The following is a 92,475-nucleotide window of genomic DNA, read 5'->3' on the forward strand; positions in this document are numbered from 1 at the left end:
GCGCTCGGTGCGGGCATCGGCAAGGCCGCCGACGCGATCGGATTGGCGCCGGCCGCGACGTTGCGCAGACCCGCCCGAACCATGGCCTGGGCGAGCACGGTCGCGGTGGTGGTTCCGTCACCGGCGACGTCATTGGTCTTGGTGGCGACCGACTTCACCAGCTGCGCACCGAGGTTCTCGAACGGATCCTCGAGGTCGATGTCGCGGGCGATGGTGACGCCGTCGTTGGTGACGTTGGGGCCACCGAAGGACTTGGCGAGGACGACGTGGCGGCCACGCGGGCCCAGGGTCACCTTGACGGTGTCGGCGAGCTGGTTGATGCCGCGCTCGAGCGCGCGCCGCGCGTTCTCGTCGAATTCAATCTGTTTGGGCATGAGTCACTTTCGTGAAATGAAGAAACGAATGTAGGGGCCGAACACACCCGCCCCGGCGCCCGTGAAACGGGCCGCCGGGGCGGGTGGGACTCGCGATGTTCTCGCGGGTCTTACTTGCCGATGACAGCCAGCACGTCACGTGCCGACAGGATCAGGTACTCCTCGCCGGCGTACTTGATCTCGGTGCCCCCGTACTTGCTGTAGATGACGGTGTCACCTTCCTTGACGTCGACGGGGACGCGGTTGCCCTGCTCGGTCACCCGACCCTCGCCGACCGCGATGACGGTGCCTTCCTGCGGCTTCTCCTTGGCGGTGTCCGGAATGACCAGACCCGACGCGGTGGTCGTCTCGGCCTCTACGGCCTGCACCAGGATCTTGTCCTCAAGCGGCTTGATGTTCACGCTCGCCACGATGTGAGTCCTCAACTTTCGTACTGAGAAAGAATCTGCACGTTCATGGCCCTGGAAAAACCTCGTCGTCGCGGGTGCCGAGGCTTGTTCAGTGCCACCTAGCACTCTATACATGCGAGTGCCAGCACTCAAGGGCGACGGCTGCAAATCAAGTGTTCGCCGGCAGCGGAATCGCTCGAGCGGATCGGCGCGTCCGCCAGGACACACCCAGCGCTCCCACCAATCCGATCACCGACAGGGCGCTGACCAACCAGATCGCCGTCGTCATCCCGCCGGGCAGACCGCCCGACCCGGCCGGTTGCTCCGATGCCGTGAGGATCGCAGTGACCACGGCGAGCATCACCGCCCCACCGACCTGAACGCTCGTGTTGACCAGCCCGGACGCGAGGCCCTGCTCGTCGTCGGCCACCCCGGCCGTGCCCTGCGCGTTGACCGACGGAAACGTCAACGCGAACCCGATTCCCAGCAGGACGATGGTGGGCAAGAGGAACTCGGCAAAGCCCATGCCCGGTTCCGTCCGCGCGAACCAGAGGTAGCCGCCGAGGAAGGCCGCGAATCCGCCGATCATGAGCACCGGCGTCGGAACTCGGTCGAGTACGCGATCCATCTTGACGGCACTGGCGGCCACGATGAGACCCGCGGGCAGGAAACCCAGGGCCATCATGAGCGGCGACCAGCCGAGCGTGTCCTGCAGGTAGAGGGTCACCACGAACTGGAATGCGACATACCCGCCGAACATGAGCGCCCCCGACAGATTCGCGTGGACGAGGGTCACCGAACGCAGGATGCCCAGTCGCAGCAGCGGATGCCGATGCCGACGCTCGATGACGACGAAGGCGACCGACGACGCTGCGGCCGCACCGAACACCGCAAGGGTTGCCGGCGCCGCCCAGCCCACCTCGGGCGCGCGCACCACCCCGAGCACCAGCAACAACAAGGCCGCGGTGCTCGTCGTTGCGCCGGCGACGTCGAAATGTGCCCAGTCGACCGGCCTGCGTCGGACGGCCGGGATCACCCGCAGTCCCGCGAAGAGCAGCAGCAATGCCACCGGCCCGGGGAACAACAGGGTTGCGCGCCAGGACAACTCGGTGAGCAGGCCACCGAACACGAGGCCGAGAGAGAAGCCGCTGGCGCCGCAGACGGTGTAGATGGACAGTGCGCGGTTGCGCGCAGGCCCCTCGGCGAACGTGGTCGTGATGATCGACAGACCGGCCGGAACCGTGAAAGCCGCCGCGATGCCCTTGACGAAGCGCAACCCGATGACGAGCGCGTTGACGTCGACGACGGCACTCACCACCGACGCGACGCCGAACACCGCGAGCGCGGTGAGGAACACACGACGGCGGCCGAAGAGGTCGCTGGCCCGGCCGCCGAGCAGCAGAAGGCCCCCATATCCGAGCACGTACGCACTGACGATCCACTGCAGTTCCGATTGCGCCATACCCAGATCCGCACCGATGGACGGCAAGGCCACTCCGACCATGGAGATGTCGAGTCCGTCGAGGAACAGTGCTCCGGCCAGGACGACCAGGAGTAGCCACGTTCGTCCCGACCATCCGGAGCCGCTGGTGATGTGTGTGGGGGCGTCATCCCCCGCCTTCGGCAGTCGCTGCCGATCGCTGATGACCACTTCGGTTGTTGTGTGTGCCATGCAGGAAACTATATGCACATGCATTAGATGCTTCTACATTAATTGCGCTCACATTTATTGCGGTTGCATTTACCGTCCGACGGCGCTAGCATGCGGCCATGAGCAAGGACGCTGCCACGCACGACGATCTCGCGGCGGCGTGGCATGACCTCTCCGTGAGCTACCACCGCGTGCTGTGCGCCCTCGATCGAGAGCTTCAGGCGGGGCACGGATTGACTTCGAGCGAATTCGAAGTCCTCGAACTACTCTGGGCCGCAAGCGATCACAAGCGGCGGATGAGCGACCTCGCCGACAACGTCCACCTCAGCCAGAGCGCACTGTCGCGTGTGGTGGCCCGCTTGGAGAAGGACGGATTGGTGGAGCGCAGCATGTGCGCCAACGATCGTCGATCCGTCTTCGCCGAACTGACCGCCGAAGGCGAAACACGCTACTGCGCAGCGCGTCCCACCCAGCGAGCGATCCTCGCCGACCTGTCCGGCGGATGTCCTCAGATGATCCGGGCCGCGGCGTCAGGCCGGTCAGCCACCAACGGGTAGCCGCCGGTCCAGTTCGATCAGACGCTGGCTGTCTTCGTAGAAATCACGCTGCTCGACGATCTTGCCCCAGCGTGCCCGCGCCCACAGTACGGAACGGTTGGTGTAGATCTGCTCGCCGTCGAGGACCGCCGCGTCGTCGAATCTGATGGCGATGGTCATCGACCACGGCGCACCGCCGACGACGATGGAGCAGATGTCTCCGGCGAGGCCGGCGTCCACGAAGTCGAGCAAGAATCCCTCGATGGCAGCCCTGCCCTCGTAACGGCCGCGCCAGCGGTGGTCGCCCTCATGGAAGTAGAGCACCGCATCCTCGTGGTACCCAGCCGCCAGCGGACCTATGTCACCTCGTGCGAGACAGGCCACTCCGTGTCGGAGTTTGCGCGCCAACGCCCACAGCAGCAGCCTGCGAGCTGACATGGCGACTGCCAATCCGATGACGATTCCGACGATCAGCGCAATCCACATGATTGCCACCTCCGGGTGGTTTACCTGGTCACTTACCTAGAATGATCGTTCTAGCGAGGCCGCGTGTCAACCCCGAAGCGGCGCGCGCACGGAGATCAGAGCTGACTGAGCTGAACCGACAATCCCGGGTCGGTGGCGACGGTGAGTGGCGACGGTTGTGCGCCACCGGCGATGACATGGGCGCCGAGCGTCGCGATCATGACGCCGTTGTCGGTGCACAGGCGCGGCTTCGGCACCCTCAGCGTGATGCCGGCCGCGGTGCAGCGCTCCTGCGCGAGCGAGCGGATGCGCGAGTTGGCCGTGGCGCCGCCGCCGAGGACCAGTGTCTCGACGCCGAGATCGGTGCACGCACGAATCGCCTTCATGGTGAGCACGTCGGCCACGGCCTCCTGGAACGATGCGGCGATGTCGGCGACCGGACGCGCAACCCCGTCGCGATCGCATTTCTCGACGTACCGGGCGACCGCGGTCTTGAGCCCGCTGAACGAGAAGTCGTACCGCGCGTCGCGAGGGCCGGTCATGCCGCGGGGAAAGTCGATCGCACGTGGATCACCCTCGCGCGCAGCGAGATCGAGCGCCGGGCCGCCCGGGAAACCGAGGCCGACCAGGCGGGCGACCTTGTCGAATGCCTCCCCCGCCGCGTCGTCGACCGTTGTACCGAGTTCGACGATCGGCTTGCCGAGATCGGTGACGTGAAGCAGGTGGGTATGTCCGCCGGAGACCAGCAGCGCAACGCATTCGGGCATCGGCCCGTGCTCGAGGGTGTCCACCGCGACGTGACCCCCGAGGTGATTCATCGCGTAGAGCGGCACATCCCATGCCAGTGCATACGCCTTGGCTGCGGCCACTCCCACGAGCAGCGCACCCGCCAGCCCCGGGCCGATCGTCACCGCGATCGCATCCGGGCGGTCGATACCTGCTGCCTCCCTTGCCCGTTGCATCGTCGGCACGATCGCTTCGAGGTGCGCCCGCGACGCGATCTCCGGGACCACACCACCGAACCGCGCGTGCTCGTCGACGCTGGAGGCCACTTCGTCGGCGAGTAGCGTGGCGTGGCCGGGCGCTTCACCGTCGGCCGGGGTCCACCGCACGATCCCGACACCCGTTTCGTCGCAGGAACTCTCGACGCCCATCACGATCAGTCCGCGGTCGATCAGTCCGCGGTCGATCAGTTCACGGTCGGCGCTCATGCGGGTCCCTCCTCCGGATCGAGCGGCCGGCCGGATACCGGCGGACGAATCATCGTGTACGCGTCCGCTCCGGACGGCTGATAGTAGTTGCGGCGGATACCCGACGTGGCGAAGCCGTGGCGCGAGTACATCGTGATGGCGACGTCGTTGTCGGTCCGCACCTCGAGGTACACCGGCGCGTCGCAGGCGTCGGCGACCACCAGCATCGCCTGCAGCAATGCCCGGCCCAACCCGGTCCCGCGTCGTTCCGGTGCCACGGCGATCGTGTGGATCTCGCACTCGTACTCGCCGGGCCCGCCGAGGGTGGAAATCCCCGCGTACCCGACGACCTCCCCGCCGACCTCCTCGCGCGCGGCGAAGTAGGTGTTGTACGGCGCATTCAGCTCGGCTCGGAATGCCGTTGCCGGCCAGGGTGAGTCCTCGGCGAACATCTGCTTCTCCAGCGCCGCGCAGCGCGGAATGTCGGCATAGGTGAGTCCGTCGATGATCGCTTCCGGGGCGGTCATGAACCGACCTTGTTCGCCTGGGACACCTTGCGTTCCACGGCGTCCGGGCGACGCAGGTAGAGCGGCACCAGCGGCTCCGGCGGTGTGGACGACCAGATGGCGTCGGCCGCGGTCTGCACCAGCCCGGCCACCGACGGCACCCGCACCGAACCCACAGGCAACCCGATCAGTTCGGCGTGGGCGGGCGAGCCGAATGCCACGTCGACGTCGATCCCGTCGAGAGCCTCGAGGACCGCGGACGGTGCCATCACCTCCGGACCCTGCACCCGAAGGCCGTCGAGGTAGCGCGCCCAATACAGTTCGCGGCGTCGGGCGTCGGTCACCACGACCACCGACGACTGATGCGGATCACGTTGTACTGCAACGGCATCCATTGAGCACACACCGTACGCGGGAATGCCGAGCGCGTCGGCGAAGGCCGACCCGGTGGCCATGCCCACGCGCAGTCCGGTGAACGGTCCCGGCCCGCAGCCGACGACGACCGCACCGATCTGGTCTCGGGTGACCCCCGACTCGTCAAGTGAGTCCGACATCAAGGTCGTCAGCAGTTCGGCATGTCTCCGATGGTCGGCGACGGCATGCTCGGCCAGCACGTCGACCGTGCCGCCGGGTCGCAGAACCGCCACTCCGGTGACCACCGAGTCGGTCGCCGTGTCGATGGCGAGCACGGTGGTTCCAGCAAGACCATCGGCCTCCCTGTGGTCACTCACTGGTCACCCACTCCCATTTCACTTGCCGCACATCGGTGTCCGGGTCTCGCCGCAGCCGCACCAACAGGTGGTGATCGGCGAGCCGCTCCGCGACGCCCTCACCCCATTCGACCACCACCACGGTGTCCTCGAGATCGGTATCGAGGTCGAGGGCATCGAGTTCGTCGAGTCCACCGAGTCGATAGGCGTCGACGTGCACCATGCCCGGCCGGCCGGAATCCCCGGGCCGATGCTCGCGGGCGATGATGAACGTCGGCGAACTGACCCGGCCGACCACGCCCAACCCGGCACCGATTCCCCGTGCGAGCGCGGTCTTCCCGGCACCGAGCGGCCCGTCGAGGATCACCAGATCACCTGCGCGCAATTCTGCGGCGATCTCGCTGCCGAAGGCCTCGGTGTCGGTCACGGTCGGCAGTGCGCGTGCACCGCTGGACCGGCGGTCGGGACTTGTACTGTCGGGACTCGTACTGCCGGGGGTCATACGCGAATTCGCTTCCACCACTTCGATCGCGGCGCCGGCAGGGCCACCCGTGCACGATCGACGAGATCGACGACGGCGTCGGTGACCAGACGCGGCTGCTCCATCTGCACCATGTGCCCGGCGCCCTTGACCACCACGAGGCGCGAGTCCAATCCGAACTCCGAGTACATGCGGACCGAATTCTCCAGCGGCGTCAGCCGATCCCGGTCTCCGCAGACCACCGTCGTCGGCACCTGCGCGATGACCGGAAGGGCGGTTGTCTCGTCGTGCGTCTCGAGCGCGTTCAAGAAGTTGACGATGGTGTCGATCGGCGTGTTCTGGATCATCTTCTCCACCGCCCGACCAGCCTTGGGGCTGAAGAAGGTTGGCCCGAAACTCGCGGCCACCAACACCGGCTCCAACGCTGCTCGGGTCACTCCTCGCCCGGCCTGTACGAGACGCGGCGCGCGACGCACCGACAGCCGGAACGCGTCGACGATCGGGTTGCCCAATCCCTCACCGAGGCCGGCCTCGGTGACACCACGCGACGCGGTCGCGACCAGGCCCACTCCGGCCACCGGTCCGTCGTGGGTGAACAGATGCGAATGCCTGCGCGCAAGTCCCATCAGAGACATGCCACCCATCGAATGTCCGACCAGCACAACATGTCCCACCGGTGCGGTGGCACGGATGACCGCTGCCACATCGTCGCCGAGTTGGGCGATGGTGCAGGTGTCGTCGGGTGCCGGGTCGCTCTTGCCGTGGCCGCGGTGATCGAAGAAGACCAGGCGGTAGTCCCGATCGGCCCATTCTTCGGCGAGCTGCAGACGCTGAAAATGCCACGATGCCATCCGCAGACTGAATCCATGGACAAAGATCACGGTCAACTCGGGAGTCGCACCATCGGCCACCCCACCGAGATCGACAGTGCGAACAGCGAGTTCGAGACCATCGTCGGTCTCCACCGTGCTCGCCGCGTCGGCGTAGATAGTGGTGAAATCGACGTCGGCGTACGGATCCACCTTGCCGGCCACGCGTTTACGGGCGAGGTTACGGGCTGCACCCGCCGCGGCGACGCCACCGAGGCCGGCCACCCCGGCGACACCTGCCAGCCAACCGATCCGCTGCGAATTGTCCACTGTCACTGCCCCACCTGTTCCGCCTGTTTCGGGCCGCCCACGTACACCCGGTTCACGCGGTTACCGATGCGGGACACGATTTCGTAGTCGATGGTCCCGATGGCATCGGCCCACTCCCTGGCTGTGGGACCGCCACCGGCACCGGTCCCGAACAACTCGGCGCGGTCACCCTCGGCGACGCCGCCACCGTCGGGTCCGAGGTCGATGACGAACTGGTCCATGCACACCCGACCGACGCCGGCGAAGTCGCGCTCCCCGATCCGCACCCGCAGTTTTCCGGACAAGAGCCGCGGCACGCCGTCGGCGTATCCGACGGGCACCACCGCAACCACGGTGTCGCGCGGCGCAATCCATGTATGGCTGTACGAGACCCCTTGCCCCGCAGCAACGTTCTTGACCAGCGCGATCTCCGCCGACACGGTCATCGCCGGGATGAGACCGAACTCGCCACGCTCGGGCACCGGCGTTCGGCCGTACAGAGCGATACCGGGCCGCACCAGGTCGCGCGCGAGGTCCGGACGTGTCAGCGCCGCAGGTGAATTCGCGATATGGACAACTTCGGGACCTGCTCCGAGCCGGCGCAGATCGGCCACCGCGGCATCGAGACGCGAGGCTTGCTCCGAGTTGAGCGGGTGATCGGGCTCATCGCCGCGCACGAGATGACACATCGCGGCTCGCAGTGCGACCGCACCTTCGGCGTCGGCCTTCGCCAGGGCGACGGCGAAGTCGTCCCACTCGTCGGAAGCGACGCCGCTGCGGTTGAGTCCGGTGTCGACCTTGGCCGTGACGGTCGCCGCCCGCCCCGACTCTCGTGCCGCGGCAATCACCGCGTCGAGCTGGCGCCGTGACGACAGCGCGATGTCGATCCCCGCGTCGATCGCGCCGGCAAAATCGGCACCCGGCGTGTGGAGCCACGAGGTGATGTGGGCGTCGATCCCGGCAGCGCGCAGCGCGAGTGCCTCGTCGATATGGGCGACGCCGAGCTCGGCCGCGCCCGCCGCCAGAGCTGCCCGTGCGACCGGGACCGCACCGTGGCCGTACGCGTCGGCCTTCACCACCGCCAATACGTCGGTGCCAGACGTCTCGCGCAGGACAGTGACGTTGTGAGCGATCGCGTCGAGGTCGACGGTCGCAGCCAGGGCAGATGAAGTCATCGCCGACCATTGTCCCAGATGTCGGCGAGTGCTTTTCCAACATACCCCTCCCGCGGGCTGAGGGCCCTTCGAGACAGGGAGCGGATGGTGCCCTTCGAGACTCAGGGAGCGGTGGAGGTACCCAGCAACTCCCGGATCGCCGGTCGTACCGCGGCGAGCAGGTTCGACGCCCCGATCGGCGCTCCTCGGCTTGCCAGCTGTGCGGCGCGGGCATGCACGCGGGCCGCGCACGCTCCGGCCAGCTGCGGATCGAGACCTGCAGCCAGCAACGCACCGGCGATCCCGGACAACACGTCGCCCGCGCCCGCAGTCGCTGCCCACGAAGCGCCGGCGTCGTTGCCGGCCACGCCGCCATCCCGGTCGGCGACCAGCGTGATCCGACCCTTCAGCAGCACCGTGACACCCCAGCGTCGAGCGAGATCGGTGACTGCGGCGAGCCGATCCGAGCCCACTTCCGAACCCGCGAGCCGTGCGAACTCACCCGCATGCGGGGTCAGCAGCGTAGGCGCTTCGCGTCCCTCGACCAGTTCCGGATGCCCGGCGACCAGCGTCAACCCGTCCGCGTCGACAAGCACCGGCAAATTGGTGGCCAACACCTCACGCAACACCTCGAGCGCAGCATCATCGGTACCCCCGCCGGGCCCGATCACCCATGCCTGGACACGTCCGGCGTCGGCGATTTCCGGCGCCGCGACGACCTCCGGGAAATGCGACACCACCTCCGCGTGCGCCGACCCGACATACCGGGTCATGCCCGACGTCGCGGTCACCGCGGCGCCGCTGCAGAGGATCGCCGCGCCAGGATAGCGGTGCGAACCGGCGATGATCCCGACCACGCCTTGGGTGTATTTGTCGTCGGCCGGCCCGGGAACCGGCCACGCAGAACCGACCTCGTCATCCGACAACGACCACAGGCCGGCCCCATCGCCGGCACCTGCGGCGACGCCGATGTCGATGACCTCGACCCGCCCGCACTGCGTCGCCGCCAACAGATGCGCGTTCCGTACAACGCCGAACGTCACGGTGATGTCCGCACGCACGGCGGGGTCGTGCACCTCGCCGGTGTCGGCGTCGACGCCCGACGGCAGGTCGACGGCCACCGTCGTTGCCTGCGAACCAACCGCCGCAAACGCTTCAACGGCGTTGGCACGCAACGGCCCTCGACCACCGATGCCGACGACGCCGTCGATCACCACATCGAGGTCGCGCGACAACGCGTCGACCACCCGCCCGCCGGCCCGCCGGAACGCTGCAAGCCCACCGGCATGGGCCTTGTCGGGCGCGAGAAGCACTGCCGTGCAAGCCACTCCACGCCGCGCCAAGAACGATCCCGCATACAGCGCGTCGCCACCGTTGTCGCCGGCACCGACAACGATGCCGATGCGCCGGCCATAAGAGCCGCCCGTCCGGTCGAGTTCGCCCGCCACCACATGCGCGACACCCGCCGACGCACGGCGCATCAATGTGCCACTGGTCAGCAGGTTCCCGGTGGCCCGCTCGGCCGCCCGGATCTGGTCCGCGGTCAGGTATCGCGTCGACATCGCAAACCCTTGGGCCGCAATCTATTCGACGGTGACCGACTTGGCCAGGTTGCGCGGCTTGTCGACGTCGTAGCCGCGGGCCTGGGCGACGCTGGCCGCGAACACCTGCAACGGCACCGTGGTCACCAGCGGCTGCAGCAGGGTGGGCACCTTGGGGATCGGGATGAAGTCGTCGGCGACGGCCCGCGCGGCAGCGTCGTCGGGTTCGGCGATGACGATGGTTCGCGCGCCGCGGGCCTGGATCTCCCGGATGTTGCTGACCATCTTGGAGTGCAGCACGGCACGACCATCCGCCGACGGCATCACCGTGATGACGGGCAACTCGTCCTCGATGAGGGCGATCGGACCGTGCTTGAGCTCACCGGCGGCAAAGCCCTCGGCGTGCATGTACGCGAGTTCCTTGAGCTTCAGTGCGCCCTCGAGCGCCACAGGGTAGCCGACGTGGCGACCGATGAACAGCACCGTGTTGTGGTGAGCCAACGATCGGGCCAGGTCACGGACCGGTTCCATCGTCTTGAGCACTTCGGCCACCGCGTCGGTCATCGCCTCCATCGCGGCGAATTCGCGGGCCACCTCGTCGGCGTACTTGGTGCCGCGGGCCTGCGCCAGCGCCAGACCGACCAGATAGGCGGCCGCGATCTGCGCGAGGAAGCACTTGGTGGAGGCCACACCGATCTCCGGTCCGGCGTGGGTGTAGAGCACCGCGTCGGATTCGCGGGGGATCTGCGCACCGTTGGTGTTGCAGATGGCCAGCACGCGCGCCTTCTGATCCTTGGCGTGGCGTACCGCTTCGAGCGTGTCGGCCGTCTCCCCGGACTGCGAGATCGCGACGACCAGCGTCGAGCGGTCGAGCACCGGGTCGCGGTAGCGGAACTCGCTGGCCAGCTCAACCTCGACGGGGAGTCGGGTCCAGTGCTCGATCGCATATTTGGCGAGCATTCCGGCGTGATAGGCGGTGCCGCAGGCGACGACGAACACCTTGTCGACGTCGCGCAGGTCCTGATCGGTGAGGCGCTGCTCGTCGAGCACGATTCGACCGCCCTCGAGGTGCCCGAGCAGGGTGTCGGCGATCGCGCGCGGCTGCTCGGCGATCTCCTTGAGCATGAAGAAGTCGTAACCGCTCTTCTCCGCGGCAGCGAGATCCCAATCGATGTGGAACGGCTTGCCGACGCGCGGGTTGCCGTCGAAGTCGGTGATCTCGTAGGTGTCTTCGGTGATGACCACCACCTCGTCCTGCCCCAGCTCGACCGCATCGCGGGTGTGCTCGATGAACGCGGTCACATCCGAACCCACGAACATCTCGCCATCACCGACGCCGACGACGAGCGGCGTCGACCGGCGGGCCGCGACGATGGTATCCGGGTGATCGGAATGGGTGAAGACCAGCGTGAATGCGCCTTCCAACCGGCGCAGCGCGGCATAGGCGCTGCCGACGAAGTCACCGGCGGCGGCACCGGTCGCGTACTCGCGTTCGATGAGGTGCACCGCGGTCTCGGTGTCGGTGTCCGAGGTGAACTCGATCCCGGTTTCCTCGAGTTCGGCACGCAACACCGCGTAGTTCTCGATGATCCCGTTGTGGACCACGGCGATCTTGCCGTCGCTGCTCGCATGGGGATGGGCGTTGCGGTCGGTGGGCTTGCCATGCGTCGCCCACCGCGTGTGCCCCATCCCGGTGCTTCCGGTCAGCGACTCGCGTCCCACGGTCGCGATCTGCTTGTCGAGGTTCTCCAGCCGGCCGGCCCGCTTCTGGATCGCCGTATGGCCCTGACCATCGAGGATGGCCACTCCGGCCGAGTCGTAGCCCCGGTATTCCATTCGCCGCAGCGCTTCGACGACGATGTCCAGGGCGTCGCGCTGCCCCACGTATCCGACGATTCCACACATAGGTAGTCAGGGTACCTGTGCGGCGGGTGGATCAGGCCGACCGAGCGGGCCCTTCGGGGCGTGCGAGAGCGGCCGCGGCGACACGTGCGAGCGGATGACGCTTGCGCGGCTTTGCCCCGAGCAGCCTCGACACCTTGTCCAAGGGCTCGGGCGGGGGGTCGGCGAGGTCGACGACCACCGATTTCCCCAGCGCCGCGTCGGGATCGACAAACGCCTTGTACTCAGGGTCGTCGGTGAGGGTGTGCAGGAAGAATCCGGTGCACAGTGCACGTACAAACTGGTGGGTCTTCGGGTCGGCGCCGTGGCCGCCGATCAGCGATTTCAGCGTCCGTCGCTCGAGAAGACCGCGCGCGGTGGCGCCGGGCAGCGTGCGCAACACCACATCGGCAGAGGTGTCGTCCTCACCACTGGCCTGCCCGTAGACCTCGGCGAGCGGCAGCGCGTTGACGCCTACCGTGTCGATCTCACCGGAACCGGCGACGATCACACCTGGCGCGGTGACCAAACGTGCGGCGGGGACGAGTTCCCCGGTCGTCGGGGCCGGAAACAGTGCCGCGACACCCCGGACGGGTGGTGGCGCCTGACCGAGGAGCTGCTGGTCGGACGCTGCGATGACGGCGGCCGACGCTCCGAAACCGTGCCCGGCGAGGCCGATGCGTGCCGGATCGACGGTCACCTTGCCGAGGCCGAGCGGCACGTTCGACACGATCGCGAGCGTCGAACGCAGATCGGCCGCGAGACCCACGTCGGAGGCGAGGAGACCACCTTGGCCTTCTGGGACGGCGACCACGATCCCCCACGACGCGAGATGGTGTATCAGATCGCGGTAGCGGGCCGAACCGGCCAGCCAGCCGTGCCCGAAGGCGATCGCGGGCAGCCGACGGCCCTCGTCAGGTGTGAACACGTGGCCCGCCACCCCGACGATTCCGAGGTCACCGCGGAGCACACGATGCGGGCCCCGCCGCGACAGGCGCGACATCAATTGCGCGGGCGACTGCGATGGCTTGCGCTTCTTGCCTGGCACAGCAGACAGCCTATGTGGTCATGCGTCGCCAGGTGGCAGATGGGGACTCGAGTCGGCGACATCGGCGGGCAGCATGATCCCGGGAAGGGCGTCCGCGGCGTCGGCCTGCTCCTCGAGTCCGGCGCGGACAGCCTGTGCCCCCACGTCGGAACTGCGCTGCGCCGCATACTCCTTCGCGAGATCCTGCTGCGCGAGCGAGAAGGTTCGCGACGCGGCGGCGACCTCGGCGGTCGCGGCTCGCGCAACCTGCTCGATCTGGTCGGAAAGATTCACTGATCACCCGCCAGCGCCAGGTCGCCGTCTGAGGCGGTCGCGTCGGGCTGAGCTTGCCGGCTGGTCGACGACGTGGTTGCAGCACCACCCAACCGCAGTGGCACGTCGGCGGGCGTGTGCCGCCCACCCGGGCCGGGTTCGCCATCGACGATCACTCGCTCGGCCGCGCCTTCGATTCCTGCGCTGGGTGGGTCTTCTCGCACCGGGACGTCGCGCTGAGAGATCTCCACGCTCGGCAACGTCTGGTCCTCGACATGGGTGATGTCGCTGCGGGTCCGCACCACGTCGGGTCGGCCACCGGCGGGTTCGGGGTAGGACTCGTCGTCGAGGCCGGCGGTCGCCTTGTTGAGAAGTTCGAGAATCTGCACCACTCCGCGAGACGCCGCGTCGGCCGCCGTGGTGAACAGCTGGAATCGGGATGCGATGTCGGCGACGACGAGATCCAGCGGTACCCGACCGGTCAGGACCGCGCCCGGCAGGTCGGCGACCGGGCATCCGGCGATGGTCGGCTCGGCGACACGCGCGATGGTGAGGAGAAAGGTCCGAAGCAGACGGTCGATCCCCGCTGCTGCCGCCGAGGTCGCGTCGCTGAGGGTGCGTAACACGTGGAGGTCGGACTCTGCCCGACGCTGATGGTTGATCACGGCGACGATCGCATCGTTCGCGGTGGAGCCGTGCCATCCGCGATCGAGCCGAATCTGCTGTTCGGGAAGGCGATGCAGGTGCTCGGACACCGCGCGGTGAGCAGCCAGCAGTCTGCGGCTGTCCGCCGACAACGCCGCGATGTCGAATCGGTCGGCGGTGGCCAGACGTGCATGGATGTCGGCATCCGACGGCACCGACACACCCAACGTGCGGCCGATGGCCGCGAACTCGAGCAGCTGGTGCACGCCGGCTCGCGCGTCGGCGCGCAACGCCGCGAGCGAATCACGAGACTCCCTCACGGCTGTCCACCGGTAGGGATCATGGCCGCTGCGGCCGCATCACCGGCGACCAGCTTCGAGGTGCCGGCGGTGAGCGCGTCCGCCAGTTCCGCAGCGGCTTGCGACTGTCGGCCCAACCGATCGGAGACGGCGGCGCTCATCGCTGCATAGCGGGCCGCGAGGGTTCTCATCAGCTCGGCGTCTGGGTGCGGTGTGGTGTCGGCGCGTCGCGCGTCGTCGATCTGGTCACCGTGTTCGCGCGCCCAGGTGCCGAACTCGTGCGCGGCGAGATCCTGCGAGACCGCACCGACCACCAGCGACGTGCGCCGATAGAACGCCGCCACGTCGGACACCTCGTCGGAGTCGACTTTCACACGGTTCATTGATCGGTCCCCTTCCACACGCATCCAAAGACTTGGACGCAGACGCCCCGATTGTGGTTCCGGTCACGGGCATTCTCTCCCGGATTTGGGTTTTCCGACAAGCCGCAGGACACCCGGACCTTTCCTTCCTCCTGTGATCGCGGCCACAGTCGTGGCATGAGCACACACTTCGGACTCTGGTACGACTTCCGCAATCCGGCCGGCGACACCAACGGCACCCCACCGAGAAGCTTCTCCACCCTGTATCGAGAGGCGCTCGACCAGATGGTGTGGGCCGAATCGCTGGGAATCGATTCGGTGTGGCTGACCGAGCACCACTTCATGGCCGACGGCTACACGCCCTCGCCGTTCGTCATCGCCGGGGCGATCGGCGAGCGCACCAGCCGACTGCGGATCGGCACCAATCTGATCGTGTCGCCCCTGCACAACCCGATCCGGTTGGCCGAGGACGCCGCCACGCTGTCGCTACTGACCGGCGGACGGTTCGACCTCGGCGTCGGGCAGGGCTATTGGGAGCCGGAGTTCGCCGCCTTCGGTCGCAGCCTGCGCAATCGACCGAGCCTCCTCGAAGAGGGCGTCGGCATCATCCGGAACTGCTGGTCGGGATCGGATGAGCCGTTTGCGGGCCGCCGCCTGAGCAAACCTGCTCTGCCGGTGACGCCGACGCCGGAATCCGTCCCGGCGCTGCTGGTGGGTGCGATGGCCGATCCCGCCATCGAGCGCGCGGCACGCATCGGCGACGGGTTCCTGAGCACCCAGAACGCACACCACGCGTCGTATCTCGCGGCGGTCGACAAGCTCGGCAAGCCTCGTTCCGAGGCCCGGATCTACGCGGGCCAGTGGGCGATCATCGCCGACGATCCGGAGCGGGAGTGGGCCCGCATCGGCAAGCATGCGCTCTACCAGATCAACCAATACATCGAGATGGGTGCGTTCAGTCCCATCCCCCAGTTCACCGATCCCGCACAACTCGTCGAGGCCGGGTCGTACACGTTGTGGGATGCCGACACCGCGGTCTCCGAGATCAGCGAATTGCTGCGTGCCACACCGGAGATCGTCGACGTCCATTTCTGGGCGCAGTTGCCCGGTGAGTCGGTGGAATCCGGTAGTGCGCGCGTCGAACTCCTTGCCACCGAGGTCATCCCACGCGTTCGCGCCCGGCTCGCCGATCCCGAGCCGGCCGAGGTGCTCGCATGACCGACGCCGCGCCACTGGTGATCACCGACTTTCTCTTTCGGGCGCGAGAGATGTTCGGCGACAAGCTCATCATCGACCACGTCGACGGTGTCGAGACGATGCGCTACGACTACCGCACCTACTCCGACCGGGTTCTGCGGTTGGCCGCCGCCCTCGTCGCACGTGGTGTCCGCCCGGGCGACCGGGTGGGCACCCTGGCCTGGAATCACCACCGGCACTTGGAGCTCTACCTCGCGATCCCGCTCGCCGGCGCGGTCCTCCACACGATCAACATCCGCCTCGAGGCCGACGAGATCGCCTACATCGTCGACCACGCCGACGACACGCTCGTCTTTGCCGATCCTTCGCTGGAGCACCTGCTGTCGGAGGCGCGACGGCGCCGTCCGGACATGCCCGTGGTCTCCCTTGATGACGGCGAGTACGAGGACCTGATCGCCACGAACCCACCTCTGACGCAGCCGGTTCCCCGCCGCGACGACGACCTGGCCGCGCTCTGCTACACCTCCGGCACCACCGGATCGCCGAAAGGCGTTGGATATCGCCACAAATCGTTGTACCTCCACACCTTTGCCGCTTGTCTGGCCGACGGTCACGCGATCAGCGAGCGTGATCGCGTGCTGCTCGTGGTGCCGATGTTCCACGCCAACGCCTGGGGAGTTCCGTTCGCGGCGTTGATGTCCGGCGCCGATCAGGTTCTGCCGGGTCCGCATCCCGCTCCCGCCGACATCGCTGCCATCATCGAAAGACACCAGGTCACCTACACCGGCATGGTGCCGACCGTCGCGGTCGACCTCGTCGCCCATGCCATTCGTGAGCACATCGACCTCACCTCACTGCGAGCACTCGTACTCGGCGGCTCGACACCGAGCACCGGGCTGATCCGCGACATCGAGGAACGACTGGGCGTGCCGGCCTTCCAGGGCTGGGGAATGACGGAGATCTCCCCGATGGCCACCTACTCTCGACCGCCCGCCTCGGTCGCCGACGACGACTCCGCGGCGCGCGCCGACTACATCCGTAAACAGGGGCGCCTACTGCCCGGACTGCGGTGGCGCCTGCTCGCCGACGACGGGTCCGACGCCCCGCACGACGGCGTCAGCCGTGGCGAGGTCCTCATCCGCGGGCCCTGGGTCGCCACCGAGTACTTCGGCGACCCGCACCCGGATCGCTTCGTCGACGGCTGGTTGCGGACGGGCGACATCGGCACCATCGACTCCCGCGGCTACCTCGAGATCGTCGACCGGGCGAAGGACCTGATCAAGAGCGGCGGTGAGTGGATCAGCTCGGTCGCATTGGAGGAACAGTTGCTCGCCCATCCGGCGGTCGCCGAGGCCGCCGTGGTGGCGATGACGCATCCTCGCTGGCAGGAGCGGCCCGTCGCCTTCGTCGTCGGCGCCGGGGACGCCCCATCCGACATCGAGGCTCTGTACGCCGACCTTCGCGAACGGCTGCCCCGGTGGTGGATTCCCGACCACATCGTCGTCGTCGACGCATTGCCCCGCACGAGCGTCGGGAAACTCGACAAGCGCACCCTCCGTGAGCGGGTGTCGGCCGACCCACCTTTGTGGGAACCCACAAACGGCGCAGCGGAGCCGGTACCGGTGGCGGCCGCCGATTCCTAACGTGTCAGGTATCACATCGAGAACGGAAGGGATCGGGCATGAAGTTCAGCGTGTTCTACGTGCTCGAGACCCCCGACCGCGATTTCCGCCGGGCCTACGACGAGATGCTTGCGCAGGTCGAGATCGCGGAGGAACTGGGCTTTCACGAGGTGTGGCTCGCCGAACACCATGGCAGCGACTACGGGTCCATGCCGTCGCCGCAGATCGCCGCCGCAGCCATCGCCGAGCGCACCGAACGCATGCGCATCGGCATCGCGGTCAGCAACCTGACCTTCAACTGGCCGGTGCGCATCGCCGAGGACTACGCGATGGTCGACGTGCTCTCGGGCGGCCGCCTCGACCTCGGAGTCGGACGCGGCTATCAGCCACACGAGTTCCGGGCCATGGGCGCGCAGGATCGTCGCGACGTCAGCCGGGAGGTGTTCGCCGAGGCGCTGCAGATCATCAGCGGCCTGTGGACCAAACCGGTCGGGGAACCGTACACGTTCATCGGCAAGCACTTTCAGATCGTCGAGGCCGACTGCCGCCCCGGCGTCCTCCAGCGTCCTGCACCTCCCATCTACATCGCGTCGATCTCGCCGGAGACCTTCGATCTGCTCGCCGACGACGGACACGACCTCCTCGTCACCCCCACCCTGATGACGCTGCCCGAACTCAACGGCTTTGTGGTTCGCACCAAACGCGCCCTGCTCGACCACGGATGTGAACCCACCGCCATCGACTTCCCGATGAACTGGCAGATCCACCTGGCACGCGACGAGCAGACCGCCGTCGAACGTGCTCGCGAGCCGTTGCGCTGGTATTTCGACACCGTCATGTCGGCGATCCCCCAGGGCTCCGACGCCGTCGGCTACGAGCGGTACGCCGAACTCGCCGCCAGCGCCGGCGAGGGAGCGATGAGTCTCGACGGCCTCCGCGAGGGCGGCGTCTGCTACCTCGGTGACCCGGCCGGACTCGTTCGCGAGATCGAGATCCTGCGTGAAGAGACCGGACTCGATCACCTGATCTGCTGGATGAAGTTCGGCGGCATGGCCCACGAGCACGTCGTCGAGTCGATGGAACTCCTCGCCGAACACGTCATGCCCGTCTTCGCCGACGCACCCGCGCTCCTGCCCCGAAGCCTGCGGGACCATACCCCTAAATCGCACGGCAACAGTATCTTTGACGATCTGTCCACCGCCGAACTGCTCGACCTCGAATCCCATCAAGAAGGAGAACACCATGAGCTATCTCGCCGTTGAGAACGACCGCCGCATCTATTTCGAACACCACACCGGCACTGGCCGCGCAGTGGTCCTGTTGCACGGCTGGGGCGCCAACACCCGATGCTGGGACACCGTCGCGCCGGCACTGCGCGCCGCCGGCCACGAGGTCGTGCTCATCGATCTGCGGGCATGCGGTAAGTCCGACAAGGACTTCGACGACGTCTCGATCGACAGCGACGCCGCCGACGTGGTTGCCGTGGTCGACCACCTGTCGCTTCAAGCGCCGGTGATCAACGGATGGTCGTTCGGAGGTGCCGTGGCGACTGCTGCCGTCGCGAAACTCGGCGACCGCGCAGGTGGACTCGTCCTCACCGGCCGCGTCGCCGCGCTACACCGCGACCGACGACTGGCCGCACGGCGGCACCGTCGACGACGTCGAGCAGGTCCTCGCCAGTGCTGCTGCCAATCGGGCCGACACCTTCCGCGGTGTGGCACAGGCCGTGTTCTCCGAACCACCGAGTGACGATGTCCTGAACTGGATCTGGGGCATGTTCATGGAGATGGGACCCCTCGGCGACAACTCCCTGCGCGACCTCGCGCGCATCGACCTCCGCAAGGAGCTCGCCGCGATCACCGCCCCCATCCTGTCGCTGCACGGCACCGACGACGCCTTTGTCCCGTACTCCGGCGCGCAGGCCGCCGTCGAGTTGGCCGTGAACGCACGGCTCGTCACCTTTGAGGGCTGCGGACATGCGCCGTTCCTGCAGGACCGCGACCGCTATCTCACCGAGCTGCAGGAGTTCCTGAAAGCATGAGCACGCAACCGGCAAACACCCGGCCCCTGGTCTGGATCGTCACCGGCGGGTCCCGCGGAATCGGCCGCGCGGTGGTGGAACGGGTGACCGCACAGGGTGATCACGTCATCTCGCTCGCGAGAGGGGTGGCCACCTCGCCCTTCACCCATCCGCAGCGGGTGATGGAGATCAAGACCGACGTCACCGACTCCGACTCGGTCGGGCGCGCGATGAAAACCGTTGCCGAGGAATACGGTTCCGCGCACGCGCTGATCAATGTCGCCGGCGTCCACCGCGGCGGCCGGATCGACGACCTCACCCGCGAGTCTTGGGATCTGGTGCTGGCCACCAATCTCACCGGCGCTTTCGAGATGTCCCGAGCGGCCGTCCCGCTTCTCGAATCCGGTTCCGCCATCGTCAATGTCGGTGCAGTCGTGGGCCTGCGCGGCTTCCCCGGCGACGTGGCCTACGGATCCGCGAAGGCCGGATTGTCCGGCATGACGCAGGTTCTCGCCGCGGAACTGGCCCCGCGCAACATCCGGGTCAATCTCGTCGTGCCGGGTTTTGTGGATACCGACATGACGTCGGGTCTGTCCGAACGGGCACGCGCCCGCATCGTGTCGTCCATCCCGGCCGGCCGAACCGGAAAACCCGAGGAGATCGCGCAGGTCATCGTCGATGTCGCAGGTGCCACCTACATGTACGGCGCCACCGTGCCGGTCGACGGCGGTCTGCTGAACTCCTTCAGCGGTGGTGCGCGCTGAGGCTTGTTGTGGCAACCCACAACAGCTCCCAACTCGGCCGGTGACGCAGACCACACTTTTCCATAGCGTCTGTACTGCAAACGAATTCAGCACTCGCTGACACCACAGAAGGAGTAACCGGTGGCACCCAGTACCGCGAACGTCAGTCTCGAGCAGCAGAACAAGGAGCTCGTCGCCGATTTCATGGAGGTGTTCTCGACAGGCGATGTGGAGGGAATTCTCTCCTACCTGTCCCCCACCGCGACCTGGTGGGTGGGCGGCACCATCGACGGGATCTCCGGCACCAAGGACAAGCAGGCGTTCGGCGAGATGCTGTCGAGCTTGTCCACCGCCACCACCACCGGTGCCATCCGGCTCACCCCGTTGGCGTTCACCGCCGAAGGCGAGCGCGTCGCGGTCGAGACCGAGTCGTATTCGGAGATGACCAACGGTCGCGTCTACAACAACCTCTACCACTTCGTCTTCGTGGTACGCGACGGCAAGATCGATACGGTCAAGGAGTTCCTCGACACCGAGCACACCCGCGCCGTCTTCCTCGCACCCTGACCACAACTCCCCCAATCACATTCACCTCTCAACCCTCAAAGGAGCCCCACATGGACGTCGGCATTCTTCTGGTCTTCCAGAACTATAACGAGAACATCAGCGACGAAGAGGTCTTCCGCCACGACCTCGAACTCGGCGTGCTCGCCGAGAAGGTCGGATTCGATTCGGTCTGATCGGCCGAGCACCACTTCGACGACTACTCGATGTGCCCCGACAACTTCGCGATCCTGTCGTATCTCGCCGGCCGCACCTCACGGGTGAAGCTGGGCCTCGGCGCGGTCATCCTGCCGTGGAACGATCCGCTGCGGGTGGTCGAGAAGGCCGTCATGCTCGACCAGATGTCGGGTGGCCGTGTGCTTCTCGGCATGGGCCGCGGACTGGCCAAGATGGAGTACGAGACCTTCGGCATCCCCATGGAGGACGCACGCTCGCGCTTCAACGAGGGCGCCGACGTCGTGATGCGCGGCATCCGCACCGGTCTCGTCTCCAGTGAGGGACCGAACTTCCCGCAGGTCGAGGTCGAGGTCCGCCCGCGTCCCAACCCGACGACCAGTTGGGACGGAAGGCTTTTCGCCGCCGCCATGTCGCCGGATTCGGTGCCGATCGTGGCCGACATGGGCGTGCAGATGATGACCTTCATGCAGTTCCCGTTCGAGAAGCATGCCGAGCAGATCAACGGCTGGAAGCAACTGTTCCGCGATGCCCAGGGCACCGAACCCGGCCCGCCGGTCATCCAGGACTTCGTGATCTGCCACGAGGACGAGGAAGAAGCCCGACGCCTCGCCTACGAGCACATCAACCGGTACTTCCTGTCGGTGATCAAGCACTACGACTTCGCCGGCAAGCACTGGCGCGAGACACCGGGCTACGAGACCTATCAGGCAGGCGCCGACATGATCCGTGAGGCGGGCATGGAAGTTGCGGCCGACGCGTATGTGGAGGCCAACGTCTACGGCACGCCCGAGCAGATCGTCGAGAAGTACGCCCACCGGCACGAGTTGATCGGCGACTTCCTGGCCAACGCGGCGTTCTCCTTCGGCGGACTCCCACTCGCCGAGGCCGAGAAGAGCCTGAAGTTGTTCGGCGAGAAGGTCGTTCCCGAAGTGCACAAAGATGACCGCCAAAACACCGGTCGGCGTGTAACGCCCGACCGCCCACCAGGCAACCGTGGCGCCGGTGCCGCCCATCCGCGCCGGCGCCACGGCCCCCCAACCCACAGATCTTCCAGGAGTTCACAGTGAGCGATCCAATCGCCGATGGCGTCGTACTCGAGTTCCGTGAGGTGATGTCGCGGGTCTGCACCCCCGTCGCCGTCGTCACCGCATTCGACGGCGAACGACCGCACGGCACCACGGTGAGTGCGTTCACCTCACTGTCGATGACTCCGCCGATGGTGCTCGTATCCCTGGACCGCGGCTCCGATCTGCTCGCAATCATCCGCGAGACAGGCACGTTCGGCGTCAATGTCCTGGCCCACCAGCAGGCCGACGTCGCACTGCAGTTCGCCCGCAAGGGCGCCGACAAGTTCGACGGCGTCGACTGGACCGCAGACGCGGGCCTACCGCGGCTCACCGGGTCGTCGGGCTGGCTCGCCTGCACATCCGAATCCCTGGTCGATGGTGGCGATCACGTCATCGCCCTCGGCAATGTCGTCGCCACCGGGCACACGTCCGCCGACCCGCTGACCTATCACGCGCGGATCTTCGGTACACATCGCGCGCTGGAGATCGCGTCATGACCGCCGCCATCGGGCCCGCCGAGGCCGTGTCGCACGCCGTCGCAGCCATCGCCGCGGGTGGTCTCGCCGTCGTCATCGACGACGCCGACCGCGAGAACGAGGGCGACCTGATCGGTGCGGCGTCGTTGGTCACCGACGAGGCGATGGCGTTCATGGTGCGTCACACCACCGGGATCATCTGCGCACCCATGACCGACGAACGAGCGCGTGCACTCGACCTGCCGCAGATGGTCACCCACAACACCGACGCGCACGGCACCGCATTCACCATCACCGTCGACCACGTCGACACCGGTACCGGAGTGTCGGCGGCCGATCGGGCGGCCACCGTGCGTGCGCTCGCCGACCCCACCACCCGCCCGGCCGACCTGCGGCGCCCCGGTCACGTCTTCCCGCTCCGTGCTCGCGAGGGCGGCGTCCTCACCCGCGCCGGCCACACCGAGGCGGCCGTCGACCTGGTCACGATGGCCGGTGTCGGAGACGTCGGCGTGATCGGTGAGATCGTCGCCGACGACGGCACCATGCGGTGCGGCGACGACCTGCTCGCCTTCGCCGCGGCGCACGACCTCCCGGTCCTGCGGATCGCCGACCTGGTCCATCACCGCAGTACATCGACATCGCTGGTGCATCAGGTCGCCTCGGCCACCATGCCGACGGTATTCGGCGACTTCCGGGCCGTCGCCTACCGCAGCGAACTCGACGGCACCGAGCACCTCGCGTTGGTGATGGGCGACCTCGCCGCAGCCAGCCACACCGACCGCGGAACCCTGGTGCGGGTCCACAGCGAATGCCTCACCGGTGACATCCTCGGATCCCTGCGCTGCGACTGCGGGTCACAGCTCGAGCAGGCCCTCGCCGCGATCGCCGAAGAAGGCTGCGGCGCGGTGGTCTACCTGCGCGGACACGAGGGTCGCGGGATCGGGCTCGCACACAAGATCCGTGCCTACGCGCTGCAGGAGCAGGGGCTCGACACCGTCGACGCCAACACCGCGCTGGGCCTGCCGGTGGACTCCCGCAGCTACGGCGTCGGGGCCGCCATTCTCGCCGATCTCGGAGCCCGTCGATTGCGTCTGATCACCAACAACCCCGCGAAGTACGGCGGGCTCGACGGTTTCGACCTCGAGATCGTGGGACGCGTCGGGCTACCCACCGTCACGACACCGCACAACGTGCGCTACCTGCGGACCAAACAGGAACGCATGGGGCACGTACTCGAGGCGCAGGCCGTCACCGGTGCCTGAAAACCGCTGCTAGTGTGATCAGCAGCACACCGTTTCACGTTCGAGGTGAGGATGACCGTCTCCGCTGATCCCCCGTCGACCCTGGTCAGCCGGGAGCGCGAGGTCATCGCGGCGTTCGCCCAGGTCACCACCGAGGCGATCACCGACGCGAAACTCGAGGACCTGCTGACCCTGGTGGGCCGACGGCTGTGCGCCCTGCTCGGGGTGACGCGGTGCTCGGTCTACCTGCGCCACGGCAACGGTCGGTATCGCGGCGCCGCCGGCTATTGCCAGGAGGCCGGTGACATCACCCAGGCGGTCAAACGCCAGGAATCCGGGTTCGACGGCGACCGCTTCAGCCAGGAGGTCATCACCACCCGCCAGCCGGTGGTGATCCGCGACGCCCTCAACGATCCGCGGCCCCATCACCGGACCATGGCGCACTGGGATGTCCGCGCCATGCTCGGTGTTCCGCTCGTGTTCGACGACGAGGTCATCGGCGTGATCTTCGTCGACAGCCGCGGCCGCGATCACGAGTTCACCGCAGACGACATCGAGCTCGCGACGTTGTTCGCGCGACTGTCGGCGCTGTTCATCAGCCAGGCCATGCTCAACACCCGGCTTCGGCGCCAGGCTGCCGAGATCGCCCGCAACAACTCGACTCTCGCCTATCTCGCCGACGTCCACAAACGGCTGACCAACGCGGTCCTCGAGGGCGCCAACATCGGGCGCGTCGTCGGCCTGCTCAGCGAACTGTCGGCAAAACCCGTGGTGCTCTACAACAACGACTTCGACGTACTCGCCTGGGCGGCACCGGAAGCGCTGAGAATGGATGCGCCACCGATCATCAGCGCCAAGGTCCGCAACACCGCGTCGGTACGGGCGACGCTCGCCGAGCTGAGTGTGAACACCCCGTCGGCCGTGGTCCCCGCCCAGCTCGCCGTGGGTTTGGGTCGTCGGCATCTCATGTGCCGCATGGTCATCGAGGGCAAACCGAGTGGCTTCCTCGGGATCGTCGAGGTCGGTCGCAGCCTGGAATCGATCGACGCCAACATCGCCGAACGCGGCGCGACCGTGCTCGCGCTGCAGATGCTCTCCGAACGCCGGCAGATCGAGACCGAGGGTCAGGCCCGCGACGACTACCTCTCCGACCTCCTGCGCAGCGGCCGAGACAAGGAACATCTGGTTCGACGCGGTCCGCAGTTCGGCATCGACCTCACCAATCCGCATGTGCTGGTGCGCTTCACGGTCGACGACGCGCAGGGTCAGATGTCGGCGTCGGCGATTCAGTCGCTGGTCACCCGCACCTTCTCGGCGGTGATGTCGATCCCCGCGCCACCCGCAGTGCGGCTGCCGGGCGCGGTGATCGTGATGGTGCGCCTCTCCCACGACAATCCCGACGTGGACGCGATCCGCACCGACGTTTCGACGATCGCCGATCGTCTCGCCGGCCAATTGTCGCTCGGCACAACCGTCATCTCCGGTGTCTGCCGGGTGCCCACCGACTTCCCCCACGCCCATCGCGAACTGCGCGACATCGGTTCCATCGCACGCTCATTCGACTGGGGCACCCGCGTGGTCAGCCTCGACGACCTGGGACTCTTCCGCGTCGTCGTCAGCAGTGGACACGTCAAGGAAGCGCTGCACTTCGCGCACTCCTACGTCGCGGCCGTGCGCGATCATGACGACGGCACCCTGCTGGCGACGTGGCGCGCGTTTGTCGCAGCCGACGGCAAGGTGCAGGCCACTGCCCAGGCATTGGACGTGCACGAGAACACGATTCGCTATCGGCTCGGCCGGATCCGAGAGATCTGTCGACAGGATCCGACCAGTCTCGACAGCCTGTTGTCGGCGAAGATGGCCTTTCAGGTGCTCGAACTTTCGGGTGAGTGACGTCGGTTCGGTTTGTAGTTCTCCACAACGCCACCTCAACTCGACGGTTCCACTCAATGGCGTGCGCTCATAGCGTGGAGACATGCCCACGACCCCCACCAGCGAAGCGATCGCCGGCGTCGATCTCGCCGCGCTGAGCGACTGGATGGAGCGTGAGGGCTTACCGGACGGCGCGATCACTGATCCGGCCCCCATCGGCGGGGGCACGCAGAACATCATGGTCCGGTTCTCCCGCGGTGACACCGAGTTCGTGTTGCGGCGCGGCCCGCTGCATCTGAGGCCCGGGTCGAACTCGGCCATTTCTCGCGAGATGCGCCTGTTGGCCGCCCTGGCCGACACCGCGGTGCCGCACGCTCGATTCATCGCCGGCAGCACCGACGAGGAGATCCTCGGCGCGGTGTTCTATCTGATGGAGCCGGTGGACGGGTTCAACGCGGCGACGCACCTGCCGGCCGCGTATGCCGCGGCACCCGCGGGGCGTCGCGTGATGGGCTTCGCGCTCGTCGATGCCCTCGCCGCACTCGCCGCCGTCGACCACACTGATGTCGGCCTTGACGATTTCGGCCGGCCGGACGGCTTCCTCGAGCGCCAGGTCCCGCGCTGGCTCGGCGAATTCGACCGCTATGCAGACACTCCCGGGTACCCAGGACCGGAGTTCGGCGACGTCGGGAAGCTGGCGTCGTGGCTCGACGACAACCGGCCCGGTGCCAGCCGGCCCGGAATCCTGCACGGCGACTACCACATCGCCAACGTCATGTACGCGATGGAACGCCCCGAGGTGGCCGCGATCGTCGACTGGGAGATGGCCACCATCGGCGATCCGTTGCTCGATGTCGGCATGCTGTCGGCGATCTGGCCGGAGTACGACGGCGAGTCCGATCTCTACGAGAGCGCCCTCGGCGCCACCGGCGACCTGCCCAGCCGAGCCTCGATGCTCGAGCGGTATGCCGCGCAGTCCGACCGCGACCTCAGCGCGATCGACTGGTACACCGTCCTGGCGTGCTTCAAGATCGGCATCATCCTCGAGGGCACCTACGCCCGATCGTGTGCCGGTGCAGCCGGTCGTGACGTCGGAGAACGGCTGCGCCGCTACGCCAATGGACTCTTCGACCGAGCACACCGCATCGTCGGCTGATCCATCGAACCCAACCCGTCCCCCCAACCTCTTTCTCACTGAACGGAGCACACCAGAATGGCCTGGGACTTTTCCACCGAACCCGAATTTCAGAAGAAGCTCGACTGGATGCGGGATTTCGTCCGCGCCGAGATCTTCCCACTCGAGGTCCTCGATCTCGACTGGCCGACGCTGCTGCGCGCCATTGCCCCACTGCAGGAGGAGGTGCGCGCACAAGAACTCTGGGCGGCCCACCTCGACCCCGAGCTCGGCGGCCAGGGCTATGGACAGGTGAAGCTGGGTCTCATGCAGGAGATCCTGGGTGCGAGTCCGTACGGTCCGCTCGTATTCGGCTGTCAGGCACCTGATTCCGGCAACGCCGAGATCCTGGCCGCGGTGGGCACCGACGAGCAGCGTCGCCGCTGGCTCGACCCGCTACTGGCCGGCGAGATGTACTCGGCCTTCGCCCTGACCGAGCCGGGCAACGCGGGCGCCGATCCCACCAATCTCACCACCACCGCCACCTGGGACGGTGAGCAGTGGACGCTCAACGGCCACAAGTGGTTCATCAGCAACGCCAGCACCGCCGACTTCATGATCGTGGTGGCGGTGACCGATCCGGACGCCGACCGGCACCGCCGCGCATCGCAGTTCATCATCCCGATCGACGCGACGGGCCTCGAGGTGGTCCGCGACATCGGTTCGATCGAGAATCCGCGTCCCCGCGACAACACGTACGGCTCCCACTGTGAGGTGCGCCTGCGCGACGTGAAGGTCGGGCAGGAAGCGATGCTCGGTGGCCGCGGTGAGGGCTTCGTGGTGGCGCAGATCCGGTTGGGGCCGGGCCGGATTCACCACTGCATGCGCTGGATCGGCCAAGCCTGCCGTGCCTTCGACATGATGTGCGAGCGCGCAACCTACCGATCGGCGCATGGCTCGGTGCTCGCCGACAAGCAGACGGTCCGCAACTGGATCGCTGATTCGGCCGCCGAGATTCAGGCCCTGCGCCTGATGACCCTGCACGCCGCGTGGCGCATCGACGAAGAGGGTACGTCCAACGCACGCAAGGACATCGCCCTCATCAAGTTCTTCGGCGCCCGCATCCTGCACGACGTCATCGATCGCGCGGTCCAGGTCCACGGTTCCCTCGGCTACAGCGCCGACCTGCCATTGGAGTTCATGTATCGGGCCGCTCGCGCCGCACGTCTCTACGACGGACCCGACGAGGTGCATCGTGACAGCGTGGCACGCCAGTACTTGAAGGCGTATTCCCCTCCCCCACAGCAGGTTCCGTCCGAACACGTCCCGACCCGACGCGCTGCCGCCATCGAGCGCTTTGCCGACCTGCTCGCCGAACAACCCTGATCGTCCACCACCCATAGTCAACGAAAGGTATCGAGAACACATGTCTCTCAACGGAAAGATCGCCATCGTCACCGGAGCCCATCAGGGCATCGGACAGGCCACCGCCATCCGCCTCGCCGCCGACGGCGCGCACGTCGCCGCCGCCGACCTGCAGGACTGCGAGGTCACCCTCAAGGAGATCGCCGAGGCCGGGGGTTCCGCCGAGGCGATCCGACTGGACGTCCGGGTCGCCGACGACTGGGCGTCGTCGGTGGCCGACATCATCGACCGGCACGGTCGGGTCGATTGCCTGGCCAATGTCGCGGGCGTGGTCAACATGATCAGCGAGGACTCGGTGGTCGGGCTCACCGAGGAGGCCTGGGACAACGTCGTCGGCACCGACCTCAAGGGCGTGTGGCTCGGTATGCGCGCGGTGATCCCGAACATGATCGAGGGCGGCGGTGGTCGCATCGTGAACATCTCGTCGATGGCCGCGCTGCGCGGATTACCCAATCTCGCTTCGTATTCCGCCGCCAAGGGCGGCGTCATCGGCCTCACCAAGCAGGCCGCCTACGAGTACGGTCCGCACAACGTGCTCATCAACGCGATCGCCCCCGGCACCATCGACACCCCCATCCTCGCCGACATCACCGAGGAGATGCGCCAGGCAAATGCCAACGCGCACATCGTCCGTCGGCTCGGCCGGCCGTCGGAGATCGCGTCGATGGTCGCCTACCTGATGCGCGAGGGCGATTTCCTCACCGGCGAGATCTACCCCGTCGACGGCGGCTGGGCGGCCAAGGGCAACTTCTGATCTCAGCGATTGCTGGGTTATCCCATACCGCTGCCTGAGGTGCGACGAGCAACAAACAACCGCTGCCTGAGGTGCGACGAGCAACAAACAACCGCTGCCTGAGGTGCAAGGAGCGCTAGCGACGAGCCTCGAAGGCCTGGTGAGACAACGATGTCCGCTCACCAGGCCTTCGACGCTCCTCGACTTCGAGACGCTCCCTGCTCGTACCTCGCATGGGGCTCCTCAGCCCGGCGGCTGCGCTCGTCGCACCTCAGGCAGCGGAAGAGAGTCGCGGAACGCACGACCAGCGAGACTGCGGCTTCAGCCGATCTCGATACCGTGCGCGCGCACGGCATCGAGCAATGCGGTCGGCCGCTGCGCCGGCGAGACGTCGTGCACGAGCGCGAACGCGCAACCGAGTTCGACGGAACCACCGTCGGCGACGTCGCTGTCGCCGACCATCAGGGCGTGTTTCGGTTCGACGCCGATAGCGTCGAGTGCCGCTTCGAAAATTGCCGAATCCGGTTTGATCGCACCGACTTCGTAGGACAGCGCGTACGTGCTGACGAGTTCGAACACTCCGTATTTGCGTAGCACCCGGCGCAGATCGAAAGCGATGTTGCTGACGACGCCCACCGGGATTCCGGCGGCGGACAACCCCTGCAGGACGGCGACCGTGTCGTCGAACGGCACCCACGAGTCGGGATCGAGGACCCGCTCGTACAGCGACACCGCGTGCTCGGGAACGGTGAGACCCGACTGTCCGAGCATCGCCAGATAGGCGCGGCGATGCTGTGCGGGATCGAGATCCCGGTTTTCCCAGGCGATTCGGTCGTCACCGGTGATGGTGTCGGGAACGCCGACCGGCTGCGTCATCTTCCGGATCAGTTCGGCCTGGGTGTCGACGTGCAGCGGGTCGCCGTGCTCGTCGTGCAGCCCGTCGAACCAGTCGTCGCGGGCCTCGAACCGGAACAGGGTGCCGGAGAAGTCGAACAGGACCGCCTGGGGAGCGCTCATCCGCCTGCGGTCTCCACGACGTCGGCGATCCGACGCGCAACCGAGTGCGCGGCGTCGGCGCTGGCCGCCTCGACCATCACCCGCACGAGTTGTTCGGTGCCCGACGGACGGAGCAGAACCCGTCCGGTGTCGCCGAGTTCCACCTCGGCGGCCACGACTGCCTGCTTCACCGATTGCGACTGCGCCACAGCGTGTTTGTCGCCAACTCGGACGTTGATGAGCTCCTGCGGGAGCACCGTGACGATACTCGCGAGATCGGCGAGACGCTTACCGGTGACGGCGATGCGTTCGGCAAGTAGCAAGCCGGTCAGGATGCCGTCGCCGGTGGTGCCGAACTCCGGGATCACGATGTGCCCCGACTGCTCACCGCCGAGGGAGTAGCCGCCGCGACGAAGTTCCTCGAGCACGTAGCGGTCGCCGACCGCCGTGGTCCGCAACTCGATCCCGGACTCGCGCATCGCGATGTGCAGACCGAGGTTGCTCATCACGGTGGCGACGAGAACGTTGTCGCGCAATTGGTTTCGCTCGCGCAGCGCGGTCGCGAGGATCGCCATGATGACGTCGCCGTCGACGAGTGCGCCGGTGGAGTCCACGGCGAGGCAGCGGTCGGCGTCACCGTCGTGGGCCAGGCCGAGGTCGGCGCCGTGTTCGAGCACAGCGGCCTGCAGCTTGTCCATGTGGGTGGAGCCGCAGTCCTCGTTGATGTTGATGCCGTCGGGTTCGGCGTGGATCGCGATGACGGTGGCGCCGGCGGCCTCGTAGATCTGCGGTCCCAGCGTCGATGCGGCGCCGTGCGCACAGTCGACCACGAGGGTCAGCCCGTCGAGCGGCTGCTTGATCGCGGCCGCGAGGTGACGGCCGTAGCGTTCACCGGCATCCGGCGCGTCGACGATCCGACCGACCGCGGCTCCGATGGGCCGGATGAACTCGTCGGCCATGGCGGCCTCGATCCGGTCCTCGACCGCGTCGTCGAGCTTGTGTCCGCCGCCGGAGAAGAACTTGATCCCGTTGTCGGGCATCGGGTTGTGCGAGGCGGAGATCATCACGCCGAAGTCGGCGCGGTAGTCCGCGGTCAGGAAGGCCACCGCAGGCGTGGGTACAACACCCACGCGGATGGCGTCGACGCCGGTCGCGGCGAGGCCGGCGCACACCGCCGCCTCGAGCATCTCGCCGGATGCGCGCGGGTCGCGGCCCACCACTGCCCGGGGGCGGGTGGTGGGTGCTTGCGAGTCTTCCTCGAAAACGACCGCGGCGGCCGAGGCCAGGCGCAACGCGAGCTCGGGTGTGAGCTCCGCGTTGGCCAGGCCCCGGACGCCGTCGGTTCCGAAAAGGCGTGCCAAGATCAGCGCTTGGAGTACTGCGACGCCTTGCGGGCCTTCTTCAGGCCGTACTTCTTGCGCTCCACCGCACGCGGGTCGCGAGTGAGGAAGCCGGCCTTCTTCAGTGCCGGGCGATCCTCCGGGGTGACCTCGATGAGGGCACGTGCGATCGCGAGCCGCAGCGCGCCGGCCTGGCCCGAGGGGCCGCCGCCGACGAGCTTGGCGTAGATGTCGAAGGACTCGGTGCGCTCGACGGTGACCAGCGGAGCCTTGATCAGCTGCTGGTGAACCTTGTTGGGGAAGTACTGCTCGAGCGAACGTCCACCGTTGAGGCTGAACTGACCGGTGCCGGGCATGAGGCGCACACGGACGACGGCCTCCTTGCGGCGGCCGACGGTCTGGATCGGGCGGTCGATGACGACCGGTCCGCGATCGGCCACAACCTCGGCGGCCGGGGCGGCGGTGTCGTAGTCGTCGGAAGCGGCTTCCACAGCCTCGACGCTCTCCACGGCCTGCTCGACGGCGGTCTCGGCGGCAGCGGTGTTGTCACCGGCTTCGGCCTGGGCCTCGGCAGCATTCTCCACGGCGGCCTCCACGGCCTCGTCGCTGATGTTCTCGTTGGTCACTGGGCCACCTGCTTGATCTCGAAGGGGACGGGGCGCTGGGCCGCGTGGGGATGGTTCGGGCCGGCGTACACCTTCAGCTTGGAAGCGATGGCACGACCGAGCTTGTTCGAGGGCAGCATGCCCTTGATGGCCTTCTCGACGACCCGCTCGGGGTGCGACTCGAGGAGCTCGGCGGTGGTGCGGGACTTGAGCCCACCGGGATGCCCGGAGTGCGTGTAGTTCAGCTTGCGCTCGGCCTTGTTGCTGGTCAGCACAACCTTCTCGGCGTTGATGATGACGACGAAGTCGCCGCCGTCGATGTGCGGCGCGTAGGTCGGCTTGTGCTTGCCGCGGAGCAGGTTCGCGCTCTGCACGGCGAGGCGGCCGAGCACCACGTCGGTGGCGTCGATGACATGCCACGCGTGCGTGATGTCACCGGCCTTCGGGGTGTAGGTGGGCACAGTTGTCCTCAACTCTTGTTGTCGTTTGCTACTGGTCGGGCGCATCGGCGGCAGGGATTCCGGCGACCAGCGGGGACCCGGAGCTACTTTTACCTGCGCACACAAGGCGAACAGGTGCCACGCACCAGCGATCCAGAGTACGGGAACGCCAGGTCCGGGGTCAAAACGCGGCCACCCCCACGCTGATCGAGCCGACTCCGAGCCCGGTCCCGCTGATCGAGCCGACACCGAGCCCGGTCACGCTGATCGAGCCGACACCGAGCCCGGTCACGCTGATCGAGCCGACTCCGAGCCCCTGGGCGAGGCGTCGTGTCGAGATCACTGTGGATAACTCACACCCCGAACTCCGCCGAACAATTCTTGTCGTACCCCCATGCGATAGTGAACACATGTTCGAACCGGGGCGGGACACCAGCGAGGCCACCCTGGCCGACGCGGGTGAAACCGACCTGGCCACAGCAGCTTCGGCGTTCACCCGGATCGAGTTCGAGGTGATGGCCCGCAAAATCCTGGCCGCCTACCACCTGGGCCGCAAAGTGTTCGACCGCGTGCAGGCCGCCGATTCGGACCGGTATCGCAAACGCATGCCCGACAAAGCCGCCCTGCGCGAAGTCTCCCTGCATTTCGCCGTCCCCCCGGCGACGGCCGGCCGGTGGATGACCCTCGGCGCTTTGCTGCAAGACCTCCCGCAAGTACGGGCAGCGTTCCTCGCCGGGGATCTGTCCGAATCACGGGCATCGCTGGTCGCGCACGCGGTGTGCGGCGTGGATGCTGAGCAACGGGCGGCTGCTGAGGAGGCCGCCCTGATCCTGGCGGCCGATGCGTCGACGAATGCGGTGCTCTCGGACAAGTTGGATGAACTGGTGATCGCGCTGGACCCCTTGGCGGCGGCCGAGGTGCGGGAAGAGTTCGCCGAACGCTACCAAGACGTCCGCTTCTCCAAAGCCCCGTACGGGCAGGTCGCCATCTCAGCCACCCTCGGACTCGGCGACGCCCGCTACCTGCAATCCCGGATCACCGGACTGATCAACCACTACCTCTGCGCCGACGACCCGCGCCTGCCCGGTCAACAACGTGCCGATGCGCTGGTGGCCATCACCCGCGGCCGTACCGAGTTGGAGTGCCAATGCGGGTCAGACACCTGCGGTGCGCGCGCGAACCAGAAGCCTCACCCCGAACCCGAACCCGCCGACGACGTCACCGACATCGATATTGATGCTGACGTCGCTGCAAAGCCGGACGCTGCGCCCGCGAAACCCTCCACAGCGCTGGTACCGACCAAAGCTGCCGTCGTCGTTGTGACCGATGCGCCCACCCTGGCCGGTCTGACCGGGGAGATGGTGCCCTTCGTCCCCGGCTACGGCGTCATCGACCCAGCCCACGCCCGCGCACTCGCCACCGACGCCACCTGGACCGGCATGTACCGCGAAGCCCAACGGTTCATGCATCGCACCGATCCCACCGACCCCGACCCGCACGGGCGCATCACGATGCTGCGCGCCGGACGACCCCGCAAGGCCGGGCGTATCCACGTGCCCGCCCACCTCGACAGCAGCAGCGACAGTTCCGGCGCGATCCGTGTGTTGTCTCGCCCGCCGAACCCGAAGCCGATCGACCCCACCGGACACGGTGGGCTACCTGTACCCCCGGTCGGGGCGTTGGACTACGAACCAACAGACGCGCAGCGGCGCGCCATCGCGCTGACTGATCACCACTGCCGCGGACCCTACTGCGGCCGACCCGTGGCCGAATGCCAACTCGACCACGTACGGCCCTACAACCACGCCGACCCGATGGCCGGCGGCTGGACGATCACCGACGACCTCATCCCACTCTGCATCCCCTGCCACCAGTTCAAACACCTCGACATCTGGATACCCACGTTGGCCGAAGGACGCGCAGTCATCTGGCGACACGCCACCACCGGCAAAACCATCATCACCTGGCCGTAGGCTCTCGTGGTCGCCAATGCTGTTGGGTTGCTTGCCCTTCGAGGCCCTCGGCCAGCGCCTCGGGCACCCTTCGAGACGCTCGCATGCTCGCTCCTCAGGGCGGCGCCTCAGGGAGCGGAATGGCTCGACGCCACTAGCAGCAAGTCGGGGCGGCTGACGGATCTGTCGTCCGAACAGTTGTATCGGCCGCATCGCGCTGCGTCCCGGTCAACGGATTCCTAGACTTCGCGCATGTCGACAACCTGGCGATGGTTGGTCCCCTTCGTTTTGGCGACGCTGGTGTTCAGCGCGTGCTCGTCGATCGATGGCGAGAGCTCGCCCGAGTCGGGCGACGTGGTGGCGCCGGCCGCGGTACCGACAGTCGTCGTGGTCGATGCGTCGGAGTCGATGCTGATAGAGGACGCGCCAGGTCCGCGGTGGACCGCCGCACGCGCGGCGGTCAAGGCTCTCGTCGGTTCGCTGCCGCCGGGGACCGAGGCGGGCGTCGTCGTGTTCGGCTCGCAGCAGTCGGCGAAGACGACCACGCAAGCTCAGGGCTGCCGGGACGTGCGGGTCGTGGTCCCGATGGGCAAGGTCGAACCGTCGTCGGTCGACGCCGCCCTGGGCGCACTCACCCCGCAGGGCTTCACGCCAATCGGCGATGCCCTCACCGAGGCGGCGAAGTTGCTGCCCGACACCGCATCGTCAATGGTCCTGGTGTCCGACGGCGAGTCCAACTGTCAGCCCGATCCGTGCGCGACCGCCCAAGCCATTCGCACGCAACATCCGAACGTCACGATCAGCGCCGTCGGATTCAAGACCGACGCACCGTCGCTGCAGTGTGTGGCCCAACAGGGCGGCGGAGTATTCCTGACCGCCGACAACGCCGCACAAATGACTGCGCGTCTGGCAGCCGCGCAGAACGCGCAGGCCGCACGGTCGAGGTTGTCGCCCAACGGCCAGGGACAGGCCACGATCGGCGACTCAATCGACACCGTCGCCGGCAAGGTGCCGGGCTTCCCGCGCACCGGCACCCGAGACGGCGACCGCACGATCATCGTGTGGGAGAACTGCACCTACGTGTTCGACGCGAGTGGGACGCTGGTCGAGATCGCGCCCGGGAATCCGCCTGGCGCGTCGGGCGTCACGATCGACGGTGTGACAGCCGGCAGCGCGGGGTCGCGGGCGGTCGAGCTGTACGGGCAACCTCGCTCCGACAGCGACCACACGGCAGTCTTTGTCGCAGACGAGGCGGCCGGAACCGCTTACCAGATCGGCTATTCCGGGGCCGACGCGATCGCGGACGGTACCGTCCGGTCGGTGGTGCTGTGCCACTGCCTGCCGAGCAAGGCGCCGGCGACTCCTCCCGTGCTGGGCCGGGCGAACTACGAGCAGTACGCGGTTGGCTTCGGCACAGAGAGACCGAACGGCATCTCGTTCGCATCGACCGCGTCGAGCACCATCAGCGACATCGTGTGGGAGTCGTGGGGCGGGCCGGAAGCGATCGGCGTAGGGAGCAGTCAACAGAACGGGCCGGACGAGCCGAAGACTCCGGATTGGTTGCTCGCCACGGATCTCGGCTGGTGCAACGACGTCTGGACATACCGCTCGGTGCGCCGCGCGTCGTCACGCGCGGGACTGGCCACCTCGGACTTCGTGGTGGACATCTGCCAAGGGAGCCGCGCTGAGCCGACGAACGATTCGGTGACACTGAGCCCCACCAGCCTGCTGACCTTCGGCGGTGCAGGCGGGGTGTACATCGGCGATCCGTCGTCGAAGATTCCGAACACCTACGTCAGCAAGACGGTGGTCACTCAGGGCCTCTACCCACCCGGAACCCAACTGTTCTTCTTCCGCCCGCAGAACTCCAATCAGTACAGCGCTCAGGTCAGGGCTGACCCCGATGGCACGATCGCAGCCTTCGACTGGTTCGCCACCGACAAGGGCGTGCAACTCGGTTCGTCACGCGCAGACGTCAGACAGGCGTACGCCGGCTACCCCAGGGGCACCTGCCGTACGTCGTCGGTCGACGGGACCGCAGATTTCTTCCTCGAGCCCAGCACGGGACGCTACGTTGCTGCGGTTTTTGACACCGACGGCCGCGTGACGTCCCTCAGGGCGCGGACTGGGTTCACCGACGGACAGCACTGCCCGTTCGAGTGATGCGTTCTTCTCACCGCGGCGCGATCACCGCGGTCCGCACCGCTTGCTCGCATTCGGTGTCGACGGGTTCGGCCGCGTTACCCGGCTGACAGCCGATGGACACCTGCAGCCCGTCGTCGACGATGACATACCAACGGATCGCGCTTCCCGACGCGGGCTCCTCGCGGTAGCTGATGACGTCGCGTCCGGCGAATCGCGTCGACGGGGAGAACTCGGTGACCACGTCGTCGCCGCGCTGCCGCATCCGGTTGCCCAGGCTGGTCGCCACCGAGGACAGCGTCGAATCGCTCCGTACGCGCGTCTGGATGAGGAGGATCCGCCGCCCGTCCTCGGCCGACACGAACAAGGTCCGCGACGTGGACGGGTCGGCGCGTGTGCCGCTCGGGGTGGGTTGCGCGGTCTGCCGCCAACCTCCGGGCACCGTCAGGGTGGTGCGCCCAACGACCACCGACCCTGGTTCCACCTCCCGCGTCTGCTCGCGGTGCGACGCCATACCCACCGCCACCACACCTGCCGCGGCGAGCACTGCAACCACCGCAGCCGCCACGAGGATCGCCGTGCGAGGACGGGTCGATCGTGCCGGAACCGCGAGCGCCGGCTCGGCCGCATCGGAGTGCGGACGAGCGGCCCCTCCCGTCCGTGCGCCGTAGCGCAGCACCAGGCGAGGCTCGGCCGGTACGACCCGCCCCGCAACGGCATGCGCGGTGACGACTTCGACCGCGGCATCCACATCGGCCGGGTCGGCACCATCGACGAACACGGCCTCGACCGCGTCGTCGATGATCGACATCACGCCGGCCTGCCCATCGGCAGGGTCGAGCACCGCACTGCGCTCAACCATCCACCCGGAACTTGCGCGGCGCAGGATCGCCACATCCCAGCCCGGCTTCGGCGGCCGGACCGGGTCGACAATCGGGTGCGGCACGTGCGTGGTCTCGACCACCGCGCACCTGCGGACGGCTGGGTCGCAGTGACTTCGCGCGATCAGAATCGCTCGCGGCACGAGAGATACGACACGGCCATAGGCACCGACCTCCGACAGCACCGACGCCCGGCGCGGACCCCACGTACTCGGATGCCCGACGATCAGGGGCGCAGCCGAGTCCACTCCGCCGATCGCAGGTCCGAGTTGGTGAAACACCATCCGCCATGCCTGACGGACGGGCATGGTTCCGGAAGCCGTACGCACGGTGGGTGAGTCGACCGCATCGAGGATCTGACCGACGTCGGCAAGCACCGCACCCGGTGTCCTCGACGAGGTGACCCGACCGTAGCCGAGGTCGATCACGACGGACGGATCGGCAACCCTCTTCCCGGGTATCGCCTGCGTCATCACGTGACTCATTCGACCGGCGCCGTATACGCGATCTGGATCATCTCCTGTGGCCGGCTGCGCGAAATGAGTTCGCCGCGGCCAGGAATGAGGTTCTGCATCCGGGCCCGGCCGATGATGTACCCCTCGTCCCGGTCCCCGCTCATCAACAGCACATCGGACGACAGATCCTTGAGCCGCGCGATCAGCGGGTCGAACAGAGCCCGCCCCGCTCCACCGGACCGTCGGGCGAGCACGATATGCAGGCCGATGTCGCGGGCATGCGCAGCGAGGTCGACGAGGGCCAGCATCGGGTTGCCCGACGCAGTGGCGACCATGTCGTAGTCGTCGATGACGACGTACACGTCCGGGCCCTCGTACCAATTACGCTCGCGCAGTTGCTGGACCGTCAGATCCTCCGGCGGCAGCCGCTCGGACAGATAGCCGGCCAATTGCTGCATCATCACTGCCGCCCGCTCGGCCGAACTCGCGTAGCCGGCCAGATGATCACCGTCGATGACGCCGAGCATGGTGCGTCGATAGTCGACGAACACGATCCGCGCCTGGTCGGGTGTCGCACCCGCGACGAGACCCGTCACGATGGTTCGCAGGAGATTCGTCTTGCCGTGTTCGACGTCGGCGAACGCCATGAAATGCGGCTGGGTTCCGAAATCCAACACCACCGGGGCGAGCTCGAGCTCCCCCACACCGATGGCAACCTGGTTGGGACGCAGCGTGATTCCCGCGGACTCGACCGCAGCAACCACCACCTCGGCGCCGATCTCGGTACCGAGTTTGCGGACCGGCATCGCCGCGCGTGCCGGATAGGCCGCACACAGTTTCTCCACGGCCTGGGCCACCCCGGCGGGCAAGGACTCGGCCGTCGAGACACCGTCGAGCCGCGGCAGGGCCATCAGCATGTGCAACTCTTGCGCGGTGAGCCCGCGCCCTGGCCGGTTCTGTGGCACCAATTGCGCAGCCCGACGGCCCATTTCGGAGTCCATCGGATCACCGAGACGCAACTCGAGTCGGCTGCCGATGAGATCACGCATCGCCGGACGCACCTCGGCCCATCGCGACGCGGACACGATGATGTGCACGCCGTAGGACAGACCCTGGGCGACGATCACGTTGATCTGGTCTTCGAGGGACTCGAATTCGTTGCGCAGCACCCCGATTCCGTCGAAGACGAGGAAGACGTCACCAAATCGGTCCTCGGCGAGCGGATCGGCCGGATCGAGGAGCCCGGTCGCGAACCACTCGGCGCGCCGAGTGCGATAGTCGCGCATCGACTCGATTCCCAACCGCGCGAACAGAAGCTCACGAGCCCGGACGATCGCAGCCACCTCGGCGACCGTGCGTCGTACCGCATCCATGTCGCCGCGCGTAGCCACGGAGCCGACGTGCGGCAGTCCCGCGATACCGGCGAGACTGCCACCACCGAAGTCCAAGCAGTAGAACTGAACCTGCTCCGGCGTATGCGACGCCGCCGCCGACATGATGAGCGCGCGCAGCGTTGTCGATTTGCCCGACTGTGGCCCACCGACGACCGCGACGTTTCCGGCGGCGCCGGACACATCGATGACGTACTGGTCGCGTCGTTGTTCGTAAGGCCGGTCGACGATGCCGACCGGCAGCGCCAGATTCCCCACCGCCGCAGGCCGAGTCCAATCGCGCGGACCGAGGAGTTGGTCGATGGTCGGCGATTCGTCGAGCGGAGGCAGCCACACCTCATGTGCGGGCGGCCCGCTGCCCGCCATCCGGCCTACCAGGGTCTCCAGCAGACTCGGTACCGCCACCGCAGACAACCCAGCGGGCGGCTCTTCGTCGAGAAGACTTGCCGCGCGATCGAGCAGCGACTCGGTCGGTGACATGCGGCCCGCTCCCGGCGGTGACATATCGTCGCAGGGCACGGGCAGTGCCGTGAACACCTTGAGGTGACCCTGCGGCACGGAAGACGCCGGGGCCGGTTCGGAGGCGGCATCCGCCGAGACGGGCGGATGATACGGGCCGGACACGTAGGAGGTGTTGAATCGCAACGGCTCCGACGAATCGCACTTGAGGTACGCCGAACCCGGCACGCTCGGCAGGTGGTAGGCGTCGGGTACTCCCAACACCGTGCGGGACTCGTTGGCGGAGAAGGTCTTCAACCCGATGCGGTAAGACAGATGCGAATCGAGGCCGCGCAGCTTGCCCTCTTCGAGTCGTTGTGACGCCAGCAGCAGGTGGATGTGCAACGACCGTCCCAACCGGCCGATGGCGACGAACAGCTCGGCGAAATCCGGCTTCTGCGAGAGGAGTTCAGAGAATTCGTCGACAACGATGAACAGCGCGGGCAGCGGCTTCAGCCGCACACCCGACGCGCGGGCGCGCTCGTAGTCGGTGACATTGGCGAAGTTGCCTGCCGCGCGCAGGATCTCCTGGCGGCGGTTCATTTCGCCCGAGAGAGCATCCTTCATCCGGTCCACCATCGAGAGTTCCTGCTCGAGGTTGGTGATGATCGCTGCCACGTGCGGTGCGGACTCGAGCCCGAGGAAGGTTGCGCCGCCCTTGAAGTCGACGAGTACCAGGTTGAGTTCGGATGGCGAATGGGTGGCCAGCATCGCCAGCACCAGGGTGCGCAGAAACTCCGACTTACCCGAACCGGTTGCGCCGATACACAATCCGTGCGGCCCCATGCCGCCGTGTGCGCTCTCCTTGATGTCGAGTTCCACCGTCGTCCCGGCCGGCGTATAGCCGATGGGTACGCGCAGACGCTCGCGACCAGATCGTCCCCGCCAGCCGATGTTCGGGTCGAATCGCGATGCATCGGAAATCCCCAGCAGCGCTGGGAGACCCGGGTCGGTCGAGGTTACCTCCGACTCGAGATTGGCCATCGTGGCGGCGGTCGCCAAGCGGTACCGCGCGAGCCGACGCGCGATGGCTTCGGCCTCCTCGCCGCTCATCGAGTCCATGTCGGCGAACTCCTCGACGCCGAATGCACTCCGTGCGGCGACGCGACCGTCACGAGCGACCAGTTGCAAGCCCCGTCGCGCGGCCAGACCGTCGTCAGGGGCGGTGAGGTCGATGACGGTGACGCCCTCCGTCCCGGCGTCGTTGATCAGCCGCTCGTCGCCGGTCACATAGCCGTCGTCGATGATCACCACCAGGTGCGCCCGCCCGGCCGACGGGGGCGCCGACCGGCTGAACCTGCCGCGCTCGAGCAGGTCGGCCGCCAACGCGTTCTCCAGGTCGACCAACGACGGATAGACCATCCGCGCCGCTCCGACACCATCGCGCAGGGTCGGATGTGCAACGTGCGGTAGCCATTTCGCCCAGTCCCACACCTCCCCCGCCGGATCGCCGGTCACGATGCCCACTCGCAGGTGATCCGGGCCGTGGAAGACGCACAGTTCGAGGAGCATCGCGCGGACCAGGGTTCGTGTCTCCTGTCGCGCTCCTTCGATGTTCACCGCGGGAAAGCCCCGCAGCGAGATGGCCGTGGGTAGCCGATGCACCACCGAGTGCGTGCGAACGAAACGGCGGAGCGCGACCATCGAGACCGGCTCGATGTCCTCGAGAGGACCGGTCTCGGGTGCCATCAGCCGCGTCGCGAGCCGCTGCGACCCCACGCCGACCCGGGCGTGCACGAAGTCGGCGTCGTTGGGCCGGCGCTCCCACATTCGTCGGGTCCCGACCACACTCGGCAGTACCGTCGGGTCGGGGTGACTCCAACTGAGTGCTGCGCGCTGCTTGTCGACCGTCTCGAGCACCTGCGCGCGCATCTGACCGAGGTAGCGGAAATAGTCTTTGCGTTCCTCGTTGAGTTCGGCCGCGCGTTTCGGACCACCGCGTCCACCGGCAGCGAACATCCCGAACATCGACATCACCATCATGAGCGGAAACATCATGAACAGCGGGTTGGACAGGATGTTGCGTCCGCCGGTGACGAACATCAGCGCGAGCATGCCGACCACGGCCACGATCATGACCACCGGCAACAGCTTGACCAGGAGACTGCCGGGCACGACGCGCGGAACGTCCGGCGGAGCCTGGATGTTGACTTCTCCGCCCGGAGTTCGTGGCGGCGTGATGCGGGGTCGTCGAACGAACCCCTCGGTCGTCGTCACCATCACGCCTCCCCCTGCCGATCCAGCAACCCCGCATGTGCATCGTCCCCAGCTTGTGCATCCTCCGCAGTGGACTGCGCCGAGGTTGGTTATGTTAGCGGTTCAACTGTTCGGGGAGGATCACCTGATGACGCCTGTGGACACACACCTGGCGATCGAACCCGCGCTCGTCCGGGTATCTGTACTGGGCGGCAACACCCAGCTGGATGTGGCGTTGCCTGCCGCCGTCCCGATTGCCGCCCTGATGGGTGACCTCGTCGCGCAGATCGAGTCGCGCAACCCTGCGCGGCGCGACCCCGACCATCCGGACACCGAGGCGTCTGCCGGGGGCCGCCCGCACGACCGGCAGAACCGCTGGACTCTCGCTCTGGTGGGTCAGAACCCGTTGGCCCTCAATCGATCCCTGTCCGAGTCGGGAATTCGTGACGGGGATCTACTGCTACTCACATCGACACGGACGGGCGAGTCGCCGGTGTTGTTCGACGACGTGGTCGACGCGGTGGCTCGCCTCAACGAGTCCCGGTTCGTCAGTTGGTCGGCAACATCGGCGCGCCACGTCGGCTACGGGCTTGCGATTGTCGCGGCGGTCGCCGCTTCGGTGGTCCTGGGTTCGGTCCGCCGCACCGACGGCACCCTGTGGGTCGCCGGGCTCGGCGGGTTGCTGGCGATCACACTGATCACCGCTGCCACCGTCGTGTCGAGGTACTACCGGGACACATCGACGTCGACGATCCTCTCGCTGTGTGCGATGCCGGCGGTCTGCGTCACCGGCATGCTCATCACACCGGGCCAGTTCGGTGCGGCGCACCTGACTTTGGGGTTCGCGATGACGCTCGCTGCGGCGGTGGTCTCCTATCGGGTCACCGGGGCCGGACCCGCAACGCACAGTGCCGTCACGAGCGTCGCGCTCCTCGGATTGCTGGGATGCGGAGCACGAGTCCTGATCGAGGCGTCGGTGGCCGACGTCGCTGCGGTGGTGGCCGCCGTCGGTCTCCTGGTGCTCGCGCTCGCTCCACGGGCCACCATCGTGCTCGCCAAGTTGCCGCTGCCGCCGGTGCCGACGGCCGGCGCCCCCATAGACGTCGACGACCTCGAGCCGCGGCCGGCGATCGAGGGCATCGGCGCGATCGGCGCGATGGCGTTACCCAAGGCCGATGCACTCGAGAGCCGGTCGTATGTGGCGAACGCGTATCTGACGGGAATCATCGTCGGGGTCACCGCCGTCACCACCTGCGCCGCGATCCTCGCGGCAGCCCCGTACACCGGATTCAACGCAAAGACGACCGTTTTCGCGTTCATCATCGGCGCGGTGCTGTGCCTGCGCGGCCGCTCACACACCGATCTCATTCAGGCGGCAACCCTGATCATCGGCGGTGCTGTCACCGTGATCGCCGTGATCGCCGGACTCGCCTTCGGTGACGACCGGTGGCCGGTGGTGGGTTTCACGCTCGCCGTCCTGGTGCTCGCGGCATCGATCGTGTTCGGGGTGATCGCACCGAAGATCGCGTTCTCCCCCGTCATGCGCCGCAGCGCCGAGGTCCTGGAGTACGTGCTCGTCACCGCCATCGTGCCGCTGCTCCTGTGGATACTCGACCTCTACCGCATGGTCCGGGAGCTGTAGACGATGGCTCATCGGCGGCGGCGAAGCGGGACAGGTCTGGTGGCGCTGATCGCCCCAACCCTCTTCACATCGGCCCTCCTCGCGTCGGTCGCGATTCCCGCGGCGGCCATCACCCCACCGACGATCAACCCGCGGTCCCTCATCCGCTCGGCCCCCGTCGCCCCGCCCGAGGCCACCAGACAAAGTCACCTGTGCACCACCGCGATCTCCACGCGCGGATACCTCAAACCCAGTCCGGCACAGGCGATGATGAATCTCCCTGCGCTGTGGCGGTTCAGCCGCGGTGCCGGGCAGCGGATCGCGGTGATCGACACCGGGGTGACCCCGCACCCTCGCCTCGGGCGCGTGATCGCCGGCGGCGACTACGTGTCGACCGGCACCGGACTCGACGACTGCGACGCCCACGGCACGCTCGTCGCCGGCATCATCGCCGGGCGTCCGAGTAGCACCGACGCCTTCTCGGGTGTCGCTCCGGCAGCGACGATCATCGCCATCCGACAGTCGAGCGGCGCATTTGCGGCCAAGGATCGGCGCGGCGACGACAAGAATCCCGGTGTGGGTGCCGGTTTCGGAACGCTCCGCACCTTGGCACACGCCATCGTCCGCGCGGTGGATCTCGATGCGACGATCATCAACATCTCGCAGGTGGCCTGCGCGCCGACGGCAGACCAACTCGACGATCCCGCCCTGGGTGCGGCGGTCAAGTACGCCTACGACCACGACGTGGTGGTCGTGGTCGCCGCCGGCAACGTCGAGTCCAATGGCGCCTGCACGCCGCAGAATCCACCGCCCGCCGCCGACGATCAGCGGGGCTGGGGATCGGTCACCACGGTGGCCGCGCCCGCTTGGTTCTCCCCATTGGTTCTCGCGGTCGCTTCGGCCGACGCCGCCACGGGCGCACCGGTCTCCAACAGTCTGAACGGCCCGTGGGTGTCGGTGGCGGCGCCCGGCACCGAGATCGTCAGCCTCGACAGCGCCCGCGGATCGTCGAGGCTGGTGTCTGCCCAGCGAACACAGAACGGCCCGATCCCGTTGACCGGCACCAGTTTTGCCACACCATACGTGGCCGGGACCGCCGCGCTGATCCGCGCGCGATACCCGCAACTGTCCGCCCGCCAGGTGATGGATCGGATCATCCGTACCGCGCACGCCCCTGGCACCGGACACGACCAGCAGATCGGCCACGGGGTCATCGATCCGCTCGCCGCGCTCACCGCCGATCTTCCTGCGGGCGAACCCGATCCGAATGCGCCCGCGCCCATCGCGGCGCCGCAGGTGGCACCGGCGCCCGACCACACGGCCCGCAATGTGGCGATCGCGGGCGTCGGAGTCTGCGGGATCGTCATCGCTGCCGTACTGGCGATCGCCTTCCCGCACCGACGCATCAAACGACTCGATCCGGACGAATTCTGACGCGAAGAAGTACTCCCTTCGGCCTCCTGAACTGCGGAAACGCTGCAGTCCGAGGCGCCATCGGGCTGCGGAAGACCGCTTCGGCGACCTTGGCTCTTCCCGCTTCCACGATCGCCGACGACGTCGGCGGGTGGGACGCTGTTCCGAAGAGTCTTATGACCAGCGCTCTGACCTGGGGGGAACGCAGCCTGCGCGGAGGGTCGGTGCTCCGTACCTGAGCCGGCGGAGGGCGGAGACTCAGCGCGCGGTACGCGCCGGTCGCAACTCGCGGGGCAGCGCGAAGGTGAGGGTCTCGTTGGCGGTGTTGATGGTCTCGACGGAGTCGTAGCCACGTTCGGCCAGGTAGTCGAGCACTCCACGCACCAGTACCTCGGGCACCGACGCGCCCGACGTCACACCCACGGTGGTCACACCGTCGAGCCACGCGTCGTCGATCTCACGTGCGTAGTCGACGAGGTAGCCGGCCTGGGCGCCGTTCTGCACGGCGACCTCCACCAGGCGCACCGAGTTCGACGAGTTCTTGGAACCGACGACGATGACCAGCTCGCAGTGCGGCGCCATCGCCTTCACCGCGACCTGACGGTTCTGGGTGGCGTAGCAGATGTCGTCGCTGGGCGGGTCGGCGAGCAGCGGGAACTTCTCGCGCAGCCGCTTGACCGTCTCCATCGTCTCATCGACCGACAAGGTGGTCTGCGACAGCCAGATCACCTTGGACTCGTCGCGCACCGACACCTTCTCGACGCTGTCCGGGCCGTCGACGAGCTGGATGTGCTCGGGCGCCTCGCCCGCGGTGCCCTCGACCTCCTCGTGGCCCTCGTGGCCGATGAGCAGGATGTCGTAGTCGTCACGGGCGAACCGCTTGGCCTCCTGGTGCACCTTGGTGACCAGCGGGCAGGTCGCGTCGATCGTCCTGAGGCTGCGCTGAGCTGCCGTCTTGTGCACTTCCGGGGACACGCCGTGCGCGGAGAACACCACGATGGCGCCCTCGGGCACCTCGTCGGTTTCGCTCACGAAGATCGCACCCCGATCGCTCAGGGTTTCCACCACGTGGCGGTTGTGCACGATCTCCTTGCGGACGTAGACGGGCGCGCCGTGCTTGTCGAGTGCACGTTCCACGGTCTCCACCGCACGGTCGACCCCGGCGCAATAGCCGCGCGGCTCGGCGAGCAGAACACGCTTCGAATCACTCATGGATTCCAGGGTACGGGCTGAACGCCCCGCGGTTGGATACACATGTTGGATGCACGCTGATGTGATGGCAGAGTGTTGGCATGGTTCGCGCACCGTACCCGGCCCGTATCGCCGCTGGACTGATCGTCACGGCCATCGAGGAGACCCGCAAACTGCCCACGCTGCTGGTGACCCTGCCGATGACGGCGGTCAGCCAGACGCTGCAGGCGGGCATGCGCGCGCAACAGAACATAGCCGAGCTGGCCATCAAGGGCGACGCCGCTCTCGAGATGCTCTTCGACAAGCCCGACGAACAGCCTGCATGGGCGCATTTCGACGAGGACGACGCCCTCACCGCACAGACCGCGACGCCCATCGAGACCAAACCGGCCAAACCCAAACCCGCTGCGGAGAAGCCCGCGAAGAAGACCCCGGCAAAGAAGACGCCCACCAAGAAGCCGGCCGAGCCGACCACCCCCGAGCCCGCGACCGATGAATCCGCCACATCGCCGGATGGTGACGCACCCGCCGCCGGCCGGTTCGCGCTGTACAGCTCCGCACCCGACGATGTGATCAGTTCCACACCCGAGCCCGCGAAGAAGCCCGCAGCAGCAGGTAAGTCGGCACCCGAGGTCGTCGAGTACATCGAGTACGACGGCCTCACCCTCGCGCAGCTGCGTGCCAAGCTGCGCTCGGTGAGTTCCGACGACCTCCAAGCGCTCGTCGACTACGAGAAGGCCAACCGCAATCGCGCGCCCTTCGTGACGATGCTCGACAACCGGATCGCCGCGCAGAACAAGCGTCACTCCACCACGTGACCTCCTCGCCGAACAGCGCCGAGCACCCCTGGCCGGTTCGGACCGTCAACACCAAGATCGCCGACTGGATTCACCGGCTCGGCCAGATCTGGGTCGAGGGGCAGGTCACCCAGATCAGTCGGCGTCCCGGCACCCGAACCGCCTTCATGACCCTGCGCGACCCGGCCGCCGACATCTCCATCTCCGTCACCTGCAGTCCGGATCTGTTGGCGCGCACCGAAGTTCCGCTGACCGACGGGAGTCACGTCGTCGTCCTGGGCCGCCCGAGCTACTACACCGGACGCGGCACCATCTCGCTGCGCGTCAGCGACATCCGACCGGTCGGCATCGGCCAACTCCTGCTCCGGATCGAACGTCTGCGGCAACTCCTGGCCGCCGAAGGCCTCTTCGACCGTCGGCTCAAACGGCCACTTCCCTTCTTACCCAAGAGCATTGGCCTCATCACCGGCCGTGCCAGCGCAGCCGGACGGGATGTCGTGGCGGTGGCGACGCAGCGTTGGTCGGCGGTCCGCTTCGAGATCCGCGACGCACCAGTCCAGGGCCCGACCGCCGTCGCGGCCATCCTCGGCCAGCTCTCCGCTCTCGACGAGCACCCCGACGTCGAGGTCATCATCATCGCCCGCGGCGGCGGCAGCGTCGAAGACCTGCTGCCGTTCTCCGACGAGGCGCTGCTGCGCGCGGTCGCCGCCTGCACCACCCCGGTGATCTCCGCGATCGGCCACGAGCCCGACGCCCCGCTCCTCGACCTCGTCGCCGATGTGCGGGCCGCGACCCCCACCGACGCCGCCAAACGCGTGGTGCCCGACGTCGACGCCGAGCTCGCCGCAATCGCCACGTTGCGCCGACGCAGCGCGCACGCCCTGCGCAACTGGGTGCGCCGCGAAACCCACATCGTCGAAGGCCTGCGCGCCCGGCCGGTGCTGGCACGCCCGCACACGCTGATCGATGCCGAGGCCGCAGGTGTTGGCGACCTGCGTCGCGCTCTGCGGCGCGACATCGGCCGGCTAATCGATATGCAGGACCGCCGCGTCGACCACCTGTCGGCACAACTCGGCACACTGGGACCGGCACAGACACTCGCCCGCGGATACGCGGTGGTGCAGCGCACCGACGTGCCCGCCGGTTCGGCCCCGCAGATCGTCACCGATGCGACAGACATGCCGCCCGGCGCGAAACTGCGGATCCGCGTCGCCACCGGCGCTGCACGGGCAACCGTGAACGGGCCCGCCGACGGAAAGAACTCGAACAAGGGAGACGATTCGTGAGCAGCCCCGACGACGAACGCGTCCCGGTCGAACAACTCGGCTACGAACAGGCACGCGACGAACTCGCCGAAATCGTCGCCACCCTCGAACACGGTGGACTCGATCTCGACGAGTCGCTGGCCCTGTGGGAACGCGGCGAGGCCTTGGCCACGCGTTGCGAACACCACCTCAGCGGCGCACGGGAACGCATCGAAGCCGTTCTGTCCCAGGGCGATCCCGAAGAGGACTGACCTCAGCTCAGTGCCGCCCGCTGCCCCGCGTCGGTCATCCACAACACGGCGGCCGCGGCCCGGCATCGCGCGCAATCTGGCGGAACAGCGACGCTTCCGGCCGGCCGCTCGGTCACCGCTACCCGGACCGGTATCGCCGTCACCATCGGGTCGATGGTGACATTCGTCAGGTCTGGGGTGAGGCCGTGGCCTTCGGCGGGGGCGAACGGCACCACTGCCGCGATCACCACCACCATGAGAGCGGCCACCTGGACCCCGCGCAGCCAGAGCACTCCGATCCATCTCGAGTCATTCATCATGGCGCGCCTCCTTGATAGGAAACGCTATGGATCCGGAGCCACTACCTCACGAGTAGCGCACTACTCGAATTCGGGTCATTCGAACGACAGATGTGCGCGGGGTCACCGCAGATGTGGCCATTCATGTGCAGGTATCGCTACCCGCGACGCGGAAGCGGCTGTTGCGTGAGGGTCGCGGTCGCCAGTTGCTCCATGTCCGCGTCGGAGCCACGCGAGAGCACCGCGATCCGCACGTCACCGAGATCGGTGATCCAGAACTTCTTCTTCTCGCCCGTCGAGTACGTCACCCAGGTGCGACCGGCGACTTCCCGGGTGCCACCCGCGGTCACGGCGTCGTAGCCCTCGTCGCCGCGCAAGTAGCCGATCAGGGACTCCTCGGATGCATCGCTTTGGGTCAACTGCACATAGGCACCGTTGGCGCTCACCCATCCGGCCGTGCTGACACGATGCCCGTCGACCGACGGCGCCGAACCAGAATTGGGCTTCCACGACGACGGCATGACCGGCAGACGAATCGGGAACGGCATGTCCGCCGCGTCGGCCTTGAGCGCGTGCTCCACGTCGAAGGCCTGCGTACGGTCGTCGTCGGCGCGGCCGGTGAGCCCCACCGAGCAGTTGCCGGAGACGATCGCGACGAACGCGCAGATCGCCAGCAGCGGGATCAGCGACCAGATCATGTCCTTGCCGCTGGTCAGATACCGCGGTTTCTGTGCCATGCCCCGAGTATCCCACTGAGGCAAATCCCACTGCGGCCGACACCTCTGACCTCGGCGGGGTCGCCGACCGAACGTCCGGCGTGACATGCAAGGATGGGAACCAGAGCACCGTCGCCGACGCCGAGGAGTCGAGTACATGTCCACGAGCACCAATCAGGCACCAGATCGCAACCTCGCCATGGAATTGGTTCGGGTGACCGAGGCGGCGGCCCTCGCGGCCGGGCGCTGGGTGGGCCGCGGCGACAAGAAGGGTGGCGACGGCGCAGCGGTCGACGCGATGCGCGAGCTCCTCTCCACCGTATCGATGCGCGGTGTCGTCGTGATCGGCGAGGGTGAGAAGGACGAGGCCCCGATGCTGTTCAACGGCGAAGAGGTCGGCGACGGCGACGGACCCGACTGCGACGTGGCGGTCGATCCGATCGACGGCACCACCCTGATGGCCGAAGGCCGCCCGAACTCGATCGCCGTCATCGCGGTCAGCGAGCGCGGCACCATGTACGACCCGTCCGCCGTCTTCTACATGGACAAGATCGCCGTCGGACCGGAAGCCAAGGGCGCCATCAACATCGACGAATCCATCGAGTGGAACGTCAACTCGGTCGCCAAGGCCAAGGGCATCGACGTCGCCGACATGACCGTCGTCGTGCTCGACCGCCCGCGCCACGCCGACCTGATCGGCGAGATCCGGCAGGCCGGTGCCAAGATCCGCCTCATCTCCGATGGCGACGTCGCGGGGGCCATCGCAGCGGCCGGCGACTACTCGACCGTCGACATGCTGATGGGCGTCGGCGGCACCCCCGAGGGCATCATCACCGCCGTCGCGATGAAGTGCATGGGCGGCGAGATCCAGGGCAAGCTGTGGCCGAAGGACGACGCCGAGCGCCAGAAGGCCATCGACGCCGGACACGACCTCAACCGCGTCCTCACCAACGACGACCTGGTGGCCGGTGAGAACTCCTTCTTCTGCGCGACCGGCGTCACCAACGGCGACATGCTGCGCGGCGTGACCTACCGTCCCGGCGGCGCCACCACCCGTTCGCTGGTCATGCGGTCCAAGTCCGGCACCATCCGCCGCATCGAGGCCGTACACCAGACCACCAAGTTGCGCGAGTACGCACGCCTCGATCTCTGACCCGATTTAGTGAGCCTGGGCTCACCAGGAGCGCCGCACGACGCGGCGATACGATTTCCTGGTGAGCAAACCAGCCCTTGCTCCGGAGTTCCGCTATGCCGATTTGCTGCCCTCCGGCGCCGATGACACGCCCTATCGCCTGATCACGACCGACGGTGTGTCGACCTTCGAGGTCGACGGCCAGAAGTTCCTGAAGGTCGAGCCGCAAGCACTGCAGAAGCTGACCGCGGAGGCGATGCACGACATCAGCCACTACCTGCGGCCCGCCCACCTCGCGCAGTTGCGCAAGATCATCGACGACCCGGAGTCGTCGGGCAACGACCGCTTCGTCGCGCTCGACCTTCTCAAGAACGTCAACATCTCGGCCGGCGGTGTGCTGCCGATGTGCCAGGACACCGGCACCGCCATCGTGATGGGCAAGAAATCCGAGGGCGTGCTGACCGGCGCCGACGACGGCGAGTGGATTTCGCGCGGAGTCTACGACGCCTACACCAAGCTGAACCTCCGATACTCGCAGCTGGCGCCGCTCACGACGTACGACGAGAAGAACACCGGCACCAATCTGCCTGCGCAAGTGGAGATCTACTCCACCCAGCAGGGACCGAAGGGCCCGGAGTACAAGTTCCTGTTCATGGCCAAGGGCGGCGGTTCGGCCAACAAGTCGTTCCTGTTCCAGGAGACGAAGGCGATCCTGAATCCCAAGCGGCTCTTGGAGTTTCTCGACGAGAAGATCCGCTCACTCGGCACCGCGGCCTGCCCGCCGTACCACCTCGCCGTGGTGATCGGCGGCACCTCGGCCGAATTCGCCTTGAAGACAGCCAAGTACGCGTCGGCCCACTACCTCGACACCTTGCCGACCGAGGGTTCGATGTCGGCGCACGGGTTCCGCGACAAAGAGCTGGAGGAGGAGGTCTTCAAGCTGACCCAGTCCTTCGGCATCGGGGCGCAGTTCGGCGGCAAGTACTTCTGCCACGACGTCCGCGTCGTACGCCTCCCCCGGCACGGCGCGTCGTGCCCGGTCGCGATCGCGGTGTCCTGTTCCGCCGACCGTCAGGCCCTCGGCAAGATCACCGCCGACGGCGTCTTCCTCGAACAGTTGGAGACCGACCCCGCGCATTACATGCCCGACGCCGGCGTCGCCGAGGACATCGAGGGCGGCGCGGTCGTCGACATCGACCTGAACCGTCCGATGCCGGAGATCCTCGCCGAACTGTCGAAGCACCCGGTCAAGACTCGACTGTCGCTGACCGGCCCGCTGGTCGTCGCCCGCGACATTGCCCACGCCAAGATCAAGGAACGCCTCGACGCCGGTGAGCCGATGCCGGACTACCTGCGCGACCACCCCGTCTACTACGCGGGCCCCGCGAAGACACCCGAAGGCATGGCGTCCGGATCGTTCGGACCCACCACCGCCGGCCGCATGGACTCCTACGTCGAGCAGTTCCAGGCTGCGGGCGGCTCGATGGTGATGCTCGCCAAGGGCAATCGCTCCAAGCAGGTGACCAACGCCTGCGACAGTCACGGCGGCTTCTACCTCGGCTCGATCGGTGGCCCCGCGGCGCGGCTCGCCCTGGACTGCATCAAGAGCCAGGAGGTCATCGAGTACCCCGAGTTGGGTATGGAGGCGGTGTGGAAGATCGAGGTGGAGAACTTCCCCGCCTTCATCGTCGTCGACGACAAGGGCAACGACTTCTTCACCGACCCCGGTGGCGCAGTCACTGTCCCGCTGGGCGGAGTGCGGATTCGTTCCAAGGAGCGGTGAAGCAACGCCGTAGATCCGAGTCATCAGATGACTGAGATCTACGGCACTGTAGGGCATGAAGGGCATTGAGTTACTGCACCTGTGCACCCACGGTTGCTCAGGGCACGGGCCACCTTGCGGGCGGTCGAACACGGGCGGTCATAGACCTGCCCCCAGCCGATCCGCAGGGTGAGACGGTCGGCATCCACGGCCGCATCGAGGTCCCGCTCCAAGTCGCGGTCCCGTGCGGCGGGGCCGTCGTGATCGGCTCGGCCGTCCAATTCCACGACGAGACCCCACTCGGGGTAGTCGACGTCGCGGAATCCGCGGCGTCCAACGCCTGTCGGTGCTTGCCGCTGGGGATTCGGAAGACCATGCGCACGTTCGACTCTCAGAACATAACCGTGTTCGAGAACCGAGCACGTCCCGTCGCGGACATCCGCGAGTACCCCCTCCACGAGCGCACGCCTGCGCATCCGTGGCCGTCTGCTCATCGCGGCCAGCAATCGATCGACGGTCGTCCTGCGTGCCTGCACTGCGTCCGACAAGCAGGCGATCACGCGAAACTCCGACGACGCCGCCTCGGCGATGTCCAACACCGCCTCTTCAGGACGGAACCGTGGCGGATGCGCGTGCCACAGCACCTTCTCGTCCAGCCGTGATCCGTAGTGGACGACGATGCCAGGTCGTCGGGTGACGCGACGTTGACGGTCGACCGTGATGTGGATCAGCCCGTCGTCGAACTGACCGGGATCGCGCATTGCCGACGCATGACTGAGCGCGGCCGGGTGTGCGTCGAGCACCGCACCCCACGCCCGCTGCTGCCAGGTCATCGGCCCGGTGTGATTGACAAATGTGCCCGAGTACACGGGTGCCCATTCGCGACGACGAACTTTGCGCCGGATATATGGATCTGTGAATCCGCACTCGGCAACCTGCCGGCGAGCGATGACGCCATCCTGCGCACGGAGCAGGTTCTCCAGCCGCTTGCGATCTGGCGGTTTCGACGGTGCCGGCACATCGCACAGTGTCGCCGGGCATTCGGCGGAATAGCGCCCTCCGAGGACATCTGTGGACAACTTCGGTTCCCGCTGATCACTTGTGCCGTAGATCCACGCCACATGATGGCGTAGATCTACGGCACTGACAGGTCACCATATGCCACGGAGTACGGTCATAAGGAGACCCTTACTTGTTCGCGACCTTCGGAGGACCAGCGCACCATGACCGAGCAGCAATACCGCATCGAGCACGACACCATGGGCGAGGTCAAAGTGCCGGTCGACGCCCTCTGGCGCGCACAGACCCAGCGTGCAGTGGAGAACTTCCCCATCAGCCACCGGCCACTGGAGCGCACGCAGATCCGGGCGATGGGCTTGCTCAAGGCGGCCTGTGCCCAGGTGAACAAGGATCTGGGCTTGCTCGACGCCGACAAGGCCGACGCGATCATCGCCGCGGCCAAGGAGATCGCCGACGGTCAGCACGACGACCAGTTCCCGATCGATGTGTTCCAGACCGGGTCCGGGACCAGCTCCAACATGAACGCCAACGAGGTCATTGCGTCGATCGCCAAGGCAGCCGGGGTCGAGGTCCACCCCAACGACCATGTCAACATGTCGCAGTCCTCCAACGACACCTTTCCCACCGCCACTCACGTCGCGGCGACCGAGGCGACCGTCACCGACTTGATCCCGGCTCTCGATCACCTCCGACTTGCTTTGCTGGGCAAGGCAACCGAATGGCGCGAGGTGGTCAAGAGCGGCCGCACACACCTCATGGATGCGGTGCCGGTCACCCTCGGCCAGGAGTTCGGTGGCTACGCCCGCCAGGTCGAAGCAGGTGTCGAGCGGCTCACCGCGACCCTGCCGCGCGTCGGCGAGCTTCCGATCGGCGGCACCGCGGTCGGCACCGGCCTCAACGCACCGGCCGGCTTCGGCACCAAGGTGGTGGCCGCCCTGGTCCAGCTGACCGACGTCGACGCGTTGTCGTTGGCCAAGGACAACTTCGAGGCACAGGCCGCGCGCGACGGCCTCGTCGAACTGTCCGGACAGCTGAAAACCGTTGCGGTGTCACTGACCAAGATCGCCAACGACGTGCGCTGGATGGGTTCGGGTCCGCTCACCGGCCTCGGCGAGATCCACCTGCCCGACCTGCAGCCTGGCTCGTCGATCATGCCAGGCAAGGTCAATCCGGTTCTCCCCGAAGCCGTTACCCAGGTCGCAGCACAGGTCATCGGCAACGATGCCGCGGTCACCTGGGGTGGCGGCAACGGCGCGTTCGAGCTCAACGTCTACATCCCGATGATGGCGCGCAACGTGCTGGAGTCGATCAAGCTGCTGGCCAACGTGTCTCGCCTGTTCGCCGACCGCTGCATCACCGGACTCGGCGCCAACGAAGAGCGTCTGCGCACCCTGGCCGAGAGTTCACCGTCGATCGTCACGCCGCTGAACTCCGCGATCGGCTACGAGGAAGCGGCAGCCGTGGCCAAGCAGGCCCTCAAGGAGGGCAAGACCATCCGCCAGACCGTCATCGACCGCGGCCTCATCGGCGAGAAGCTCTCCGAGGAAGAACTCGACAAGCGTCTCGACGTCCTGAAGATGGCCAACCTCGACCGCGAACGCTGACATACTCCACACAATGGAGAGCTTTCCGACGGACTGGCAGACGGCATTGGTCCTCGTCGCCCACCCCGACGACCCGGAGTACGGCATGGCCGCGGCCGTCGATCGCTGGACGTCGGAGGGCAAACGCGTGGTCTATGCCCTCGCGTCCAGCGGGGAACAAGGTATCGAGGGCATGCCACCGGCCGAGGCCGGCCCGCTGCGCGAGGCCGAGCAGCGGGCATCGGCGGCGATCGTCGGAGTCGGCGTCGTAGAGTTCTGGGGCTTTCCGGACAGCGACATCCGCAACACCCCCGAGTTGCGGCAACGAATCACCCAGTGCATCGAAGATGTTGCACCGCAAGTGATCCTGTCGCTGTACGGTGGCCCGGAGTGGGCTCCGGGTGCGCCCAACCAGCGCGACCACATGGAGTTCTCGGCCGCCGTGCTCGATGCCTACGACGCCCTCGATCCCACGCTGCGGCCCGCATGGCTGTTCGAGAACGGACCACATCCGACGCACGGCGTCGACGTCGGAGAGCACGTCGATGCGGCGGTGGCCTCACTGGCCGCGCATGAGAAGTACCTGTCGGTGCTCGACCCGGACACCCCTGTGATCGATCAAGCTCGTCAACAGGTGGACATGATGACCCCGGTGCGCGACGACTTCGGCGGTTGTCGCGCAGCATGTTTCGAACTCAAGCGGAGTGCGCCATGACGTCGACGCCGCGGTGGTTCACCGACACCAAACCCGGCCACAGCGAGTGGTACATCGACCGATTCCGCACGATGGCCGCCGAGGGCGCCGATCTCGCCGGGGAGGCCCGACTGATCGACGCGATGGTGCCGCGAGGCGCGCACATCCTCGACGCCGGTTGTGGTCCGGGCCGGGTGGGCGCGTATCTGCACGACGCCGGACATCGGGTGGTCGGTGTCGACGTCGACCCCGAACTGATCGCGGCCGCCCAAGCAGACCATCCGGGTCCGCAGTGGATCGTCGCCGACCTCGCCCGTCTCGACCTCGGCGAGCACGGCATCACCGAACCCTTCGACGCGATCGTCTGCGCCGGCAACGTGATGGTGTTCGTCGCTCCCCGCACCGAAGCCGACGTCCTGCGTGCGCTCGCCCGACACCTGACGCCAGACGGGGTCATCGTAGTCGGCTTCCATACCAATCGCACACTCGCCCTCGCCGATTTCGACGCGGCAGTGGCCGACGCGGGGCTCCGCGTCGAGCATCGGTTTGCCACCTGGGACCTGCGCGCGTGGCACCCAGAGGCGGACTTCGCGGTCACCGTTCTGCGCAAGCCAAGTTCCGCTCCCTGAGTCACCCTACCGATGGCTGAGGTGCGAGCCTGCGAGCCTCGAAGCCCCTGGTGAGAGGACATTGTTGTCTCACCAGGCCTTCGAGGCTCGTCGCTAGCGCTCCTCGCACCTCAGGCAGCGGGGGTGATCAGCCGGCGGGAGCAGGTCAGTTGAGACTGCCCGCTCCGGCTCCCAATAGCGCCGGGACGAGGTTCATCAGCTGGGTCAGCAGACCGGTGAGGAGGTCGCCACCGGGTGCCGGCGTCGTCGAATTGCCCGACGGCGCCTTCTCGTTGACGCCGATGACGATGCGCGGCTTCTTCGCCGGGTCCAGCCACACGAGCGTCTTCTTCATCATCTCGCGTTCAATGGCTACGCAACCCATCGTCGGCTGATTGTCGGTGACGTGCAGGAAGATCGCCGACGCCTTGCCGGGAGTCCGCTGCGGGTTGTGTGCGATGTTGACCGCGTAGTCGTACATCGCGCCGACCTTGTACAGGTTCTCGCTGTCGCCGCCCGGCCCGTTCACCGACCGCACATGGGTGTTGTAGGTCGGCGACTTCATGTTGGAGTCCCACCAGTCCTGGGCGTCGGTCTTGAAGTACGGCATCTTGGTGCCGGGGTTGACCTGACGTCCGAATGCCTGGTCGAGAGCGAAGTTGCCCTTCGGCGTCCGGTAGACGTTGTCCTTGGGCTCTCCCATGCCGAGCGATCCCAGGAAGGCCTTGGTCGGGCCGATGACCGGCTTCCAGCTCTTGTCGGAGCCACGTTCGAAGGCGGTCAACGTGGCCGTCGTGTCTGCCTCCTTGGGAGCGCTCACCACAATCAGCTGGTTGGAGTCGCCATTCGCGCCGTTGCCCTCGGTGGATCCGAGCCCACCGGCCAACATGTTCAGCAGCCCGTCGAGAATGGGAATGCCCAGGCCAGGGGTCTGCCCGGTCGGCCCGGGGCTCGGCGGCGGCGTGGTCGTCGTTCCCGGCGCAGCAACGGACTGGCCGGCACCGACCGCGAAGGCGGCAAGCACCGCAATCACCATCAGCACCAACAGTCTCATTCGCCTCATCAGTAACTTTCGCACCACATCAGTGTGCCAGTGCGCAAGTGGCCGTGAGTCACGCGACGGTCACGGTGCGGTTTGGATAGGGTCAAGCGGACCTAGCTGAATTAGGTAACCCTAAGTACGCTGTCGGGCATGGGCGAACCGGTCGCACTCGGCGACATCCAAGAAACTCTCCTCATCCCCCTCTACGGTCGGGCGCTCGACGCCGGCAAGAAGAACAGCGTGCTGCACGATCGCAAGGCCGCCGAACTCGTCGACGCCATCGACTACGACTTCGCCAAGTTCCGCGGACCGTCGCTCGGCGGTTCGGTGACACGGGCGTCGATCTTCGATCAGTACGTCCGGGACTTTCTCGCCGAGCATCCCGACGGCAGGGTCGTCGATCTCGGGTGCGGTCTGTCGACGCGATTCCAACGACTCGACAACGGACGCGTGCGCTGGTTCGACCTCGACGTCGACGACACCATGGCACTGCGTCGAAAATTCTTCTCCGACTCCGACCGGTACACGATGCTCGCCGGGTCCATATTCGACACCGACTGGCACACAACAGTATCCGCGAACGACGGACTGGTGTTCCTGCTCAGCGAAGCGGTCCTGCTCTACTTCGACGCCGACGAGGTGACCGCCGTCCTGTCCTCGATCGCACGCGCATTCGCCGGCAGCAAACTCGCCATCGACACCGGCGGCAAGGCCATGATGAGCACGCAGGATCGCAATCCGGTGTTCAAAGCCGTTGCGGCACGGATGAAATGGGTGTGCGACGACCCGAGCACTCTCGAGTCGTGCGGGTTGCGGCTACTCGAATCACGCACCTTCGCGCAGCCGCAACCCGACGTCGCCCGTACCTGGCCCCCGTTGTACCGCTACGGACTGAAGGCCATCGGGTGGACACCCATGGTGAGCACCTACAAGCTCAACCTCTTCGAATGCACCCCGGCCTGATCACGCAGGCTCAGCTCGATCGCGCCCGCTCGCTACGCTCCCGGTGCGCTGAGCCTGAATGGCGCCCGCTCGCTACGCTCCCGGTGCGCCCGGCCCAAATTCCTCGAGCATCTCGGTGACCAGCGCCGCGATCGGCGACCGCTCGCTGCGGGTGAGGGTGACATGCGCGAAAAGCGGGTGACCCTTGAGCTTTTCGATCACGGCGGCCACACCGTCGTGCCGCCCGACGCGCAGGTTGTCGCGCTGCGCGACGTCGTGGGTGAGCACCACCCGTGACCCCGTACCCAGGCGCGACAGGACCGTCAGCAGCACATTGCGTTCCAGCGACTGCGCCTCGTCGACGATCACGAACGAGTCGTGCAACGACCGGCCACGAATGTGCGTGAGCGGCAACACTTCCAGCATGCCGCGCGCCAGGACCTCCTCGATGACCTCGGGAGACGCAAGGCCTTCGAGGGTGTCGAAGACCGCCTGCGCCCACGGGCCCATCTTGTCGGCCTCGCTGCCCGGCAGGTAGCCGAGTTGCTGGCCGCCGACCGCATACAGCGGACGGAAGACGACGACCTTGCGCTGCGTACGACGCTCGAGCACCGCTTCGAGTCCCGCGCACAATGCCAGCGCCGACTTGCCGGTGCCGGCCTTGCCGCCGAGCGACACGATGCCCACACTCTCGTCGAGCAACAGATCGAGAGCGACGCGCTGCTCCGCGGAACGGCCGTGCAGTCCGAAGGCCTCTCGGTCACCACGCACCAGCTGGACGCGCTTCTCGGCCGTCACCCGTCCGAGCGCACTCGACGAGCCATGTCCGAGAAGTCGGATTCCGGTGTGGCACGGCAGTTCCCGTGCGGCATCGAGATCCACCACGCCGTCGGCGAACAGCGTATCGATCACCGTGGAGTCGACGTCGAGTTCGGTCATGCCCGACCAACCGGAGACCACCACGTCCTGGGCGTGATACTCGTCGGCGGCCAGGCCGACAGCACCCGCCTTCACGCGCAACGGGGTGTCCTTGGAGACCAGCGTGACGTCGCGGCCCTCGGCACGCAGGTTGAGCGCACACGCCAGAATGCGTGAGTCGTTGGTCTCCGTACGGAAACCGGCCGGCAGCACCGCGGGATCGGTGTGGTTCAGCTCCACCTGCAGCGTGCCGCCGTCGTCGCCGATCGGAATCGGGACATCGAGGCGACCGTGGGCCAATCGCAGGTCATCGAGCATGCGCAAGGATTCGCGCGCAAACCAGCCGAGCTCGTGATGGTGACGTTTGCCCTCGAGTTCGCCGATGACCACCAGTGGCAGAACCACATGGTGCTCGGCGAAGCGCATGACCGCCCAGGGGTCGGACAGCAAGACGGAGGTGTCGAGGACGTAGGTGCGTGTGGTCACGTGGGCTCCTACGTTTGTGCGGCGCCCGCACAAACCTGTTAGGTCGACCGGTCGGTCCAGTGTCTGCGGTCCTCGGCGTCAGCCGAGGTGGACGAGGACCGGGGCCGGCCCCCTCGTGCTGCTGGTGCAAACCACGAATTGAACCTCCCGGACGAACCGCTTCCCCGCGGCCCGTCACTCGTCAACGTACGCGCGTACGGTCGGCGCGGCGCGCCGACACGGGGGTGTCGGCGTGAATTGTGCGTTAACCGGACGTATCTTTTTCACAGGGACGCAAATCGGCGCCACCAGGGTTTTCTTCGCCCCCGGTGGCGCCGAATCGCTTCAGTAGTTCAGTCGAGGTTCACCCGCGGCCGGCGAGTGCGAGAATCCGCTGCCGCGCGGCCTCGGCGTCGTCACCCAGTCCGTGCACGCTCTCCAGCTTGATCGCGTCGACGATCGTGGCGGCGGTGGCCTGCCTGGTGTCGGCGTTCTCGTAGTCGGAGATGAGCGCCCATTCGGGCTCGAAATCGTCGATGTCGCTACCGATCGCCTCGTTGCGGGCGAGCGCCTTGTCGAGGGCGAGGACGGTGGTGTCCTGGTCGGCCACCAGTCCGGCATTCAGGAATGCGGCAAACGTCTCGCCCTGCACGCGGTCGTCGTTGGAGATCTTCGTGAGGATCTGCTGGTAGACGTCGTCGCCGACGACAGCGGAGAGCCGCTTGATGAAGTGCACACACTGGTTCTCGTGGACGGCCATCATGGCCAGGACGTCGAGCGGACCCAATTCGCCCTCTGCGGCGGTGTTCTGCCGGTAGCCCTTGGTCACGTGCTCACGGCGACGCTCCTCGGAGTCCACCGGATCGATCGCGCGCTTGACCACCAGGTAGTCGCGCAGCACGATCGCGTGCCGGTTGTCCTCGGCGGTCCACACACCGACCAGCTGCCGCCAGTCCGAGAACGCCGGGAAATGCTTGGCCAGCACCCGGTGGTAGGACGGCAGGTTGTCCTTGGTCAGCAGCAGGGCCAGCGATCCGGCACGTGCCTCGTCGGACAGCGTCGCCTGCGACGGATCCCAGTCGTCACCGCCGAGGAACGCGAAGTTGCGGCCGTCGTCCCACGGCACCCAGTCGTGCGGGCTCCACGGCGTGGCTGCCGCCTGGTGGTCTTCCGCGATCTCGGGAAGGGCCTTCTCGAGCGCGATGATCAGGTCGTCTTCATCCAAGGCGTTCATCGGTGCAAGGATACGGACGCGTGCGGGGCGGGAGCAATTCCGGGTCAGGACCCGCTCATCAGTCCCCACTGCTCGAGACCGTCGTAGAGCGGGAAGTCCAGCGCCAGCTGCGACACCCGACCACGCAGCGTTGCGACATCCGCCGACTCCCCTGCTGCCAACGCGGTGGCGATGATGTCGGCGACCTCGGTGAACTGTTCGTCGCCGAATCCGCGGGTGGCGAGTGCGGGCGTACCGATGCGCAGACCCGAGGTGACCATCGGCGGGCGCGGGTCGAACGGCACCGCGTTGCGATTGACGGTGATGCCCACCTGATGCAGCAGGTCCTCGGCCTGTTGACCGTCGAGCGAGCTGTTGCGCAGGTCGACGAGCACCAGGTGGACGTCGGTACCGCCGGTCAGCACGGACACGCCCGCCTTGGACACGTCCTCACCGGTCAGCCGCTCGGCCAGGATCTTGGCGCCCGACAGCGTGCGCTGCTGACGTTTCTTGAACTCGTCGGTGCCGGCGATCTTCAGGGCGACGGCCTTGGCCGCGATGACGTGCATCAGCGGGCCGCCCTGCTGGCCGGGGAACACCGCCGAGTTGAGCTTCTTGGCCCACTCCTGCTTGGCCAGGATGATGCCCGACCGCGGCCCGCCGAGTGTCTTGTGGACGGTCGAGGACACGACGTCGGAGTGCGGGACCGGAGACGGATGCAGGCCGGCGGCCACCAGTCCGGCGAAGTGCGCCATATCGGTCCAGAGGTAGGCGCCGACCTCGTCGGCGATCGAGCGGAACGCCTCGAAGTCGAGGGTGCGCGGATACGCCGACCAGCCGGCGACGATCACCTTGGGCCGGGTGTCGAGGGCGATCTTGCGCACCTCGTCCATGTCGACGCGGAAGTCCTCTTTGCTGACGCCGTAGAAGGCGTTCTCGTAGAGCTTGCCCGAGAAGTTCAGCCGCATGCCGTGGGTGAGGTGCCCGCCGTGCGCGAGGTCGAGGCCGAGCAGCGTCTCCCCCGGTTCCATCAACGCGGCCAGCACGGCGGCGTTGGCCTGCGCGCCCGAATGCGGCTGCACATTCGCGAAGTCGGCGCCGAACAGCTCCTTGGCGCGGTTGCGGGCGATGTCCTCGACCACGTCGACGTACTCACACCCGCCGTAGTAGCGGCGACCCGGGTAACCCTCGGCGTACTTGTTGGTCAGCACACTGCCCTGCGCCTGCAACACGGCACGCGGCACGAAATTCTCCGACGCGATCATCTCCAGGGTGTCGCGCTGGCGACTCAGCTCACCGTTCATGGCGGCGGCCACGTCGGGGTCGAGATCGGCGAGCGATTGGGAGTTCACGGACTCAGAGTTCGCGGTCATGCCGGACAGTCTATTGGGTCAGTTCCGCGCGCAAGGACGCCGGGATCAGGGGTTCGTCGAGGAGCCGGCCGAAACGGGCAGCGCGGTCGCCGGCCGGATCGGCGTCGAGCCATTGGTCGAGCAGCCGATAGCCCTCGACGTAGGTGGAGATGTAGGCACGCCACAGCGGTGAAGTGAGGAACCGCAGCATCTGGCGCGCCCGTTCCTCGGGGGCGAGCAGCCATCGCCGCAGATACGCGACGACGCTGTCGTGGTCGGCGTGCCGATCATGCAGCAGCAGGGCCGCGTCCTGCCGAACCCCGAGCAGGCCGCCCGCTGCCCGCGAAACCCGTTGCGCACGTTCACCGTCGAATCGCAGACCCAGATCGGCGTAGATCTCCTGCGCCCACATCCCCCAGTCCGGACCGACGATGGCTCCGAGAGCGTGGTCGGCGAGGCCCTCGGCCATCAGGCATTGCGGTGTGTTGACCAGGAAGATGCACTGCTCGTTCTGACCGCTCTGCTCGACGAGGAACTGTTCCTTCCGGCAATGCTCGGTGTGGTGGCCGGGATAGGCCTCGTGCGCGATCAGGTGCGGCAGGTTCGACATGTGCTGGGTGAGATCGACATTGATGGCCACCCGGGAGCGATAGTCGCCGAGGTAGTAGTTGAACCCCGACCACGGCTTGTCGGTGACCACCTCGAACTCGACGATCTCGTTGTCCGGCAACGGATATGCATCACGCACCTTCTCCCGCAACGCTCCGCTGAACGCCCGCACGCACTCGTCGACCTTCTCTGGGCCGATCTCGTCGGCCTTGCGATAAGCCGTGTACGCGCCGGTGAGTCGGTCGCCCTCGGCATCGGCGACACCGAGCGCCTCGCCGAGCTCGACGTGTGCGCGACGGTAGGTCTCCTCGTCGCCCATCGCGATGTCGACGTCGAAGTAGGCACGGACCTCGTCGACGAACCCGATCTGCTCGCCCGCGAATGTGCGAGCCGAGCACTCGAGCGCCCGCAGATGAGCACCGACAAAGGCAGCCCGATCGGAGTCGAGGCCGGCGGGCAACTCAGCACGCAGGTCACGTGCGCGCCGTGCCAGCGCCGCAGGCTCGGGCGTCGGCGCACCCGCCACCTCGGCAAGGATCGCGGGGTCGCCGGTGTAGGCGTCGACGAATCCCTCTTCGAGGCGGTCGAAAGCCAGGCCCAAGCGCAGGTAGTCGGCGACCAATGAGGACATGGGAGGCAGGCTACGCGACCGTGAGGTGACACTAATAGGCTGTAGCGCATGACGACCAGGTCCGAGCCCCCCACGGTGACCGGAAGTCGCTTCTGATGGCGCGCCACACCTCCGATCGCGATCCCAGTCTGTATCTGGAACTCGATCGCAAGCAGTGGCGTGACCTGCGGCAATCGATGCCGATGGTGCTCAACGAGTACGAGCTCGCCGAACTCGTCGGCCTCGGTGAACAGATCGACCTCGACGAGGTCGCCGACGTCTATCTACCGCTCTCGCGTCTCATCCACCTACAGATCGCCGCCCGGCAGCGGTTGTTCGCCGCCACGTCGACGTTCCTCGGCGAACGGCAGCACTCCCGGCAGGTCCCCTTCGTGATCGGCATCGCGGGCAGCGTGGCGGTCGGCAAATCGACCACCGCCCGCGTCCTCGCCGCCCTGCTCGCCCGATGGGATTCCCACCCCAAGGTGGACTTGGTGACCACCGACGGCTTCCTGTTGCCGACGTCGGTTCTGGAACGCCGAGGAATCATGCATCGCAAGGGTTTTCCAGAATCCTACGATCGGCGTGCACTGCTGCGGTTCGTCACCGAGGTGAAGTCCGGCGCACGCGAGGTGACCGCTCCCGTCTATTCCCACATCGCCTACGACATCGTGCCCGACGTCTACCACTACGTGCGCCAGCCCGACATCCTGATCCTGGAGGGACTCAACGTCTTACAGACCGGTCCCACGCTGATGGTGTCGGACCTGTTCGACTTCTCCATCTACGTCGACGCCAAGATGGACGACATCGAACAGTGGTACGTGTCGAGATTCCTGAAGATGCGAACCACGTCGTTCGCCGATCCCAACTCACATTTCCACGCCTACGCGTCCCTCACCGACGACCAGGCGACGGCGGCCGCACGCGATCTCTGGCTTTCCATCAACCGCCCCAATCTGATCGAGAACATCCTCCCGACCCGACCCCGGGCATCCCTGGTGCTGCGCAAGGACGTCGATCATTCGATCAATCGGGTGCGGCTGCGGAAGCTGTGACCCGCGCCGGTCCGGCGAACGCTCGTCGAGCCCGGCGGAATCCACATCCGGGTCGCCGGCCGCGTGGCGGTGCTCATCGCCGGTTCTCCACGGTCGCGGCAGGACCGGATCTTTCGGCCAGCCAGTCGTCGAGGCCGGTCGGTGTCACGATGTCCGGCGCGGACGGCACCAGCCCACCGTCCCGGATGGCGGCACCACCGAAGCGGATCCCGACCACCCACTTGGGTGACCCCTTCTGTCGCGCAATGGCTTTCGCGACATCGACCAGGTCGAGAACCTGCGGACCGGCCACCTCGATTACGCCATCGGCGGGCTTGTGCTGCGCTGCCGCGACGACGTCGGCGAGTACCGACGCGACATCGGCGGCGGCGGCCGGCCGAGCGCGCATGTGCGGCACCGCAGCGATCGGCCCGAGCCGCATCATGCCCAGCAACTGTTCGGCGAGTTCGTACCATTGCACCGATTTCACGATGGTCAGGTTCTCGGGCGCCACGACGCTGGCGTAGGCCTCCTCCTGCGCGGCTTTCCCCTGGTAGTAACCGAACTTGCGATTCACCGCCGGGTCGGACGCGTTGACGATCGACAGGCACACAACGGGCGCTCCCGCTGCCGCTGCTGCGCGACCCACGTTGCCCGCAGCGGTCGTGAAGAAGTCGACAGCCTCTTTCGCCTTCATGGTCGTGACGTTGAGGCAGTCCACCACCACGTCTGCTCCCGCAATCGCCGCGTCCAATCCTTCTCCGCGATAGGCATCCACGCCAGATGCCCGCGACGCCGACACCACGTCGACACCGTTGTCGCTCAATCGTTGCGTGAGCGCCGAGCCGAGCGTGCCCGTCGCCCCGAACACAACTGCCTTCATCTCATCTCCGTTCGTGGTGGTTCGACAACGTCCACAGTAGGGCAGAATTGCACCAGAAAGGTGGTGCAATTCGATGGCAGATATGCGGGTCAATTCTGAGAACTCTCCCGACACCGATCCGTGGGATTCGGTCGCGCGTCGCCTGGGAACCGACCTGTACCTCGACCTTCAGCCCGACCCGGACGGGAATCCTCGCGGCCGCGGCTCGCAGCGACGGCACACGCTGGCCGCAGCACTGCGCCACGCTATCTCGACCGGGCAGTTACCACCCGGTTCCCTGCTGCCGCCCTACCGATCCCTGGCCGCGGACCTGGGGTTGGCCCGCAACACCGTGTCCGCCGTGTACACCGAACTCATCGCCGAGGGATGGCTCACCGCCCGTCGAGGGTCGGGCACACGAGTGGCATCCGGCGTTGTCGCAGAGGGACTTCCGGGCGTAGAGCCACGAGCGCCGCAAGCGCAGGCCATGGCCCAGGTACGCCACGACTTCTCGATGGGCCAACCCAACGCCGGGCTGTTTCCGCGTGCCGACTGGATCAACGCGACCCGACACGCCCTGACCAGAGCGCCCGACAGCGCCTTCGCACCGTCTCATCCCGGCGGACGACCCGAACTGCGGGAAGCGCTGCGCACGTATCTCGCTCGCGCTCGCGGGGTCCGCACAACAGCGGAGTCGATCGTGTTGATGACCGCCGTCCAGGCATCGCTGGAACTGTTGGCGCGCACCGTACTCGGACCACGTGTGGCCGTGGAGGCCTATGGACTTCCGTTCCACCGTGACGCACTGGTGCGTGGGGGTGCCGACATCGTCCCGATCAGGATCGACGACAACGGACTGCTGGTCGACGATGTGGAGCGCGCGGCCCCCACCGCCGTTCTGGTGACGCCGAGCCATCAATACCCGACCGGGGTCGCCCTGCACCCCGAACGCCGAATGCGGTTGGTGGAGTGGGCGCGACGCACCGGTGCACTGATCGTCGAAGACGACTACGACGGCGAACTCCGGTACGACCGTGACCCGGTCGGCGCCCTACAGGGCCTGGCTCCTGACGTCGTCATCTACACCGGGTCGGTCTCCAAGAGCCTCTCGCCCGCGGTGCGAGCCGGGTGGCTGGTCCTGCCGTCGCACCTGATCGATCCGGTGACCACGGCCAAGGGCGCCCGCGAGCCCGACGCGAGCATCGTCGATCAACTCGTGCTCGCCGAGATGATCACGTCGGGAACCTACGATCGCCACATCCGACGAAGCCGACAGGTTTATCGACGACGACGCGACCAGCTGACCGATCGACTGGCGTCCATCGGCATCGAGATCCCGGGTATCGCAGCAGGATTGCACGTCCTCATTCCGGTGCCGCGGGATGACGAGCCCACCGTGGTTGCGCGGGCACACGCCGACGGCATCGCCGTGTTCGGACTCGACCTGTTTCGCCACGCCGACGCGGAGCCGCTACCACAGGGCGGCATCGCCGTGGGCTTCGGCACCCCCGCGGCATCGGCCTTCGACGCCGGCCTCGATGCGTTGACGCGCCTGATCCGACCAGTCCCAGCCAGTCCCTGAGCTGAGGTTCGAGGGCCCCTCGCTCACACCGAACTGGCGAGCGTCTCCAAAGCGCTTGTCGCGTCGATGTATTCCTGCACCCACCGCTCGATGACCGCCGCCGTCCGCTCCACCTTCTGGAACTGTCCGACGACCTGGCCGACCGGGTTGAAGGCGACGTCGATGCTCTCGTCCGGGTACTTGTGCGTGGCGGCCACCGCCATGCCGGAGACCATGTACTGCAACGGCATTCCGAGCGGATCCGGATTCTCCGGGTTCTCCCAGGCCTCGGTCCAGTCGTTGCGAAGCATTCGGCACGGCTTGCCGGTGAACGACCGACTGCGCACGGTGTCGCGACTGCCGGCGTTGATGTAGGCCGCCTGCTGGACCGGCGTGTTCTCGGCCTCTTCGACCATCAGCCACTGCGATCCGCTCCACGCGCCCTGCGCACCGAGGGCAAGCGCCGCGGCGATCTGCTGACCACTGCCGATCCCACCGGCGGCCAGAACCGGCACGGGCGCAACCTCTTTGACCACCTGCGGCCACAGCACGATCGACCCGACCTCTCCGCAGTGGCCACCACCCTCGCCGCCCTGCGCGATGATGATGTCCACCCCGGCGTCGGCGTGCTTACGCGCCTGCTTCGGCGAGCCGCACAGCGCGGCCACCTTGCGTCCGGCGTCGTGGATCTTGCCGATCATGTCCACCGGAGGCGTGCCGAGCGCGTTGGCGATCAGACTCACCTTGGGATGCTGCAGCGCGATCTCCACCTGCGGGGTCGCGGTGGCCTCGGTCCAGCCGAGCAACTGCAGCGAGTTGTCGTTGTCCTCGTCGAGTGGAACACCGTGGTCGCGCAACAACTTTCGACCGAAGTCGAGCGTCTGCTCCGGCACCATCGACTGGAGCATCGTGGTGAGATCGTCGGCCGACATCTCGGCGTCCATGCCCTCGTATTTGTTGGGGATGACGATGTCGACGCCGTAGGGATGGTCGCCGATGTGCTCGTCGATCCAGTTGAGTTCGATCTCGAGTTGTTCCGGCGTGAAACCGACAGCCCCCAGGACGCCGAATCCGCCTGCCTTGCTGACCGCGACCACCACGTCTCGGCAATGGGTAAATGCGAAGATCGGGAACTCGATTCCGAGTTCGTCGCAGATCTGGGTGTGCATGAACGGACTCCTTCGACGCGGCGCAAATTAGAACGTGTTCTAATTTAGCACTGGTGTCTGGCGCCCGACACTATTTGCCGAAGCGACGGTTCCGTGCGGAGAAGTCGCGCAGGGCTCGCAAGAAGTCGACCCGACGGAACTCCGGCCAGTACGCGTCGGTGAACCAGATCTCCGAATAGGCGCTCTGCCACAGCAGAAAGCCCGACAGCCGCTGCTCACCAGAGGTCCGGATCACCAGATCCGGATCCGGCTGCCCCTTGGTGTAGAGGTTCGCGTCGATAGCCTCCACGGTGACCGCGTCGATCATCTCGGCCGGCGAGGCGCCCTGCTCGAGCCGTTCCTCGAGGAGCGCACGCACCGCGTCGACGATCTCCTGCCGGCCCCCGTACCCGACCGCGACATTGACATTCATGCCGTCACGTCCGGCAGTCCGATCCGACGCCGCGCGCAGACGGTCGGCCACCGGCGCGGGCAACTGATCCAGGGTGCCGACGATGCGGACCCGCCACTGGCCGTCCGGGGCGGAGATCTCGTCGACGATGTCGGGCACGATCTCCATCAGTGCGTCGAGTTCCTCGGATGCTCGACTCAGATTCTCGGTGGACAAGAGATAGATGGTGACTGCTCCGATGCCGAGGTCCGCGCACCATCCGAGCATGTCGGCGATGCGCTGCGCACCCACCCGATGGCCGTGGCTGACGTCCTCGAAACCCGCCTCCCGGGCCCACCGACGGTTTCCGTCGCAGATGATCGCCACATGATGAGGGATGCGCGTCCCATCCATCAACTGGATCAGCCGGCGTTCATAGACGCTGAGCACCGGGCGCCGCAACCGGTCCGGCAGCAGCTTCATCGTCGGGTCCTCGGTGTCACGTGGCACACCTTACGCGCCTCGATCTCGCCAGTAACTTACGCTACCGTAGGTTGCGTGAGCACCATCATCCCACCGTTGCCGTCGATCCCCGACCGGCCCCGACTCCGAGGCGTGATCCATCACTACTCGGCCTACGTCGCCGCGGTCGCGGGCATCGCCGTCGTCATCGGTGCCGCCATGGCGCGCGGTGCGGTCGCGGCTGCGGCCTGCGCGGTGTACGCGATCACGGTGTTCGGCGTGTTCGCGGTGAGTGCGTCCTATCACCGCATCCCGTGGAAGACCGTGCGCGCGCAAATCCGCATGAAACGCGCCGATCACTCGATGATCTTCCTGTTCATCGCGGGTACCTACACACCCTTCTGCGCGATGGGCCTGCCGTCCCCCGCACGCTGGTGGGTTCTGGGCATCGTGTGGACGGGTGCCGTTGCCGGGGTGGTGCTCAAACTGCTCTGGCCGTCGTCGCCGCGCTGGCTGGGAGTGACGCTCTACATCCTGCTCGGATGGGTGATCATCGCCGTCGCACCGGCGCTGATCGCGCAGTGTGGTGTCGCGATCATCGTCCTGCTGGCAGTAGGCGGGGCGCTCTACAGCATCGGCGGCATCCTCTACGCCCTCCGCTGGCCCAACCCGTGGCCCTCGACCTTCGGCCATCACGAGGTGTTCCACGTCTGCACGGCAGTCGCCGCACTACTGCACTACATCGCCGTCTGGCTGGTTATTCTCGCCTGAACGATCATCCGCGGACGGAATCACTGCCCGGTTCACCTCGTTCTCACCGACGCGTCCATCTGAGGTCAATGTCTGGACAGGCTGGCCTGCTGTTCTGTGCGCGTGGCCGGACCTCCGCTTCGCGACGCGCACATCGACGGACTGACGCGCCGACGGTTCCTCAACTGGTCGGCCCTCGCCGTCGGCCTCGCGTTCAGCTCGAGTCTGTGTTCGGCCGAAGCGGACTCCATGCGACCCCCTCCCGGACCCGACGATGCGCTGTTCACCCTGGGTGTTGCGTCCGGCGACCCGCTGCCGGACGGGGTCGTGCTGTGGACGCGTCTTGCCGTCGACCCGATGGCTCGCGGCGGCGGCATGTGCGGTGTACCGGTGAACGTCGACTGGGAGGTCGCCACCGACGAGACGATGCGTCGAGTCATTCGGCGCGGCACCACGATTGCAACAGCCGACGGTGGCCACTCCGTGCACATCGATCTGCGTGGGCTCCAACCCTCGACCGAGTACTTCTACCGGTTCCGGGCGTTGGGCGACATCTCGGTGATCGGACGCACTCGCACGGCTCCTGCGGCCAGCGCGCAGCCCCGTCTTCTCACGGTGGCCGTCGCGTCCTGCCAGAACTGGGGTGAGGGCTACTTCGTCGCCTACCGAGACCTCGCCGCGCACGCTCCGGACGTGGTCTTCCACCTTGGTGACTACATATACGAGACGCCACCACCGGCCCGCGGACCGCGTCGTGGTGATCCACGCCCACGCTCGGCGTTTCGCGCCGCGACGTCGATCGACGACTACCGAGATCGTTACGCGCTGTACCGCGCCGACGCCGATCTGCAGGAGGCCCACCGGGTTTCGCCGTTCATCATGGGATTCGACGACCACGAGGTGGCCGACAACTGGGCGGGCGACGTCCCAGCCGACGGAACAGCGATGCGCGACTTCGTGATTCGGCGGGCGGCCGGATTGCGCGCATGGTGGGAGAACACCCCGACGCGCATCTCGGCCCGCCGGCCCGGTGTCGACATGCGCGCCTACCGCCGCTTCACCTTTGGCGATCTCGCGCAGTTCCATCTGCTCGACACCCGCAGCCATCGCAGCGACCAGGTCAACGGCGATCGCGACACGGCACAGGACGCTCGCACCGCCGACCCGACACGCACCATGCTCGGTTCCGCACAGGAACAGTGGCTGCTCGACGGTCTCGCGCAACCTCGGCGCCGATGGAACGTGATCGCACAACAACTTCCGATGGCAGACCTAGCCCGGCTCGATGGCACCACGCGCGCAGTCAGCATGGACGGCTGGAGCGGATACGAACCCGCCCGGACGCGCATCCTCGACGGCGCGCACCGACGCGACGTCACCGGTCTCGTGTCGCTGGCCGGCGACATCCATCGCAACGTCGTCGCCGATCTGCGGTCCGACTATCGCACCGAGTCACCGGTCGTCGGTGTCGAGCTCGCGGGCACGTCTATCTCGTCGGGCGGCGACGGCGAGGACAGCGACGACAATGATCGGCGCCTCAAGGCGGCCTCACCACATGTTCGGTTCGGCAACGCACAGCGCGGCTACCTGCTGAACCGAGTCCGGCCCGACCGCTGGGAATGCGAGATGCGCGTGACCGACACCGTCGCCGATCCGGGTGCACGTCTGTATCGTCGCGCGCTCATCACCATTCCGACGCGCAGGTCCGACGTCGACGTGGTCTGAGTTCTTCGGAGGCCACCCTCCCGCCGGGCTGCGAGCCCACCGTCGCTGGCTGAGCCTGCGAGCCCCGAAGCCCCTCCCTCCGCTGCCTGAGCGAGGAGCGCTGGCGACGAGCCTCGAGCACCTCAGGGAGCGGAGATGGGCCGGCGTGGGTTGCTGGGGCGCACCCCTCAAGGTGCTTCCACGGATCCCAGACTCAGGTAGCGGATGGAGCTCAGACCCGCGCGAACGCCGCCAGCACGTCGGCGCTGGCCTCCCAGCCCATGCACTTGTCGGTGACCGACTGGCCGTAGGTGAGCGGCCGCGCGTCCGGCGACTGTGCACCCGGCTCCAGGAAGCTCTCCAGCATCACGCCGCTGATCTGCGACCCCAACCCCTGCTCCCGCCTGGCGCGGACCGACGCGGCGATCTCGGTCGCCACCTCCGCCTGACGGACATGGTCTTTGCCCGAATTGGCATGGCTGCAGTCGATCATCACGCGTGCGGGCAGTCCCGCCTTCTCCAGTGCTGTGGTTGCCGTGGCGATGGAGTCGGTGTCGAAGTTCGGTCCACCGGTGCCGCCGCGCAGGATGATGTGGCAGTCCTCGTTGCCTGCGGTCTCCACCACCGCACCGTTGCCGAAGTCGTCGACGCCGAAGAAGACATGCTGTGCCGCAGCGGCTTTCACACCGTCGATGGCGACCTGGACGTTGCCGTCGGTGCCGTTCTTGAAGCCGATGGGCATCGACAGCCCGGATGCGAGCTGACGGTGCACCTGCGACTCGGTGGTCCGGGCGCCGATCGCGCCCCAGGCCACCGCGTCGGCGATGTACTGCGGGCTGGTGGGCTCGAGGAATTCGCAGCCGACGGGCAACCCGAGATCGATGATGTCGAGCAGCAACGATCGTGCCGTGCGCAGCCCGCGCTCCACGTCGAACGACCCGTCCATGCCGGGGTCGTTGATGAGACCCTTCCAGCCGACGGTGGTGCGCGGCTTCTCGAAGTACACGCGCATCACGATCTTGAGGCGGTCGGCGTAGGCGTCGGCGAGTGGGGCAAGCCGGCGTGCGTAGTCGATGGCGGCGATCGGATCGTGCACCGAGCACGGTCCGACGACGACGAGCAGTCGGTCGTCGCGGCCGGCGAGAATGTCGGCGATCTCGTCGCGGTCGCGCTGGACCGCGATCGCCCGCCGCGCGGTCAGCGGCAGTTCGGTGCGGATGGTGTCCGGTGAAGGAATCGGCCGGAATGCGGTGATGCGCCGGTCGGAAGTCGATTCGCCGACCGGGGTGAGTTCCGGGAGTGTGGTCACTTCGATGTGCCTTTCATGGTCATGCCCTGCGATTTCTGCGGGGCACGCCCAGATGTGGCCGGAACCCCTGAAATGACAAAAGCAGCGACCTCTCGGTCACTGCTCGGGGCTCCGGTGTTGTGTGCGTGCAGCAATCAGCGCTTCATCGCAGGCTCGACCGGAGCCTCGATAAAGAAGCGCCAATAGGCGCGCACGTTGCTGATCACGGCGACCACGCTAGCACACCGAACACCACCCCTACGGATGCCCTCGTTCGAGTAACTGACTCAGGACGATGATCGACTCGGTCCGATCGACCGGACTGGCCTGCCGGATGCGCTCCAACGCTTGCTCGAGGTGGTGGACGTCGCGCGCCATGATGCGCAGGATCGCGTCGGCCGTGCCGGTGATGGTCGCGGCACTCACCACCTCATGGATCGGCTCCCAGGCCGCGCGCAGGTCATCGGGCGAGATGTTCCCGCGACAGAACACCTGCACGTAGGCCTCGGTTGTCCACTGCATCGCCGCTGGATCGATCACCGTGGTGAAGCCTTTGATGACGCCGTCGTCGAGGAGTCGGTCCACCCGTCGCTTCACCGCGGGGGCCGACAAGCCGACCTCGGCACCCACCTCCGCGTAGGTCGCCCGCGCGTCCCGCGCGAGGCAAGCGAGCACCTTGTCGTCCAAATCATCGAGCGCACGCAATGTATCGATCCTCTACACTGTTGGTTCGGCTATTCGTTAAACATGAGAGCAATCTATGGCGATTGATTGCGTCAGCACCCGACGATACCCTCGAAAAATGACGTTGACGACCCCTTCCTTCGCCGCGCCGTTCGTACGAGCCCACCGCACCCGCACCTATGCGATGACCCCGCCCGCACACTTCGAGGTCAGTTACGCGATCAACCCGTGGATGGATCCCAGCGTTCCGGTCGACACCCAGCGCGCGCTCGCGCAGTGGCAGACGTTGCTCGACACCTACCAAGCCCTGGGCCACACCGTGCATCTGGTCGAGCCGCAACCCGGCCTGCCGGACATGGTCTACGCCGCCAACGGCGGTCTCGTCATCGACGGCAAGGCGATCGCCGCACGCTTCGCCTTCCCTGAACGTGCAGCCGAAGGCGACCACTACGCCGACTGGTTCCACACCGCCGGATTCGGCCCGGTCCACCGCACCGACGGCATCCAGGAGGGCGAGGGCGACTTCCTCGTCGTCGGCGACCGTATCCTCGCCGGCACCGGGTTCCGCACGCACCGCGACACCCACGCCGAGGTCGCCGCGGTCACCGGGCTGCCCGTGATCACCCTCGACCTCGTCGATCCGCGGTTCTATCACCTCGACACCGCACTCGGGGTGCTCGACGAGAACACCATCGCCTACTACCCCGGCGCCTTCTCCGACGCGTCGCGCGCCCTGCTCGACGAACTCTTCCCGGACGCGATCATCGCGACCGCAGCCGACGCCGAGGTCCTCGGGCTCAACCTCGTCTCCGACGGCAAGCACGTGATCATGACCGATCGGGCACCGCATCTGGAATCGCAACTGCGTCAAGCCGGTTACGAACCGATCACTCTCGACCTTTCCGAGTTGCTCAAGGGTGGCGGCGGGGTCAAATGCTGCACACTGGAATTGAGAGCCATGAAAGAGACCACCGCCCCCAAACCCCACTCCCCCGAACCCCACGGCGCCGAACCGCACGTGGCGCACAACTATTCGCCGCTGCCCGTCACCGCGGCGACGGCCGAAGGTGCGTGGATCACCGACGTCGACGGACGCCGCTACCTCGACTGCCTCGGTGCGTACTCGGCAGTCAATTTCGGACACCGTCATCCCCGGATCGTCGCGTCTGCCATCGACCAACTCAGCCGCGTGACACTCACCAGCCGCGCCTTCATGTCCGACCAACTCGAGCCGTTCTGCGCCGCCCTCGCCGACCTCTGCGGCAAAGAGATGGTGCTGCCGATGAACACCGGTGCGGAGGCGGTGGAATCCGCGATCAAGGTGGCCCGCAAGTGGGGTTACGACGTCAAGGGCGTCGCCGACGGTCGTGCGCAGATCATCGTCGCGGGCGGCAACTTCCACGGTCGCACCACCACCATCATCAGCTTCAGCGACGACGAGGAGGCGCGCGCCGGATTCGGTCCCTACACACCAGGATTCGTGCGGGTGCCGTTCGGTGACGTGGAGTCACTGGCGGCCGCGATCACCGACGACACGGTCGCCGTGCTCGTCGAACCGATCCAGGGCGAGGCCGGCATCATCGTGCCGCCCGCCGACTACCTGCCCCGCGTGCGCGCCCTGTGCACCGACCGCAACGTCTTGATGATCGCCGACGAGATCCAGTCCGGACTCGGACGCACCGGCACCACCTTCGCGTGCGAGCACTGGGGTGTGGTCCCCGACGTCTACACCCTCGGCAAGGCTCTCGGCGGCGGCGTGCTGCCGGTGTCGGCCGTGGTCGCCGACCGCGACATCCTCGGCGTCCTGCACCCGGGCCAGCACGGTTCGACGTTCGGCGGCAACCCGCTCGCCGCCGCGGTCGGTCACACCGTGGTCGACATGCTCGCCGATGGCAGCTGGCAGGCCCGCGCCGCCGAACTCGGCGACCACATGCACACTCGGCTTCGCGCGTTCATCGGCCACGGGGTGATTACCGTCCGCGGACTCGGTCTGTGGGCCGGGATCGACATCGACCCGGAGTTGGGCAGCGGCAAGCAGTTCTGCCTCAACCTGGCGCAACGCGGTGTGCTCGCCAAGGACACCCACGGCTCGACGCTGCGTCTGGCACCGCCGTTGGTCATCACCCACGAAGAGATCGACTGGATGGCCGATCGTTTCGGCGAGGTACTGAGCCGCCGCTGAACCGGGACTACGCTGACGAAATGACCGCGTCCACACGTACCCACCGTCGCGTCCTGCTGATCCGGCACGGCCAGACCGAATGGTCACTGAGCGACCGCCACACCGGACGGACCGACATCGCGCTCACGGCGAAGGGCGAACATGATGCCGCGGCGCTGCAGGGTGTCACCGACCGGCTCGGGATGTTCGATCCCTACGTCATCGTCTCGCCACGACGACGTGCGCAGCGCACCGCGGAACTCGCGGGTCTGGTGGCCGACGAGGTGTCCGATCTGGTGGCCGAGTGGGACTACGGAGACTACGAGGGGCTGACGCGCGTCCAGATCCACGCCGACCACGATCCCGGCTGGGCGATCTGGACAAGTGGTGCGCCACAAGGTGAATCGGTGCAACAGATGACGCAGCGTGTCGACGAGGCCGTGCGGGTGGTCGACGCGCGGCTCGAGACCTCCGATGTGGTGATCGTGTCGCACGGACACCTCTCGCGATCGTTCATCTGCCGCTTCCTGGGTTGGCCGATCGCCCAGGGCGCCAACATCGATCTTCGGCCGGCCGGCACGGCGATGCTGGCCGACGTCGCCGGGGACCGACGCATGACACACCTCGTCGGACCCGAGGGCGCGAGCCTCTCGACTACCGCCCTCTGATCACGTTCTCCGTCAACGCTTCCGGTTCGGTCAGCGGCAGTCCGCACACCTGCCCACGGCACACGTAAGCCGCGTCGCGGCCGTCGACCGGTCCGCGATCCTGCAGTAGCGTCTGCGAATCACGCTGTCCGGCAACGATCACCGCACCACCGGGAGCAATCTCACGGGCTCGTCGCGTCATCCGCCCGTCCGAGTCGCGCACCTGCGCGACCGCGATCTGGATCGGACCGGCGACCCGCGCCTGTGCCACGGCGAGCCAATGTCCGGCCGACCGGGGCAGTTTCACGAGCAAGATGTCGCCCCGCGACAGCGTGTGCTCGAGCAACTCGGCGTAACGACCGGCATCGCCGGCGTCGGCCAGCGGCACTGCGATCTGCAACGCCTCCGCCATCAGCGACGCACCCGACGGCGTGGCGCCGTCGACCGGATCGCGCGGCCGAGTGATCAGCCCCTCCCCCGCCGCGTCGAACCAGGAACCGGGCTCCGCCGGATCGGCAAAGACGTCGACCGCTCGGTCCAGAATGGTCAGACCGGTTGTGCGCCAACGCTGATCGCCCGTCACCGTGAACAGGGTCAGCAGCGCGGTGGCCAATGCGGCATGGTCGTCGAGACCACCCGACGGCACCCCGACCACCCCTCCGAGCGACGACCGACGGACGGCGCCGTCGACCACATGGGTGGCGACAATCTGTTCCGCACACCAGACGGCATGGTCGATCCACTGCCGTTCGCCGAGCCCGGCACCGGCCTCGGCGAGAGCCGTGATCGCCATCGCGTTCCAGGCGGTGACCACCTTGTCGTCGCGCGCCGGCTGCGTGCGAGCCGCGCGGGCCACCCGAAGCCGTTGACGGACAGAATCGAACCTGTCGAGGTCGTCGGGTTCGGACGGCAGCTGCAGCGTCGAGGTCCCGTGTTCGAAGGTGCCGGCTTCGGTGACCACGAAAAGCTCTGCGGCCCAGCGTCCATCGTCCTCGCCGAGGACTTCGACGAGCTGGCTGGGCGTCCACACATACGTCGAACCCTCCACCCCAGCGGTATCGGCGTCCAGCGACGACGCGAAGCCGCCACCGACACGCAGGTCCTGGTCCAAGAAGTCGACGATCTCAGCGGTCACTCGCCGCATGAACGGGTCACTTGTGCGACGCGCGAGATGTGCATAGGCACGCAGCAACTGCGCGTTGTCGTACAGCATCTTCTCGAAATGCGGTATCACCCAGTCCTTGTCGACAGCGTATCGGGCGAATCCACCGGCGATCTGGTCGTAGATACCTCCGCGAGCCATCGCGGCACAGGTCCGGACCGCCGCGTCGATGGCCACCGAATCTCCGGTGTGCTCGCTGTGCCGGATCAGCCCCTCGAGCAACGCCGACGGCGGAAACTTCGGCGCACCGCCGAAACCGCCTGCCGCACGGTCCTCGTCGTCGAGCACCGCGGTCACGGCATGCGCCAGCAGCCGCTCATCTATCGGCAGTGTTCCCGGCGGCAGCGCTCCTGCGTTGGCCTCGACGTGCTCGCGCACCTTGTCGGCCATCGCGTCGATCTCGGCGCGCCGATCCGTCCAGGCCTCGGTGACCGCGGCCATCACCTGACGGAACGACGGCATACCCGACCGCGGCGCCGAAGGGAAATACGTCCCGGCGTAGAAGGGTTCGCCGGCCGGCGTCAGGAAACACGTCATCGGCCAGCCGCCCTGACCGGTCATCGCGACGGTAGCGCTCATGTAGATGGCGTCGATGTCGGGGCGTTCCTCGCGGTCGACCTTGACACACACGAAGTCGGCGTTCATCTGGGTTGCGGTGGCGTCGTCCTCGAAGGACTCATGCGCCATCACGTGACACCAGTGGCATGCCGCGTATCCGACCGACAACAGGATCGGGACGTCGCGCCGACGGGCTTCGTCGAGCGCGGCGTCGTCCCACTCGAACCAGTGGACAGGGTTGTTCGCGTGCTGACGGAGGTACGGACTCGACGACGCGCTCAGCCGGTTGCGCGCGCCGTCAGGTGTCGGCGGATTTCCGTTCATCGGCAGCCGCAGCGGTGTCGGAATGGGTTTCGACGTCCGTCACGACTGCCGAACGCGTGTCCGTCCCCTCGTCGAAGGCCTGGTCGGCCTCGGGATGTTCGGTGTCGAAGGTCTTCGGCAGCTTCTTGAGTTGCTTGTTCATCGACCAGATCAGGAAAGCGGTGGCGATGAGCAGCACGAGGATGATGAGGAGTCCGAGCGGGGACGCCTTGCCGAACTCGGGACCTTGCGGCTCTTGCTGCGCTGCAAGCACAGTCACCGTCGTCATCACACTCATGCCGTCTCGATTCCGGTGAAGAGGTCTGTCTCGGGGATCGAGGTCTTCACTCTGGTCTGCGCGAGTTCGAACTCCTCGGTCGGCCACAGCCGTTGCTGCCACTCCAGTGGCACGGCGAAGAACACACCGTTGGGGTCGATCTGTGTCGCGTGCGCACGCAGGGCGTCGTCGCGCTGCGGGAAGTACTTGCCGCATTCCACCTGGGTGGTGACCCGGCCCATGAGGTCACCGCGACGCCGATCCCATTTGCTGAGCCACTCCGTGAACGGGCTCTCCTGGCCGTGCCGCTCGAACTCGTCGGAGAACAACACCATCCGGTCGCGGATGAATCCGTGTGTGTAGTACAGCTTCGAGACCGTCCACGGCGCGCCGGTACCCGGGAACGCGTCGGGGTCCCCGGATTGCTCGTACGCCGCGACCGACACCTCGTGACATCGGATGTGGTCGGGGTGCGGATAGCCGCCGTGCTCGTCGTAGGTGATCATGACGTGCGGGCGGAATTCGCGGACCACACGGACGAGCGCCTCGGTGCCGACCTCGAGTGGAATGGCCGCGAACGACCCTTCCGGCACGGGCGGGGGCGGATCGCCCTCGGGCAGGCCCGAGTCGACGAAACCGAGCCATGTCTGTTCGACGCCGAGCGCCGCAGCGGCCTTCGCCATCTCCTCGCGGCGGACCTCGGTCATCCGTTCCTTGATGCCCGGACGATCCATCGCCGGATTGAGGATGTCGCCGCGTTCGCCGCCGGTGAGTGTGACAACCAACACCTCGTTGCCTTCGGCCGCATACCGCGCCGTCGTCGCCGCACCCTTGCTGGACTCGTCGTCCGGGTGCGCATGGACCGCCATCAGACGGAACGCCCCGGCGCCGGGGCCGCCTGGCTGGGATTCGGTCACGGTTCCTCACCTTCGGGTCGCTACTCCACCCATGGTAGGTATTGACGCGTGAACAGTTCGGACGGGGGCACCGCGCAGACTCCGCGGAGCGGACCTCGCGCCGCCTACCCGGAGCCCTCCGGCGACCCCCGGAGCCGCCGGCGTTGGTTCATCGGACTATCTGTTCTCGTCGTCGTGGCCGGAGTCGGTCTCGCTGCCCTCGGCTACACAAAGTTCGCCGACGAAGAGGTCAAGGGCGAGGGCACCGGCTACGAGCTCCTCGACTCCTCCACTGTTGCGGTCCAGTTCACGCTGACCAGGTCCGATCCCAGTCGTCCGGCCGCCTGCGTGGTGCGCGGGCGATCCAAGGACGGCAGCGAGACCGGCCGACGCGAGGTTCTCATCGGCCCCGGCACCGACAAGCAGCAGGGCGTACGTGTTGAGGTGAAGACTTCTGCGCCACCCGTCATCGGCGAGGTCTTCGGCTGCACCACCGACATCCCGGCATACCTGTCCGAGACGGACGCATGACGACCGACGATCGGCCGCAGTCACGTGGGCGCGCGGCGTTCGCGTCGATCTCGAGCCCGTACTACCCGCTGCTCGTCGCGCTGTTCGTCGGCGTCATGCTGATCAGCAACATCACCGGCACCAAAGGTGTACTGCTGTTCGAGGACTGGTTGCATTTCGATCTCGGTCCCATTCACCTGAATGGCCTGGTCACCGACGGCGCGTTCTTCCTTTTCCCGCTCGCCTACGTCCTCGGCGACGTGATCAGCGAGGTCTACGGATTCCGGGCGATGCGTCGCACCATCTTCGCCGGTTTCGCCGTGCTGATCCTCGCCTCCCTGTGCTTCTGGCTGACCATTCACCTGCCCGCGGCCGGTTTCTACGACGGCCAGGAAGCCTTCGAGCGAGTGGCCGGGGTGGTCCCCCAGTTCTTGCTCGCGGGTCTGGCCGGGTACGTGGTCGGCGAGTTCCTGAACTCGTTCGTACTGGTCAAGATGAAGGAACGCGCAGGTGAACGCCGTCTCTGGGCTCGTCTGATCGGCTCGACGGTGGTCGGCGAGTTCGCCGACACGCTGGTGTTCTGTTCGATCGCGGCGTCGGCCCTGGGCATTTCCACCTGGGGCGACTTCATCAACTACACGGTCATCGGATTCCTCTGGAAGACCCTCGTCGAGCTGATCGTGATGCCGGTGACCTACCTCGTTGTCGGGTGGCTGAAACGGGCCGAGCCGACCTATCAAGAAGCGCTCCGATCGGCGTCGGCCGACGGTGACGATGTGCTTTAGCTCTCATCGGCTGGTATCCTGTACTGATACACGGCTCCGCGAGGGGTCGTGTTGCTGCATTTAGAGCGCGCTCCACGCGCGCCGAGCAGTCCACATGCCCGGGTCGAGAATCGAGCCCGGGCGCGGACAACACAAAGGAGTGACCGATGACCGACACCCAGGTGACCTGGCTGACCCAAGAGTCGCACGACCGCCTCAAGAGCGAGCTCGACTCTTTGATCGCCAATCGTCCGGTCATTGCCGCGGAGATCAACGAGCGTCGCGAAGAGGGCGACCTCAAGGAGAACGGCGGCTACCACGCCGCTCGCGAAGAGCAGGGCCAGCAAGAGGCCCGCATCCGCCAGCTGCAAGAACTACTGAACAACGCCAAGGTGGGCGAGGCCCCGACCCAGTCGGGTGTCGCGCTCCCCGGCTCCGTCGTGACCGTCTACTACGACGGTGACGAAAAGGACACCGAGACCTTCCTCATCGCCACCCGCGAAGAAGGTGCACAGGGCGGCAACCTCGAAACCTACTCGCCCAGCTCGCCGCTGGGTTCGGCGCTCATCGACGCCAAGGTCGGCGAGACGCGCGAGTACACGGTGCCGTCGGGCGCGACCATCAAGGTGACCCTCGTCAGCGCGGAGCCCTACCACGGCTGATCGCTGACCCGTCGACACGGGTCACGGCAAGACACACAGAACTCCCACATACACACGAGATCTCATGTGTATGTGGGAGTTCTCTGTGTGCGGTGTCGGAACAGGTCCTCCCACGACGGCCACTGCCTTGTTGGCATAATCCCTGCATGCCCGACACAGCTCGCATCGGCGGCAAGCTCTCGCTGCTCCCCGGGGTGCAGACCCTGCTCACTTATGAACGCGGCTACCTGCGGGGCGATCTTGTTGCCGGAGCGGTTCTCACCGCGCTGCTGATCCCTGCCGGCATGGGCTACGCGGAGGTCGCAGGACTCCCGCCCGTGACCGGCCTCTATGCGACGATCATCCCGCTGATCGCCTACGCGATCGTCGGACCCTCGCGCATCCTCGTCCTCGGACCCGACTCGTCGCTCGCCCCGATCATCGCGGCCGCGATCATCCCGCTTGCCGCCCTCGACTCCGAGCGCATCGCACTGGCCGGAGTGCTGGCCATCGAGGTCGGCGTCATCCTCATCATCGGCGGCCTGCTGAAGCTCGGCTTCGTCACCGACCTGCTGTCCAAACCCATCCGGATCGGCTACCTCAACGGCATCGCCCTCGTCGTTCTGCTCAGTCAGCTACCCAAGCTGCTCGGCTTCAGCGTCGACGGAGAATCGATCGTCGACGAGGCCGTGAACATCGTGAAGGGCATCGCGAACGGCGAGATCGACTGGCTGGCCACCGCGATCGGCGTCATCTGCCTCGCCGTCATCTTGGGACTCAAACAGTGGCGCAAGACAATTCCGGGTGTGCTCATCGCGGTGGTCGGGGCGATCATCGCGGTGTGGGCCTTCGGCTGGGAAGACGACCTGTCGGTGGCCGGCGCCATGCCGCGCGGACTGCCGACACCGGCTCTCGGCGGAATCACGCTGAACGACGTCGTCGACCTCATCGTGCCCGCGGTCGGAATCGCCCTGATCGCGTTCGCCGACACCAGTGTCCTGTCAAGGACTTTCGCGGCCCGGGCCGGACAGAACGTGAACGGTAGTCAGGAGATGGCCGCGATCGGTGTGGCCAACGTGGCCAGCGGATTCCTGAGCGGCTTCGCGATCTCCGCGTCGTCGTCGAGGACGCCGGTCGCCGAGCAGGCGGGCGCCAAGAGTCAGGTCGCACCACTGTTCGGCGCACTGCTGATCGTGGCGTTCATCCTCGCGGCACCAGGCGTGACCGCATACCTGCCATCATCTGCTCTTGCCGCCGTGGTGATCTCGGCGGTGTTCTCGCTCATCGACATTCGCGGGGTTGTTTACCTGTTCCGGGTCAACCGGGTCGAGGGAATCCTGTCCGTGGCAGCCTTCGTCGGTGTCGCCGCCCTCGGTGTGCTCGACGGTATCCTGGTCGCGATCGGCCTGTCCTTCATCGCCTTCGTCAACCTCGCGTGGCGCCCCTATCGCACCGAACTCGGCCGGGTGCCCGGTCTGCGTGGCTACCACGACGTCACCCGCAACCCGACGGCGCAACGCATTCCCGGCGTGCTGATCCTCCGGTTCGACGCACCGCTGTTCTTCGCCAACGGCGGCATGTTCGACGATTACGTGCGCTCCGAGGTGGTGCAGAGCCAACAGGAAGGGCGTGAGGTACACACCGTGATCCTCGCGGCCGAACCGATCACCGAGATCGACGCCACCGCGGTCGACGAGCTCGTCGAACTCGATGATTATCTTCGCAGCAACAACATCACCCTTGTCTTCGCCGAGATGAAATCCCCTGTGCGCGATCAGCTGGCGCAATACGATCTCACGGTCGACGGTGAGCCACGATTCGACGACACACAGTTCGCGCCCACCACGGGAGCCAAGGTCGACGAGATCACCGGGTGCCTGCGCGGTGACATCTGAACCTCGGTGATCGGAAGTTTCCGCACTCCGAACGCCCGTGCCATTTTCCCCCTTGCCGCCGCTGGGATTCCCGCCCTAACTTGAGCGCCACCACAATCGCGCCACTCGGCCGGAAAGCTCAGGGGGAAAACACATCCGATGAAGCTCAACAGATTCGTGGCCATTGCCACCTTGGTGATCGCAGCCATGGGCGTCGCCAGCGGGACCACGCACGCAGCACCAAGAACGGAGGATGCCACGCACTGGAATGTCACACGTCACGGCCAGAATGTCGTGGTCGCCACCGACAACGGGACGCTGTCGCAGTCGAATGGCCAACTGCGCCTGCACAACCGGTCCGGACGCGTCGTCGAGACCGTTCCACTGATCGTGGCGGTCGACGACTATGCACATCCGGTCGTCGCACAGGTCACCGCCAAGAACGCAACCCTTCGGCTCGACACGAGCCCAGCACTTTCTCGCTTCCAGCCCGTGAAGCACAAGGCCGATCTACAGGCAGCCGTGTCCGGGGTTCGCGACAACATCACCTTGAGCGCCGCCATCGGTGGATACATCGGTGCGGCTTCGGGTTTGACCGTCGGCTGCATACTGGGCGCCGTCGCGGCCGGGGTGGTGTCGGCTCCCGCTGTACTACTGTTCGGCGCCGGACCGCTGGCCGGTTGCATCGGCGGCGCGCTGCTACTCGGAGCCGGCGCATCACTGGCCGGAACCGCGATCGGCGGCATCGGCGCAGCAATTGCCAACGCAGGACCGTTCATCCAGCTACTCAACCAGCCGAAGAAGAAGGACAAGTAGCCCGGACGCATCGGATCCCCTCGTCGTTCAGAGCCCCAGATACTCGAGCGCCGAGGGGATTCCGGTATACCTCACTCGCTCACCGCGCCAGCACGGACGCCGTGTACTTGGGCCGCCAGTTGTTGGTCAGCAGTGCACCGAAGTTGTCTTCACGGTTGTTGGTCGAGGTTCCCGAGTCCCGGACCGAGTAGATGAACGCCGGACCGCAATAGCCCGACACCGCGGCCGCCCGGAGCACGTCGACGATCTGGGTGGCCTGCTCGCGTTGGGAGACCATCTCATTCGATCCGAATCCGGGTGGCGGCGTCCGCGACCCGAGAGCAACCGGCTTGGTGGGGGCGCCCATCTCGGTCAGCCAGATCTTCTTGGCGCCGTCGCCGTTCGCGACCATCACCGCACGAATCTGGCGCGTCTCAGTCCACCCGTTCGGTGCGGCCCCGATGCCCTTCGGGAACACATAGGGATGCATCGCGGCAGCGTCGAAATAGCCTCTGGCACCTGCCGCATACATCCGGCGAACGAAGTCGACGGCACCAGCGGCCGGACTCAATCCTGCGGCCACCACCGTCGACGACGGCTGAACCGACTTGATCGCCCGGTAAGCGGCCTTGAGCAGTGCCGTGTATTGCGCGGGGTTCGCGGGTTGGAGCCCCCAGAAGATCGGGAGGTTCGGTTCGTTCCAGATCTCGTGCCGTGTGACGTCGGGATAGCGCTTGATGAACGCCTTCATGAAGTCGCCGAGTCTCGCCGGATTCGACGGTGGAGCGTAGATGGACCCGAGCGCGCCGCCCTGGCGTGCCCACGTCGGCACGGTCAGCACGATGGACAGCACCTTCAGATGGTGTCGCCGCGCGGCACCGATGACCCGATCCGGCATGGTCCAGTCGTAGCGGCCGCGGACCCGTTCGACGGTCCGCCAGTCGACCATCACCCGCAGCCACTGCGCGTCGGTCTTCGACACCGCTGCCAATTCACGCTCGAGATCGGCAGCACCGAGAAACAGCGTTGCCGCACCTTGCGAGAAGCCGTAGCCGGCGGCCGGCGTGCGGACCGCGGCCTGTGCCGACGTCGGAGTCACCGCGACCGCTCCACCCACCAGCGGCAATACCATCGCGGATATCACCACGATCACGTGACGGACCCTCGCTGAACGCATCGTGCCTCCCGACGTCGACGATGTCAGCGAGTCTATTCCGAGTCCGACTACGCGGCGTGGGAAATGCGCATCGACCCGTCAACGACACGAATCGCGTTGTGCTGCTGCGCGAGTCCGATCTTGGCCAGCAATGCGACACAGGGCAGCAGGTTGGCGTCGACGCCTGCCTCGGCGGATGCGGTGACGTCGAAGCAGGTCACTTCCGTCAAGGTCGAGGGCTTCCAACCGTCGCCGCGCAACCATTGCAGATCGCGACTACGAGTGAGCGGCGCCAGCACCAACCTGGCAGGCACGACGTCGGTGGCGGCCCGCTTGGTCCACCACAGCACGCCGTCGACGTCGACCTCCGGCATCTGCGGACCCGACGGCAACACCTCGCGCATCCTCATCGGGGACTTGTCGAAGACGACCATTCCTGTCGCACCGACCTGTGCCAGGCCCCGTGCATCGTCGGCGTCGACCTCGAGGGAGGCGAGTACGTCATTCACTGCGGCGGGCACCCAGACCGGCGCCAAGTCCTTCAACACGTCCACCGCACGGAGGGCATGCACAAAGGTGCCGCTGAGCAGCCGCTGGAGATCCTCGTCGTCGGCGTGTTTCTGCACCGCCCTGTCGAACTCGCTGTCACCCGGGCCCGAGCCGGAATCCTCGAGGTCCTCGATATCGAATTCCAGATCGAAGAGGCGTTGCTCGAGGATATGCAGGTACTGCAAGTACTCGTAGGCCAACGCAAAGTACGCCTCGCCCAGCTCGTCATGTATCCGCGGCAGGGCGCCGGCCAGCCACAGACGTGACCGTCGAGTCGAATGCGATCGTGTGCGATGTCGGTTTCCCATGCGCGCAACCGTAGGTCGGCGTCGGCCTGACGCCGCCGCAAATTCCACAGGCACGCTCGCGCCACCCACAGCGAATGCACAGCCTCGCCCAAGACCGTCCGTAACCTGCGGGTTCATCCTCGGAACATGAGAAGAATCCGCAACCCCCGCCCCGATGTGACACTGGTGGTCCTCGACGACGATGCCTCCGTCGCCGACCACGCGCGCACGCTGTTCGCCGCGCAAGCCCCGCTGGCCGTCGTCAGCGCCCACTACTCGCAAGTGGTTCCGTTCATGCTCGGCAACAACGGATACACCGTCGCGCTGGTCGCCGACGTCGACGACCCCAACCAGCTCGCCGAAGCCATCGCGATCACCGAACAACGACTCGGCACGGTTGCCGCTGTCGTCCGTTACGCCGCCGACCTCCCACACAGCGCACCGTCGGGAACCGTAGCCGCCTGATCAGGCAATACAGCTGCTGACAGCCGACGCAAGGCGACGCAAGCGCCACGACAGCGGCATCGGTCATCGTGGTGGCATGACAACAACCACGAGTACCGACCTGCCTGTGCAGACGTCGGCCGGCACCTCCGGTGACCTGGCGATCGACGCACACGGCCTGGTCAAGCACTTCGGATCGACCCGCGCCGTCAACGGCGTGGATCTGGCCGTACCCACCGGATCGGTGTACGGCGTGCTCGGCCCCAACGGAGCCGGGAAGACCACCACGGTGAGCATGCTCGCCACCCTCCTACGACCGGATGCCGGCACGGCCACGGTCTTCGGCCACGACATCGTCCGCGAACCCGTCGCGGTGCGTTCGCTCGTCGGCGTCACCGGGCAGTATGCGTCGGTCGACGAAGACCTCACCGCGACGCAGAACCTCGTCCTCTTCGCCCGGCTGCTCGGCTTCTCCCGCCCCGCGGCTCGTGCGCGATCCGAGGAACTGCTCGAACAGTTCGCGCTCACCGAGGCAGCCGACCGGCCATTGAAGAACTTCTCCGGCGGCATGCGACGACGCCTCGATCTGGCCGCCAGCCTCATCGACACTCCCCCACTGCTGTTCCTCGACGAGCCCACCACCGGCCTCGATCCCCGAACACGCGCCCAGATGTGGGACACCATCCGCGACCTCGTCGCTCGCGGGTCCACCGTGTTGCTCACCACCCAGTACCTCGACGAGGCAGACCAGCTCGCCGATCGCATCGCGGTCATCGACCACGGCGTCGTGATCGCCGACGGCACTGCCGACGAACTCAAGCAATCGATCGGCGCGAGCACGCTGCAACTCACCCCCGTCGACAAGTCCGACGCGGCACGGGTCTGTGAGATCACCGAGCAGGTTCTCGGTGAACAACCCACACTGTCCCCGGAGGCAGCCCGCATCACCGTCGGGCTGCATCGTTCCGACCTGGTGCCTGACGTCCTGATCGCCCTGCGCGAGAACAACATCGCCATCGACGAGATCACGGTGCAGAAGCCGAGTCTCGACGAGGTGTTCCTCACCATCACCGGCCAGCCGGCCGACACCGACGATTCCGATGAGGTGGCCCGATGACCACGATCACCCGCTCGCCCGCGCCCCGCGCGATCACCACGCGACCCGCACGCACCGAGACCAAGATCTCGGTCAGCCTCACCGAGGCTGTGCGCCAATCACTTTCGATGGCCTATCGCGGAGTCCTGAAGATCCGCCACAATCCCGAGCAACTGTTCGACGTCACGCTGCAGCCGATCATCTTCACCCTGATGTTCACCTACATCTTCGGTGGCGCCATCAGCGGTAACGTCCACGACTATCTGCCCGTCATCATTCCCGGCATCCTCGTGCAGACCGTGATCACCACCTCGATCGTGACCGGCACCCAGTTGCGCGAAGACATGGACAAGGGCGTGTTCGACCGCTTCCGCTCGCTACCGATTGCCCGGATCAGCCCACTGGCCGGGGCGCTGCTGGCGGACATGATCCGCTACCTGATCGCCACCACACTGACCATCGTCATGGGCATCATCATGGGCTGGCGGCCCGACTTCTGGGGCACCATCGCTGCAGCTGTGCTGGTGATCGTGTGCAGCTTCGCGATCTCCTGGATCTTCGCCCTCATGGGCTGCGTGATGAGCAAAGCCTCTGCCGTACAGGGAATCTCGATGCTGATCCTGTTCCCGCTCACCTTCATGTCCAACGCCTTCGTCCCGGTGGACACCATGCCCGGCTGGTTGCAGACGTTTGTGAACATCAACCCGATCAGCCACATCGTGACCGCTGTCCGCGAACTCACCGCCACCGGTCATGCCGGTATGCACGTGGTGTGGGCGCTCGTCGGTGCTGCCGTGATCACCGCGGTGTTCGCGCCGCTGGCCGTGCGTGCCTACATGCGCAACACCTGATCTGATCGGGCTTGCGCACTCCGTCGCGACGCCAGGATCGCTCGGACCTCGTCCAGCGCCTGGCGTCGCGACATCGTTCGTATCTCGTCCGACAGGTCGGCCCACTGATCCGACGACAGTCCGGAGACCTCGGCCAGCTGTGTGTGCACGTGGTGCAGCGACGCATAGTCTTGTCGCGCACCGAGAACCGCCGAGAGCGCGAGCAGTCGCGGACCGTCGGCCGACGTGGGCTCCGTGCGAGCAAGCACGTACCCGATGGCCATGGCCGACGCACCGGCCTGCGGCCGGTCGAACCAGCCCAGCGGGCCGTACATCGAGTGCAGACCGTCGGCGAGCACACTCACATACTCGCCTGCACATTGGCCGTCACCGGCACGCATCAGTCCGATCATCGCGGCCCCGATGAGCATCACCATGCCGGGATCCTCCGCGCCGAACGGGTGGTCACGGTCGATCAGCCGGACAGCCTGCGCGTAGGCGACTCGTGCGGATTCGACGTTGCCGCGCGCCAATTCGAGTTCCGCCGCACCGATCATCATTCCGCCGACGACCTCCGGATTGCCCTGCGGGTCGGGATCGCCCGGTCGCCAACCATCGGCGACGACTGCAAGTTCGGCGGCGGCTTCGTCGAGACGCCCATCCGCGACCAGGGCGGCCACCAGCGCCGATCGTGCCTGCAACTCGTCGTCGCGGGCCCCCAGTCGCGACAGCGCCTCGATCGCCTCGCGATAAAAAGGGATTCCCGACGACCACAGTGCCTGCTGCGCGTAGATGCCGGCGATCGAGGTCTGCGTCATCGCCGACATCCAGGTGTTGTGTTGTCCCTTTGCGAGTTCACGCAGCGCGAGTCCGTCAGACAGTGCACGGCCGAGATCACCGAAGTTCTCGTGTCCGTTCATCAGCGCCGACAACGCGACGACCCGCACCTGATCCGTCTCAGATCGCGCCGCCCGGACCATATAGCGCACGGCCGCAAACATATTGGGGCTCAGCACGCACGCCGACATCAGTTCGGTCGGCTCCTCGTAGTTGCGCTGCGGCCGATGCAGCCGGCGCAGATAGTAGCGGCCGGTGGCCACGCCGCGCAGGTTACGCCGCATCATCAGATGCGCCATCGAGGCGAGCACCGTGGCCTGCCACCTGCGACGCGTGTCGTCGTCGGGATCGGTTGGTGGAGGTGGCAACACGGCCATCAGCCGCCCACCCCAGGTCATCACCTCACCGTGCAAGCCGCGCGCCATCCAGAATCCGCCGAGCACCGGGAAGACCGTGACCATGGTGTCCACCGCCTCGGCGGCCCGATCAGGCGGCCCAGCGTGAACCGCTTCGGCACAGCCGCGCAACACCCAGACGAGGTTCTCGACGTCGGCGGCGATCCGGTCGAACAGTTGCTCGTCGACGCGACGCGCGTGCAGTTTCTCCACCTCGACCGCAAAGCGGCGCGCCCAGCGCCACATCGAGCGATCCACGGCATCCGATTCGGCCGCGACAAGCTTCTGCTCCCCGAATTCGCGCACCATCTCCAGCATCCGGTAGCGGATGTTCCCATCGGTTTCGACCACCGTCAGCAGCGATTGGTTCACCAGTGCAGCCAGCACGTCGACCAGGCGAAAACCGTCTTGCCCCAGCATTGTTGACGCCGTATCCACGGTGAATCCGCCGGGGAGCCGGCACAGACGACGCATCGCCGACTGCGCGCCGGAATCCAGGAGATCCCAGCTCCACTCGATGACGGCGTAGAGAGTGCGGTGCCGGTCGGGCGCGGTTCGGTCCGTACCTCGCAACAGGGCGAACCTTTCAGCGAGGCCTTCCGATATCTCCGAAACGCTCATCGTACGCACACGGGCAGCGGCGAGTTCGATTGCGAGCGGCAACCCGTCGAGATGTCCACACAACTCGGACACGTCGCGTCGGGACAGCCGCGCGTCCGGACGAATGGCCTGAGCCCGACGCTCGAAGAGTTCGACGGCGGATCCGCCCTCCCCGACATCGAGCACGGGGAGGAGATAGATCCGCTCGGCCGCCAGCATCAGCGGCGAGCGACTGGTGGTCAGTATCGACAGTTCCGGTTCTGCGGCAAGGAGATCGGCGGCGACGCGGGCACAGGCGTCGATGACCTGTTCACAGTTGTCGAGGATCACCACCGCCCGCTGACCGCGTACCGCGTCGACGAGCCGGTCGGCCAGATCACCCACAGCCAGCCGCGGACGGCCGCCACCGCCGAGCTCGGTCTCTCCCACGCCCAGGGTGGTCGCGATCGCCGCGACCACGTCGTCGTCGTTGCGGATCGGGGCGAGCGGCACGTAGAAGACGGGACGGCCCCCATCGGCCACGGTGCGGCCGACCCGTTGGGCGACACGGGTTTTGCCGACTCCACCCGGGCCCTGAACGGTGACGAGTCGATACCGGCCGAGCAGCCCGACGATGGTGGCGATGTCGTCGTCGCGCCCGATGAGTTCCGATACCTCGGTGCTCAGCCCGACGCTGCGGCCACGGCGCAGTGGCTTCGGGGCGGGGGTCTCGGCCGCGACCAGTTCCGCGTTCAGCGTGGCGATCTCGGGTCCGGGGTCCACACCGAGTTGCTCGGACAGTGCCCGACGCAGTCTCGCGAAGACGGCGAGCGCTTCGGGTACCCGCCCCTCACCGGCCAGCGCGCGCATCAGATCGACGTGCGCGGGTTCATCCAACGAGTCAGCGGCGCAACGCTTGTCGGCCAGCTCGCGTGCCAGTGCGTAATCACCGTCGGCCAACGCCAACGTGGTCCGACGCTGCTCGAGCACATCGCGGACCCGGCCGGCCCGTGTCCGCAGCTCGGCATCGAGGTCCGCCTCGCCGTCGTCGCCCAGATCGTCGCCGGGAACGCCCCGCCACCACGCCAGTGCCGCATCGAGATCCGCCGGGTCGGGTGACTGCGCGAGCTCGGCGACGATGTCGAGATCGGCACGGCAATCGGCGATGCGGTACCCGTTGCCGACACCTTCCAACCGGCCGTCGCCCAAGAGTGGCCGCAACCGAGAGATCTGCGTGTGCAGCGCCGACACCGGCGATTTGGGCGGTTTGTCGCCCCAGACATCGGCTATCAACCGTTCCGCGGAACGGATGCGACCGCCGGCCAACGCCAGGGCGACCAGCAGTCGGCGTGCGCGAACACCAGGGACCGGCGCCAAGCCCTCGGGACCGCCATCCACCGCACCCACAGCGACCGGCCCGAGCAGGCCGATCACTGTGTGGCTGGTGGTCGGATACACCCAGCAAGATTAGCGCCAACGCGGAACCTCCCCCGCCCTGGCGTGTATGACTGGACGCATGCCGCGCAGCTATCAACTCGAGCCCGTCGCCGACGTCGCATTCTTCGACGACGCGCCGATCACCTACCGCATCGACGTCAATCTGCCGGTGACGCCCGCCCGAGCGTGGTCGGAGCTCACCCGGCAGAACACTCTCGACTGGTGCCGGGCGATCAAGTCGATCGAGTTCACGTCGCCCGCTCCCTACGGTGTCGGAACCACCCGCAAGGCAGCCCTTCCCGGAGCCGGGCTGTCCGAACACTTCTTCGTGTGGGACGAAGATGCGTCAACGGGCAATTACCGCAACGCCTTCTACGCCACGACCATGTCGGCGCCCGGGGTGCGACGATTCGGCGAACTCACCCAGGTCGCTCCGGCCGACGTCGGCGCTCGCCTCGTGTGGCTGTTCGGCATAGAGCTGGGCAGCTCGGCGAAGCTGGTGAACGCATTCTCCGGACCGACCGCGTCGAAGGTGTTCAAGACGGTCGAAACGGACACGCTCCGGCACTTCGCGAACCTTTCCTCGCAGACCTGAACGCTCGGAATCTCTACTGATCCCTGAGGTTTCAGTTCATCAGCCCCACCGCTCCCTGAGGTGCTGGAGGCGCTAGCCGAGACCACCCGCCGACGTCGTCGGCGATCGTGGAGGTGGGAAGAGTGTCGTCGTCGAGCATGGACGCACGATCCGTTTGAAGTTGGGCCCGGAAGCCGGGCTCAACTTCCAACGGATCAATGGCCGGCCGACCACGTGGTTGCCATGAGTGCGCAGCACCGGCATTCTCGTCGGCGGCGCGAACCGGCGCCACAAAAGTAGGGGAAGAAACTTCTTCCCCTACCCTTCGAGTCCTCCCCCAGAAAATTCTCGCGGACGACTACGAACCCCGGGGAAAAAGTTCTTCCCCTAGATTTTGCGGGCACGACGCGGGCTCATTTCCGCAGGTCAGCGGCGCTGCTTCCCGAACTCTTCGGATCAGGCAGCGGAGATCCGGGGCCCAGATCTACCTTCCACGATCGAAGGGGTTGGTGAGACGACATTGTCGTCTCACCATCAGTACTCTTCGGATCAGCGGAAGCGACTACAGGTGCCCGCCGGCGGCCG

87 protein-coding genes are annotated in these 92,475 nt (G+C 66.8%); 44 read left to right on the plus strand and 43 right to left on the minus strand.

The genetic code is table 11. The features are described from left to right. The 3 genes from ABZW74_RS02955 to ABZW74_RS02965 form a co-directional block, all read right to left on the minus strand. On the minus strand, positions 1-374 hold a 374-nt coding region (locus ABZW74_RS02955), incomplete at its 3' end, for a TCP-1/cpn60 chaperonin family protein (RefSeq protein WP_355273721.1). Between the two features lie 110 nt (positions 375-484). Continuing rightward, on the minus strand, positions 485-784 hold the full coding sequence (groES, locus tag ABZW74_RS02960; protein WP_006334733.1) for a co-chaperone GroES: 300 nt from the start codon (positions 782-784) through the stop codon (positions 485-487). A gap of 148 nt (positions 785-932) precedes the next feature. Further along, positions 933-2,435 carry an MFS transporter gene (locus tag ABZW74_RS02965; RefSeq protein ID WP_240856658.1) on the minus strand — a complete coding sequence of 501 codons (1,503 nt, stop codon included), beginning with the start codon at positions 2,433-2,435 and terminating at the stop codon, positions 933-935. A gap of 98 nt (positions 2,436-2,533) precedes the next feature. Here ABZW74_RS02965 and ABZW74_RS02970 point away from each other — a divergent pair, with 98 nt between their 5' ends. Beyond that, a complete protein-coding gene (locus ABZW74_RS02970; protein ID WP_240856657.1) occupies positions 2,534-2,971 on the plus strand; it encodes a MarR family transcriptional regulator in 438 nt (145 codons plus the stop codon). Here the strand turns inward: ABZW74_RS02970 and ABZW74_RS02975 are convergent. The 13 genes from ABZW74_RS02975 to ABZW74_RS03035 form a co-directional block, all read right to left on the minus strand. Next, on the minus strand, positions 2,954-3,436 hold the full coding sequence (locus tag ABZW74_RS02975) for a hypothetical protein (RefSeq protein ID WP_355273728.1): 483 nt from the start codon (positions 3,434-3,436) through the stop codon (positions 2,954-2,956). The genes ABZW74_RS02970 and ABZW74_RS02975 overlap by 18 nt on opposite strands. 95 nt (positions 3,437-3,531) lie before the next feature. Next, positions 3,532-4,578 carry a tRNA (adenosine(37)-N6)-threonylcarbamoyltransferase complex transferase subunit TsaD gene (gene tsaD, locus ABZW74_RS02980; RefSeq protein WP_355273871.1) on the minus strand — a complete coding sequence of 349 codons (1,047 nt, stop codon included), beginning with the start codon at positions 4,576-4,578 and terminating at the stop codon, positions 3,532-3,534. Between the two features lie 44 nt (positions 4,579-4,622). Then, positions 4,623-5,132, minus strand: coding sequence for a ribosomal protein S18-alanine N-acetyltransferase (gene rimI, locus ABZW74_RS02985; protein WP_355273731.1), 510 nt, complete (start codon positions 5,130-5,132; stop codon positions 4,623-4,625). After that, positions 5,129-5,842 (minus strand): tRNA (adenosine(37)-N6)-threonylcarbamoyltransferase complex dimerization subunit type 1 TsaB, encoded by a 714-nt coding sequence (gene tsaB, locus ABZW74_RS02990; RefSeq protein ID WP_355273734.1) that lies wholly within the window; start codon positions 5,840-5,842, stop codon positions 5,129-5,131. Before tsaB ends, rimI begins: the two co-directional genes overlap by 4 nt. Continuing rightward, entirely contained in the window at positions 5,835-6,323 is a 489-nt protein-coding gene (tsaE, locus tag ABZW74_RS02995; RefSeq protein ID WP_355273737.1) for a tRNA (adenosine(37)-N6)-threonylcarbamoyltransferase complex ATPase subunit type 1 TsaE, read from the minus strand. The genes tsaB and tsaE overlap by 8 nt, the downstream gene beginning before the upstream one ends. Continuing rightward, a complete protein-coding gene (locus ABZW74_RS03000) occupies positions 6,320-7,441 on the minus strand; it encodes an alpha/beta hydrolase (RefSeq protein ID WP_240856713.1) in 1,122 nt (373 codons plus the stop codon). Before ABZW74_RS03000 ends, tsaE begins: the two co-directional genes overlap by 4 nt. A 2-nt stretch (positions 7,442-7,443) precedes the next feature. Next, complete coding sequence (gene alr / locus ABZW74_RS03005) at positions 7,444-8,595, minus strand: alanine racemase (RefSeq protein ID WP_355273740.1); 1,152 nt, start codon at positions 8,593-8,595, stop codon at positions 7,444-7,446. Positions 8,596-8,696: 101 nt separating this feature from the next. Continuing rightward, on the minus strand, positions 8,697-10,136 hold the full coding sequence (locus ABZW74_RS03010) for an NAD(P)H-hydrate dehydratase (RefSeq protein ID WP_355273743.1): 1,440 nt from the start codon (positions 10,134-10,136) through the stop codon (positions 8,697-8,699). Positions 10,137-10,157: 21 nt separating this feature from the next. After that, complete coding sequence (gene glmS, locus ABZW74_RS03015; protein WP_355273746.1) at positions 10,158-12,020, minus strand: glutamine--fructose-6-phosphate transaminase (isomerizing); 1,863 nt, start codon at positions 12,018-12,020, stop codon at positions 10,158-10,160. 31 nt (positions 12,021-12,051) lie between these two features. Next, positions 12,052-13,044: an alpha/beta hydrolase gene (locus ABZW74_RS03020; protein WP_355273749.1), complete on the minus strand. Its 993-nt coding sequence runs from the start codon at positions 13,042-13,044 to the stop codon at positions 12,052-12,054. A gap of 18 nt (positions 13,045-13,062) precedes the next feature. After that, positions 13,063-13,317 (minus strand): hypothetical protein, encoded by a 255-nt coding sequence (locus tag ABZW74_RS03025; RefSeq protein ID WP_240856647.1) that lies wholly within the window; start codon positions 13,315-13,317, stop codon positions 13,063-13,065. Next, a complete protein-coding gene (locus ABZW74_RS03030; protein ID WP_355273752.1) occupies positions 13,314-14,261 on the minus strand; it encodes a hypothetical protein in 948 nt (315 codons plus the stop codon). The genes ABZW74_RS03025 and ABZW74_RS03030 overlap by 4 nt, the downstream gene beginning before the upstream one ends. Continuing rightward, complete coding sequence (locus tag ABZW74_RS03035) at positions 14,258-14,623, minus strand: hypothetical protein (RefSeq protein WP_240856645.1); 366 nt, start codon at positions 14,621-14,623, stop codon at positions 14,258-14,260. The genes ABZW74_RS03030 and ABZW74_RS03035 overlap by 4 nt, the downstream gene beginning before the upstream one ends. 156 nt (positions 14,624-14,779) lie before the next feature. Between ABZW74_RS03035 and ABZW74_RS03040 the strand changes: the two genes are divergently transcribed. From ABZW74_RS03040 to ABZW74_RS03110, 15 genes are all read left to right on the plus strand, one after another. Then, on the plus strand, positions 14,780-15,820 hold the full coding sequence (locus ABZW74_RS03040) for an LLM class flavin-dependent oxidoreductase (protein ID WP_355273756.1): 1,041 nt from the start codon (positions 14,780-14,782) through the stop codon (positions 15,818-15,820). Beyond that, positions 15,817-17,442, plus strand: a complete 1,626-nt coding sequence (locus tag ABZW74_RS03045; protein ID WP_355273759.1) for a long-chain-fatty-acid--CoA ligase — start codon at positions 15,817-15,819, stop codon at positions 17,440-17,442. Before ABZW74_RS03040 ends, ABZW74_RS03045 begins: the two co-directional genes overlap by 4 nt. Before the next feature lie 38 nt (positions 17,443-17,480). Next, entirely contained in the window at positions 17,481-18,683 is a 1,203-nt protein-coding gene (locus ABZW74_RS03050; RefSeq protein ID WP_355273762.1) for an LLM class flavin-dependent oxidoreductase, read from the plus strand. Then, entirely contained in the window at positions 18,664-19,170 is a 507-nt protein-coding gene (locus ABZW74_RS03055; protein ID WP_355273765.1) for an alpha/beta hydrolase, read from the plus strand. The genes ABZW74_RS03050 and ABZW74_RS03055 overlap by 20 nt, the downstream gene beginning before the upstream one ends. Further along, positions 19,136-19,462, plus strand: a complete 327-nt coding sequence (locus ABZW74_RS03060; protein WP_355273768.1) for an alpha/beta hydrolase — start codon at positions 19,136-19,138, stop codon at positions 19,460-19,462. The genes ABZW74_RS03055 and ABZW74_RS03060 overlap by 35 nt, the downstream gene beginning before the upstream one ends. After that, the gene (locus tag ABZW74_RS03065; protein ID WP_240856640.1) at positions 19,459-20,205 is read left to right on the plus strand and encodes an SDR family oxidoreductase; all 747 of its coding nucleotides are present in this window, start codon (positions 19,459-19,461) and stop codon (positions 20,203-20,205) included. The genes ABZW74_RS03060 and ABZW74_RS03065 overlap by 4 nt, the downstream gene beginning before the upstream one ends. A 120-nt stretch (positions 20,206-20,325) precedes the next feature. Next, positions 20,326-20,751 (plus strand): nuclear transport factor 2 family protein, encoded by a 426-nt coding sequence (locus tag ABZW74_RS03070; RefSeq protein ID WP_355273771.1) that lies wholly within the window; start codon positions 20,326-20,328, stop codon positions 20,749-20,751. Positions 20,752-20,801: 50 nt separating this feature from the next. Next, entirely contained in the window at positions 20,802-20,924 is a 123-nt protein-coding gene (locus ABZW74_RS03075; RefSeq protein ID WP_355273774.1) for a hypothetical protein, read from the plus strand. A gap of 30 nt (positions 20,925-20,954) precedes the next feature. Further along, positions 20,955-21,992, plus strand: coding sequence for an LLM class flavin-dependent oxidoreductase (locus tag ABZW74_RS03080; protein ID WP_355273777.1), 1,038 nt, complete (start codon positions 20,955-20,957; stop codon positions 21,990-21,992). After that, positions 21,989-22,489 carry a flavin reductase family protein gene (locus ABZW74_RS03085; RefSeq protein ID WP_355273780.1) on the plus strand — a complete coding sequence of 167 codons (501 nt, stop codon included), beginning with the start codon at positions 21,989-21,991 and terminating at the stop codon, positions 22,487-22,489. Before ABZW74_RS03080 ends, ABZW74_RS03085 begins: the two co-directional genes overlap by 4 nt. Further along, entirely contained in the window at positions 22,486-23,730 is a 1,245-nt protein-coding gene (locus tag ABZW74_RS03090) for a bifunctional 3,4-dihydroxy-2-butanone-4-phosphate synthase/GTP cyclohydrolase II (RefSeq protein WP_355273783.1), read from the plus strand. The genes ABZW74_RS03085 and ABZW74_RS03090 overlap by 4 nt, the downstream gene beginning before the upstream one ends. Before the next feature lie 51 nt (positions 23,731-23,781). Next, entirely contained in the window at positions 23,782-25,602 is a 1,821-nt protein-coding gene (locus ABZW74_RS03095) for a GAF domain-containing protein (protein ID WP_240856635.1), read from the plus strand. Positions 25,603-25,684: 82 nt separating this feature from the next. Beyond that, positions 25,685-26,737, plus strand: coding sequence for a phosphotransferase family protein (locus tag ABZW74_RS03100; protein WP_240856634.1), 1,053 nt, complete (start codon positions 25,685-25,687; stop codon positions 26,735-26,737). A 57-nt stretch (positions 26,738-26,794) separates the two neighbouring features. After that, positions 26,795-28,081 (plus strand): acyl-CoA dehydrogenase family protein, encoded by a 1,287-nt coding sequence (locus ABZW74_RS03105; protein ID WP_355273787.1) that lies wholly within the window; start codon positions 26,795-26,797, stop codon positions 28,079-28,081. A 40-nt stretch (positions 28,082-28,121) separates the two neighbouring features. After that, on the plus strand, positions 28,122-28,874 hold the full coding sequence (locus tag ABZW74_RS03110; protein ID WP_240856632.1) for an SDR family NAD(P)-dependent oxidoreductase: 753 nt from the start codon (positions 28,122-28,124) through the stop codon (positions 28,872-28,874). 300 nt (positions 28,875-29,174) lie between these two features. Here ABZW74_RS03110 and ABZW74_RS03115 read toward each other — a convergent pair whose 3' ends face one another. The 5 genes from ABZW74_RS03115 to ABZW74_RS03135 all read right to left on the minus strand — a co-directional run bounded on the left by ABZW74_RS03115 (position 29,175) and on the right by ABZW74_RS03135 (position 32,577). Further along, positions 29,175-29,870, minus strand: coding sequence for an HAD-IA family hydrolase (locus ABZW74_RS03115; protein WP_240856631.1), 696 nt, complete (start codon positions 29,868-29,870; stop codon positions 29,175-29,177). Continuing rightward, complete coding sequence (gene glmM / locus ABZW74_RS03120) at positions 29,867-31,210, minus strand: phosphoglucosamine mutase (protein WP_240856630.1); 1,344 nt, start codon at positions 31,208-31,210, stop codon at positions 29,867-29,869. Before glmM ends, ABZW74_RS03115 begins: the two co-directional genes overlap by 4 nt. A 2-nt stretch (positions 31,211-31,212) precedes the next feature. Continuing rightward, the gene (gene rpsI / locus ABZW74_RS03125) at positions 31,213-31,815 is read right to left on the minus strand and encodes a 30S ribosomal protein S9 (RefSeq protein ID WP_240856629.1); all 603 of its coding nucleotides are present in this window, start codon (positions 31,813-31,815) and stop codon (positions 31,213-31,215) included. Further along, positions 31,812-32,255, minus strand: a complete 444-nt coding sequence (gene rplM / locus ABZW74_RS03130; RefSeq protein ID WP_240856628.1) for a 50S ribosomal protein L13 — start codon at positions 32,253-32,255, stop codon at positions 31,812-31,814. Before rplM ends, rpsI begins: the two co-directional genes overlap by 4 nt. Before the next feature lie 160 nt (positions 32,256-32,415). Then, on the minus strand, positions 32,416-32,577 hold the full coding sequence (locus ABZW74_RS03135; RefSeq protein ID WP_355273794.1) for a hypothetical protein: 162 nt from the start codon (positions 32,575-32,577) through the stop codon (positions 32,416-32,418). Between the two features lie 67 nt (positions 32,578-32,644). On the opposite strand from ABZW74_RS03135, the gene ABZW74_RS03140 reads away from it, so the two are divergent. Both ABZW74_RS03140 and ABZW74_RS03145 read left to right on the plus strand, forming a co-directional pair. Further along, positions 32,645-34,207 (plus strand): HNH endonuclease, encoded by a 1,563-nt coding sequence (locus ABZW74_RS03140; protein WP_355273797.1) that lies wholly within the window; start codon positions 32,645-32,647, stop codon positions 34,205-34,207. Positions 34,208-34,438: 231 nt separating this feature from the next. Continuing rightward, positions 34,439-36,349 (plus strand): VWA domain-containing protein, encoded by a 1,911-nt coding sequence (locus ABZW74_RS03145; RefSeq protein WP_240856626.1) that lies wholly within the window; start codon positions 34,439-34,441, stop codon positions 36,347-36,349. 10 nt (positions 36,350-36,359) lie between these two features. Here the strand turns inward: ABZW74_RS03145 and ABZW74_RS03150 are convergent, their stop codons facing one another. Both ABZW74_RS03150 and eccCa read right to left on the minus strand, forming a co-directional pair. Continuing rightward, positions 36,360-37,682: a type VII secretion-associated protein gene (locus ABZW74_RS03150; protein WP_355273801.1), complete on the minus strand. Its 1,323-nt coding sequence runs from the start codon at positions 37,680-37,682 to the stop codon at positions 36,360-36,362. Positions 37,683-37,690: 8 nt separating this feature from the next. Continuing rightward, complete coding sequence (gene eccCa, locus ABZW74_RS03155) at positions 37,691-41,773, minus strand: type VII secretion protein EccCa (RefSeq protein ID WP_355273804.1); 4,083 nt, start codon at positions 41,771-41,773, stop codon at positions 37,691-37,693. Positions 41,774-41,897: 124 nt separating this feature from the next. On the opposite strand from eccCa, the gene eccD reads away from it, so the two are divergent. Together eccD and mycP are read left to right on the plus strand one after the other, a co-directional pair. Then, a complete protein-coding gene (eccD, locus tag ABZW74_RS03160; protein WP_355273807.1) occupies positions 41,898-43,391 on the plus strand; it encodes a type VII secretion integral membrane protein EccD in 1,494 nt (497 codons plus the stop codon). A 3-nt stretch (positions 43,392-43,394) separates the two neighbouring features. Then, positions 43,395-44,804 carry a type VII secretion-associated serine protease mycosin gene (mycP, locus tag ABZW74_RS03165; RefSeq protein WP_355273810.1) on the plus strand — a complete coding sequence of 470 codons (1,410 nt, stop codon included), beginning with the start codon at positions 43,395-43,397 and terminating at the stop codon, positions 44,802-44,804. A gap of 237 nt (positions 44,805-45,041) precedes the next feature. On the opposite strand, the gene ABZW74_RS03170 is transcribed toward mycP, so the two are convergent. Further along, positions 45,042-45,995 (minus strand): 4-hydroxy-3-methylbut-2-enyl diphosphate reductase, encoded by a 954-nt coding sequence (locus ABZW74_RS03170; RefSeq protein WP_355273813.1) that lies wholly within the window; start codon positions 45,993-45,995, stop codon positions 45,042-45,044. 80 nt (positions 45,996-46,075) lie between these two features. On the opposite strand from ABZW74_RS03170, the gene ABZW74_RS03175 reads away from it, so the two are divergent. From ABZW74_RS03175 to ABZW74_RS03185, 3 genes are read left to right on the plus strand one after another with little or no spacing between them, the layout of a single operon-like run. Then, positions 46,076-46,792: a lipid droplet-associated protein gene (locus ABZW74_RS03175; RefSeq protein WP_355273816.1), complete on the plus strand. Its 717-nt coding sequence runs from the start codon at positions 46,076-46,078 to the stop codon at positions 46,790-46,792. Beyond that, on the plus strand, positions 46,789-48,057 hold the full coding sequence (xseA, locus tag ABZW74_RS03180; RefSeq protein ID WP_240856619.1) for an exodeoxyribonuclease VII large subunit: 1,269 nt from the start codon (positions 46,789-46,791) through the stop codon (positions 48,055-48,057). The genes ABZW74_RS03175 and xseA overlap by 4 nt, the downstream gene beginning before the upstream one ends. Beyond that, positions 48,054-48,287: an exodeoxyribonuclease VII small subunit gene (locus ABZW74_RS03185; protein ID WP_240856618.1), complete on the plus strand. Its 234-nt coding sequence runs from the start codon at positions 48,054-48,056 to the stop codon at positions 48,285-48,287. The genes xseA and ABZW74_RS03185 overlap by 4 nt, the downstream gene beginning before the upstream one ends. Positions 48,288-48,289: 2 nt before the next feature. Here the strand turns inward: ABZW74_RS03185 and ABZW74_RS03190 are convergent, their stop codons facing one another. Together ABZW74_RS03190 and ABZW74_RS03195 are read right to left on the minus strand one after the other, a co-directional pair. Next, positions 48,290-48,586 carry a hypothetical protein gene (locus ABZW74_RS03190; protein ID WP_240856617.1) on the minus strand — a complete coding sequence of 99 codons (297 nt, stop codon included), beginning with the start codon at positions 48,584-48,586 and terminating at the stop codon, positions 48,290-48,292. A 137-nt stretch (positions 48,587-48,723) separates the two neighbouring features. Further along, positions 48,724-49,302, minus strand: a complete 579-nt coding sequence (locus ABZW74_RS03195; protein WP_240856616.1) for a DUF4245 domain-containing protein — start codon at positions 49,300-49,302, stop codon at positions 48,724-48,726. 136 nt (positions 49,303-49,438) lie between these two features. Between ABZW74_RS03195 and glpX the strand changes: the two genes are divergently transcribed. Together glpX and ABZW74_RS03205 are read left to right on the plus strand one after the other, a co-directional pair. Continuing rightward, positions 49,439-50,434 (plus strand): class II fructose-bisphosphatase, encoded by a 996-nt coding sequence (gene glpX, locus ABZW74_RS03200; RefSeq protein WP_240856615.1) that lies wholly within the window; start codon positions 49,439-49,441, stop codon positions 50,432-50,434. A gap of 61 nt (positions 50,435-50,495) precedes the next feature. Continuing rightward, on the plus strand, positions 50,496-52,196 hold the full coding sequence (locus ABZW74_RS03205) for a fumarate hydratase (protein WP_240856614.1): 1,701 nt from the start codon (positions 50,496-50,498) through the stop codon (positions 52,194-52,196). Positions 52,197-52,234: 38 nt separating this feature from the next. On the opposite strand, the gene ABZW74_RS03210 is transcribed toward ABZW74_RS03205, so the two are convergent. Next, positions 52,235-53,194: a hypothetical protein gene (locus ABZW74_RS03210; protein WP_355273823.1), complete on the minus strand. Its 960-nt coding sequence runs from the start codon at positions 53,192-53,194 to the stop codon at positions 52,235-52,237. A 204-nt stretch (positions 53,195-53,398) separates the two neighbouring features. On the opposite strand from ABZW74_RS03210, the gene ABZW74_RS03215 reads away from it, so the two are divergent. From ABZW74_RS03215 to ABZW74_RS03225, 3 genes are read left to right on the plus strand one after another with little or no spacing between them, the layout of a single operon-like run. Beyond that, positions 53,399-54,799 (plus strand): class II fumarate hydratase, encoded by a 1,401-nt coding sequence (locus tag ABZW74_RS03215; protein WP_240856612.1) that lies wholly within the window; start codon positions 53,399-53,401, stop codon positions 54,797-54,799. A 13-nt stretch (positions 54,800-54,812) separates the two neighbouring features. Beyond that, positions 54,813-55,493, plus strand: a complete 681-nt coding sequence (locus ABZW74_RS03220; RefSeq protein ID WP_240856611.1) for a PIG-L deacetylase family protein — start codon at positions 54,813-54,815, stop codon at positions 55,491-55,493. Continuing rightward, positions 55,490-56,101, plus strand: coding sequence for a class I SAM-dependent methyltransferase (locus tag ABZW74_RS03225; RefSeq protein ID WP_240856610.1), 612 nt, complete (start codon positions 55,490-55,492; stop codon positions 56,099-56,101). The genes ABZW74_RS03220 and ABZW74_RS03225 overlap by 4 nt, the downstream gene beginning before the upstream one ends. A gap of 145 nt (positions 56,102-56,246) precedes the next feature. On the opposite strand, the gene ABZW74_RS03230 is transcribed toward ABZW74_RS03225, so the two are convergent. Further along, positions 56,247-57,134: a L,D-transpeptidase family protein gene (locus ABZW74_RS03230; RefSeq protein WP_240856609.1), complete on the minus strand. Its 888-nt coding sequence runs from the start codon at positions 57,132-57,134 to the stop codon at positions 56,247-56,249. A 138-nt stretch (positions 57,135-57,272) separates the two neighbouring features. Between ABZW74_RS03230 and ABZW74_RS03235 the strand changes: the two genes are divergently transcribed. Continuing rightward, positions 57,273-58,085 (plus strand): class I SAM-dependent methyltransferase, encoded by an 813-nt coding sequence (locus ABZW74_RS03235; RefSeq protein WP_240856608.1) that lies wholly within the window; start codon positions 57,273-57,275, stop codon positions 58,083-58,085. Between the two features lie 72 nt (positions 58,086-58,157). On the opposite strand, the gene ABZW74_RS03240 is transcribed toward ABZW74_RS03235, so the two are convergent. From ABZW74_RS03240 to ABZW74_RS03255, 4 genes are all read right to left on the minus strand, one after another. Further along, entirely contained in the window at positions 58,158-59,468 is a 1,311-nt protein-coding gene (locus tag ABZW74_RS03240; RefSeq protein WP_355273830.1) for a PhoH family protein, read from the minus strand. 343 nt (positions 59,469-59,811) lie between these two features. Then, entirely contained in the window at positions 59,812-60,681 is an 870-nt protein-coding gene (locus tag ABZW74_RS03245) for an acyl-ACP desaturase (protein WP_240856606.1), read from the minus strand. Positions 60,682-60,725: 44 nt separating this feature from the next. Further along, positions 60,726-62,033, minus strand: a complete 1,308-nt coding sequence (gene glyA, locus ABZW74_RS03250) for a serine hydroxymethyltransferase (RefSeq protein ID WP_240856605.1) — start codon at positions 62,031-62,033, stop codon at positions 60,726-60,728. Positions 62,034-62,043: 10 nt separating this feature from the next. After that, entirely contained in the window at positions 62,044-63,252 is a 1,209-nt protein-coding gene (locus ABZW74_RS03255; RefSeq protein WP_240856604.1) for a DUF885 domain-containing protein, read from the minus strand. 95 nt (positions 63,253-63,347) lie between these two features. Here ABZW74_RS03255 and coaA point away from each other — a divergent pair, with 95 nt between their 5' ends. Continuing rightward, positions 63,348-64,289 (plus strand): type I pantothenate kinase, encoded by a 942-nt coding sequence (coaA, locus tag ABZW74_RS03260; RefSeq protein ID WP_240856603.1) that lies wholly within the window; start codon positions 63,348-63,350, stop codon positions 64,287-64,289. 73 nt (positions 64,290-64,362) lie between these two features. Here the strand turns inward: coaA and ABZW74_RS03265 are convergent, their stop codons facing one another. After that, the gene (locus ABZW74_RS03265) at positions 64,363-65,151 is read right to left on the minus strand and encodes a sugar nucleotide-binding protein (protein WP_240856602.1); all 789 of its coding nucleotides are present in this window, start codon (positions 65,149-65,151) and stop codon (positions 64,363-64,365) included. A gap of 73 nt (positions 65,152-65,224) precedes the next feature. Between ABZW74_RS03265 and ABZW74_RS03270 the strand changes: the two genes are divergently transcribed. Beyond that, positions 65,225-66,712, plus strand: coding sequence for a PLP-dependent aminotransferase family protein (locus tag ABZW74_RS03270; RefSeq protein WP_355273836.1), 1,488 nt, complete (start codon positions 65,225-65,227; stop codon positions 66,710-66,712). A gap of 23 nt (positions 66,713-66,735) precedes the next feature. On the opposite strand, the gene ABZW74_RS03275 is transcribed toward ABZW74_RS03270, so the two are convergent. After that, entirely contained in the window at positions 66,736-67,860 is a 1,125-nt protein-coding gene (locus tag ABZW74_RS03275) for a nitronate monooxygenase family protein (RefSeq protein WP_240856600.1), read from the minus strand. Positions 67,861-67,930: 70 nt separating this feature from the next. After that, complete coding sequence (locus ABZW74_RS03280; protein ID WP_240856712.1) at positions 67,931-68,713, minus strand: isoprenyl transferase; 783 nt, start codon at positions 68,711-68,713, stop codon at positions 67,931-67,933. A 75-nt stretch (positions 68,714-68,788) separates the two neighbouring features. Here ABZW74_RS03280 and ABZW74_RS03285 point away from each other — a divergent pair, with 75 nt between their 5' ends. Together ABZW74_RS03285 and ABZW74_RS03290 are read left to right on the plus strand one after the other, a co-directional pair. After that, positions 68,789-69,463 carry a hemolysin III family protein gene (locus ABZW74_RS03285; RefSeq protein ID WP_355273839.1) on the plus strand — a complete coding sequence of 225 codons (675 nt, stop codon included), beginning with the start codon at positions 68,789-68,791 and terminating at the stop codon, positions 69,461-69,463. 228 nt (positions 69,464-69,691) lie between these two features. Then, the gene (locus ABZW74_RS03290) at positions 69,692-71,167 is read left to right on the plus strand and encodes an alkaline phosphatase D family protein (protein WP_240856711.1); all 1,476 of its coding nucleotides are present in this window, start codon (positions 69,692-69,694) and stop codon (positions 71,165-71,167) included. Positions 71,168-71,378: 211 nt separating this feature from the next. Here ABZW74_RS03290 and ABZW74_RS03295 read toward each other — a convergent pair whose 3' ends face one another. Then, positions 71,379-72,455, minus strand: coding sequence for a 3-deoxy-7-phosphoheptulonate synthase (locus ABZW74_RS03295; protein ID WP_240856598.1), 1,077 nt, complete (start codon positions 72,453-72,455; stop codon positions 71,379-71,381). Between the two features lie 237 nt (positions 72,456-72,692). Further along, positions 72,693-73,139, minus strand: coding sequence for an Lrp/AsnC family transcriptional regulator (locus tag ABZW74_RS03300; RefSeq protein WP_240856597.1), 447 nt, complete (start codon positions 73,137-73,139; stop codon positions 72,693-72,695). Positions 73,140-73,236: 97 nt separating this feature from the next. Here ABZW74_RS03300 and rocD point away from each other — a divergent pair, with 97 nt between their 5' ends. Further along, a complete protein-coding gene (rocD, locus tag ABZW74_RS03305; RefSeq protein ID WP_355273844.1) occupies positions 73,237-75,300 on the plus strand; it encodes an ornithine--oxo-acid transaminase in 2,064 nt (687 codons plus the stop codon). A gap of 20 nt (positions 75,301-75,320) precedes the next feature. Further along, positions 75,321-75,947 carry a histidine phosphatase family protein gene (locus ABZW74_RS03310; protein WP_240856596.1) on the plus strand — a complete coding sequence of 209 codons (627 nt, stop codon included), beginning with the start codon at positions 75,321-75,323 and terminating at the stop codon, positions 75,945-75,947. On the opposite strand, the gene ABZW74_RS03315 is transcribed toward ABZW74_RS03310, so the two are convergent. The 3 genes from ABZW74_RS03315 to mca are packed head-to-tail and all read right to left on the minus strand — an operon-like array spanning position 75,934 to position 79,143. After that, positions 75,934-77,970: a thioredoxin domain-containing protein gene (locus tag ABZW74_RS03315; RefSeq protein ID WP_355273846.1), complete on the minus strand. Its 2,037-nt coding sequence runs from the start codon at positions 77,968-77,970 to the stop codon at positions 75,934-75,936. The two genes, ABZW74_RS03310 and ABZW74_RS03315, sit on opposite strands and share 14 nt — an antisense overlap. Beyond that, positions 77,945-78,238 (minus strand): hypothetical protein, encoded by a 294-nt coding sequence (locus ABZW74_RS03320; protein ID WP_355273876.1) that lies wholly within the window; start codon positions 78,236-78,238, stop codon positions 77,945-77,947. Before ABZW74_RS03320 ends, ABZW74_RS03315 begins: the two co-directional genes overlap by 26 nt. 5 nt (positions 78,239-78,243) lie before the next feature. Continuing rightward, positions 78,244-79,143, minus strand: coding sequence for a mycothiol conjugate amidase Mca (gene mca, locus ABZW74_RS03325; protein ID WP_240856594.1), 900 nt, complete (start codon positions 79,141-79,143; stop codon positions 78,244-78,246). Positions 79,144-79,191: 48 nt separating this feature from the next. On the opposite strand from mca, the gene ABZW74_RS03330 reads away from it, so the two are divergent. The 5 genes from ABZW74_RS03330 (at position 79,192) to ABZW74_RS03350 (ending at position 83,727) form a co-directional block, all read left to right on the plus strand. Beyond that, the gene (locus tag ABZW74_RS03330; RefSeq protein WP_355273850.1) at positions 79,192-79,653 is read left to right on the plus strand and encodes a DUF4307 domain-containing protein; all 462 of its coding nucleotides are present in this window, start codon (positions 79,192-79,194) and stop codon (positions 79,651-79,653) included. After that, positions 79,650-80,417 carry a queuosine precursor transporter gene (locus ABZW74_RS03335; RefSeq protein ID WP_355273852.1) on the plus strand — a complete coding sequence of 256 codons (768 nt, stop codon included), beginning with the start codon at positions 79,650-79,652 and terminating at the stop codon, positions 80,415-80,417. Before ABZW74_RS03330 ends, ABZW74_RS03335 begins: the two co-directional genes overlap by 4 nt. A 146-nt stretch (positions 80,418-80,563) precedes the next feature. Then, positions 80,564-81,058, plus strand: a complete 495-nt coding sequence (gene greA, locus ABZW74_RS03340; protein ID WP_240856591.1) for a transcription elongation factor GreA — start codon at positions 80,564-80,566, stop codon at positions 81,056-81,058. A gap of 146 nt (positions 81,059-81,204) precedes the next feature. Beyond that, on the plus strand, positions 81,205-82,932 hold the full coding sequence (locus ABZW74_RS03345) for a SulP family inorganic anion transporter (RefSeq protein WP_240856590.1): 1,728 nt from the start codon (positions 81,205-81,207) through the stop codon (positions 82,930-82,932). Positions 82,933-83,070: 138 nt separating this feature from the next. After that, on the plus strand, positions 83,071-83,727 hold the full coding sequence (locus tag ABZW74_RS03350) for a hypothetical protein (protein ID WP_240856589.1): 657 nt from the start codon (positions 83,071-83,073) through the stop codon (positions 83,725-83,727). Between the two features lie 79 nt (positions 83,728-83,806). On the opposite strand, the gene ABZW74_RS03355 is transcribed toward ABZW74_RS03350, so the two are convergent. Together ABZW74_RS03355 and ABZW74_RS03360 are read right to left on the minus strand one after the other, a co-directional pair. Next, positions 83,807-84,883, minus strand: a complete 1,077-nt coding sequence (locus ABZW74_RS03355; RefSeq protein WP_240856588.1) for a hypothetical protein — start codon at positions 84,881-84,883, stop codon at positions 83,807-83,809. 47 nt (positions 84,884-84,930) lie between these two features. After that, on the minus strand, positions 84,931-85,719 hold the full coding sequence (locus tag ABZW74_RS03360) for a hypothetical protein (RefSeq protein WP_355273858.1): 789 nt from the start codon (positions 85,717-85,719) through the stop codon (positions 84,931-84,933). 126 nt (positions 85,720-85,845) lie between these two features. On the opposite strand from ABZW74_RS03360, the gene ABZW74_RS03365 reads away from it, so the two are divergent. From ABZW74_RS03365 to ABZW74_RS03375, 3 genes are all read left to right on the plus strand, one after another. Beyond that, complete coding sequence (locus ABZW74_RS03365; protein ID WP_240856586.1) at positions 85,846-86,163, plus strand: hypothetical protein; 318 nt, start codon at positions 85,846-85,848, stop codon at positions 86,161-86,163. A gap of 76 nt (positions 86,164-86,239) precedes the next feature. Then, positions 86,240-87,259 carry an ATP-binding cassette domain-containing protein gene (locus tag ABZW74_RS03370; protein WP_240856585.1) on the plus strand — a complete coding sequence of 340 codons (1,020 nt, stop codon included), beginning with the start codon at positions 86,240-86,242 and terminating at the stop codon, positions 87,257-87,259. Beyond that, positions 87,256-88,089 (plus strand): ABC transporter permease, encoded by an 834-nt coding sequence (locus tag ABZW74_RS03375; protein ID WP_355273862.1) that lies wholly within the window; start codon positions 87,256-87,258, stop codon positions 88,087-88,089. Before ABZW74_RS03370 ends, ABZW74_RS03375 begins: the two co-directional genes overlap by 4 nt. On the opposite strand, the gene ABZW74_RS03380 is transcribed toward ABZW74_RS03375, so the two are convergent. After that, entirely contained in the window at positions 88,071-91,337 is a 3,267-nt protein-coding gene (locus tag ABZW74_RS03380) for a BTAD domain-containing putative transcriptional regulator (RefSeq protein ID WP_355273865.1), read from the minus strand. The two genes, ABZW74_RS03375 and ABZW74_RS03380, sit on opposite strands and share 19 nt — an antisense overlap. Before the next feature lie 58 nt (positions 91,338-91,395). Here ABZW74_RS03380 and ABZW74_RS03385 point away from each other — a divergent pair, with 58 nt between their 5' ends. Beyond that, positions 91,396-91,911 (plus strand): SRPBCC family protein, encoded by a 516-nt coding sequence (locus ABZW74_RS03385; protein WP_355273868.1) that lies wholly within the window; start codon positions 91,396-91,398, stop codon positions 91,909-91,911. The last annotated feature ends 564 nt before the right edge of the window (positions 91,912-92,475 follow it).

The organism is Gordonia sp. NPDC003585, from assembly GCF_040610755.1.
Lineage (GTDB): Bacteria > Actinomycetota > Actinomycetes > Mycobacteriales > Mycobacteriaceae > Gordonia.

Bases quoted from the DNA above. Each gene is read 5' to 3' on its own strand.
- ABZW74_RS03110 (WP_240856632.1), top strand. From the start codon at position 28,122: ATGTCTCTCAACGGAAAGATCGCCATCGTCACCGGAGCCCATCAGGGC.
- ABZW74_RS03255 (WP_240856604.1), bottom strand. From the start codon at position 63,252: ATGTCCTCATTGGTCGCCGACTACCTGCGCTTGGGCCTGGCTTTCGAC.
- ABZW74_RS03235 (WP_240856608.1), top strand. From the start codon at position 57,273: ATGGGCGAACCGGTCGCACTCGGCGACATCCAAGAAACTCTCCTCATC.
- ABZW74_RS03105 (WP_355273787.1), top strand. From the start codon at position 26,795: ATGGCCTGGGACTTTTCCACCGAACCCGAATTTCAGAAGAAGCTCGAC.
- ABZW74_RS03095 (WP_240856635.1), top strand. From the start codon at position 23,782: ATGACCGTCTCCGCTGATCCCCCGTCGACCCTGGTCAGCCGGGAGCGC.
- ABZW74_RS03225 (WP_240856610.1), top strand. From the start codon at position 55,490: ATGACGTCGACGCCGCGGTGGTTCACCGACACCAAACCCGGCCACAGC.
- ABZW74_RS03360 (WP_355273858.1), bottom strand. From the start codon at position 85,719: ATGGGAAACCGACATCGCACACGATCGCATTCGACTCGACGGTCACGT.
- ABZW74_RS03145 (WP_240856626.1), top strand. From the start codon at position 34,439: ATGTCGACAACCTGGCGATGGTTGGTCCCCTTCGTTTTGGCGACGCTG.
- glpX (WP_240856615.1), top strand. From the start codon at position 49,439: ATGTCCACGAGCACCAATCAGGCACCAGATCGCAACCTCGCCATGGAA.
- ABZW74_RS03265 (WP_240856602.1), bottom strand. From the start codon at position 65,151: ATGAAGGCAGTTGTGTTCGGGGCGACGGGCACGCTCGGCTCGGCGCTC.
- ABZW74_RS03355 (WP_240856588.1), bottom strand. From the start codon at position 84,883: ATGCGTTCAGCGAGGGTCCGTCACGTGATCGTGGTGATATCCGCGATG.
- ABZW74_RS03170 (WP_355273813.1), bottom strand. From the start codon at position 45,995: ATGAGTGATTCGAAGCGTGTTCTGCTCGCCGAGCCGCGCGGCTATTGC.
- ABZW74_RS03080 (WP_355273777.1), top strand. From the start codon at position 20,955: ATGTGCCCCGACAACTTCGCGATCCTGTCGTATCTCGCCGGCCGCACC.
- ABZW74_RS03275 (WP_240856600.1), bottom strand. From the start codon at position 67,860: ATGCACACCCAGATCTGCGACGAACTCGGAATCGAGTTCCCGATCTTC.
- ABZW74_RS03310 (WP_240856596.1), top strand. From the start codon at position 75,321: ATGACCGCGTCCACACGTACCCACCGTCGCGTCCTGCTGATCCGGCAC.
- ABZW74_RS03050 (WP_355273762.1), top strand. From the start codon at position 17,481: ATGAAGTTCAGCGTGTTCTACGTGCTCGAGACCCCCGACCGCGATTTC.
- ABZW74_RS03150 (WP_355273801.1), bottom strand. From the start codon at position 37,682: ATGACGCAGGCGATACCCGGGAAGAGGGTTGCCGATCCGTCCGTCGTG.
- ABZW74_RS03345 (WP_240856590.1), top strand. From the start codon at position 81,205: ATGCCCGACACAGCTCGCATCGGCGGCAAGCTCTCGCTGCTCCCCGGG.
- ABZW74_RS03220 (WP_240856611.1), top strand. From the start codon at position 54,813: ATGGAGAGCTTTCCGACGGACTGGCAGACGGCATTGGTCCTCGTCGCC.
- ABZW74_RS03270 (WP_355273836.1), top strand. From the start codon at position 65,225: ATGGCAGATATGCGGGTCAATTCTGAGAACTCTCCCGACACCGATCCG.
- ABZW74_RS03075 (WP_355273774.1), top strand. From the start codon at position 20,802: ATGGACGTCGGCATTCTTCTGGTCTTCCAGAACTATAACGAGAACATC.
- ABZW74_RS03370 (WP_240856585.1), top strand. From the start codon at position 86,240: ATGACAACAACCACGAGTACCGACCTGCCTGTGCAGACGTCGGCCGGC.
- alr (WP_355273740.1), bottom strand. From the start codon at position 8,595: ATGACTTCATCTGCCCTGGCTGCGACCGTCGACCTCGACGCGATCGCT.
- mycP (WP_355273810.1), top strand. From the start codon at position 43,395: ATGGCTCATCGGCGGCGGCGAAGCGGGACAGGTCTGGTGGCGCTGATC.
- ABZW74_RS03115 (WP_240856631.1), bottom strand. From the start codon at position 29,870: ATGAGCGCTCCCCAGGCGGTCCTGTTCGACTTCTCCGGCACCCTGTTC.
- ABZW74_RS03335 (WP_355273852.1), top strand. From the start codon at position 79,650: ATGACGACCGACGATCGGCCGCAGTCACGTGGGCGCGCGGCGTTCGCG.
- greA (WP_240856591.1), top strand. From the start codon at position 80,564: ATGACCGACACCCAGGTGACCTGGCTGACCCAAGAGTCGCACGACCGC.
- ABZW74_RS03140 (WP_355273797.1), top strand. From the start codon at position 32,645: ATGTTCGAACCGGGGCGGGACACCAGCGAGGCCACCCTGGCCGACGCG.
- ABZW74_RS03230 (WP_240856609.1), bottom strand. From the start codon at position 57,134: ATGAGACTGTTGGTGCTGATGGTGATTGCGGTGCTTGCCGCCTTCGCG.
- ABZW74_RS03315 (WP_355273846.1), bottom strand. From the start codon at position 77,970: ATGAACGGAAATCCGCCGACACCTGACGGCGCGCGCAACCGGCTGAGC.
- glyA (WP_240856605.1), bottom strand. From the start codon at position 62,033: ATGACCGCGAACTCTGAGTCCGTGAACTCCCAATCGCTCGCCGATCTC.
- ABZW74_RS03010 (WP_355273743.1), bottom strand. From the start codon at position 10,136: ATGTCGACGCGATACCTGACCGCGGACCAGATCCGGGCGGCCGAGCGG.
- ABZW74_RS02965 (WP_240856658.1), bottom strand. From the start codon at position 2,435: ATGGCACACACAACAACCGAAGTGGTCATCAGCGATCGGCAGCGACTG.
- ABZW74_RS03375 (WP_355273862.1), top strand. From the start codon at position 87,256: ATGACCACGATCACCCGCTCGCCCGCGCCCCGCGCGATCACCACGCGA.
- eccCa (WP_355273804.1), bottom strand. From the start codon at position 41,773: ATGGTGACGACGACCGAGGGGTTCGTTCGACGACCCCGCATCACGCCG.
- ABZW74_RS03365 (WP_240856586.1), top strand. From the start codon at position 85,846: ATGAGAAGAATCCGCAACCCCCGCCCCGATGTGACACTGGTGGTCCTC.
- ABZW74_RS03055 (WP_355273765.1), top strand. From the start codon at position 18,664: ATGAGCTATCTCGCCGTTGAGAACGACCGCCGCATCTATTTCGAACAC.
- ABZW74_RS03350 (WP_240856589.1), top strand. From the start codon at position 83,071: ATGAAGCTCAACAGATTCGTGGCCATTGCCACCTTGGTGATCGCAGCC.
- ABZW74_RS03065 (WP_240856640.1), top strand. From the start codon at position 19,459: ATGAGCACGCAACCGGCAAACACCCGGCCCCTGGTCTGGATCGTCACC.
- ABZW74_RS03245 (WP_240856606.1), bottom strand. From the start codon at position 60,681: ATGAACGCCTTGGATGAAGACGACCTGATCATCGCGCTCGAGAAGGCC.
- ABZW74_RS03195 (WP_240856616.1), bottom strand. From the start codon at position 49,302: ATGGCACAGAAACCGCGGTATCTGACCAGCGGCAAGGACATGATCTGG.
- rocD (WP_355273844.1), top strand. From the start codon at position 73,237: ATGACGTTGACGACCCCTTCCTTCGCCGCGCCGTTCGTACGAGCCCAC.
- ABZW74_RS03100 (WP_240856634.1), top strand. From the start codon at position 25,685: ATGCCCACGACCCCCACCAGCGAAGCGATCGCCGGCGTCGATCTCGCC.
- ABZW74_RS03385 (WP_355273868.1), top strand. From the start codon at position 91,396: ATGCCGCGCAGCTATCAACTCGAGCCCGTCGCCGACGTCGCATTCTTC.
- coaA (WP_240856603.1), top strand. From the start codon at position 63,348: ATGGCGCGCCACACCTCCGATCGCGATCCCAGTCTGTATCTGGAACTC.
- glmS (WP_355273746.1), bottom strand. From the start codon at position 12,020: ATGTGTGGAATCGTCGGATACGTGGGGCAGCGCGACGCCCTGGACATC.
- ABZW74_RS03190 (WP_240856617.1), bottom strand. From the start codon at position 48,586: ATGATGAATGACTCGAGATGGATCGGAGTGCTCTGGCTGCGCGGGGTC.
- ABZW74_RS03045 (WP_355273759.1), top strand. From the start codon at position 15,817: ATGACCGACGCCGCGCCACTGGTGATCACCGACTTTCTCTTTCGGGCG.
- ABZW74_RS03280 (WP_240856712.1), bottom strand. From the start codon at position 68,713: ATGAAGCTGCTGCCGGACCGGTTGCGGCGCCCGGTGCTCAGCGTCTAT.
- ABZW74_RS03040 (WP_355273756.1), top strand. From the start codon at position 14,780: ATGAGCACACACTTCGGACTCTGGTACGACTTCCGCAATCCGGCCGGC.
- ABZW74_RS03090 (WP_355273783.1), top strand. From the start codon at position 22,486: ATGACCGCCGCCATCGGGCCCGCCGAGGCCGTGTCGCACGCCGTCGCA.
- ABZW74_RS02970 (WP_240856657.1), top strand. From the start codon at position 2,534: ATGAGCAAGGACGCTGCCACGCACGACGATCTCGCGGCGGCGTGGCAT.
- ABZW74_RS03320 (WP_355273876.1), bottom strand. From the start codon at position 78,238: ATGACGACGGTGACTGTGCTTGCAGCGCAGCAAGAGCCGCAAGGTCCC.
- eccD (WP_355273807.1), top strand. From the start codon at position 41,898: ATGACGCCTGTGGACACACACCTGGCGATCGAACCCGCGCTCGTCCGG.
- tsaE (WP_355273737.1), bottom strand. From the start codon at position 6,323: ATGACCCCCGGCAGTACGAGTCCCGACAGTACAAGTCCCGACCGCCGG.
- ABZW74_RS03175 (WP_355273816.1), top strand. From the start codon at position 46,076: ATGGTTCGCGCACCGTACCCGGCCCGTATCGCCGCTGGACTGATCGTC.
- ABZW74_RS02975 (WP_355273728.1), bottom strand. From the start codon at position 3,436: ATGTGGATTGCGCTGATCGTCGGAATCGTCATCGGATTGGCAGTCGCC.
- ABZW74_RS03215 (WP_240856612.1), top strand. From the start codon at position 53,399: ATGACCGAGCAGCAATACCGCATCGAGCACGACACCATGGGCGAGGTC.
- rimI (WP_355273731.1), bottom strand. From the start codon at position 5,132: ATGACCGCCCCGGAAGCGATCATCGACGGACTCACCTATGCCGACATT.
- ABZW74_RS03035 (WP_240856645.1), bottom strand. From the start codon at position 14,623: ATGAACCGTGTGAAAGTCGACTCCGACGAGGTGTCCGACGTGGCGGCG.
- ABZW74_RS03290 (WP_240856711.1), top strand. From the start codon at position 69,692: ATGCGACCCCCTCCCGGACCCGACGATGCGCTGTTCACCCTGGGTGTT.